At 44.5% G+C, this 114,384-nt stretch carries 119 protein-coding genes, 7 pseudogenes and 1 riboswitch (1 of these 127 only partly in view); of the genes and pseudogenes, 89 read left to right on the plus strand and 37 right to left on the minus strand.

From position 1 onward, the window contains the following. Together H8S54_RS19545 and H8S54_RS07360 are read left to right on the plus strand one after the other, a co-directional pair. Positions 1–108 (plus strand): annotated as a pseudogene (locus H8S54_RS19545) (DNA replication protein); the annotation flags it as partial. Positions 109–411: 303 nt separating this feature from the next. Further along, a pseudogene (locus H8S54_RS07360) lies at positions 412–1,203 on the plus strand (recombinase family protein); the annotation flags it as partial. Positions 1,204–1,273: 70 nt separating this feature from the next. Here H8S54_RS07360 and H8S54_RS07365 read toward each other — a convergent pair. The 9 genes and pseudogenes from H8S54_RS07365 to H8S54_RS07405 form a co-directional block, all read right to left on the minus strand. After that, positions 1,274–1,699: a sigma-70 family RNA polymerase sigma factor gene (locus H8S54_RS07365; RefSeq protein WP_117850953.1), complete on the minus strand. Its 426-nt coding sequence runs from the start codon at positions 1,697–1,699 to the stop codon at positions 1,274–1,276. Between the two features lie 560 nt (positions 1,700–2,259). Then, complete coding sequence (locus tag H8S54_RS07370; RefSeq protein WP_186901194.1) at positions 2,260–3,624, minus strand: sensor histidine kinase; 1,365 nt, start codon at positions 3,622–3,624, stop codon at positions 2,260–2,262. Next, entirely contained in the window at positions 3,615–4,277 is a 663-nt protein-coding gene (locus H8S54_RS07375) for a response regulator transcription factor (protein ID WP_172678098.1), read from the minus strand. The genes H8S54_RS07370 and H8S54_RS07375 overlap by 10 nt, the downstream gene beginning before the upstream one ends. Before the next feature lie 38 nt (positions 4,278–4,315). Next, positions 4,316–4,693 carry a NisI/SpaI family lantibiotic immunity lipoprotein gene (locus H8S54_RS07380; RefSeq protein WP_025580194.1) on the minus strand — a complete coding sequence of 126 codons (378 nt, stop codon included), beginning with the start codon at positions 4,691–4,693 and terminating at the stop codon, positions 4,316–4,318. Further along, positions 4,686–5,429 carry a lantibiotic immunity ABC transporter MutG family permease subunit gene (locus tag H8S54_RS07385; RefSeq protein WP_025580193.1) on the minus strand — a complete coding sequence of 248 codons (744 nt, stop codon included), beginning with the start codon at positions 5,427–5,429 and terminating at the stop codon, positions 4,686–4,688. The genes H8S54_RS07380 and H8S54_RS07385 overlap by 8 nt, the downstream gene beginning before the upstream one ends. Positions 5,430–5,431: 2 nt before the next feature. Beyond that, positions 5,432–6,178 carry a lantibiotic immunity ABC transporter MutE/EpiE family permease subunit gene (locus tag H8S54_RS07390; RefSeq protein ID WP_025580191.1) on the minus strand — a complete coding sequence of 249 codons (747 nt, stop codon included), beginning with the start codon at positions 6,176–6,178 and terminating at the stop codon, positions 5,432–5,434. After that, positions 6,179–6,883, minus strand: coding sequence for a lantibiotic protection ABC transporter ATP-binding protein (locus tag H8S54_RS07395; RefSeq protein WP_025580190.1), 705 nt, complete (start codon positions 6,881–6,883; stop codon positions 6,179–6,181). Between the two features lie 538 nt (positions 6,884–7,421). Next, positions 7,422–7,580, minus strand: a complete 159-nt coding sequence (locus tag H8S54_RS19550; RefSeq protein ID WP_186901195.1) for a transposon-transfer assisting family protein — start codon at positions 7,578–7,580, stop codon at positions 7,422–7,424. Between the two features lie 3 nt (positions 7,581–7,583). Continuing rightward, a pseudogene (locus H8S54_RS07405) lies at positions 7,584–7,961 on the minus strand (hypothetical protein); the annotation flags it as partial. A 60-nt stretch (positions 7,962–8,021) separates the two neighbouring features. On the opposite strand from H8S54_RS07405, the pseudogene H8S54_RS07410 reads away from it, so the two are divergent. From H8S54_RS07410 to H8S54_RS07430, 5 genes and pseudogenes are all read left to right on the plus strand, one after another. After that, a pseudogene (locus tag H8S54_RS07410) lies at positions 8,022–8,483 on the plus strand (ATP-binding cassette domain-containing protein); the annotation flags it as partial. Positions 8,484–8,494: 11 nt separating this feature from the next. After that, positions 8,495–8,728, plus strand: a pseudogene (locus tag H8S54_RS07415) (metal-dependent transcriptional regulator); the annotation flags it as partial. A 141-nt stretch (positions 8,729–8,869) separates the two neighbouring features. After that, on the plus strand, positions 8,870–9,121 hold the full coding sequence (locus H8S54_RS07420) for a HEPN domain-containing protein (RefSeq protein WP_186901196.1): 252 nt from the start codon (positions 8,870–8,872) through the stop codon (positions 9,119–9,121). A gap of 86 nt (positions 9,122–9,207) precedes the next feature. Further along, on the plus strand, positions 9,208–9,465 hold the full coding sequence (locus H8S54_RS07425; protein WP_055054195.1) for a type II toxin-antitoxin system HicA family toxin: 258 nt from the start codon (positions 9,208–9,210) through the stop codon (positions 9,463–9,465). Beyond that, complete coding sequence (locus H8S54_RS07430) at positions 9,449–9,811, plus strand: type II toxin-antitoxin system HicB family antitoxin (protein WP_117567313.1); 363 nt, start codon at positions 9,449–9,451, stop codon at positions 9,809–9,811. The genes H8S54_RS07425 and H8S54_RS07430 overlap by 17 nt, the downstream gene beginning before the upstream one ends. A gap of 331 nt (positions 9,812–10,142) precedes the next feature. Here H8S54_RS07430 and H8S54_RS18910 read toward each other — a convergent pair whose 3' ends face one another. Together H8S54_RS18910 and H8S54_RS07440 are read right to left on the minus strand one after the other, a co-directional pair. After that, positions 10,143–10,514, minus strand: coding sequence for a tyrosine-type recombinase/integrase (locus H8S54_RS18910; protein ID WP_334298046.1), 372 nt, complete (start codon positions 10,512–10,514; stop codon positions 10,143–10,145). A gap of 143 nt (positions 10,515–10,657) precedes the next feature. Next, positions 10,658–11,578, minus strand: a complete 921-nt coding sequence (locus tag H8S54_RS07440; RefSeq protein ID WP_181968746.1) for an aldo/keto reductase — start codon at positions 11,576–11,578, stop codon at positions 10,658–10,660. 394 nt (positions 11,579–11,972) lie between these two features. Between H8S54_RS07440 and H8S54_RS07445 the strand changes: the two genes are divergently transcribed. The 8 genes from H8S54_RS07445 (at position 11,973) to H8S54_RS07480 (ending at position 17,463) form a co-directional block, all read left to right on the plus strand. Next, entirely contained in the window at positions 11,973–12,215 is a 243-nt protein-coding gene (locus H8S54_RS07445; protein ID WP_186901197.1) for a helix-turn-helix domain-containing protein, read from the plus strand. Between the two features lie 187 nt (positions 12,216–12,402). Next, entirely contained in the window at positions 12,403–12,591 is a 189-nt protein-coding gene (locus H8S54_RS07450) for a hypothetical protein (RefSeq protein WP_186901198.1), read from the plus strand. Positions 12,592–12,740: 149 nt separating this feature from the next. After that, positions 12,741–13,751, plus strand: coding sequence for a helix-turn-helix domain-containing protein (locus H8S54_RS07455; protein ID WP_055057415.1), 1,011 nt, complete (start codon positions 12,741–12,743; stop codon positions 13,749–13,751). 36 nt (positions 13,752–13,787) lie between these two features. After that, a complete protein-coding gene (locus tag H8S54_RS07460; RefSeq protein ID WP_243176698.1) occupies positions 13,788–14,438 on the plus strand; it encodes a hypothetical protein in 651 nt (216 codons plus the stop codon). 127 nt (positions 14,439–14,565) lie between these two features. Beyond that, positions 14,566–14,814: a type II toxin-antitoxin system prevent-host-death family antitoxin gene (locus tag H8S54_RS07465; protein ID WP_186901199.1), complete on the plus strand. Its 249-nt coding sequence runs from the start codon at positions 14,566–14,568 to the stop codon at positions 14,812–14,814. 1 nt (position 14,815) lies between these two features. Continuing rightward, complete coding sequence (locus tag H8S54_RS07470; RefSeq protein WP_186901200.1) at positions 14,816–15,115, plus strand: type II toxin-antitoxin system RelE/ParE family toxin; 300 nt, start codon at positions 14,816–14,818, stop codon at positions 15,113–15,115. A 311-nt stretch (positions 15,116–15,426) separates the two neighbouring features. Then, the gene (trxA, locus tag H8S54_RS07475) at positions 15,427–15,732 is read left to right on the plus strand and encodes a thioredoxin (RefSeq protein WP_186901201.1); all 306 of its coding nucleotides are present in this window, start codon (positions 15,427–15,429) and stop codon (positions 15,730–15,732) included. 39 nt (positions 15,733–15,771) lie between these two features. Next, positions 15,772–17,463: an FAD-dependent oxidoreductase gene (locus H8S54_RS07480; RefSeq protein WP_186901202.1), complete on the plus strand. Its 1,692-nt coding sequence runs from the start codon at positions 15,772–15,774 to the stop codon at positions 17,461–17,463. A gap of 22 nt (positions 17,464–17,485) precedes the next feature. On the opposite strand, the gene H8S54_RS07485 is transcribed toward H8S54_RS07480, so the two are convergent. After that, complete coding sequence (locus tag H8S54_RS07485; RefSeq protein ID WP_186901203.1) at positions 17,486–18,145, minus strand: Crp/Fnr family transcriptional regulator; 660 nt, start codon at positions 18,143–18,145, stop codon at positions 17,486–17,488. A 114-nt stretch (positions 18,146–18,259) separates the two neighbouring features. Here H8S54_RS07485 and H8S54_RS07490 point away from each other — a divergent pair, with 114 nt between their 5' ends. Then, positions 18,260–19,033 carry a NifB/NifX family molybdenum-iron cluster-binding protein gene (locus H8S54_RS07490; RefSeq protein ID WP_186901204.1) on the plus strand — a complete coding sequence of 258 codons (774 nt, stop codon included), beginning with the start codon at positions 18,260–18,262 and terminating at the stop codon, positions 19,031–19,033. Positions 19,034–19,134: 101 nt separating this feature from the next. On the opposite strand, the pseudogene H8S54_RS07495 reads toward H8S54_RS07490, so the two are convergent. After that, positions 19,135–19,898, minus strand: a pseudogene (locus H8S54_RS07495) (IS5 family transposase). A 145-nt stretch (positions 19,899–20,043) separates the two neighbouring features. Between H8S54_RS07495 and H8S54_RS07500 the strand changes: the two are divergent. From H8S54_RS07500 to pelF, 8 genes are all read left to right on the plus strand, one after another. Continuing rightward, a complete protein-coding gene (locus tag H8S54_RS07500; RefSeq protein WP_330600139.1) occupies positions 20,044–20,937 on the plus strand; it encodes a galactose ABC transporter substrate-binding protein in 894 nt (297 codons plus the stop codon). A 257-nt stretch (positions 20,938–21,194) separates the two neighbouring features. Continuing rightward, positions 21,195–23,579 carry a hypothetical protein gene (locus H8S54_RS07505; RefSeq protein ID WP_186901206.1) on the plus strand — a complete coding sequence of 795 codons (2,385 nt, stop codon included), beginning with the start codon at positions 21,195–21,197 and terminating at the stop codon, positions 23,577–23,579. 164 nt (positions 23,580–23,743) lie between these two features. Further along, the gene (locus tag H8S54_RS07510) at positions 23,744–24,964 is read left to right on the plus strand and encodes a DUF4832 domain-containing protein (RefSeq protein WP_243176702.1); all 1,221 of its coding nucleotides are present in this window, start codon (positions 23,744–23,746) and stop codon (positions 24,962–24,964) included. A gap of 3 nt (positions 24,965–24,967) precedes the next feature. Next, positions 24,968–25,996, plus strand: coding sequence for a stealth family protein (locus tag H8S54_RS07515; protein WP_186901207.1), 1,029 nt, complete (start codon positions 24,968–24,970; stop codon positions 25,994–25,996). Positions 25,997–26,021: 25 nt separating this feature from the next. Continuing rightward, entirely contained in the window at positions 26,022–28,211 is a 2,190-nt protein-coding gene (locus tag H8S54_RS07520; RefSeq protein ID WP_186901208.1) for an NAD-dependent epimerase/dehydratase family protein, read from the plus strand. After that, positions 28,196–29,104, plus strand: coding sequence for a hypothetical protein (locus tag H8S54_RS07525; protein ID WP_243176704.1), 909 nt, complete (start codon positions 28,196–28,198; stop codon positions 29,102–29,104). Before H8S54_RS07520 ends, H8S54_RS07525 begins: the two co-directional genes overlap by 16 nt. Positions 29,105–29,127: 23 nt before the next feature. Further along, on the plus strand, positions 29,128–30,942 hold the full coding sequence (locus H8S54_RS07530) for a DUF2194 domain-containing protein (RefSeq protein ID WP_186901209.1): 1,815 nt from the start codon (positions 29,128–29,130) through the stop codon (positions 30,940–30,942). Beyond that, positions 30,939–31,718, plus strand: a complete 780-nt coding sequence (gene pelF, locus H8S54_RS07535) for a GT4 family glycosyltransferase PelF (protein ID WP_117854633.1) — start codon at positions 30,939–30,941, stop codon at positions 31,716–31,718. The genes H8S54_RS07530 and pelF overlap by 4 nt, the downstream gene beginning before the upstream one ends. Here the strand turns inward: pelF and H8S54_RS07540 are convergent. The 3 genes from H8S54_RS07540 to H8S54_RS07550 all read right to left on the minus strand — a co-directional run bounded on the left by H8S54_RS07540 (position 31,687) and on the right by H8S54_RS07550 (position 34,011). Further along, positions 31,687–32,364, minus strand: coding sequence for an ABC transporter transmembrane domain-containing protein (locus H8S54_RS07540; protein WP_330600135.1), 678 nt, complete (start codon positions 32,362–32,364; stop codon positions 31,687–31,689). The genes pelF and H8S54_RS07540 overlap by 32 nt on opposite strands. After that, the gene (locus H8S54_RS07545; RefSeq protein ID WP_186901210.1) at positions 32,354–33,526 is read right to left on the minus strand and encodes a PqqD family protein; all 1,173 of its coding nucleotides are present in this window, start codon (positions 33,524–33,526) and stop codon (positions 32,354–32,356) included. The genes H8S54_RS07540 and H8S54_RS07545 overlap by 11 nt, the downstream gene beginning before the upstream one ends. A 152-nt stretch (positions 33,527–33,678) precedes the next feature. After that, the gene (locus tag H8S54_RS07550; RefSeq protein ID WP_021926638.1) at positions 33,679–34,011 is read right to left on the minus strand and encodes a helix-turn-helix domain-containing protein; all 333 of its coding nucleotides are present in this window, start codon (positions 34,009–34,011) and stop codon (positions 33,679–33,681) included. Positions 34,012–34,410: 399 nt separating this feature from the next. On the opposite strand from H8S54_RS07550, the gene H8S54_RS07555 reads away from it, so the two are divergent. Further along, positions 34,411–35,352, plus strand: a complete 942-nt coding sequence (locus H8S54_RS07555) for a DUF3878 family protein (protein WP_173766498.1) — start codon at positions 34,411–34,413, stop codon at positions 35,350–35,352. A gap of 38 nt (positions 35,353–35,390) precedes the next feature. On the opposite strand, the gene H8S54_RS07560 is transcribed toward H8S54_RS07555, so the two are convergent. Together H8S54_RS07560 and H8S54_RS07565 are read right to left on the minus strand one after the other, a co-directional pair. Then, positions 35,391–35,831 (minus strand): threonine/serine exporter family protein, encoded by a 441-nt coding sequence (locus H8S54_RS07560; protein WP_207725596.1) that lies wholly within the window; start codon positions 35,829–35,831, stop codon positions 35,391–35,393. Continuing rightward, the gene (locus H8S54_RS07565) at positions 35,828–36,592 is read right to left on the minus strand and encodes a threonine/serine exporter family protein (protein ID WP_021925901.1); all 765 of its coding nucleotides are present in this window, start codon (positions 36,590–36,592) and stop codon (positions 35,828–35,830) included. Before H8S54_RS07565 ends, H8S54_RS07560 begins: the two co-directional genes overlap by 4 nt. A 269-nt stretch (positions 36,593–36,861) precedes the next feature. Here H8S54_RS07565 and H8S54_RS07570 point away from each other — a divergent pair, with 269 nt between their 5' ends. The 8 genes from H8S54_RS07570 (at position 36,862) to H8S54_RS07600 (ending at position 43,379) form a co-directional block, all read left to right on the plus strand. Then, the gene (locus H8S54_RS07570) at positions 36,862–38,346 is read left to right on the plus strand and encodes a C69 family dipeptidase (protein WP_186901211.1); all 1,485 of its coding nucleotides are present in this window, start codon (positions 36,862–36,864) and stop codon (positions 38,344–38,346) included. Between the two features lie 182 nt (positions 38,347–38,528). After that, a complete protein-coding gene (locus H8S54_RS07575) occupies positions 38,529–38,885 on the plus strand; it encodes an Hpt domain-containing protein (RefSeq protein ID WP_021925903.1) in 357 nt (118 codons plus the stop codon). Between the two features lie 53 nt (positions 38,886–38,938). Beyond that, positions 38,939–39,637, plus strand: coding sequence for an AzlC family ABC transporter permease (locus H8S54_RS07580; protein WP_186901212.1), 699 nt, complete (start codon positions 38,939–38,941; stop codon positions 39,635–39,637). 2 nt (positions 39,638–39,639) lie between these two features. Then, positions 39,640–39,963 carry a branched-chain amino acid transporter permease gene (locus H8S54_RS07585; RefSeq protein ID WP_117854660.1) on the plus strand — a complete coding sequence of 108 codons (324 nt, stop codon included), beginning with the start codon at positions 39,640–39,642 and terminating at the stop codon, positions 39,961–39,963. Between the two features lie 27 nt (positions 39,964–39,990). Continuing rightward, positions 39,991–40,167 (plus strand): DUF6783 domain-containing protein, encoded by a 177-nt coding sequence (locus H8S54_RS18915; protein WP_317259457.1) that lies wholly within the window; start codon positions 39,991–39,993, stop codon positions 40,165–40,167. A 159-nt stretch (positions 40,168–40,326) separates the two neighbouring features. After that, positions 40,327–41,505, plus strand: a complete 1,179-nt coding sequence (locus H8S54_RS07590; RefSeq protein ID WP_186901213.1) for a trans-sulfuration enzyme family protein — start codon at positions 40,327–40,329, stop codon at positions 41,503–41,505. Further along, positions 41,486–42,673: a MalY/PatB family protein gene (locus tag H8S54_RS07595; RefSeq protein WP_186901214.1), complete on the plus strand. Its 1,188-nt coding sequence runs from the start codon at positions 41,486–41,488 to the stop codon at positions 42,671–42,673. The genes H8S54_RS07590 and H8S54_RS07595 overlap by 20 nt, the downstream gene beginning before the upstream one ends. A gap of 97 nt (positions 42,674–42,770) precedes the next feature. After that, positions 42,771–43,379, plus strand: a complete 609-nt coding sequence (locus H8S54_RS07600) for a DUF4317 family protein (RefSeq protein ID WP_186901231.1) — start codon at positions 42,771–42,773, stop codon at positions 43,377–43,379. A 57-nt stretch (positions 43,380–43,436) separates the two neighbouring features. Here H8S54_RS07600 and H8S54_RS07605 read toward each other — a convergent pair whose 3' ends face one another. Both H8S54_RS07605 and H8S54_RS07610 read right to left on the minus strand, forming a co-directional pair. Next, the gene (locus tag H8S54_RS07605) at positions 43,437–43,892 is read right to left on the minus strand and encodes an HD domain-containing protein (protein ID WP_117854617.1); all 456 of its coding nucleotides are present in this window, start codon (positions 43,890–43,892) and stop codon (positions 43,437–43,439) included. A 4-nt stretch (positions 43,893–43,896) separates the two neighbouring features. Further along, on the minus strand, positions 43,897–44,619 hold the full coding sequence (locus tag H8S54_RS07610; protein WP_021925909.1) for a hypothetical protein: 723 nt from the start codon (positions 44,617–44,619) through the stop codon (positions 43,897–43,899). A 239-nt stretch (positions 44,620–44,858) separates the two neighbouring features. On the opposite strand from H8S54_RS07610, the gene H8S54_RS07615 reads away from it, so the two are divergent. The 13 genes from H8S54_RS07615 (at position 44,859) to H8S54_RS07675 (ending at position 56,544) form a co-directional block, all read left to right on the plus strand. Then, positions 44,859–45,833 carry a beta-ketoacyl-ACP synthase III gene (locus H8S54_RS07615; protein ID WP_117854615.1) on the plus strand — a complete coding sequence of 325 codons (975 nt, stop codon included), beginning with the start codon at positions 44,859–44,861 and terminating at the stop codon, positions 45,831–45,833. Between the two features lie 75 nt (positions 45,834–45,908). Then, positions 45,909–46,133 (plus strand): acyl carrier protein, encoded by a 225-nt coding sequence (gene acpP / locus H8S54_RS07620; protein ID WP_021925911.1) that lies wholly within the window; start codon positions 45,909–45,911, stop codon positions 46,131–46,133. A gap of 64 nt (positions 46,134–46,197) precedes the next feature. Further along, positions 46,198–47,136: an enoyl-[acyl-carrier-protein] reductase FabK gene (fabK, locus tag H8S54_RS07625; protein ID WP_021925912.1), complete on the plus strand. Its 939-nt coding sequence runs from the start codon at positions 46,198–46,200 to the stop codon at positions 47,134–47,136. After that, positions 47,129–48,052: an ACP S-malonyltransferase gene (gene fabD / locus H8S54_RS07630; protein WP_117854610.1), complete on the plus strand. Its 924-nt coding sequence runs from the start codon at positions 47,129–47,131 to the stop codon at positions 48,050–48,052. The genes fabK and fabD overlap by 8 nt, the downstream gene beginning before the upstream one ends. Before the next feature lie 82 nt (positions 48,053–48,134). After that, positions 48,135–48,875 carry a 3-oxoacyl-[acyl-carrier-protein] reductase gene (fabG, locus tag H8S54_RS07635; RefSeq protein ID WP_186901215.1) on the plus strand — a complete coding sequence of 247 codons (741 nt, stop codon included), beginning with the start codon at positions 48,135–48,137 and terminating at the stop codon, positions 48,873–48,875. Continuing rightward, positions 48,872–50,110, plus strand: coding sequence for a beta-ketoacyl-ACP synthase II (gene fabF, locus H8S54_RS07640; protein ID WP_021925915.1), 1,239 nt, complete (start codon positions 48,872–48,874; stop codon positions 50,108–50,110). Before fabG ends, fabF begins: the two co-directional genes overlap by 4 nt. Positions 50,111–50,137: 27 nt before the next feature. Continuing rightward, complete coding sequence (accB, locus tag H8S54_RS07645) at positions 50,138–50,620, plus strand: acetyl-CoA carboxylase biotin carboxyl carrier protein (protein ID WP_173766508.1); 483 nt, start codon at positions 50,138–50,140, stop codon at positions 50,618–50,620. A 9-nt stretch (positions 50,621–50,629) separates the two neighbouring features. Continuing rightward, complete coding sequence (gene fabZ / locus H8S54_RS07650; RefSeq protein WP_173766510.1) at positions 50,630–51,058, plus strand: 3-hydroxyacyl-ACP dehydratase FabZ; 429 nt, start codon at positions 50,630–50,632, stop codon at positions 51,056–51,058. A gap of 24 nt (positions 51,059–51,082) precedes the next feature. Further along, positions 51,083–52,447: an acetyl-CoA carboxylase biotin carboxylase subunit gene (locus tag H8S54_RS07655; RefSeq protein ID WP_021925918.1), complete on the plus strand. Its 1,365-nt coding sequence runs from the start codon at positions 51,083–51,085 to the stop codon at positions 52,445–52,447. Continuing rightward, positions 52,437–54,131, plus strand: a complete 1,695-nt coding sequence (locus tag H8S54_RS07660) for an acetyl-CoA carboxylase carboxyl transferase subunit (protein WP_021925919.1) — start codon at positions 52,437–52,439, stop codon at positions 54,129–54,131. Before H8S54_RS07655 ends, H8S54_RS07660 begins: the two co-directional genes overlap by 11 nt. A gap of 120 nt (positions 54,132–54,251) precedes the next feature. Further along, positions 54,252–54,689, plus strand: a complete 438-nt coding sequence (locus H8S54_RS07665) for a MarR family winged helix-turn-helix transcriptional regulator (protein WP_021925920.1) — start codon at positions 54,252–54,254, stop codon at positions 54,687–54,689. A 75-nt stretch (positions 54,690–54,764) separates the two neighbouring features. Further along, the gene (locus tag H8S54_RS07670; protein ID WP_186901216.1) at positions 54,765–55,793 is read left to right on the plus strand and encodes an ABC transporter substrate-binding protein; all 1,029 of its coding nucleotides are present in this window, start codon (positions 54,765–54,767) and stop codon (positions 55,791–55,793) included. After that, on the plus strand, positions 55,768–56,544 hold the full coding sequence (locus H8S54_RS07675; protein WP_021925922.1) for an ABC transporter permease: 777 nt from the start codon (positions 55,768–55,770) through the stop codon (positions 56,542–56,544). The genes H8S54_RS07670 and H8S54_RS07675 overlap by 26 nt, the downstream gene beginning before the upstream one ends. Before the next feature lie 32 nt (positions 56,545–56,576). Here the strand turns inward: H8S54_RS07675 and H8S54_RS07680 are convergent, their stop codons facing one another. Beyond that, positions 56,577–57,215: an endonuclease III domain-containing protein gene (locus H8S54_RS07680; RefSeq protein WP_021925923.1), complete on the minus strand. Its 639-nt coding sequence runs from the start codon at positions 57,213–57,215 to the stop codon at positions 56,577–56,579. A 356-nt stretch (positions 57,216–57,571) separates the two neighbouring features. Between H8S54_RS07680 and H8S54_RS07685 the strand changes: the two genes are divergently transcribed. After that, positions 57,572–58,726 (plus strand): ComEC/Rec2 family competence protein, encoded by a 1,155-nt coding sequence (locus H8S54_RS07685; protein ID WP_186901217.1) that lies wholly within the window; start codon positions 57,572–57,574, stop codon positions 58,724–58,726. 115 nt (positions 58,727–58,841) lie between these two features. On the opposite strand, the gene H8S54_RS07690 is transcribed toward H8S54_RS07685, so the two are convergent. Both H8S54_RS07690 and H8S54_RS07695 read right to left on the minus strand, forming a co-directional pair. Beyond that, positions 58,842–61,100, minus strand: coding sequence for a glycogen/starch/alpha-glucan phosphorylase (locus H8S54_RS07690; protein WP_173766520.1), 2,259 nt, complete (start codon positions 61,098–61,100; stop codon positions 58,842–58,844). An 89-nt stretch (positions 61,101–61,189) separates the two neighbouring features. Further along, complete coding sequence (locus H8S54_RS07695; RefSeq protein ID WP_021925926.1) at positions 61,190–62,086, minus strand: AraC family transcriptional regulator; 897 nt, start codon at positions 62,084–62,086, stop codon at positions 61,190–61,192. A 194-nt stretch (positions 62,087–62,280) separates the two neighbouring features. Here H8S54_RS07695 and H8S54_RS07700 point away from each other — a divergent pair, with 194 nt between their 5' ends. The 10 genes and pseudogenes from H8S54_RS07700 (at position 62,281) to H8S54_RS07745 (ending at position 69,556) form a co-directional block, all read left to right on the plus strand. Next, positions 62,281–63,054, plus strand: a complete 774-nt coding sequence (locus H8S54_RS07700) for an HD domain-containing protein (RefSeq protein ID WP_117854653.1) — start codon at positions 62,281–62,283, stop codon at positions 63,052–63,054. Then, on the plus strand, positions 63,048–63,626 hold the full coding sequence (locus tag H8S54_RS07705; RefSeq protein WP_243176706.1) for a M48 family metallopeptidase: 579 nt from the start codon (positions 63,048–63,050) through the stop codon (positions 63,624–63,626). Before H8S54_RS07700 ends, H8S54_RS07705 begins: the two co-directional genes overlap by 7 nt. A 17-nt stretch (positions 63,627–63,643) precedes the next feature. Next, positions 63,644–64,885 (plus strand): annotated as a pseudogene (locus H8S54_RS07710) (endonuclease Q family protein); the annotation flags it as partial. Positions 64,886–64,919: 34 nt separating this feature from the next. Beyond that, on the plus strand, positions 64,920–65,390 hold the full coding sequence (locus H8S54_RS07715; protein WP_021925930.1) for a metallophosphoesterase family protein: 471 nt from the start codon (positions 64,920–64,922) through the stop codon (positions 65,388–65,390). A 115-nt stretch (positions 65,391–65,505) separates the two neighbouring features. Continuing rightward, positions 65,506–65,982, plus strand: coding sequence for a hypothetical protein (locus H8S54_RS07720; RefSeq protein ID WP_021925931.1), 477 nt, complete (start codon positions 65,506–65,508; stop codon positions 65,980–65,982). After that, positions 65,979–66,341 carry a CidA/LrgA family protein gene (locus H8S54_RS07725; protein WP_021925932.1) on the plus strand — a complete coding sequence of 121 codons (363 nt, stop codon included), beginning with the start codon at positions 65,979–65,981 and terminating at the stop codon, positions 66,339–66,341. The genes H8S54_RS07720 and H8S54_RS07725 overlap by 4 nt, the downstream gene beginning before the upstream one ends. Beyond that, positions 66,338–67,030, plus strand: a complete 693-nt coding sequence (locus H8S54_RS07730; protein WP_021925933.1) for an LrgB family protein — start codon at positions 66,338–66,340, stop codon at positions 67,028–67,030. The genes H8S54_RS07725 and H8S54_RS07730 overlap by 4 nt, the downstream gene beginning before the upstream one ends. A 279-nt stretch (positions 67,031–67,309) precedes the next feature. Further along, positions 67,310–67,570: a hypothetical protein gene (locus tag H8S54_RS07735; protein ID WP_021925934.1), complete on the plus strand. Its 261-nt coding sequence runs from the start codon at positions 67,310–67,312 to the stop codon at positions 67,568–67,570. 11 nt (positions 67,571–67,581) lie between these two features. Next, entirely contained in the window at positions 67,582–68,571 is a 990-nt protein-coding gene (locus H8S54_RS07740; RefSeq protein ID WP_117854593.1) for a helix-turn-helix transcriptional regulator, read from the plus strand. Beyond that, the gene (locus tag H8S54_RS07745) at positions 68,561–69,556 is read left to right on the plus strand and encodes a biotin--[acetyl-CoA-carboxylase] ligase (RefSeq protein WP_243000382.1); all 996 of its coding nucleotides are present in this window, start codon (positions 68,561–68,563) and stop codon (positions 69,554–69,556) included. The genes H8S54_RS07740 and H8S54_RS07745 overlap by 11 nt, the downstream gene beginning before the upstream one ends. Positions 69,557–69,575: 19 nt before the next feature. Here the strand turns inward: H8S54_RS07745 and H8S54_RS07750 are convergent, their stop codons facing one another. From H8S54_RS07750 to H8S54_RS18920, 3 genes are read right to left on the minus strand one after another with little or no spacing between them, the layout of a single operon-like run. Continuing rightward, positions 69,576–70,187 (minus strand): hypothetical protein, encoded by a 612-nt coding sequence (locus H8S54_RS07750; protein ID WP_021925938.1) that lies wholly within the window; start codon positions 70,185–70,187, stop codon positions 69,576–69,578. Between the two features lies 1 nt (position 70,188). Continuing rightward, positions 70,189–70,686, minus strand: coding sequence for an anti-sigma factor (locus H8S54_RS07755; RefSeq protein ID WP_021925939.1), 498 nt, complete (start codon positions 70,684–70,686; stop codon positions 70,189–70,191). Continuing rightward, positions 70,687–71,277 carry an RNA polymerase sigma factor gene (locus H8S54_RS18920; RefSeq protein WP_317259459.1) on the minus strand — a complete coding sequence of 197 codons (591 nt, stop codon included), beginning with the start codon at positions 71,275–71,277 and terminating at the stop codon, positions 70,687–70,689. 94 nt (positions 71,278–71,371) lie between these two features. Here H8S54_RS18920 and H8S54_RS07765 point away from each other — a divergent pair, with 94 nt between their 5' ends. Together H8S54_RS07765 and H8S54_RS07770 are read left to right on the plus strand one after the other, a co-directional pair. Further along, complete coding sequence (locus H8S54_RS07765) at positions 71,372–72,523, plus strand: alanyl-tRNA editing protein (RefSeq protein WP_186901218.1); 1,152 nt, start codon at positions 71,372–71,374, stop codon at positions 72,521–72,523. A gap of 24 nt (positions 72,524–72,547) precedes the next feature. Beyond that, positions 72,548–73,423 (plus strand): amidohydrolase family protein, encoded by an 876-nt coding sequence (locus H8S54_RS07770; RefSeq protein WP_021925941.1) that lies wholly within the window; start codon positions 72,548–72,550, stop codon positions 73,421–73,423. Here the strand turns inward: H8S54_RS07770 and H8S54_RS07775 are convergent. After that, the gene (locus H8S54_RS07775) at positions 73,404–74,549 is read right to left on the minus strand and encodes a hypothetical protein (protein ID WP_186901219.1); all 1,146 of its coding nucleotides are present in this window, start codon (positions 74,547–74,549) and stop codon (positions 73,404–73,406) included. The two genes, H8S54_RS07770 and H8S54_RS07775, sit on opposite strands and share 20 nt — an antisense overlap. Continuing rightward, positions 74,549–74,770: a hypothetical protein gene (locus H8S54_RS07780; protein WP_021925943.1), complete on the minus strand. Its 222-nt coding sequence runs from the start codon at positions 74,768–74,770 to the stop codon at positions 74,549–74,551. The genes H8S54_RS07775 and H8S54_RS07780 overlap by 1 nt, the downstream gene beginning before the upstream one ends. Positions 74,771–74,958: 188 nt before the next feature. Next, positions 74,959–75,059, plus strand: a riboswitch (THF riboswitch). An 86-nt stretch (positions 75,060–75,145) separates the two neighbouring features. On the opposite strand from H8S54_RS07780, the gene H8S54_RS07785 reads away from it, so the two are divergent. After that, entirely contained in the window at positions 75,146–75,706 is a 561-nt protein-coding gene (locus H8S54_RS07785) for a folate family ECF transporter S component (RefSeq protein ID WP_021925944.1), read from the plus strand. Positions 75,707–75,899: 193 nt separating this feature from the next. Here H8S54_RS07785 and H8S54_RS07790 read toward each other — a convergent pair whose 3' ends face one another. Then, positions 75,900–76,661 (minus strand): GNAT family N-acetyltransferase, encoded by a 762-nt coding sequence (locus tag H8S54_RS07790; protein WP_117854588.1) that lies wholly within the window; start codon positions 76,659–76,661, stop codon positions 75,900–75,902. Between the two features lie 35 nt (positions 76,662–76,696). Next, a complete protein-coding gene (locus tag H8S54_RS07795; protein WP_117854585.1) occupies positions 76,697–77,317 on the minus strand; it encodes an SGNH/GDSL hydrolase family protein in 621 nt (206 codons plus the stop codon). 269 nt (positions 77,318–77,586) lie between these two features. Here H8S54_RS07795 and H8S54_RS07800 point away from each other — a divergent pair, with 269 nt between their 5' ends. The 12 genes from H8S54_RS07800 to H8S54_RS07855 all read left to right on the plus strand — a co-directional run bounded on the left by H8S54_RS07800 (position 77,587) and on the right by H8S54_RS07855 (position 87,855). Further along, a complete protein-coding gene (locus H8S54_RS07800) occupies positions 77,587–78,096 on the plus strand; it encodes a prepilin peptidase (RefSeq protein ID WP_021925947.1) in 510 nt (169 codons plus the stop codon). Further along, a complete protein-coding gene (locus tag H8S54_RS07805) occupies positions 78,093–79,106 on the plus strand; it encodes a P-loop NTPase family protein (protein ID WP_021925948.1) in 1,014 nt (337 codons plus the stop codon). The genes H8S54_RS07800 and H8S54_RS07805 overlap by 4 nt, the downstream gene beginning before the upstream one ends. Next, the gene (locus H8S54_RS07810) at positions 79,103–80,296 is read left to right on the plus strand and encodes a CpaF family protein (RefSeq protein WP_021925949.1); all 1,194 of its coding nucleotides are present in this window, start codon (positions 79,103–79,105) and stop codon (positions 80,294–80,296) included. Before H8S54_RS07805 ends, H8S54_RS07810 begins: the two co-directional genes overlap by 4 nt. Then, entirely contained in the window at positions 80,293–81,045 is a 753-nt protein-coding gene (locus H8S54_RS07815; protein WP_021925950.1) for a type II secretion system F family protein, read from the plus strand. The genes H8S54_RS07810 and H8S54_RS07815 overlap by 4 nt, the downstream gene beginning before the upstream one ends. Before the next feature lie 75 nt (positions 81,046–81,120). Then, positions 81,121–82,065, plus strand: a complete 945-nt coding sequence (locus H8S54_RS07820; RefSeq protein WP_330600138.1) for a type II secretion system F family protein — start codon at positions 81,121–81,123, stop codon at positions 82,063–82,065. Between the two features lie 80 nt (positions 82,066–82,145). Further along, positions 82,146–82,325 (plus strand): Flp1 family type IVb pilin, encoded by a 180-nt coding sequence (locus H8S54_RS07825; protein WP_021925952.1) that lies wholly within the window; start codon positions 82,146–82,148, stop codon positions 82,323–82,325. A gap of 135 nt (positions 82,326–82,460) precedes the next feature. After that, positions 82,461–83,873 carry a DUF5702 domain-containing protein gene (locus H8S54_RS07830; RefSeq protein ID WP_243176707.1) on the plus strand — a complete coding sequence of 471 codons (1,413 nt, stop codon included), beginning with the start codon at positions 82,461–82,463 and terminating at the stop codon, positions 83,871–83,873. A gap of 43 nt (positions 83,874–83,916) precedes the next feature. Next, positions 83,917–84,717: a hypothetical protein gene (locus H8S54_RS07835; RefSeq protein ID WP_117854582.1), complete on the plus strand. Its 801-nt coding sequence runs from the start codon at positions 83,917–83,919 to the stop codon at positions 84,715–84,717. A gap of 52 nt (positions 84,718–84,769) precedes the next feature. Then, positions 84,770–85,180 carry a prepilin peptidase gene (locus tag H8S54_RS07840; protein ID WP_186901222.1) on the plus strand — a complete coding sequence of 137 codons (411 nt, stop codon included), beginning with the start codon at positions 84,770–84,772 and terminating at the stop codon, positions 85,178–85,180. Continuing rightward, positions 85,177–85,605 carry a TadE/TadG family type IV pilus assembly protein gene (locus H8S54_RS07845; RefSeq protein ID WP_243176711.1) on the plus strand — a complete coding sequence of 143 codons (429 nt, stop codon included), beginning with the start codon at positions 85,177–85,179 and terminating at the stop codon, positions 85,603–85,605. Before H8S54_RS07840 ends, H8S54_RS07845 begins: the two co-directional genes overlap by 4 nt. A 6-nt stretch (positions 85,606–85,611) precedes the next feature. Continuing rightward, positions 85,612–87,093 carry a DUF6382 domain-containing protein gene (locus H8S54_RS07850; RefSeq protein ID WP_186901223.1) on the plus strand — a complete coding sequence of 494 codons (1,482 nt, stop codon included), beginning with the start codon at positions 85,612–85,614 and terminating at the stop codon, positions 87,091–87,093. Between the two features lie 159 nt (positions 87,094–87,252). Next, positions 87,253–87,855 (plus strand): rhomboid family intramembrane serine protease, encoded by a 603-nt coding sequence (locus H8S54_RS07855; protein WP_021925959.1) that lies wholly within the window; start codon positions 87,253–87,255, stop codon positions 87,853–87,855. On the opposite strand, the gene H8S54_RS07860 is transcribed toward H8S54_RS07855, so the two are convergent. Then, the gene (locus H8S54_RS07860) at positions 87,822–88,505 is read right to left on the minus strand and encodes a sensor histidine kinase (RefSeq protein ID WP_021925960.1); all 684 of its coding nucleotides are present in this window, start codon (positions 88,503–88,505) and stop codon (positions 87,822–87,824) included. The two genes, H8S54_RS07855 and H8S54_RS07860, sit on opposite strands and share 34 nt — an antisense overlap. Positions 88,506–88,678: 173 nt before the next feature. On the opposite strand from H8S54_RS07860, the gene H8S54_RS07865 reads away from it, so the two are divergent. Together H8S54_RS07865 and H8S54_RS07870 are read left to right on the plus strand one after the other, a co-directional pair. After that, positions 88,679–89,083, plus strand: coding sequence for an HIT family protein (locus H8S54_RS07865; RefSeq protein WP_021925961.1), 405 nt, complete (start codon positions 88,679–88,681; stop codon positions 89,081–89,083). A gap of 19 nt (positions 89,084–89,102) precedes the next feature. Continuing rightward, on the plus strand, positions 89,103–89,630 hold the full coding sequence (locus H8S54_RS07870; RefSeq protein WP_021925962.1) for an RNA polymerase sigma factor: 528 nt from the start codon (positions 89,103–89,105) through the stop codon (positions 89,628–89,630). 51 nt (positions 89,631–89,681) lie between these two features. Here the strand turns inward: H8S54_RS07870 and H8S54_RS07875 are convergent, their stop codons facing one another. Further along, positions 89,682–90,746 (minus strand): undecaprenyldiphospho-muramoylpentapeptide beta-N-acetylglucosaminyltransferase, encoded by a 1,065-nt coding sequence (locus H8S54_RS07875; RefSeq protein WP_021925963.1) that lies wholly within the window; start codon positions 90,744–90,746, stop codon positions 89,682–89,684. 89 nt (positions 90,747–90,835) lie between these two features. Between H8S54_RS07875 and H8S54_RS07880 the strand changes: the two genes are divergently transcribed. Next, entirely contained in the window at positions 90,836–91,366 is a 531-nt protein-coding gene (locus tag H8S54_RS07880; RefSeq protein ID WP_021925964.1) for a hypothetical protein, read from the plus strand. A gap of 48 nt (positions 91,367–91,414) precedes the next feature. Beyond that, on the plus strand, positions 91,415–93,031 hold the full coding sequence (locus H8S54_RS07885; protein WP_186901224.1) for an MBL fold metallo-hydrolase RNA specificity domain-containing protein: 1,617 nt from the start codon (positions 91,415–91,417) through the stop codon (positions 93,029–93,031). Between the two features lie 98 nt (positions 93,032–93,129). Here H8S54_RS07885 and H8S54_RS07890 read toward each other — a convergent pair whose 3' ends face one another. Beyond that, a complete protein-coding gene (locus H8S54_RS07890; protein ID WP_021925966.1) occupies positions 93,130–93,372 on the minus strand; it encodes a TIGR03905 family TSCPD domain-containing protein in 243 nt (80 codons plus the stop codon). A 223-nt stretch (positions 93,373–93,595) separates the two neighbouring features. Here H8S54_RS07890 and H8S54_RS07895 point away from each other — a divergent pair, with 223 nt between their 5' ends. The 9 genes from H8S54_RS07895 (at position 93,596) to H8S54_RS07935 (ending at position 105,936) form a co-directional block, all read left to right on the plus strand. Next, entirely contained in the window at positions 93,596–94,297 is a 702-nt protein-coding gene (locus H8S54_RS07895; protein WP_021925967.1) for a 5'-methylthioadenosine/adenosylhomocysteine nucleosidase, read from the plus strand. Positions 94,298–94,361: 64 nt separating this feature from the next. After that, complete coding sequence (locus H8S54_RS07900) at positions 94,362–94,730, plus strand: hypothetical protein (RefSeq protein ID WP_021925968.1); 369 nt, start codon at positions 94,362–94,364, stop codon at positions 94,728–94,730. An 81-nt stretch (positions 94,731–94,811) separates the two neighbouring features. After that, on the plus strand, positions 94,812–96,020 hold the full coding sequence (locus H8S54_RS07905; protein WP_021925969.1) for a class I SAM-dependent methyltransferase: 1,209 nt from the start codon (positions 94,812–94,814) through the stop codon (positions 96,018–96,020). Between the two features lie 11 nt (positions 96,021–96,031). After that, a complete protein-coding gene (locus H8S54_RS07910; RefSeq protein WP_186901225.1) occupies positions 96,032–98,482 on the plus strand; it encodes a hypothetical protein in 2,451 nt (816 codons plus the stop codon). Between the two features lie 82 nt (positions 98,483–98,564). Next, a complete protein-coding gene (gene galT / locus H8S54_RS07915; protein WP_186901226.1) occupies positions 98,565–100,055 on the plus strand; it encodes a UDP-glucose--hexose-1-phosphate uridylyltransferase in 1,491 nt (496 codons plus the stop codon). Between the two features lie 189 nt (positions 100,056–100,244). Next, positions 100,245–101,735 carry an InlB B-repeat-containing protein gene (locus tag H8S54_RS07920; RefSeq protein WP_186901227.1) on the plus strand — a complete coding sequence of 497 codons (1,491 nt, stop codon included), beginning with the start codon at positions 100,245–100,247 and terminating at the stop codon, positions 101,733–101,735. 193 nt (positions 101,736–101,928) lie between these two features. Next, on the plus strand, positions 101,929–103,320 hold the full coding sequence (asnS, locus tag H8S54_RS07925) for an asparagine--tRNA ligase (RefSeq protein ID WP_021925973.1): 1,392 nt from the start codon (positions 101,929–101,931) through the stop codon (positions 103,318–103,320). 14 nt (positions 103,321–103,334) lie between these two features. Further along, the gene (locus tag H8S54_RS07930) at positions 103,335–104,387 is read left to right on the plus strand and encodes a metallophosphoesterase family protein (protein ID WP_173766525.1); all 1,053 of its coding nucleotides are present in this window, start codon (positions 103,335–103,337) and stop codon (positions 104,385–104,387) included. Between the two features lie 16 nt (positions 104,388–104,403). Further along, entirely contained in the window at positions 104,404–105,936 is a 1,533-nt protein-coding gene (locus tag H8S54_RS07935) for an AAA family ATPase (RefSeq protein WP_186901228.1), read from the plus strand. A 149-nt stretch (positions 105,937–106,085) separates the two neighbouring features. Here H8S54_RS07935 and H8S54_RS07940 read toward each other — a convergent pair whose 3' ends face one another. The 4 genes from H8S54_RS07940 to murC all read right to left on the minus strand — a co-directional run bounded on the left by H8S54_RS07940 (position 106,086) and on the right by murC (position 111,172). After that, entirely contained in the window at positions 106,086–107,261 is a 1,176-nt protein-coding gene (locus H8S54_RS07940; protein ID WP_021925976.1) for a ribose-phosphate pyrophosphokinase, read from the minus strand. 3 nt (positions 107,262–107,264) lie between these two features. Beyond that, on the minus strand, positions 107,265–108,251 hold the full coding sequence (locus H8S54_RS07945; protein ID WP_021925977.1) for an ATP-binding protein: 987 nt from the start codon (positions 108,249–108,251) through the stop codon (positions 107,265–107,267). Between the two features lie 14 nt (positions 108,252–108,265). After that, positions 108,266–109,411 carry a DnaD domain protein gene (locus tag H8S54_RS07950; protein ID WP_021925978.1) on the minus strand — a complete coding sequence of 382 codons (1,146 nt, stop codon included), beginning with the start codon at positions 109,409–109,411 and terminating at the stop codon, positions 108,266–108,268. A gap of 381 nt (positions 109,412–109,792) precedes the next feature. Next, positions 109,793–111,172 carry a UDP-N-acetylmuramate--L-alanine ligase gene (gene murC / locus H8S54_RS07955; RefSeq protein ID WP_117854575.1) on the minus strand — a complete coding sequence of 460 codons (1,380 nt, stop codon included), beginning with the start codon at positions 111,170–111,172 and terminating at the stop codon, positions 109,793–109,795. A gap of 279 nt (positions 111,173–111,451) precedes the next feature. On the opposite strand from murC, the gene H8S54_RS07960 reads away from it, so the two are divergent. The 4 genes from H8S54_RS07960 to H8S54_RS07975 form a co-directional block, all read left to right on the plus strand. Beyond that, positions 111,452–112,729: a glucose-1-phosphate adenylyltransferase gene (locus H8S54_RS07960; protein ID WP_186901229.1), complete on the plus strand. Its 1,278-nt coding sequence runs from the start codon at positions 111,452–111,454 to the stop codon at positions 112,727–112,729. Further along, the gene (gene glgD / locus H8S54_RS07965; protein WP_021925981.1) at positions 112,726–113,844 is read left to right on the plus strand and encodes a glucose-1-phosphate adenylyltransferase subunit GlgD; all 1,119 of its coding nucleotides are present in this window, start codon (positions 112,726–112,728) and stop codon (positions 113,842–113,844) included. Before H8S54_RS07960 ends, glgD begins: the two co-directional genes overlap by 4 nt. Before the next feature lie 53 nt (positions 113,845–113,897). Continuing rightward, positions 113,898–114,170 carry a septation regulator SpoVG gene (gene spoVG, locus H8S54_RS07970; RefSeq protein ID WP_021925982.1) on the plus strand — a complete coding sequence of 91 codons (273 nt, stop codon included), beginning with the start codon at positions 113,898–113,900 and terminating at the stop codon, positions 114,168–114,170. A 199-nt stretch (positions 114,171–114,369) separates the two neighbouring features. Then, positions 114,370–114,384, plus strand: the 5' end (the start) of a protein-coding gene (locus H8S54_RS07975) for a PcsB-like coiled-coil domain-containing protein (protein WP_117854570.1). Its footprint extends 1,299 nt past the window's final position; the window shows 15 of its 1,314 coding nt (coding positions 1–15); its start codon is at positions 114,370–114,372; its stop codon lies off the right edge, out of view.

Below are 114,384 nucleotides of genomic sequence, written 5' to 3' on the forward strand. Positions count from 1 at the left end.
ATGTTTGCTGATAATACCTACGCTGATGCGTGCCTTACACGAATCACAGATAAACATCATACATATCGTCTGGAAATGAACGGTATAAATATGCGTGAAACAGAATGATATCATCTAGCAGTACTTCGTACCGTTAAAAATGGAATAGCCGTTCCGCAGTAGCGGAACTGGCATTCCGTTTGAACGTAATTTGCACTGTAATGCAATTTTCAGCAGTGGAGCAGATACAGAAGAGTTTTTCTATCGGTTGGGATTAAAAGACGGACTGAATCTGAAAAATACGGTAAAATCTGTATTAGAAATGATATCATGAAATCGGGTGATATATGCTCTAAGTGACTTCTTAATCATGATTTTGTCATGGTTAGTGAAGCAATCACTTAGAGCATTTTTGTTTCAGGAGGTACAGCCATGAGAAATGAAAAAATTACCCCACTGTACGAGCACCTGAGCCGGGACGATGAGTTACAGGGCGAGAGCAACTCCATATCCAACCAAAAACAGATGTTAGAGGATTTTGCCCGCCGGAATGGGCTGCCCAACCCTACGCACTTTACCGATGATGATATCTCAGGCACCCGTTTTGCCCGCCCCGGATTTTTGGCGATAATGGAGGAAGTGGAGGCAGGGCGTGTAGAGGCAATCGTCATCAAGGACATGAGCCGGTTAGGACGCGACTATCTGAAGGTCGGTCAAGTTATGGAGGTTTTGCGGCAGCGAGGCGTTCGTCTGATTGCCATCAACGACGGTGTGGACAGTCTGAAAGGCGATGACGATTTTACCCCGTTCCGCAACATTATGAATGAATTTTACGCCCGTGATACCAGCCGGAAAATCCGCTTTGTGCTTAAGTTAAAAGGCATGAGTGGCAAGCACCTGACCGGCACTGTGATTTACGGCTACTTATGGGACGAAAAACGGGAGCATTGGCTGGTAGATGAGGAAGCTGCCGAAGTGGTACGCCGTATATTCTCCCTCACGCTGGAGTGATATGGGCCTTACCAGATCGCCTGCAAATTATCCACAGACCGGATTGAAATTCCTGTCGTACACCTTGCCCGCTTCAACGAGGGTGTGAACCGTTCAAAGCCGGTCAAAGACCCCTATGGATGGGGATCATCTACCATCGTGAACATTTTAAAAAAACGAGAGTATTTAGGGCATACCATCAATTTCAAGACCCGCAAGCACTTTAAGGACAAGGCCCCGGCGTCACCGGCGCGGGCCGCCTCGATCACTGCAAGGGGCAAAGGCTCCTTATATCTGGCCTGCTTCATTCTGCAATACCTCCCGTCAGTCTTGTTCTCATGGTTTCCAGCGTCTTAGTCCTGTGCCGCTGGACGGCGCTGCGGGACATTCCCACCACCGCGCCGATCTCGCTGTCCGTCAGTTCCAGGACACAATGCAGTATCAAGATGCTTTGTCCCGGCTGGGGCAAGCTGGCAAAGGCAGCGGCCACCAGCCCGTCGCTGATCTGAAGCTCACAGCCATAGGCCGGAAATATAAAACTGTCGCTGGGGTACTGATCTATCGTGCATAGCGTGTCCAGTTCCGAAAGCGGCAGCGTTTCAAAGGATGTTTCCCAGCCACGCTGACGCTTCCTTTCCCGGAAGTAGTCAACGGCTTCATGGTACAGTACCAGCTTGCAAAAATGGTCAAACTGGCAGCGCCTCCCGTAATCATCAGGGGTAACTTTCATCTTCTCACCCCCTTTCCGTGGGGAGTGAGCAGGATGATCCTGTCCGTTGTCAGGGGCCTATGCTGGCTCTGGTCTGCTGACCGCCTCCTTTTCCATCTGATTTTTTGCCGGAAATGACAATCCGCGAAAATCGACAAAAATCGCCCGGCAGGTCGTAAACCTACCGGGCGACGATTTGAAGCGTTTTGTTGTTTTCTTACATGGTATAGTTCATACTCATAGCCGGAATATTCCTGTGGCGGGGCAAGGCTTTTTTTAAGCGGTAGAAGTGGATTAGATTATAATGATAGTAAAACAGCATGGCGGCGTCCTCCCGTGGGCCGCCATGCCTTTAACTGCTGGGAATGACAGAAAGAAAGCAGCGGCCTTGATTTCTCAAAACCGCCACCAGTGAATATAAATTAAGCGTGAAAATGGGTCTGCCCAGCAGCGGTTTTTTTCTTTTCTACCGCTGGGCAGATGTTTTTTCTTTAGATACATGATAAGAGGAATTTTTGAAGATTCCATAAAGATTTGAAAAATGGACGGACATAAAAGACGTCCATTACACTATCGGAAAATCAGCAAGGAAGTTTCATAGTAACCTTTGCGCCGCCGGTTTCTTTTGAATTTTCTAAAATAAGCTGACCATTATGTTGTTCCATAATCGAATTTGTAATATATAGACCCATACCAAAGTGTAACTTTGAATTGCGGCTTTGATCGCCCATATAGAACCGTTCCTGTGCGTGGCATAATGCCTCTTTAGAAAACCCCGTTCCCTCGTCTGTGACTGAAATTTCCACGAAACCGTTGTTACTCTGAACATCCACATAAAGCGTTCCGCCTTGCGGGGAGTAGTCCAGCCCATTACTGATAACATTCATAAGAGCACGTTCTATCAGCACCCTATCAAATTTCAGCATTTGAGGGAGTGAAACAGTATTCATTTGCAGCCGGATTTCTTTTGCCCGGCATAGTGATTCCATATAACCGAACAAGTGCTGCATGAACGCTGGCAAGTCTATACTTTCAATATGGAGCTGATAACCAACCGCCGCCCGTGATATATCAATCAGGGTTTGAATATATGACTGCATCTGGCCGGAGCTTTCCACGACGTAACCAGCGTATAATCGTTGCTCATCATCAAGATTTGTTTCTGTGAGTAAATCAGCATTTCCTTGAATAACCGTCAGAGGCGTTTTCAAATCATGGGCAAGCGCGGCGATTTGCTCTTTCTGTGTCTGTTCGGTTTTCCATTGCCGTTCTAACGAAATTTTCAGATTATCTTTCATATCTGAAAAAGATGCAAGGACATCTTCAAACTCTTTGATTTTGGCGTGTCCTACTTCAAAATCAAGGTTTTGCTTTGAAACCTCCGCAGTTGCTTCAAAAAGCGGGGTCAGTTGTGTACGCAGGTTTTTAGCAAATCTGGCGGTCAGTATGATAATGACCAGCAGCGAATTTACAGCCATCAGGATAAACGCAAGCGTGTCAGGAGATGGAAAATATTCCGGTAGCCATGACACTGTAAATTGAGAACCAATATAATACCTTAAAACGCAAAATTCGTTTTCCCGGACAACAAGTGCAAACTGCCTCCCCGTAGCATATTCAATATATTCTCCCTTTGCGTACAGCAGGGCAATTTCTTTTTCATCATCGTCCATATTGCTGTAAAGCTCATTAAAGTTCTTGTCCAGAATTAAGTAGCCGCATCCCTGTGGAATCACAACCTTTGTAATATCCGGGGCAATCGTCAGCGTTGGAATGATCTCTTTTATCTGCAATTCACTTAGATTTGCTCTTGTAGCTAATCCAGCATTTACAGCAAGTCCCTCCAAACCAGAAGGGACAATAATTGCCGCTACCAGCATGACAATGAGGGAGATAGCAAACTGGCGAAACAATATTTTCAATGTAGGTTTCTTTTTCACTCCCATTTATATCCTATCCCCCATACGGTGCTGATCGGACTTATTTTGAAATGCTCCAATTTCGCACGAATATTTTTTATATGCGTTGAGATCGTAGAGTTATCGCCTATTCCATCAAACCCGAAAACGGCTTCATAGATTTGTTCTTTTGTAAAAACCTGTCCCCGGTTTTTCGCAAGGTATTCACAGATTGAATACTCGCTTTTGGTAAGGGGAACCGGCTGTTCTGAAACATACAGTACCTTTGCGGAAAGGTCAAATCTTATATCAGGCTCAAATGAAAGTGTGCTGTGATGCTCCCTTTTTTCTCTGCGTAAATGTGCCGCGACACGGGCGCGAAGCTCCTGAATACGAAAAGGTTTCGTAATATAATCATCCGCACCGATGCCCAATCCAAACAATATATCTTCCTCTAATGTCTTTGCGGTCAGAAAGAGAATCGGGCAGTCTACCATATTCCTGATCTGTTTGCAAAACTCAAACCCGTCTGTGCCAGGCATCATCACATCCAAAAGAATGAGGTCATAGAAATGCAGCTTTTTGATGTCTACATCATCCGCATTTTGACAGATTGTTATCAAATATCCATCTTTCCCCAAACTGTTCTTAATCAATTCCAAGATAGAAACTTCATCGTCAACTACAAGTAAGTGGGTCAAAAAATCACCTCCCGCCCCATTATACCACATTGTCGAGGTTACTCATCATTATTTTTAATGTCAGCTTTCCGATATTCATTGTTGATATTTACAGCTACGGCATTGCTTATATCCACATCCACAATACTGTAAACGTAGCCGAAACTGAAATCTTCCCCCGCCACATTTTTGAAGCGTTTCGATACCTGCCCGATTTCTTCTTGCAGTTCTGACATTTCAAGACATTCATCCGTTATGGTATATGTCAGGCCGTTATATGAAATTTCATCATAGTTTGCGGCGTTCAGCTCATAATACGGCAGAGATTCATTTAACGCCTTATTTTTATCGGCGGTATCGCGGAGCGCACCGCAGGCCGATAAGCATATAAGACTTACAAGCACAATTACCACGGCAAACAGGCACTTTTTATTCACTGTTTTTACCTCCCTCCCAACCATGAAACCAAACCAAACTGGCAATCAGCAGACAAACAGTGCAGCATACAGAAATAATCATACCGCTGAAAAAATCGGTTTTTACCTGTGCATACAGTTGGGGGCTATCCCATGCAAGCACAGTGTAATCCATAGCACGAACGCCCCAGGCCCAGGGAATATATTTCCATGTAGCGTCACCAAGCCCTGTTATCATAAGGGCAGCTATTAAACTCCCTGCAATTCCCAATCCCATAGATGCACCTTTTCCGAAGCTCATTCCCACAAACAAATGAATCAGGTAAATGGGAAGCATGGTAATCAACAATAGAATCCCTGCTTTCAGGTAAAGGCTTGCCGGAGCATCCCTATATAGTGCAGCGAATGTTCCTAACGCTAAAAATGTTGCGCCAAAAGCACAGATCATCAGAAAACCAAGTTTACCAATATACGTTGCCATGCGAGATGGGATTGTTCCCAACAAAAGCTGATAATGCCCGGCCTGATTTTCAATCTGAACAACCAGACCCACAATAATGCCGATCAGAAACGGGAACGCAACGGCCAGCACTTCCAGATAGGCACTGATTTTGGTTGCCAGTTCCCATCTGGATATATGATAGTAACCCGCAAAAATCGCCGCACATATAATCGGAATCATGCTGTGCATATAGAGCAAAATGCTATGTTTACACTTCTGATATTCTGCTTTCCAGCAGCGAACCACAGATACCATAGTTACCCCACCTCCTTTTTCTCAAACCATCTTGCAGTTAAAAATGACAGCGCCGCAAACCAGGCCAGCGAAATGACCAATACAAGTATAATCATCCAAAATGCCATTGCCGTACTCTGATCTGCAACCGGCTCACCATTAGGCAAAATACCTAACACGGAAATCATAAGATGCGGCACCCAGCTATACGGGCAGATCATCCACAAAGAGGTTGTAGCCGTGAAAATCCCTAAAACGCTTCCAAGTCCGGCATTAAGAATAACCGTGACAAAGATACCAACTTTTTTTGATAACCATAAGCACAGCGGAACTTCCCATAGGCTTGCAATGACAATACAAGCTGTTCCGGCCGCAGCCTGCCAAATTCCGATTGTCAGGGGAATTTCGTTGATAACTAATATTGCAAAACCGCCCAATAGATTTAGCGCCAGGAAAATGAAATTCCCCACACAGGAGTAAATACCGGCCACTCCAATTTTTGCTTTCCAGACTTTGTTCTGCGAAACAGGCAATGAAGCAACGGCACGATATTTTAGTTTGCCATTATCCCGCTGTTCAATCAAGGCACAGGTGAGCGTAAGGAATCCAGGATAAAGCAGGTTATACCACCAATTATAAGAATTGAGCTGGAACCAAAGAGGGGCAAAAAAGTTCATAAGCGCAGTTACAAACGGGGCCAGAACGATCAGCGTTTTTGTGAAAGTTCTCTTATGCTTTAGGTTCTCTGCCTGAATATATGCCATCTCCATTTAATATCCCTCCTTACCATTTCTGCGAATAACATCCATAAAGAGTTGTTCCAAATCTTCACCGGCGCGAAGCTCTCCCTCATATCCAAGGACGCCGCCAGCAATGATACCCACATGATCTGCAATCTGCTGGACTTCTGACAGAATATGGCTGGACAAAATAACTGTAATCCCTTTGCAGGGAAAAGAGCGAATTAACTCTCGAAGTTCCTCAATCCCTAAAGGGTCAAGGCCGTTAGTCGGTTCATCCAGAATCAAAAGCTGGGGACTGTTCAGCAATGCAATAGCAATACCAAGCCGCTGCTTCATACCAAGAGAAAACTGCCCGGCCCGTTTCTTGCCGGTATTCGTGAGCTGGACAATTTGCAATACCTCGTTAATTCGTGCATCGTCCAGGCCGAGCAATGTAGTTCTGACTTTGAGATTTTCGTATGCAGTCAGATTTTCGTAAAGCGGGGGCATCTCAATCAAAGCACCGATATGCTCCAGATCATTCCGCTTCCACGGGTGGCCGTCAAACTCGATGCTTCCCGATGTGGGGCGCAAAATGCCGGTGAGCATTTTTAAGATCGTGGATTTGCCAGCCCCATTCGGCCCCAGCAGACCATAAACCGAGTTGCGCCGGATGTTCAGTGACACATTGTTTACCGCCATTTGCCCCTTGAAATTTTTGCAGAGGTCAGTCGTTTTCAAAATCATATCCATATAATCAAGTCCTTTCTTTGATTTTACGGATAGCATACCGGGCAATTTTGAAGATTTCATAAAGATTCCCGAAAACAGAATATGAACAATACACCGTAACCGTGGAGCATATCGCAACAAAGCACCAACCTACGCATTTAGGGCCTTAAAAAGCCCTATATTTCAAGGTTTTTCCCGCATAGTCGGCGGGGTATGTGAGTGTTTTATCCTATCCCCGCCATAGTGCCGCTCTAAATGCGTAGAATTTACCAGCAGAAAATCGCCGGTTTCTCTGGCTCCATACTCCCAGATATGGTATCATGGAAAAAATCAATCTGACGGGGGTATCAGGATGGACGGACAAGAAAAGCTGCTGGAAGCGTTGCCGAGCTTCCCGCTGGAACAAGAATAACGATCAAGAGGGCTGCACCCTCTTACGCCGCTTTGCGGCTATCACCTGCACACCCCCGAAACAGATACACCCGCTGCGCGTCTGTACCTGTTTCGGGGGCTAATAATGACTGTAACCTACGCCTTTCGGGGCTGATAACCGCCAGTTTCAAGGCTTCTCCCGCACGTTTGCAGAGGTGGGCGAATACTTTATCCTATCCCCGTCAATACCCGGCATGGTTGCGGTGATCTTGCCTATCGTCCTGCGTCGGTCTGCGTTGTGGTACATACAGATCAAATTTTCTTCTTCCACGGTAAAGTGCATCATTCCTCATACCTCCAATTCATTTTTCTTGGTTCTGGCCGCCGCCTTTTTCGGGCTGGTGGCCTGTTTGCTGTCGGCAAGCTGCTTGCGGATAGATGGCCGGGGCTTGCGAATACTCACATCACGGCGCTCATCTTTGTTAATCATGGCATATACCCCGTGTCGGTCTTTTATGCTGGTAAAGCACAGGGACTTATAGGGCAGCATGGCAAAGAGCCGGTCATTGTCCTTGGTGGAAGCCAGTGCGTCAAAGTGCGGTGAGATCTCCACCATAAAATGTGTCTTGTTGGGGCTGTTGGGCGCGGACAGATCTTTCAGCTTATCCACGATGCGCCGGGCCTCGGTTTCAATCCGGCTGTCATGCAAAGCCGTAACGTGGGCTTTGGCTGTCCGTTCTCGGATAGGTCAGCAGCTTCTTTTCATACAGCGTTTGGGCATAGTCAGGTCAGCTTTACCATTACCGAAAAAACGACTACGGCCATTGTCGGCCCTTCCGGGGCAGGAAAGACAACGATGTGCAACCTGATTGCCCGTTTTTGGGATGTGAATGCCGGAAAGATTACCATAGGCGGTACTTTGTCCGGTGGCGAGAAACAGCGGATTTCCATCGCCCGCGCCATGCTGAAGGACGCACCTATCATCATTTTGGACGAGGCAACAAGCAGCGTTGACCCGGAGAATGAGGATGAATTGCAGCGGGCTATCGAGGCATTGACCCATGACAAGACCATCATCATGATTGCCCACCGTCTGAAAACCGTCCGCAACGCCGATCAGATCCTTGTACTGGACAACGCTCATATCGTCCAGCGCGGCACTCATGCGGAGCTGATCCAGCAAAAGGGCCTGTATGCCGATTTTGTATCGGCCAGACAGGAGGCCATCGGCTGGAAGCTGGCTCAGTAAAGGAGGTTCAGATGAAACTTCATGCGTCCGGGGAGGACTACCTGGAAACTATCCTTGTTCTCCAAAAGAAACTCGGTATGGTGCGCTCCGTAGATGTAGCCCGGCACATGGAGGTGTCAAAACCCAGCGTGTGCAATGCAGTGGCTACCTTGCGGGACGGCGGCTTTCTCACTATGGACGAAGATCATTTTCTCCATCTGACCGATGTAGGCCGCGAGGTTGCCGAAGAGGCATATACAAATTATGCACAGCGAGAGTCTGATAGATATGGAGACAGACCACATGGGTTTGATAATGACAAAAGAGATAAAAGTGTATATTAGAAATTTTCTTTTGGAAGAATTGAAGATTCGGGAGATTGCAGACAGTTACCGGAAGTAAAACGGATGTTAGAACCATTGAAATTTTTTGGAGAGAAATTTCAGGATAAAGTATATAATGAAATAAATGGTAACGAAGAGAAAGAAAGACAACTAAAGGCATTTCAGGAAATTTTTGCAATTCGTAATCTTATTGCTCACCAGACCTTTGTTGAATTTACAAGTAATAGAATCAGAGGGAAATCTTTTTCTGATATAAAACAAATGCATGAGGATGCACTTGAATTTGTAAGGTATTTAAAGACAAAATTCTCATAGTGATTTTTATAAAAATAATGTATAATACATAAAAAGATTGACACCATATACGACACCACATATAATATACGTAGGAGGTATAACAAATGTCAAAGTGGGATAAACTGATAACACGTATATGCAATTTATCGAAAGACCTCCGATTTGATGAGTTACGGAAGGTATTGGAAAGCTACGGATACGAAATGAATGCACCAAGAAGTGGAAGCAGTCATTACACTTTCAGAAAACAAGGGTGTATGCCAATTACAATACCAAAGCACGAACCAATCAAGAAAGTATATGTGGAAATGGTAAGGCAGATTGTAGAAAGCGAGGCGAAGAATGATGAAGACGCTGAATGATTATATGGCAATGTCCTATCGTATGGAAATTGTGGAAGACAAAGATGAAGGCGGATTTGTAGTTTCTTATCCGGATTTGCCTGGTTGCATTACTTGTGGTGAGACAGTGGAGAGTGCGGTAGCAAATGCACTGGATGCAAAAAAAGCATGGATTGAAGCTGCATTAGAAGAAGGCGTAGAGATTCATGAACCAGATAGTTTGGAAGATTATTCTGGGCAGTTTAAATTGAGAATTCCACGAAGTCTGCACAGATCACTGGCAGAACATTCTCAGCGGGAAGGAATCAGCATGAATCAATATTGTGTGTATCTACTTTCCAGAAATGATGCAGTGTTCTCAAAATAAAGGTTGTACAACATTTTCGCATCAGTTATAATGAAGCTGGCAACAAATTGGCAACAGAAAATCAGCAAGCCAAAATAATATATGCAACAGAAATAAAATAACGGCAAAAAAGATATAAAACTTAAACAAATATATTTAAGAACATCTTTGGACTTGCCGAGTTTGAATAGAAGCCACAAGTCTTGGAACCCGCTAAACAAGCGGATTCCGAGACTTTTTCTTTTTACTCTGCTACTAATTTGCTACTAATAGCAACTACTCTTTTTTTATCGTTTTCATATGTTGGCTTTAACTTTAATAGCAAGAAACCCTGATGACTGCGGGATTTCTACTATATGATCTTTCGTTGTGGCATCTGGATGATTTTCCCTGATGCGGTATTTGGTGGTACTAACGAAGGTCCGAACTGAGGTCGGGCGGTTACATCTGAGCCGTTGCTCTGAGTCTGCGGCACTTCACATGTGATACCTGCGGCTTCAAGCAGAGGGTTATCAGATGGTGGTTCAGGTGTTGGCGAATCTGTTGCCTGCAATGATTCCAGACTATGCACAAGCTCCTGCTGTTTATGTGGAAACAGATGGGAGTATGTGTTAAGTGTTGTGGATACCTTTTCATGTCCGAGCCTGTCTGCTAACATCAAGGCATCACAGCCCTGATTAATAAGTAAGCTGGCGTGACTGTGTCTGAGGTCGTGTACTCTGATCTGCTCAACACAAGCTCTGCATCTGCCAGAACCTTTATCTCGTTTATGAGACCAGACTTCGTAAAAGAGAAGATTCTTTTGTACAACTTGCTAATTCTAAGGATTACCAGCATTTTGAAAATAATGCTGGTAATCGATAATCCCTACGGAAGCAGATGACCTGCCGCCAGGTACAGCTCATACCATTCCTCACGAGTCAGAGTAATATCGCACGCCGCGATAATTTCTTTCAGGCGGCTTTCACTTGCAGTGCCGGTAACAATCTGCATATTTGCCGGATGACGTAAAATCCACGCAGCCGCAATAGTAGTATCGCTGACATTATATTTTTCGGCAATCACATGAAGTTTTTTATTCAGTTCAGGGTATTCGTCGCTTCCGAGAAAGCAGCCTTTCCATGCCGGCATCTGAAACGGAGACCATGCCTGGAGAGTGATATTGTGGAGGCGGCAGTAGTCGAGCAGACTTCCATCGTGATCGATTGAACCTGGGGTTTCCATATTGACTTCCATGCCATTTGCAACAAGATTGGAAACAGGGATGCTGAACTGAACCTGATTGACAACGAGTGGTTGGCGGACATATTTCTGCAGCAGTTCAATCTGCATCGGCTTATGGTTTGAAACTCCAAAATGGCGAACCTTTCCGCTTTCATAAAGAACATCAAATGCAGCAGCAACATCTTCCGGTTCTACGAGTGTATCCGGACGGTGAAGAAGCAAAAGATCAAGATAATCTGTATGGAGCCTTTGTAAAATGCCATCGACAGATTTCAGAATGTGCTCCTTTGAGAGATCATAGAAGCCTTGGCGGATGCCACATTTTGACTGAAGATAAATATCTTCACGCTTTATGGATGAATCATCTGCGAACGCTTCTCCGAATATGCTCTCGCTCATACCATCACCGTAGATATCCGCGTGATCAAAGAGATATGCACCTTGTTCCAGAGCTGCATGAATAAAACGATTCATCTCATCCTTCGATTTTTCAGAAAGGCGCATGCATCCAACAGCAACTGAAGGAACCTTTCGTATGTGATTTCCTAAAATTATTTCTTTCATAGTAAAAATCTCCTTTGCAGTTATTTTCTTATTCCAATAATGAGTGAGGCATATTCCCAATCCCACATGAGTTGTTCTTTATTTATACAGAATTGTGAATAATGAAGAATGGTACCCAGCAGATTGGCTTGGTAATTGTGATAAAGGGAACCGTCTCAAAGCAGAGATTTGCACTGGCAGGTTCCAATGAGAGATGCTAAAAGCTGCTCTATTATAATCGGAACCAAAAGTTTTCGAAACATTACCTTTATTGAAATATATTCTACGAGTTTAGGTTAGTATGATAAATTCATAATGTCAATAAGAAACATTTAAAGTGTTGTGATATAATAAATTTGTAACACCTTGTTCGAATAATATATTATAATATTACTCAAACAAGGAGGACGTTACTATGTCAGTACATTACACCGAAGACTTCAAAAAAGAAGTAGTTAAAGCCTATATGGCAGGCGACAAATCAATACCGCAAATTGCTGTTGAATTTAATGCTGCCAAAAGCTCCGTTAGCAAATGGGTTAACGAATACAAGGAAGAATGCCTCTATACCACCAGCACAACCGCAGAATCTAATGAAGCAAAGGAAATCAGAAGATTAAATCAGCTTCTTAATGAAAAAGATAAAGAGGTCATATGAGTTTTACGATGTTATTGCTTCTCGCATACATAGTAATGGGTGTGGGATGTTTTATCGCTTTTAAGCGAAAGCACAAAGCAATTGGTATAGCATTGCTGCTTGTAATAGTGCTTAGTGTCTTGATTTTGGGATACATGTGGATTCATTCGCCAATGTAACAATCGGAATTTGGAGGAGATTCTTATTTATGAAAAAAGGGATAAACAAATCAATCTTATTTTACATTGCATCAGTTCTGTTTTTCATAGCGTCAGCTATTGGCTTTACGAGTGGAAATGAAAGTTCTATGGTTATAGTATGGTTATGTCTTGGTTCTTCATTTCTTTGCTTGGGTTCGACTCATAAGAAAAAGGAAAACAATACAGATGATAAATAATTTCCTGCTTGTATTGTTGGAAAATCGGAATTCATAGAGTTCTTTTGTGATTTGCAACTGCTGGTTGACAGATTTACAGCCTGAAATGGTGGAATGCAAACAGCAAAACTGTTATATTGAGCTCATAAAATCTGCAAAAGGAGAAAAAAATGATTTTAGCTGATAAGATTACAGAGGAAAGAAAAAAGAATGGATGGTCACAGGAAGAACTAGCCAATCAGTTGGGCGTATCCAGACAGGCAGTATCTAAGTGGGAAAGTGCAGGAGCTGTTCCAGATTTGCAAAGAATTTTACAGATGTCGGAGCTATTTTGTGTTAGTACAGATTACCTATTAAAAGATGAAATGAAAGCAGAAAATATCACCTATCACGAAAGTACTGAAAGCTATGCAGAACCGTTGAAAAAAGTAACTATGGAGAATGCAAATGAATTTCTTGACATGAAAAGAAATGGATCCAAAGTAGTGGCAAACGCAACAAGTATGTGTATCTCAAGTCCAATATTATTGATTGTTCTTGTGACAATGGCAGAAGATGGCGTATTTCATGTTTCGGAATCTCTGGCAACAGTATTTGGATGTGTTTTTTTGCTTGGAATGGTTGCGGCAGCCGTCTTTTTGTTTATTACATATGGAATGCGAGAATCACATATGGAACATTTTGAAAAAGAATGCTTTGAAACAGAGTATGGTGTATCTGGAATAGTACGAGAAAAAAAAGATTCCTATGAACCGATTTTTATCAGAGGAACAGCTGTTGGGGTAGTGCTTTGTATACTGGCAGTGATTCCGACAATTATTGCCGGAGCCATGGAAACGTCTGACTATTGTTGCGGCCTTTCCGTTGGATTGCTGCTATTCATACTTGCAATAGGAGTGAATCTGTTGGTTCGTGTTGGGATGGTAAAAAGCAGTTACGATACCCTTCTTCAGGAAGGCGAATATACAAAAGAAGAAAAACTGTTTAAGAAAAAGACTGACACGTTTTCTGGTGTATATTGGTGCTTGACTACAGCGATTTACCTTGCATGGAGCTTCTGGACAATGAGCTGGGATATTACATGGATTGTATGGCCGGTTGCTGGTGTTTTGTTTGCAGCATTGCTTGGTGTGGTGAAAATGGTGTTAAAGAATGGCAGTGAAACTCAGCACTATATTTAAGATGTCGATGATGAGAAAAAGTTGGAATGCACTAATGTGATTGTTGAATGGCTGGAACGAACTGCTGAAAGTCCGAATGAAAAGGTAAGGATTTCCAGTATTTTTATGCTTGCGGCGAAATATATACAAATGGAAAAATATAAAGAAGCAAATATCTTTTTGGATAAAATTCCAGATACTGTGATAGATGCCACAATTATGAAAACGAATGTATTAGCACACCAGGAAGGGACAGATATTGCAGCGCTCTTTTTAGAGGGAAAACTGATGCAGACAGTTACGAATATACAAAACTATCTGTATAAGTTGATAGAAATGGAAGAAGAAACCGGAAATCATTGTAAAGCAGAGGAGATTGCCGAAATCACAGAACATATGGTGTCGTTATTTGGTCTGTGGGATTACGGTAAAGTAGTACCATATCTATTGATTGCCGTGTATCGAAAGGATGTAGAAAAATGTATTCAGTTGATAAAAGAAGTGCTGATGGAGTCACAGAAGCCATGGAAGATGGTGGAATCACCTTTATATTACAGATATGCGGATACAATACAGGGAAAGTCTTTTTCAGGCGTTGGAAATAATTTTGTTCGTGCATTAGCTACAGAAATTGAAAATAAAGAAGAGTATGAATTTTTGAAAGGAAATAAAGAACTGGAGGCGATTTTTTCTCAATATTTGAAATAGATTGCGATAAAAATATATAGAAATGATAAAATAAAAGCTGTAAAAATCTACGTTGAATTTTACAGCTTTTTGTATATAATAGAAGTAGCAGAAACAATTTAAAATCAAAGGAAGGAGCTGAAAGAATATGGCAAATATTTTACCAGTATCTGATTTGAGAAATTATAATGAAGTCCTGAAAAAATGTCATAAAGGAGAACCAGTATATCTGACTAAGAATGGCAGAGGACGTTTCGTTGTCATGGATATTGAAGATTATGAGCGTGACCGTGCAGAGAAAAAGCTTCTCTTGAAGCTGCAGGAAGCTGAAGAAGCAGTGAAAGATGGCGAAGGTTGGCTGAATCTGGACGAACTGAAAGCACTTGTGGGGGAATAAGATGTTAAAACTGCGGATCAATCCGATTGTTGCAAAGGATTTGAAAAACATCCGAGATTATATTGCTGAAGATAACGAAGAATATGTAGCAAAGACCATAAAGGAAATTTACGGTAAATTTGAAAACCTTCAGTTGTTTCCTGGAATGGGGTCGGATCTCTCCAAACGGGTCAGCTTTCGGACAGATTATAAATATGCGATATGGGAAGATTATGTGATTATCTACAAGGTCGGTAACGAATATGTGGAGATTTATCGTGTAGTTAACCGATATCAGGATATCACGAGAATCTTTGATTGATAACAAATTGATAACACCGTTCAGTACAGCCTGTGGACTTTGGACAGTGGAACACATATAAAACCGGATAGAACCATAATTCCTATACAAAAGTGTATAGTGACAAGATTTTATTTGCGAGTTTGAATAATAAAATACGTACATTTAGAGACTGGAAAGCCTTAAAAACAGGGCATTTCCGGTCTCTTTGTTTTTGTATTTCCAGCTTACGATGAAACGAGCTGGAATGGTATGGTGATGTTATCACAGAAAACAAATGAACTTCAGATTATAATAAAGCCATAAAAGAAAAAGATAAGGAGGACTGTAAAATGTCTGCAATTAATATCAATAAAAATAATTTTCAGAACGAAGTAATGAATTCCGATAAGCCTGTACTGCTTGATTTTTGGGCTCCTTGGTGCGCTCCCTGTCGTATGGTAGCTCCTACCGTCGAGGAGATTGCAAGTGAACGTGTTGACATCAAAGTTGGCAAAATTAATGTAGATGAACAACCTGAACTGGCAAATAAGTTCGGTATTATGAGTATCCCGACTTTAGTAGTCATGAAGAACGGAAAAATTGTCCAAAGGGTTTCAGGCGTGAGACCAAAGAATACAATTTTAGAAATGCTCTAATGGGTATTTCTGTTTACTCAGGAAAGGTGAAAAAACAAGATGAAAATTGTAATTATAGGAGGCGTAGCCGGTGGAGCTACAGCCGCAGCAAGAATACGAAGACTGGACGAATATGCTGAAATTACTGTATTTGAAAGATCCGGATACGTATCTTATGCAAATTGTGGACTTCCATACTACATTGGAGATGTAATCACAGACCCGGAAAAACTTACACTGCAGACACCAGAGAATTTCTTTAAAAGATTTCGTATCAATATGAAGATTCATCATGAAGTTATCTCTATACATCCGGATCGTAAGACTGTTACAGTAAAGAATTTGGAGAATGATGAAATATTTGAAGAAAATTATGATAAGCTTATTCTTTCTCCAGGTGCAAAGCCTACGCAGCCGAAGCTTCAAGGAGTAGGTATTGATAAACTTTTTACACTTCGTACAGTGGAAGATACTTTCCGAATCAAGGAATATATTAATAAGAATCATCCAAAATCTGCCGTACTGGCTGGCGGTGGTTTTATTGGCTTAGAACTGGCAGAAAACTTGAGGGAGCTTGGCATGGAGGTTACGATTGTTCAACGTCCTAAGCAGCTGATGAATCCTTTTGATTCGGATATGGCATCCATGATTCATAGTGAAATGAGAAAGCATGGAATAAAACTGGTTCTGGGCTATACAGTAGAAGGATTTAAAGAAAAGGACAATGGAGTAGAGATTCTGTTGAAAGATAATCCATCTCTTCATGCGGATATGGTAGTGCTGGCAATTGGAGTTACACCGGACACAGCATTAGCAAAAGAGGCTGGCCTGGAGCTTGGTATCAAGGGAAGTATTATAGTGAATGACAGGATGGAAACTTCTGTACCGGACATTTATGCTGCAGGTGATGCAGTTCAGGTAAAACATTATGTTACTGGTGATGATGCATTGATCTCTTTGGCAGGACCTGCCAATAAACAGGGAAGGATCATTGCTGATAATATTTGCGGAGGCGATAGTCGTTACTTAGGCAGTCAGGGAAGCTCTGTTATCAAAGTATTTGATATGACAGCAGCCACTACAGGTATTAATGAAACCAATGCCAAAAGGGCAGGATTACATGTAGATACAGTGATTCTTTCTCCTATGAGTCATGCCGGTTATTATCCAGGCGGCAAAGTGATGACTATGAAGGTGATTTTTGAAAAGGAAACCTATCGTTTGCTTGGTGCACAGATTATTGGATATGAAGGTGTCGATAAACGTATTGATGTGCTGGCAACAGCAATCCATGCAGGACTGAAGGCAACCCAGCTGAAAGATCTGGATCTTGCATATGCACCGCCTTACTCATCTGCTAAGGATCCTGTAAATATGGCTGGCTTTATGATAGACAACATAGCAGCAGGAACTCTGAAACAGTGGCATTTGGAAGATATAGACACCATTCCTGAAGATAAAAGTGTTGTGTTACTGGATGTAAGAACTGTAGCTGAATTCAGCAGAGGTCATATTGATGGATTCAAAAATATTCCTGTAGATGAACTAAGGGAACGTATCAATGAAATTGAGAAGGGAAAACCCGTTTATCTGATATGCCAGAGTGGGCTGCGCAGTTATATTGCCAGTCGTATTCTGGAAGGGAACGGCTATGAAACATACAACTTCTCTGGCGGATTTCGCTTCTATGATGCAGTGGTCAATGATCGTGCATTAATTGAAAGAGCTCATGCATGTGGAATGGATTATTAAAAAATTGAAAGTATTCATTATTTTATGATTTTTGAAGTGTCTCCAATCTTTTTATATCAAGAACTGTGACTTTACTACGGGATAGTTTGACAAGCCCTTCCTCCTGAAAATATCGGAGCATTCGAGTGATAACCTCCCTGTGGGAACCAAGGTGGTTGGCAATGGTTTCATGGGTGATTTTTAGTTCATTGGTTCCCTCGATAGATGTTTCTTCTAATAGAAAAGAAGCAACGCGTTTATCCAGGCTTTTCCACATGATCTGTTCCATCAGCCACATGACATCAGAAAAACGGGTAGCCATTAACTCATTGGTATAGTTTGCGACTGGAGCAGATTCTTGCATGATACTTTTATAGATTTCAGCAGGGATTATCCAAAGCTCAGTATCTTTTTCCGCCTCAATAGTCACTTCAAATTGAATGGAACGCATGATACATGAGGCAGATAAGAGACACATATCCATATCGAACAAGCGGTAAAGTGTAATCTCCCGTCCTTCATCTGAAAGTATATAAGTTCGAAGCTGTCCGGATTTAACCAGTAATAATCCAGTGCAATCCAGGCTGCCATTATGGATAATTGTTCCTCTTTTTACCTGCCTCGCGCTTAAACTGTCCGAAATTAGTTCCTTTTGTGCTGCATTTAATTCATTCCATACCGGAAAATAATTTTCAAAGCTCATAATAGTTATCTCCTTTTGTATAGTATACTTGTTTTGGGGAGAAACGTCAATTATATAATTGACATATGCCCATAATAGAGTTAATATGTAAGAAAAGCGAGAAGGGAGCAGTTTATGCCAAGACCAGTAAAATGCAGAAAAGTCTGCCATTTTCCAAATGTTTTAGAATTCCTTCCGGCAGACGATACTGAGAAAAAAGCACCTATTGTTCTGACTGTAGATGAATATGAGACAATCCGCCTTCTGGACAAGAAAGGCTATAGCCAGGAACAGTGCGCAGTATCTATGCAGATTGCAAGAACAACGGTTCAACGAATTTACGAGATTGCCAGGAAGAAAATAGCAGATGCACTCATTGACGGACATCCACTTAGAATCGAAGGCGGGGATTTCAGAATCTGCGATGGTCAAAGTAACAGCTGCAGCTTTGGAGAATGTTACAAGCAGGAGATTTATCAAAAATATGCAGTAGAAAAAGGAGAAGGTATAATGAGAATAGCAGTAACCTATGAGAACGGACAGATTTTTCAGCACTTTGGACACACAGAGACATTTAAGATTTATGATGTAGAAGAAGGAAAAGTAGTACATTCAGAGGTAGTAGATACGAATGGAAGCGGACACGGTGCATTGGCAGGATTTCTTAATGCATTGCATGCAGATGTTTTGATCTGTGGCGGAATCGGAGGCGGCGCACAGACAGCATTAGCGGCAGCTGGCATTAAGCTTTTCGGAGGAGCTTCCGGAGATGCGGACGAAGCGGTAGAAGCTTTTCTCAATGAAACACTTGAGTATAATCCGGATGTGAAGTGTTCTCACCACGAACATAGCCACGGGGAAGGACATACATGCGGAGAGCATGGATGTGGAAGTCACAGCTGTCATTAAGAAGAATAGTAAAAAATAAACCGTGTAATTGAACGCTTATGTTCTACACGGTTTATTTTTTTACGAGAGCTAGAGCGTGTTTGAAAAACATTCTAAGTTGTTCATTTTAACCAAATTAATATTGAGGCAGTGCATATAATTCCTAAGAAGGTTGAAGCCAGTTTATCGTAACGCGTAGCTATTCGACGGAACGCTTTCAATTTGAGAAAATAGTTTTCTACTAAATGTCTCTCTTTGTAAAGCCACCAATCGCAATAACGATCAAACTTAGCTCCTTTTCTAGAAGGAATTGTTGGCTCTCCACCGTGGGTATAAATATAGTCAATCAGCTTGTTGCTATCGTATCCACGGTCAGCTAATACATTGCTTCCGTTTGTGTCGACATGATCTAACAAAGGGATTGCGTAATTAATATCGTTACGCTGCCCTTCGCTGATCATAAAATAAACCGGATAACCGTATGCATCTACAACTGCATGGATTTTTGTGCTGGCTCCTCCACGGCTGTGTCCAATTTCGTTTGATGGCCCCCTTTTTTTGCTCCAGCACTATGCTGATGAGCCTGGACGATAGAGGCATCAATTGATAGTTCCGTTAATTCAGCTTCTAAGCTCAAGACACGAAAAATATTATCAAGGATGCCATCTTCAATCCATTTACGAAAACGGGAATAAACCGTTTGCCAGGCCCCATAACGTTCTGGGAGGTCCCGCCAGGGAGCCCCACTGCGAGCAATCCAAACAATTCCATTTAGAATTGTCCGATTATATTTTGAAGGACGACCTTGCTTTCCAGAATTTTCAGGTGGCAGTAAGGGAGCAACACGATTCCATTCATCATCGGTTAATTCGTATTGGCGCAACATAATCAACACCCCTTTTTCTTTATTTTAACATGAAAAAGGGTAAACGAATATATGTTTTGTGCAACTTTTAGTTTTCAAACACACTCTAGGGGAAATCAGCTATGCTGATTTCACAGCTCGCACATATGATTAGTATGACACATTTATTTCGGAAATGATGACGAAGTTTACAGAGTACGCGGCGGACAAAGAGGAAGCAACCGGCGTTGCAATCAATGTGGAGGTGATGGATGCTTCTCAGAGCCAGCTGACACAAAATGAGCAGGTCAAAAGTCTGATCGAGAAGGGCTGTGATGTGATATGTGTAAATCTGGTTGACCGCACAGAGCCCACAACAATTACTGATCTGGCAGAGAACAAGCAGGTGCCGATTATCTTTTTTAACCGTGAGCTGGTTGCAGAGGATCTGGAACGCTGGAGTGAATTGTATTATGTTGGTGCAGATGCGCTGCAGTCTGGAGTGCTGGAAGGAGAACTTGCTGCAAATGCCTTTAAGACCAATGCCAAAATGGACAAAAACGGTGATGGCATTTGCCAGTATGTGGTGCTGGAAGGCGAAGCAGGACATCAGGATTCCATCGTAAGAACAGAGTACTCTGTAAACACTTTGATAGAAAATGGTGTGGAAGCGGAAAAGCTGGGCTATGCAATGGCTAACTGGAACAGAGCACAGGCACAGACAAAAACAGCAGCGCTGCTTACACAGTTTAGCGGAAAGATTGAGCTGATCATTGCGAATAACGATGACATGGCTCTTAGGGCAATTGATGCGCTGCGTGATTCCCAGATTCCCAGAGAAGACTGGCCGGGGGTTGTGGGAATTGATGGCACAGATGCGGGACTTTTGGCAGTTGAAAATGGCGAAATGCTGGGAACTGTTTATAATGATAAAGAAGGGCAGGCCCGGGAAATGCTGAATCTTGCATTTGCCATTGCAACCAATGGAGATAAGGATAGTATTCCATTAATTGATGGAAAATATGTCCGGACACCATATCATAAGGTCACACAGGAAAATGTAGAGGACTATAAGAAATAAATAAGAATGTGTGAAAAAATATACAAAAAGATCTCTTGTGGGTGGAAATTTCCTCAGGAGATCTTTTAGTATAAATGAATGAGCATTTCCTTTGACAGGATGGTGTTTTTGTGATTTTTATGTAATTTTACGCTGATTTAAAAGCGGAATTTTTACTCCACTTGCCAATATAAACATTTAATGTGAAAATAATATGTGGTATACTAAATCAAAAAAATGAGGATTTTACTAAAAACAAAGGAGAGTACCGCAAAAGAATGGCTTATTGGATCCTTGAATTTATCAAAGTGTTTATCGGATATGCTTTTTTGATGTATGTATGGCCATCTGTGGTTTTTCGGAAAAAGCTATCCGGGAAAAGCCTGACCTTTCGTTTTGCCTTCTGCTCTACAGTTTCTGTTCTGTTGCTTAACACGCTTGTCCTGGGATTGGGCTTGCTTCATATATTAAAAGGGTGGATTGTATTTGCCGCTTTTTATGGGATTTTTGCAGCATCAATTTTGCGCGAGGGAAAATTACGGAAGTATGTATCCAGGCAGCTTCAGACTCTTCTTGCAGGAACCCTGGGGTGGAAATCCCTTTTGGCAGATCTGCTAAGAGAGTGTAAAGCACTTATTGCAGATTTGCTTAGAAAATTAGATGAAAAGACAAAAGGAAAAAAAATTGAATACAGCATTTTAAGTGTTCTTATGGTTTTTGCTATTATTTATTTTTCTTATGGAGCCTTTCAGAATCATTCCTATGGCTCGGGCGATATGTATGTTCATCATGCCTGGATTTATGGATTGAAGGAAGGGCAGATTTTTTCAGCAGGAGTCTATCCGGAGGCAATGCACTGTTTTATTTATTGTATGGATGCGCTGTTTGGAGTATCCATATACAGCTGTCTGCTGTTCCTGGGAGAGATTCATGTAACGGCCTTGCTGGCAGCGGTTTATTGTCTGTTCAGAGAGACATTGAGATCCAAATATACGGTTTATCTGATACTGGCTGCATTTCTTACAATAGATGTGGTCTATACGGCTGAGATTTATGGAATATCCCGTCTGCAGTATACCATTCCTCAGGAATTTGGTTTATATAGCCTGTTTTTGTGTGTAATGTATCTTGTCCGCTTTATGAGGAGGAATACCGAAGACGGAAATAAAAAAAGAGGCTTTGATGAGAATCTGTTTTTGTTTATGACCTCATTGGCAGTGTCTCTCGCAATCCATTTTTATGTTACAATCATGGCATTTTTTCTGTGCGCTTCTTTTGCTGTTTTTGGTATTAACAGAATTTTCAGGAAAAGAAATTTCTGGTCTTTGGCTACGGCGATACTTGTAGGAGTGATTATTTCTACAACACCTATGGTTCTGGCTTTTGCTTCTGGAATTCCCCTTCAGGGCTCTTTGAACTGGGGAATGAACATTATAAATGGTACAGATACCAAAGAGGGCAGAACGAAAGCTGCACAGGTTGTTATGGAACAAGGCCAAAAAACTGAGGAAAATAAGGCCGCAGAAGCTGATAGTAATGAAAATCCTTTATCAGGACAGTCAAAGCTTCATAATCAGATAAAAGCAACAGACAAAAATAAAACAGATAAGAATGAAACCAACGTAGAGGTGACAAAAACTTCTCTAGCAGAAAAAATAATACAGATTGTTTTGAACAATTTAAAGGCGGTCTATCGGTATGGTTATGCGCAGCTTTACAGAGGTAACCGAGCGAACTGGCTGATTGGTTTTACGCTGGCAGCTGTGCTTCTTAGTATTATAAATATGGGAATTACCATCGTACGTTTCAAAAAAATTCCTTTTGAAATGTATGCGGGGATCACATTTGCATCTGTTTTGTTTATGATTCTTTATGCAGCACCGTTTCTTGGACTGCCGGAAATCATTGCAGGAGCAAGATTGTGTTTACCGGAACAGATTCTGCTTTTGGCAATGATGGCAATTCCTGCAGACGAACTGTTTTTTCTGCTGGAAAAAACAAGGATCGGATGCTTTATGCCCCAGATCAGCTTCGCAGGAGTGCTGGCTATTTATGCAGGGACAAATTATTTCGGAGTGTTTCACGGTTACTTATATTATGAACTGACACGATACAATTCAGCAGTGGAACTGACAAATAAAATTATGGATGATTATCCTCAGTACAGCTATACAATTATATCTACAACAGAGGAATTGTACCAGTCAATAGAAGAAGCCAGACATGAGGAAATTCTTGAATTTTATAACAGATCCAAGCAGGAGGATTATTATATTCCTACAGAATATCTTTTCTTCTATATAGAGAAAAATCCTATTTATTATGCGCAGCATCATTTCTTTTCAGGACCAAGATGGCTTGCGCAAGATAAATATACAAAGTATTATGAATATACTACTGCGGTTTTAAGCATAGGAGATAATATTGAACACGGAGAGATTTCAGAGGAATTGGTGGGCGAATCACTTACAATTATGGGTAAAGCTTCTGATGCCTATTCTATTATTGGAAACCGAAGGATTCTGGAATCGGAAATGTATTACTGGTGTCAGGAATTTAAAACGCGCTTTCCTTATGAACTTAAGGTTTATTACGAAGATGAAGATTTTATATGCTATGTAGTGAAACAAAATCCAGAACATTTATATAATTTGGGAGAATAAAATTTTCCTGAAACAGGAGCGAAGAACTATTGAAAATAAAACGATGGAAGTGGTTGCTGTTTGGCTCAGTATTGCTTATGATAACAGTTATTGCGCTTTGTGTATTGTCTCAGCGGAATATCCAAAAATATGAATTATCAGAAGAGGTTTTTGGAAACCCACTTATGGGTTATGCCCCCTGCGCATGGAATGCAGAGGTTCGTGAGGATGTTTCTCTGCTATATATGGATGTTACCTGGGCAGAACTGGAGCCGGAAGAGGGAAAGTACAACTGGGAAGAAATTGAGAAAGAGAATCAGCTTGACCGCTGGCGAGAAGAAGGAAAACACATTGTATTAAGATTTGTCTGCGATGTGCCGGGAGCAGAGAAGCATATGGATATTCCTGAATGGCTGTATAAAAAAACAAATCAGGCAGGAACTTGGTATGATGTGGAATTTGGAAAGGGATTTTCCCCGGATTATAACAAGGAACAATTTATTGCATATCACAGAAAAGCTGTGAAAGCGATGGGAGAACATTGGGGACAGGATGGATTGATCAGCTATATTGAGCTTGGAAGTCTTGGACACTGGGGAGAATGGCATGTGAATTATAGCGCAGGAATTCAGAGACTTCCACTGGAAGATGTGAGGGAACAGTATGTGTCGCCCTGGGTGGATGCCTTTCCTGAGGCAATGCTGCTGATGCGAAGACCCTTTTCTCATGCTGCAAAATACAAAACAGGTCTTTATAATGATATGACAGGGGAACCAAGTGAGACGGCGGCATGGCTTAATGAAATTGAAGCTGGTGGTGATCTTAGCCAGACAAATGAAGAAAAAGCTCTGGTTTCTATGACAGATTTCTGGAAAAAGGCTCCTGTAGGCGGAGAGTTTACCAGTTCGCTTTCAATGGAAGAAATGCTGGAAGCCAGCCTTTCTCAAACCGTAGAACTGATTCGGGAATCGCATACTATCTTCTTGGGACCAAATGCAGCAAATCCTGGATTTTTGCAGGGATATGAAACTGTTTTGAAAAATATGGGCTATCGTTTATGGATTTCAGAAGCAATTCTGTCCTGGAGTCCTGGTGGTGCCAAATTGGAGCTTACCTGGGAAAACAATGGAACTGCACCGTTTTATAAAAATTGGAAGGTTTGGCTTTACGTAACTGATGAAACTGGGAACACAATAGAAAAGAAGCAGGTTGAAATTCTTCTGCCATCGGTTCTTCCCGGCGAATCAATTCATACCGCTACTTTATTGGAATCAGAAGAGCTTCTGAAGCTTGCAGGAGAAAAATATAACATAAGTGTTGGCGTGGAAGATCCAATGACAGGAAAAATGAATGTTCGATTTGCAATGCAGTGTGAATATAAATCCGGAAGGAATTTTTTATGGTGACTTATGAAAAAACAAGAAGAGAAATCAAAAATTGATTTTGTGATTACCTGGGTTGACGGAAATGATCCGGCATGGAAAAGACAGCGGAATCTGGCAGCACGGGCATCTGAACAGATACAGAAAACAGACGACAGAAAAGAACGATACCGGGATTGGAATAATCTGCAGTACTGGTTCCGTGGAGTGGAGCAGTTTGCTCCTTGGGTGAGAAAGATACACTTTGTGACCTGGGGACATATTCCGGATTGGTTGAATATAGCACATCCCAAGCTGAATATTGTCAGACATGATGAATTTGTTCCGAAAGATTTTTTACCTACTTTTAATTCCCATACTATTGAATGGAACTTTCACAGAATAAAAGGTCTTTCAGAAAAGTTTGTTTATTTCAATGACGATATGTTTTTGATAGACAAGGTTAAAGAAACAGACTTTTTTCAGAATGGGAAACCTGTTGACATGCTGGCATTTCAGCCTGATGTGGCGAATATTGACAATCCGGTTATGCCGTACATTTATCTGAACAATACGATGCTTTTGGCAAAATATTTTCAAAAGCGGCCTAATATGAAGAAACAGCCTGGAGCTTACTTTCATATAGGATATCCACCGGCATATTTTTTATATAATATTATGGAACTGGCATTTCCACGCTTTACCGGATTCTATACGGTACATGGTCCTTCACCTTTAAAGAAAAGTACCTATGAAACATTATGGAATCTGGAGCCGGAGTTGCTTACAAGTGTGTGTAGTCATGCCTTCCGCCATAAAGAGGATGTAAGCCAGTATGTACTTAGGGAATACCAGAAATTGCAAGGCGATTTTGTTCCGCAAAATGTGCAGAAGCTATGTGGTTACTTTAACGTGGAGAATCAAAATCTCAAACTGACAAAAACAATTAAAAAACACAGAATTCCTATAGTATGTGTAAATGACAGCAATTATGCAATTGATTTTGAAAAAGTGCAGAAGGAAATCAACGGGGCCTTGGAACAACGACTGAGCCGGAAATCTTTATTTGAAATGTAACTTTATGAGATGAGAAAGGAAAAAGATGAATATTCTTTTGGCAGGAGGCTCCTGTAGTCTCGTGGATAGTCTGATTTTGAAGCTTCGCAAGGAAGGGCATAGAGTCTATATACTGACCGGAGATCAATACAGACACAACAAATACAAGAAAGTATTCGAAAAATATGAATTTCCATATGACAGTGAAAATCTGGGGGAAATTGTGCAAAGTGTGAATCCGGATGTGACCATTCTTATGGGAGCATTTGATACAAATTATTCCTGGAATGAAGCAGAACTGGAAACTGTTCGATTTACCTCCCATTTGATGAATATTCTGGTTGCACTTTCAGTAGCTAAGAAGGGAAAAGTGATTTTTCTATCATCCGACGAAGTATATAGCGGAGATTACAGGGATGAAATCATAGAAGAAACCCCAACATCCAGTGCTGGATTGCGTGCAGATACCATTGCCCAGGCTGAAGAAATCTGTGATAATTTCAGACGGAAAAGAAATCTGGATATTGTAGTGCTGAGACTGGATCATCTTTACAGTATTCCCAGAGACAAAAAAGATATCAATAATATTTGTGCGCGTATGTGCCTGGACTGTATGCGCAATGGATATATAGAGGTCAATGAGAAGCATTCCTTTTCTCTTTTATATGAGGATGATGCAGTAGAATTTATTTATCAGGTGGTAAAAAATAAACTTCATGAGAAATTTTTGTATCAGCTGTCCTCTGCTCATGTGGTAAGTGAACTGGAACTGGCTTCAATGGTTCAGAAAGCTATGAATAGCACAGCAAATGTTATTGCAACTTCAGGTGATATAAGCAGATGTGTACTGTCCGGGAAATGCTTTGAAAAAGAATACGGCGTGCATGCATTTGCAAAGCCGGATGAGATCATTGAAAAAATGGCAGCATATATGCTGAAGCATAAGGCTGTGTTTGTGGAGGAGGATCAGCTTCAGCCGTCCTGGTGGCAGAAGCTGTGGAATAAATGGAAATGGCTGTTAAGTGTGCTGGTTCCCTTTGCAGAAAATCTGATATGCTTTATTCCCTTTTTTATGTTGAATAACCGAACAGTTGGAAGCAGGTATTTTGCCAATCTGGATCCCTTTCTTTTATATGTTCTTCTGTTTGCTATTATATATGGACAGCAGCAGGCTACCTTTTCTGCCATACTTGCAGTAGCCGGATATATGTTCCGCCAGATGTATACAAGAAGTGGATTAGAGGTCCTTCTGGATTATAATACTTATGTGTGGGTGGCACAGCTGTTTATTTTGGGACTGGTAGTAGGCTATATGCGAGATCAGATCCGAACAATGCGCATGGAGAGTCAGGAGCTGGAGGAACACTTATCCAGACAGATTGCAGATATCAAGGACATTAATGAAAGCAATGTTCGTGTAAAGGGAGTTATGGAGCAGCAGCTGATTGATCATAAGGATAGTATTGGTAAAATTTACTCTATTACATCTAAACTGGATCAGTATATGCCAGATGAAGTAATTTTCTATGCTGTAGAAATGTTAACGAAACTGATGCAAACGAAAGATGCGGCTATTTATAATGTGGTGAATAAAGATTATGCCCGTATTTTTTCAGCAAGCTCGAAGAAAGCAAGGAGTCTTGGGAATTCCATCAGATATAAAGACATGACAGAGGTTTATGAGGCTCTGAGTGAAAAAAGAGTATATATCAATAAGCGAATGAATGATCAGTATCCGCAGATGGCATGTGCGATTTTTGAAGATGATGAAATTCAGATGATTGTGATGTTGTGGGGGCTGAGTTGGGAAAAAATGACTCTGGGGCAGGCGAACTTCCTTACTGTAGTCAGTTACATGATTCAGAATGCAGTTCTTAGAGCCCAGCGTTATATTCAGGCCCTTGAAGCACAAAGATATAAAAAAGGCTCCAGAATTCTCAGTCCGGAGGCTTTTGAACCGCTGGTCCAGGCATATATGGATGCAGAAATCAGAAACCTGGCAGAATGTGTATTACTAAAGATATGTATTTCACCAGATCGCCAGATGGAAATTGATGAAATAATGACAAGCCATCTTAGAGACAGTGATTATCTTGGTATGATGACAGACGGCAATCTGTATGTGCTTCTTGCAAACACAACCAGAGCAAATGCTGTCTTTGTTCAGGAACGATTTGACAGGAACGGATATAATACGGAAGTTGTGGAGAATATAGCAGTATGTCACAAAGAATGAGATATTTTATCCTTTTAATGCTGATAAATCTAGTGGTCATTGTGATTTATCTGATCTTTGAGCACCTAAGAAGAAAAGAAAAATATGCCAGCATATGGATGAAGGCAGGAATGATGCTTCTTTGTCCGGTGGTAGGACCGCTGTTTCTATTAGGCTCCTTTTTATTATATAAGCTTTTTGCTTCGCAGGGAATGGATCTTTCAGATGTGGTATTTAGCAAGGAACGGACAGATACCCTTCAACGACCTGATGAGGATGTAGAAAAAAATATGGTGGCACTGGAAGAGGCTCTGGAGGTTTCAGACAAAAAAAGCCTGCGAACACTTATGATGAATGTAATCAGAGGAGACTATAAACATTCTCTTTCCGCTATTGCCCTGGCGCTAAACAGTGAAGATTCAGAAACTGCCCATTATGCGGCATCGGTTCTTCAGGAGGTATTAAATGATTTTCGTACAGGCGTTCATGAAAGATACCGTCTGTGCCTGGTTGAGGACGAGAAGCAGGCAGAGAACTGTATTCATCTGATTGAGTATATGAATCCTATTATAGAGCAAAAGGTACTTACAGATCTGGAACAGCATTCTATGGCAGAACGTATGGATGAGGTTCTGGAAAAGGCATGGATTTTGGATTCTCAGAAAATCAGCAGTACGATGTATGAAAAGATATGTCAGAGCCTTCTGGACGTAAAGGAATATGAGACCTGTGGTAAATGGTGCCAGCGTTCCATGAAACAATATCCAAGAGCCTTGTCCAGCTTTACTTGTCAGCTGAAGCTGTTTTATTCCTGCAATGACCGGGATAATTTTTTTCGTGTAATGGATGAACTAAAGGAATCAGAAATTGCCATTGATAATGAAACTCTGGAAATGATCCGAACATTTATGTGAAATAAAAAGGACGGAAAGAAACAATGGTTTCGAAAAGAAAATATTTCAGTATTGTAATTATGATGCTTGTACTGCTGTTTTTATTTCAGTTTTCAGTTGTTATGCGAGATCAGCAGAATGCCTATGATACGAACTCCTATTTTTCACCAAAGGCAGCAGATGGAAAAAATGAATGGAAGGCTTCAGCACAAGAGGGTACAGAAGCTTTTGAGAAGCGGAAAAAAATCGTTTTTATAGGGGATGAATCCTGTGATATGGCAGTAGCAGTAAGCAGATGGTGTACCTATGCCAAAAGAGAAATTTGCTTTGAGAAATCTGCATCAGATCTGAAGGAAAGAGCAGAAGAGCTACCGGAAATGATTATTCTGGAATCTGAAAAGCGTGCGATTGGAAATGATCTGAAGGCTTTGAAAAAAATGGAAAGCCAGGGAGTCATAGTAGTATTTGGCTGTCTGGAAAATCCGGAACTAATACAAGCCATTCCTAAATTAATGGATTTCCTGGGAATTAAAAAAGTTGCTGCTAATGAATCGACTCTAACCGGGGTAAAACTGTTTGATGGACTTTTGCTTGGCGGAAGTGTGGTTTATGAAGCTGGTAAGGAAGAGGATGAAAAGGAAAGGCAGGATTTGCAGCTGAAGGTTCCATGGTACCAGCTTGGAAGCGGAACCACAACTTATATGATGGGACTGCTTAATGAAAGCTCTGGTGAAAATGTGAGAAATGAAGAGCTTCCAAGTCTGATCTGGAGAAACGGACTGAATAATAGCAGTGTATTCGCAGTAGTAGGAGATTATATGAAAGACAGCACAGCTCTTGGGCTTCTTGATGGTATGCTTGCGGAAGGCTCAGAGTATACTCTATATCCCGTAGTAAATGCACAGAATCTTTCAATGGTGAATTTCCCTGTTTTTGCAGATGAAAATAATGAAGAAATGCAGAAACTTTATAGCCAGTCTATGACTGGAATTGCCAGAGATATTATGTGGTCTTCCCTGATTTCTATTGTGGAAAAAAGCGGCAGGAAAATGACTTGCTTTATTCAGCCTCAGGCAGATTACGAGGACAGTATAGAGCCAGATGCCCAAAACTTGAAATTCTATCTTCAGCAGATGAAGGAACAAAATGCGGAAGCAGGACTTTCTTTGCAGTATCAGAATACAGCTTCTTTTGAAGAAAAACTGAAAAAGGATGATGAATTTTTCCAAAATGAAAACAGCAGTTATATATATGGAACTGCTTTTACGGAAGCAAAAAATATTAATTCTGTTCTGCAGCTGGAGAATACAGAGCTGCTGAAAAATGTAAGTACTTTGATTTGTGAATACACAGAAGAGAAGCCTGTCCTCTCTTATTGCTCAGATTTCGTAACGCTGCAGTCTGTTACAAGCGATGGAATGAATTATACATACAGTGATGATATTCGTATGAGAAGTATTCAGAGTGCACTTGGATATACAAATGTTATGCTGAATATGTATGATATCTTCTGGCCGCAGAAGGATACCGACCGCTGGGAAATAATGCAGAAGCGTTTTTCCAGCAACCTTCTCACATACTGGAAAGAGTTTTCCTGTTTTGCAAGTACTACGCTTTCAGAGAGTAATACAAGAACCAGAACATTCCTGAACCTGGATTACAGTGAGCAAAGAGAAGAAAATAAAATAATCCTGCAAACCTCTTTGGCAGGAAGCTGGTTTATTCTCAGAACACATGGAGAGGAAATCGCAGATATACAAGGTGGAAGCCAGATAAAAATTCAGGAGGATGCCTATCTGATCTGCGCAGAAGATACAACGGTGGAAATAAAATTGCAGGAACGGTGGAGAAAAAAATGAAGGTTTGCATTGTGGCAGAGGGCTGTTATCCATATGTGGTCGGCGGTGTTTCCGGTTGGATCAACAGCCTGATTCAGTCATTTCCAAATATTGAATTTATTTTATTAACAATTATAGCGAACAGATCTTCAAGAGGTAAATTTGTATATGAACTTCCGAAAAATGTAACACAGGTGTATGAAGTTTATCTGGAGGATTGTGAGTGGAATAACGGGAAAAAAAGACAGAAAAACAGGAAGCATATCCGTTTGTCGAAAAAAGAATATGCAGAGATGCTGAATATGGTTCTGAACAGAAAAACAGACTGGAATATTCTGTTTGATTTGTTTCAACGCAAAAATCTGTCCATAGATGATTTACTGATGGGGCCGGATTTCTTTCAAATTGCCAGGGAATGCTACAACAGAAAATATTCTGGTATTATATTTTCTGATTTTTTATGGACCTTACGCTCTATTTATCTTCCTATGTTCTGGGTATTAAAGATGAATATACCAAAGGCGGATCTTTATCACTGTGTGGCAACCGGATATGCAGGAGTCCTTGGAAGCATGGCTGTTCATTTCCATGACAGTTCACTGTTGATCTCAGAGCATGGAATTTATACCAGAGAGAGAGAAGAAGAACTGATCAAGGCTGAGTGGGTAAAAGGAGCTTACAAAAATATCTGGATTGAACAATTTAAAAAGATGTCTTTGCTTGCCTATGAAAAGGCAGATATTGTTACCTGCCTGTATGCTCGTGCTAGACTGCTTCAGATGGAGCTTCCTGGTTGAAGCCGTACATTTTGGCATTCATAGCAGCGCTTTTTTCATTGTTGTTCCGCATTCTCCTAAGAAGGGGACGGGACATCAGAGCGCTGAAAGGAATTCCAAGAAGGGCGAATAAAGCAAAGGTAGGGTCATAGTACAGGACTACAGCCAGAGCACTGATGAAACGGAAGGTATAAATGATCAGGTTAGGAATCCAGTTCAGGATTCCGCTGGAGATATTGGAAGCATCTGAGCTCCAGCGGGTGACCAGATCACCGGTGTGGTAATCTGTCAGGGATTCCCAGTCGGTAATCAGCATTTTGGCAAAAATGTCGTTTTTAATCTCAGAATCCACTTTAAGGCTGATGAAGGTGGATGCATAGCCGGATGCCTGGGAAACCAGAATGTTGGCTATGGAAAAACCGATCATTGCAGCAAAGGTAGAGATCAGCTTTCCGGTTTGATGCCCGGTGATAATGTCTACCAGATCCTTGGAAATCAGACTGGAAACCAGAGAAACGCAGGAGCCTGTAATTCCAAGGAGTGTATACAGGATCATGGATTTCCAGTAACGTCTTCCGTATTGATAGATCCAGAGCGTTTGCCGCCACATTTTCTGCAGTGTTCCCTGTCTGAGATATTTCCAGATCAGCTGGAGCTTATTTTTCATGGAGCACCTCCAGTCGGTCAATCTCTTCCCGGATGACTTTTACAGCAGACTGGTTTTTCGTACAAAACAAATGGAGTACGGGAACCCGATTTGCGATTTCTTCGGCAAAGAAAAGATTTTTAGTCAGCTGACCTTCTTTCCAGGTCGGGGAGATCATTCTTTGCATTACCCGGAGGATTTGGTCCGAGGGGGAAAGCTCTTCCAGATAATCTCTGGCAGGATCCCTGCCGAGAAGGACGATTCCTCCAAGCTCATAGGTCTTTATGGTATAAATTCCGGAAGTACCACACCAGGGAATGCCGTAAGCCATGATTCGGTTTTCATGGATTCCCAGAAGATTCAGATCACCATTGAGAAAGGGTGTGCCAAGAAGCTGATGCCAGAGCCCGGTGTGGGTGGATTTGCCCATGCCGGAGTGCCCGGAAAAAAGCCATGCCTTTTCTCTGTAAAGTATGGATGCTGAATGAATGGCAAACAATCCCTTTCGCTGTGCAAGAAACAAGAAAAACAGACGAAGAGCATGAAAAAGATTCTCTGTCGTCTGATCTGTGACTGCATTGGAACAGTAGAACCGAACATAGCTGCCGTCCAGGGTCATATGTACCTCATGAATATTTGACATCTGAGGAAACAAAACCACATAGCGGTCGCTGTTTTCAAAAATAGTCATATCCGAATTGCGAAGAAGCACCTGCCCATAATTGTGGCTGGCAGGGGACCTTGTGATAAATTCAATTTCCTGATCTGGTTCATCTGCCGGATGGTTAACATAAAAATCCGCAAAGCGGTCGCCAAGAAGCTGGACAGGACCGTAGAAATTGATAGAAAGCCCGGCAATTTTCATGCTGGCAGTGCATGCATGGGAAATGGGCTTAAGGCTTTCGGTTATCATTCCAAGAGCGGTCATCTGCGACAAAAAGTCATTGACATCATTTAAGACCTCCGGGAAAGCTTCTTTCCCAAGACCATACAGCCGCGCCAGCATTTCCGCCAGCGTTTCCGGGTCCGAACCTTCTGTATGCTGGATCACGTTCCACAGAAAAGTCCCGGTCTCGTTGAGAATCATTCCCTTTTTCTGATCCGCCATCTGCTGTCCGTAAGGAAGGAGATGACTGACTCCTTTTATTTTTCGAAGCGTATATCCGCGTTGACACTGAAACATAGTGAAAACAATTCCTTTCCTGTTAATGAAAGCAGGTAACTGTACAGTTACGAAATCAGATAAATTATAACATTGCGGCTCTTTTCGCACAAGAAAATAAGTGCCTGCTTATGGGGCAGACACTTAAGGGATAATAGATTGCAGCAGAAAATTTAATCCTCGTCCATCCATACCTTCATGGTCTTGAGAAGCTTCTGTTTCTGTGGGATTTCAAGCTTATGTACCTGCTCGGAAATCTCACGGTCCAGAGCGGTCTCGCGGTATTCGGAATCAATTCTTCCGATGAGGGAATCCAGGGAAATATTCAGCAGTCTTGCGTAGTAGATCAGGATACGCAGAGACATAGCGGTACGGTTGTTCTCCACGTTGCTGATGTAGCCTGGGGTTACGTTCAGAGCTCTGGCAACTTCTGCCTGAGTCAGCTTCATTTTGATTCGAAGCTCTTTCATTCGGGTTCCTAAATTTTCATAGTCGATCTGATTCATATTCATTCTCCAATCCGTTTTCAACCAGGGCAAAATATGGCATTCCCCGGGTATTTACGCTATTTATTCATAGTATAAAGTATATAGAAATTATATGAAAAATGTAAGCTGTAAATTGTATGCTATCTATTTTATAACTATATAGAAATTCCATGGTTACTGTTCATAGGTAATATTCCGCGAGGTGTTTTTTGTGAACAAAGTTCACAGAAAACCCGAGGATTGCGGCGCGAAATCATGCAAAGCATGATTTCTGTGCATCGCGAAGCGTGTTACTGGGCACGGAGTGAACTGTAACATTCCATGCACCTGCCCAAAGTCCTTCATGCAGGAATTTTTGACAATTATGGGAGAGGTCTTTATAATGAAAACCAACCTGGGAAAAGAGGTAACAGATTTATGTATGATACATTTGAAATGCTGGAGGAGCTTCTGGAGCAACAGCAGTTTGAACTTCTGATAGAGGAAAATAAAATTCGCCTTGTATATTTGATGAATGATGCAGTAGAAAGCTTTCTTATTTTTGATAAAGTACGGCTTACAGGAAATTACCTGGAGGGTTATGAAGGCCCACTGAAATCTTCCCTCAGCGAAGAAGATGACCAATATGTGCTTTCCGTATGGCAGGGAGAAAATGTGGTGACTCTGTTTTTCGAAAACCTGGATCTGGAAGTGCATCTGTACAACTACGGGGAGATTGGCCACTTCTGGGTTCCCGGCTATGAATATTTAAGGCAGCTGGAATATCGGATTGCCATTGCAAGAGATAAGCTGGAATATCTTGGAGAGGAATTCTGCACGGAAGAAGAGGAAAAGCTGGTCCAGCTGGCTGATTTTCCTCCGCTGAATTATTGCTGTTATCCGGCAGTCCCGGCGAAATACATTGTGCCAAAAGAGGAGCCCTGGGTTCCCTCTGAGGCAGCTTTTGAGACTATGGAAGAGCTGGCAGAAGAGGTGAAAGACCGTTCTTTGCTGCGGCTTCTGGCTTTTTACAAACGTTTTCCAAAGCCAGTGATTGCCCGTTTGGTGGCAGGAGCTCTGCACCAGAACCGCCATACAGCTGTCATTGATCTTCTCACAGAAAAATTAAAAAAGGAAGCGGCCGTTTATCCGAACCGTTCCTTTGGTGAAAAAGCAGATCAACAGCTAAACAGCCTGCTGGAAAAAGCCAGAATGCTGCAGCAAAACCTGGCAGAGCAGGGGGTGAAAGCGGAAGTGCTGCGGGAAGAGCCTTTTACCACAGCCAGAGACAGCCTGGATTTTCAGGTATTTCTCATGATATGGAAAAAAGGCTGGCGAAACCGTAAGGTTGAAATTAAAAAGCTGACAGAAAAAATGTAGAAGCAAATGAGCCTCTCGCGGATAAAAATCCCAGTGGCTCATTTGCTTTTTACAGTTCTGAAAAAATAACAGATTGCCCATCCAATACTCATTCCTGCCGCAATTCCAAATGCAAACAAAAAAGTATCCCGACCATATGCCAGGGCCTGCATGGTGTTTCCCTCCATGATGCTGTTCATACAGTAGTAGAGCGTGCTTCCGGGAATCAGCGGGATTACAGAAGTAACGAAAAAGGAAGTGGAAGTTTCCTTACAGATCCGGGCAAGGATTTCCGCATACAGATCCGCAATAAATCCAGCCAGAAGAGTAGGCAAAAAAACACTTCCCCATATGGTTTTCCCAATAAGAAAAACCAGCCAGCTAAGAAATCCGCCTGCGCCGGCAAGGGGCAGATATTTGCTTTTCATATGGAAGAGCATTCCAAAGGCAACGGAGCCCACAGCTCCTGTGATCAGCTGAATGATGGCCTGTGTATTCAAAGTCCAAACCTCCCAAATAAAAGAATTGCGCCCATAAATCCCAGCGCCAGTGCTGCGGCAAGAAGCAGAGCCGCAATCAGCCGGATGATGCCGGACAGGGTGTCGCCGATGAGAACATCCCGAATGGCATTGGTGGACATCAGTCCGGGAATCAGAAGCATAATGTCCCCGATCATAATTTTGTCCATATGAAGCCCTGGAAAAAGAAGGACAGCCCCGCAGATCACACAGCCGGAAAGAAAGGATGCGGCGAACTGGAAGGTAACTTCGTTCATGCACACCGGACGGAGATACCGCTGGAAACTCCAGATAAGTATGGCAACCAGACTGGCAGTTACGGCATCCGGGATGCTTCCCTGGTAAAAAAGGGCGAAGCTGAAGGCTGCCAGAATACTTCCCGCCAGATTCAGAAGCGGCAGCGGTTTGTCGGCTTTGATCTGGTCCAGCTTCCGCTCCAGTTCCCTGGCGGAAAAAGGCTGTCTGCAGAAATGGCGGCTTAAGTCATTGAGCTGTTCTAACCGGGTGAAATCATTTCCCCCATTTTCACGAATCCGGCGTGTCTGGGTTCTGGCTCCGTCACCTGGAAATTCCATGGTGACGACAATGCTTGAAGTAATAACAAAAACGTTCATCTGGGTTGCACCGCAGGCATAGCCCATGCGGTTCAGGGTATCTTCTACACGAAAAATTTCCGCACCGCTTCCAAGCAGTGCGTCTCCCATATCCAGAAAAACAGGAAGGTATTCTTTTGCGGTTGGCATAGGGAAACTCCTTTTTTATAGGTGAAAAATATAAAAGATCAGCCAAGTCAATGTGGCAGCTAGCTTTAGTATAAAGCCTGAGAGGGAAGGTTACAACAGATAAATTAGTGGAAAAAACAGGGAAACGAGAATCTTTTTCACTGAAAGGTTTGGAGTATTCCCTAATAACACAGATTGTGATAACATAGACTGCAGAAGATTCTGAGAAAATGCTTGCAGAGCAGTAAGTGAAAATAAGGTCAGAATCGGAACTTCAGGAGGAAAAACAAATGGCTTGTACAACAATTTTAGTTGGAAAAAATGCGTCTTATGATGGCTCCACCATGATTGCAAGAAATGACGATTCCGGAGCCGGACATTATACACCGAAAAAATTCGTGGTAGTTCACCCAGAGGAACAGCCGAGAAAATATAAATCCGTAATTTCCCATGTGGAGATCGACCTTCCGGACAATCCAATGCGCTACACCTCTGTGCCAAATGCGGTAGCAGGAGAAGGCGTGTGGGCGGCAAGCGGCGTCAATGAGGCCAATGTAGGCATGACTGCCACGGAGACCATCACCTCCAATCCCCGTGTGCTTGGAGCAGACCCGCTGGTGGTTTATCAGCCGGCAGAAGATGGAAAAGAAGAGGTAGCCGGAGGAATCGGAGAGGAAGATATCGTTTCCCTGGTTCTGCCATACATCCACAGCGCGAGAGAGGGAGTGCAGAGACTTGGCAGCATTCTGGAGCAGTACGGAACCTACGAGATGAATGGAATTGCCTTCCAGGATCAGGACGAGATCTGGTGGCTGGAGACCATCGGCGGCCATCACTGGATTGCAAGAAAAGTGCCGGATGACGTTTACGTAGTGATGCCAAACCAGCTTGGACTGGACGAATTCGACCTGGAGGACGCTCTTTCCCAGCAGGAAGAATATATGTGCTCTGCTGGCATGCGGGAATTTATAGAGAAAAACCACCTGGATCTTTCCATGGACGGCGTGCTTAATCCAAGAGATGCTTTCGGAAGCCATGACGATGCAGACCACGTTTACAACACTCCCAGAGCGTGGTTTATGGAGCGCTATCTGAATCCAAGAACAAAGGTGTGGGACGGACCAAACGCTGATTTTACCCCATATTCAGATGATCTGCCATGGTGCATGGTTCCGGAGAAAAAGATTACTGTGGAAGATGTGAAATATGTGCTGTCCTCTCATTATCAGGGAACTCCTTACGATCCGTACGCATCCTATGGCGACAAGGCACAAAGAGGCGCATTTCGTTCCATCGGCGTGAACCGCACTGATTTCCTGTCTGTGATCCAGATGCGTCCTGGAATGGAAAAAGATAGCAATATTCTGGAATGGGTGGCGTTTGCGTCCAATGCCTTTAATGTACTGGTGCCGTTTTATGCCACTATCGATACCACTCCGGACTATCTTTCCAGTACAACGAAAGAGGTAACAACAGACAATTTCTACTGGGTAAGCCGCATAATCGGAGCTATGGCAGATGCTTCCTACAGAAGCTCTGTATTTCACATTGAGCGCTACCAGGAGAGCGTTATGGCAAAAGGCCATCAGCTGATCAACCAGTATGATGCCCTTCTGGAAAAAGAATCTGACGCTGCCAAGCGAATGGCACTTCGCCAGGAAGCCAACCAGGCCATTGCAGATATGCTGAAAAAAGAGGCGTCTGCAACCCTGGATAAAGTGCTTTATGAGCTCAGCAACCAGATGAAAAATTCCTATTCCAGATCCGACGCTTAATAAAGTGGCAGGTGGCTTGTTATTAGGCTTTCCTAACAAAATCCGACGAGTTTTGCATACAAACAGTAGACAAATTTCGGTTTCTTCACTATAATAAAGTGAAGAAACGAATTTTGTCCCCGCAGGAATTGATCGGGAGTTGCCCATAAGAAAAGCCGGAACAAAAGAATAAGGAGGCTGGAATGACAGTAAAAGAATGTTATGAGAAGGTCGGTTCAGACTATGATGGAGTCCTGAAAAGACTTGGAAGTGAAGCACTTGTGAAACGTTTTGCAGTGAAATTCCTCAATGATCCAAGCTTTCAGGATCTGACAGATGGTCTTGCTGCCAAGGACGGAGAGAAGGCTTTCCGTGCAGCACATACACTGAAAGGTGTTTGCCTGAATCTTGGATTTACAAGCCTGTACAAGGTAAGCGCAGAGCTGACTGAGGTACTTAGAGGAAGAGAGACAGAAGGCAGCGACGAGCTTTATGAGCAGGTGAAAGAACAATACACCATCCTGACAGAAGCAATTCAGGAACTGGCTGCGCAGAGCTGAAGGGAAACCTTCAGCTCTTTGCTGTAACGCCTAGCTAGAGGAAAGAAATACACATGAAGAAAAAGGCATTTAAGGCAGCACTGCCTCATACTCTTCCGATCTGCGTTGGTTTTCTGTTTCTGGGAATGTCCTACGGCTTTATGATGCGCAGCAAGGGCTTTTCCTTTGTATATCCCTTATTTATGAGTATGTTTATTTTTGCAGGTTCCATGGAATTTGTTACGGCGAACCTGCTTTTGTCTGCATTTAATCCGCTGTACGCCTTTCTGCTGGCGTTGATGGTTAACGCAAGACATCTGTTTTATGGAATTTCCATGCTGGAAAAATACAAGAATACCGGCATTAAGAAACTATATCTGATCTACGGAATGTGCGACGAGACCTTTTCCGTCAACTGTACGGTGGATCCGCCGGAAGGTGTGGACCGCGGCTGGTTTATGTTTTTTGTAACGCTGCTGAATCAGCTTTACTGGGTGGGCGGCGCTGCAGCTGGTGCCCTTCTGGGATATGTGATCCACTTTAATACCAAGGGCATTGAATTTGTAATGACGGCGCTGTTTGTGGTAATGTTTGTGAACCAGTGGGAGGAAGCGAAGGACCACAGGCCAGCCCTTGTAGGACTTGGCTGCCCGGTGATCTGCCTGATCCTGTTTGGCAGCAGTTACTTCATCATTCCGGCAATGGTTTCCATTATAGCGTGCTTTGAGATCCAGCGCAGACTGGAAAAGAAAAAGGAGGCGAAGAAAGCATGACAATGACAGTTACACAGGGAATTATCACCATTGTATGCGTGGTTCTTGGAACGATGGTCACCCGTTTTCTTCCCTTTCTTATTTTTCCGGAAGGAAAGGAACCGCCGGAATTTATCCGCCATCTTGGCAATGTGCTTCCCTATGCGGTAATCGGGCTTCTGGTGGTATACTGCCTGAAGGATGTGCCGGGAAGCGGAACTTACGGACTGCCGGAAGCCATTGCGATTTTGTTTATTGTCTTTTTGCATAAATGGAAAAAGAATACGCTGCTTAGTATCGGCGGAGGAACCGTTTTGTATATGCTGCTGGTGCAGATGGTATTTTGATGCAGGAAGCTGCATTCTAGAGCCTGTTTGAAAAATCATTCCCGCAATCTGCACGCCCCACTTTGCGGTATATTTCACCCGAATTCGGTTGTCGTAGCCCGCTACGACGCCCTCATCCGGGCAAAATCTCCCACAAATTGTGACGTACATCTTGCAGAAAGCCTTTTTCAAACACGCTCTAGCAATAAAATCCATCTAATATAGTATAAATTGGTATAGCTATATTCTATAACGAACTCAAGGGAAAATGAATTATGCAAAATACGCCTGTTTTGTTATGATAGGTACAGATAGAAACGAAAATAAATTCTCAGCATTCGCTGGGAATTTTTACATCACATCAGACGGAGCTGGAGGAGAATCATGGCAAGAGGAATCAATACAAAGTGTTTACATTTAGAAGAAGAGGAAGGCTGCTGCAACAATTACGGCTCCATCAGTTTTCCCATTTATCAGACTGCAACCTACGCACACCCGGCAGTAGGACAGAGCACAGGCTTTGACTATAGCAGACTGCAGAATCCAACCAGAGAGCACCTGGAAAAAATCGTGGCAACTCTGGAAAACGGAATCGACGCGCTGGCCTTTTCCACAGGAATGGCAGCCATTACGCTGGTAATGGAGCTGTTTAAGCCTGGAGATCACCTGATCGTGGACGCAGACCTGTACGGAGGAAGCATTCGTCTTTTTGACAATGTTTCCGCGAAAAACGGGCTTCAGTTTTCCAGGATCGACTGCTGGAAAGAAGACGTGGAAAGCTATGTGAATGAGAACACAAAGGCAATTTATATTGAAACTCCTACCAATCCTATGATGAATGTAACGGACATTGCGGCACTGGCAGACATTGCGAAGAGACATGATCTGCTTCTTATTGTGGACAATACATTTTTGTCCCCTTATTTCCAGAATCCGCTGAATCTGGGAGCTGACATTGTGGTGCACAGCGGAACCAAATTCCTGGGCGGACATAACGATACCCTGGCTGGATTTCTGGTGACAAACCGGGAGGATATCAGCGAGAAGCTTCGTTTTCTGATCAAAACAACAGGTTCCGGGCTGGCGCCTTTTGACAGCTGGCTGATCCTTCGAGGAATCAAAACCCTGGGAATCCGCATGGAGCAGGCTCAGAAAAATGCGTTTAAAATTGCAGAATGGCTGAAAACCCAGAAGGCAGTAACCAGGGTGATCTATCCGGGACTTCCGGAGCACCCAGGCCATGAGATTATGAAAAAACAGGCAAGAGGCTTCGGCTCCATGCTGACCTTCCAGCTGGAAAGCCCGGAATTTGCCCTTTCTATTTTGTCAAAGGTTCGGATGATCAAATTTGCGGAAAGCCTTGGCGGAGTGGAGACTCTTGTCACCTATCCTACCACACAGACCCACGCAGACGTTCCGGAGGAGATTCGCGAGCGCAACGGAATCACCAGAAGTACCCTTCGTCTTTCCGTAGGAATCGAGGATGCACAGGATCTTTTGGAAGAACTGGAGAAAGTATTTGCAGAAACAGAGGAAGAATTAAATGGCGGAAAGAAATCTTGATTTTGACAGAATCATAAACAGAAAAAATACCAGATGCCTGAAATATGACTTTGCGGTAAAGAGAGGAAAGCCGGCGGATGTGCTGCCTTTGTGGGTGGCAGATATGGATTTTGAGACCTCTTCTTACGTGGAAGATGCGCTGGTGGAGCGAGCGAAAGAGGGCATTTTCGGATACAGCGAGGTGCAGACTCCTTATTTTGAAATCGTGGCAAACTGGATGAAAACCTATCACAACTGGGAGCCAGAGGAAGAGTGGCTGATCAAGACGCCGGGCGTTGTGTTTGCCCTTGCTATGGCGGTGAAGGCGTACACACAGCCTGGGGACAGCGTTCTGATCCAGCTTCCGGTGTACTATCCTTTCTCTGAGGTAATCACGGACAACGGCAGAAAAGTGGTAAGCAGCAATCTTTACCAGGGAGAGGACAACCGCTATCACATTGATTTTGCGGATTTGGAGAAGAAGATTACAGAGGAACATGTGAAGCTGTTTTTCCTGTGCAATCCTCACAATCCGGTTGGAAGAGTGTGGACCAGGGAAGAATTGGAAAAGCTTGGAGATATCTGCGTGAAACATGGAGTGATCGTGGTGAGTGACGAGATTCACCAGGACTTTGTGTTTAAGGGAAAGCATCAGGTTTTCGCCGGAGTGAAAAAAGAGTTTCAGGACATTTCCATTACCTGTACTTCTCCAAGCAAAACTTTTAACCTTGCAAGTATGATGATCTCCAATATTTTTATCCCAAATCCGGAGCTGCGCAGGAAATTCCAGAAACAGCTGGATGCAGCTGGAATCAGCCAGCTTGGAGTGCTTGGACTGGTGGCTGTGGAGGCCGCTTATTCCAAAGGGGAAGAGTGGTATGAGGCGATGCATGCCTATGTGGAAAGTAATATTGTCTATACTAAGGATTATGTAGAGAAGAACCTGCCGGGTGTGAAAATGACAGACCTGGAGGGAACTTATCTGGTGTGGCTGGATTTCAGGGAGACCGGGCTTAGCGTGGACGCGCTGGAAGATCTGATTATTTATAAGGCAGGCCTGTGGCTGGACAGCGGAAAGATTTTTGGCAAAGCTGGCGAGGGCTTCCAGAGAATCAATGTGGCGTGCCCAAGGGCTACGCTGACGGAAGCGTTAGAGAGGATTAAGAAGGCGCTGGAAACCACCAAATAATCCTGTTGTGCAAAGGACACCGTAATGATAAAATGGAGAAAACGGATTATCCAACGCACAGGAGAAAATTATGGCAAATAAAATTGAACGTGAGGACATGCTGGCGCTGACCAGAAGAATGAATGTTTCCCGTTGTTCATTTACCCGGATAGCAGGCTGCTATGTAGATGGGGACGGCGATTTTGACGGCAGCTTTAATGTGAATTTCCTGAAGCTGTCCGCGGAAGAAAAGAAGCGGAATATAGAGCTGGCAAAAGCAGTTCCTTTTGCGGCAACCAATGTGAATCTGAAGCGTTATGAATTTTCCCAGGAGGATATGCGCCCGGGCACAGTGTGGCAGCTTCTTATGGCGCTGCGGGAATGCGGACTGAAAAATGACGCCCTGATGGACAGCTTCTATGATCTGGTGATGGAGCACTACCAGAGCCGCAGGCCCTATGCAGTTTATATGTTTCACGACAGGTACGATATTCCCGCGAAGGCCGCGGACAAGGAAAGGCTGTGGGAATCGGAGGCAGTTTTTGAATATCTGATCTGTGTGATCTGTCCACTGGCAGATGAGTATGAGCCAGGTGCGCCGGAATGCGGATTTTTGTTCCCGGCATATACAGACGGCGGTGCGGATCTGAACCATGCGGCAGTGTTCCAGGCGGATAAGGACCGGCCGCACAGGGAACTGGTAGAGAAAATATTAGGTGTGAAATAAAAAGGTACCATATGTTTATCGGATGAAAATCTAATAAGCATATGGTACCTTTTTATTTCACACACCATGTTCCGCTTCATATTCCCGGATAATTTTAAGTGCGGCGGCATACTTGGTCCGCCAGTGCTTCAGCTGCTCCGGCGCGGGCGTGGTGCCGGAAAGCCGTGTCTCATCTGTATTATGTGCAATATCAGCAAGCTTTACCTTCCGTGCAAGAGGACTCTGGCAAAGTCTGCGGACATAGTCCAGGTAATCATCGGAAGGAGCATGGGTAAGCAGAAGGACTGTCTGCACAATTTCTTCCGAAAAATCTTTTTCCAGATCCTGGACTGTAAGGGGTGTATCTTCCAGGACATCATGAAGCAGGGCAATGCATGTGGTGGTTTCATCCTCCATCTGTTCTGCAAGATGGATGGGGTGAAAAATATAAGGGACACCGCTTTGGTCAAACTGGCCTTCATGAGCCTTGTATGCCAGCTTCATGGCCTTGATGGTTAGGGGAGTATATACCATTTTTTTATTCTGCGGGAGCAGCCTCCGTATCAGCATTTAGTGGAGTAAAAGCTGCCAGGACTTCATCTGCTTCTGTCTGAGTATCTGCGGTGTAGGATAAGATGATGGAGACAAACTTTCCTCCCTGTTTACGTGTGCAGTATTTCTGAAGAACTTCGTAATCATTGATGGTGACGCTGGTTTCCATAACGCGGAAATCCTGTCCGCCAATCTGTGCGTCTGTAACTTCTGAATAAGTATATCCCATCTGTGTAGCGTCCAGCATTTGCTGAGCAGCCAGGAAATACTGGTCTACGGTCATATTTTCCAGAGAAGCATCCTCTACTACCAGGGAAACATTGGGAAAACCGGAGACAGAGGAAGCCATCATTTCATAAACGGTGCCGGACAAAGCATCCTCACCAAGCTCCATGCCGGAAGATTCTTCCAGCGTGCTCTGGCCCTGTCGCATAACAGATTCTAATTCTTCTTCTGTATTCATGACAACGGTTTCCGGTGGGGTAAACTTCAGATTCAGCCATTCGCTCTGATAGTCTGTTTCGGTGATGGTACCTTTTTCGTAGGGGGTGTCAGCTGTGTCTTCTGCGGCATCAGAAGCCTCATCAGAAGCGGTATCAGCTTCTGCTTCCGTCTGCGCCGCATCCTCCGCCAGTACAGGAACTGCGTTCACGGTACACAGGGAAAATGCCAGCACAGCCGGTATTATCAAACTGTTTTTTCTTCGCATGAAATCATCCTCCTGAGATTTTTACTACATGGCATATGACCGTCTGGCCACACGTCCATGCAGCAGGAACAATAACGTTTATACGACCATTATAACGGCGGATGCCAAAAGGTACAACCCCTTTTCCACCCGAAATTATGCTGAAAATAAATATTGACAAATGAAAAAACTGTGATATACTTTGATAATCAAACTATTTTAAAGCAAAATAATTAAAGCATCACATACCAGGAGGTATTATGACTGGAAAAATAAAAGGGACCGGTTCCTACATACCGGTTCAGGTGTGGGACAATGACAAGCTGTCCCACATGATGGATACAAGCGATGAATGGATCCGCGGCCGCACAGGAATCGGGCAGCGGCACATTGCATCCGGTGAAGAAACCGTTTCCTATATGGCGGCAAAGGCCGGCGAGGCTGCACTTGCAGATGCGAAAATGAAGCCGGAAGAAATTGATCTGATTCTGGTATCGACCATGTCCGCGGAAATAATCATGCCCTGTGCGGCCTGCGAGGTGCAGAAACTGCTGGGCGCGGTTCACGCAACCTGCTTTGATCTAAATGGTGCCTGTACAGGATTTTTGCTGGCACTGAATACGGCGCAGGCCTATCTGGGCGGACGGATTTACCGCACAGCGCTGGTGATCGGAGCGGAGGCGCTTTCCCATCTCACCAACTGGCAGGACAGAAGCACCTGCGTGCTGTTTGGCGATGGAGCCGGGGCTGTGGTGCTGGAAGCAGATCCGTCGGCGGTGTACGTTCAGGCCACTCATTCCATTGGAAATGGCGGAGGCGCGCTTACCTGTGCCAGCAGAAATCAGCCGGGATTTGCAGAAGAAAATGCAGACCTTACGCCCACTTACATGCAGATGGATGGAAAGGAAGTATTCAAATTTGCAGTTTCAAAGGTGCCAGAGGTGATCCAGGAGGTCCTTGAGCAGGCAGGAAAAACAAAGGAAGAAATCCGTTATTATATGCTTCATCAGGCTAACTCAAGAATTGTTTCATCTGTGGCAAAGCATATGAAAGAACCTTTGGAAAAATTCCCCATGAACATAGAAAATCTGGGAAATACTTCTTCTGCAAGCATTCCCATTCTTCTGGATGAATGGAAGAAAAAGGAAAGACTTAAAGCCGGAGACTGGATCATTCTTTCCGGTTTCGGCGGGGGGCTTACCTATGGGGCAAGCCTGCTGAAATGGCTGATATAGAGAAAAAAGCAAGAGAGAAAATACTCATTTTGCAGCATAAAATAATAGAAGAAAACAGAACAGGAGAATAATAAAATGTTAGAAAAAATCAAAGAAATCACAGCAGATTCATTAGGAGCAGACGTAAACACACTGACAGCAGAGACTTCATTTAAGGAAGACCTTGGAGCAGATTCCCTGGATCTTTTTGAGATGGTAATGGCACTGGAAGAAGAGTTTGAGGTGGAGATTCCAACAGAGGATCTGGAGAATATTAAGACGATAGGGGATGTGGAAGCATACCTTCAGAGCCGCCAGTAATCATCCTGCGTCAATATGACGGTTACTTAATATTCGATGTACTGGTTACAGAATGGAGATTTTTATGAAAACAGAAGTGACGAAATTACTTGGAATTGAATATCCCATCATTCAGGGAGGCATGGCATGGGTGGCAGAATACCACCTGGCAGCAGCTGTTTCTGAGGCTGGCGGACTTGGCCTGATCGGTGCTGCAAGTGCCCCGGCTGAGTGGGTACGCCAGCAGGTACAGGAGGTAAAGAAGCTTACTGACAAGCCATTTGGCGTTAATATTATGCTGATGAGTCCATACGCAGATGAGATTGCAAAAGTTATTGTAGAGGAAAAGGTTCCGGTGGTTACCACTGGTGCCGGCAACCCGGAAAAGTACATGAAAATGTGGAAGGAAGCAGGCGTGAAGATCATCCCGGTAATCGCTTCCGTTGCCCACGCAAAGAGAATGGAACGCTGCGGTGCAGATGCGGTTGTGGCGGAAGGCTGTGAATCCGGCGGACATATCGGGGAGACCACCACAATGGTTCTGGTGCCGCAGGTTGCGGATGCAGTGAGCATTCCGGTGATTGCAGCAGGGGGAATCGCAGATGGAAGAGGCATTGCGGCAGCCTTTATGCTGGGTGCAAAGGGCGTGCAGATGGGTACTCATTTTGTAGCCACAGAAGAGTGCTGGGCCCATCAGAATTATAAGGATATGATTCTGAAAGCTAAGGACATTGACACGAAAGTAACCGGACGTTCCACCGGTCATCCGGTTCGTGCCCTTCGCAATCAGATGACCCAGGAGTACCTGAAAAAAGAGGCTGAGGGAGTACCCTTTGAGGAACTGGAGCAGATGACACTGGGAAGTCTTCGCCGTGCTGTTGTGGACGGAGATGTGAAAATGGGAAGCGTTATGGCAGGCCAGAGCGCTGGTCTTGTGAAAGAGCAGTTAAGCTGTCATGACCTGATCCAGAAGCTGGTAAAAGAGACAGATGAACTGCTGAAAGGAACTGGAATTTATGAGTAAGATCGCATTTCTTTTCCCGGGACAGGGAGCGCAGAAGGCTGGAATGGGACAGGATTTTTATGAGAAATTTCCTTCTGCAAAGGAGATTTTTGACCAGGCCAGCCAGTGGCTTTCCCTGGATATGAAGGAGCTTTGCTTCAAAAAAAATGAAAGGCTTGACCTTACCGAATATACCCAGGCGGCTCTTGTCACCACCTGCCTTGCCATGGAAAAAGTAGTGGAAGAATACGGGCTTCACCCGGATGTAACCGCTGGCTTAAGCCTTGGGGAGTACTGTGCAATTGCTGTTTCCGGCGGAATGAGCGTGAAAGACGCCATCACAACCGTAAGAAAAAGGGGCATTCTGATGGAGCAGGCAGTGCCGGCAGGAGAAGGCTCCATGGCTGCGGTTCTGGGGCTTGGCGCATGGGAAATCGAGAGCGCAATCAAGGATACCAAAGCGGAAATTGCCAACTATAACTGTCCAGGACAGATCGTAATTACAGGACCAAAGGCGGCTGTAGAGGAGGCTTCCCTGAAGCTCAAAGAAGCAGGCGCAAGACGGGTTTTGCCCCTTGCAGTAAGCGGCCCATTCCACTCATCCCTGCTTCAAAATGCAGGAAAAGAGCTTGCAAAGGAGCTTGAAAATGTGGAATTTTTCGCTCTTCAGATCCCGTATGTGACCAATGTAACAGCGGAATATGTAACAGATATCAGCCAGACAAAAGAGCTTCTTGCAAAGCAGATTTCTTCTTCCGTGCGCTGGCAGCAGAGTGTGGATAAGATGCTGGCAGAAGGTGTGGACACCTTTGTAGAGATCGGCCCGGGCAAAACCCTGGCTGGTTTTATGAGAAAAATCGCACCGGATGTGAAAACTTATAACATTCAGAAAGTGGAAGATTTAGATCAGATCGCAGAGATTTTAGGCAGCAGATAAAACAGGAAAACAGCAGGGCGAAGTGGTCTTTTTGCCCGAACATTTTTATATGAGAACTGACATACAGGAGTAAAAAGAAAACATGAATGCAGAGAAAAAAATCGCAGTTGTGACAGGCGCTTCCCGTGGAATTGGAAGGGCAATTGCCCTTGAGCTTGCCAGACAGGGAGCATTTGTAATCATTAATTATAACGGTTCCAAAGAAAAAGCAGAGGCGGTAAAAGCTGAAATCCAGGCGGACGGCGGACAGGCAGAAATCAGCCAGTGCAATGTGGCAGACTTTGATGCCTGCGGTACTTTTATCAAAGAAATCGTGAAAACATATGGACGGATCGATATCCTGGTAAACAATGCAGGAATCACCAAAGACGGGCTTCTGATGGCAATGAGCGAGGAAGATTTCTGCAAGGTTGTGGACACAAATCTTAAGGGAACCTTTAACTGCATTCGCCATACAGCAAGACAAATGATAAAGCAGCGAAGCGGCCGTATTGTTAATATGGCATCTGTTGTAGGCATTGGCGGAAACCCGGGACAGGCCAATTATGCAGCCTCAAAAGCTGGAATCATCGGTCTTACCAAGACCGCGGCAAAGGAGCTTGCATCAAGAGGAATCACGGTAAATGCCATTGCTCCTGGCTTTATCAGAACGGACATGACAGATGTGCTTCCTGATAAGGTAAAAGAAGAAACCCTGAAAAATATCCCTATGGGAACATTTGGCGAGCCGGAGGATGTGGCGAAAGCAGCTGCCTTTTTCGCATCCCCGGAAGCAAAGTACATTACAGGACAGGTTTTGTGTGTAGACGGAGGAATGTTATGAATAAAAGACGTGTAGTGGTAACCGGACTTGGTGCGGTCACTCCTGTTGGAAATAATGTGGAAGCCTTCTGGGAAAGCGTGAAAGCAGGAAAGGTTGGAATCGGTGAAATCACAAAGTTTGATACCGCAGATTTCAAGGTAAAGCTTGCCGCAGAAGTGAAGGATTTTAATGCAAAAGATTACATGGATTTCAAGTCTGCGAAAAGAATGGAGCTGTTTTCCCAGTATGCAGTAGCGGCCGCAAAAGAAGCGATGACAGATGCCAGAATTGACATGGAAAAAGAAGATCCCTTCCGTGTTGGCGTCATCGTAGGCTCTGGAATCGGAAGCCTTCAGGCAATGGAAAATGCAGCGTTAAGGCTGGCTGAAAGGGGACCCTCTAAGGTTGATCCACTTCTTGTTCCAAAGATGATCAGCAACATGGCAGCGGGAAATGTATCCATTGCAACAGGTGCCAGAGGCAAATGCACCAACGTGGTAACGGCCTGTGCATCCGGAACCCACTGCATCGGTGACGCATACCGTGCCATTCAGTACGGAGATGCAGAAGTGATGCTGGCAGGCGGTACCGAAGGGGCAATCAGTCCGGTTGGAGTAGCCGGATTTACCAATCTGACAGCCCTTAGCACCAGCCAGGATCCTTACCGCGCATCCATTCCTTTTGACAAGGACCGAGGCGGTTTCGTCATCGGAGAAGGTGCCGGCGTGGTGGTCCTGGAAGAGCTGGAGCATGCCAAAGCAAGAAATGCAAAGATTTATGCAGAGGTAGTTGGATACGGGGCAACTGCAGACGCTTATCACATTACTTCTCCTATTGAAGACGGAAGCGGAGCTGCCCGGGCCATGACAGATGCAATGAAGGAAGCGGGGGCTTTACCAGAGGAAATTGATTATATCAATGCTCATGGAACCGGAACCCATCACAACGATCTTTTTGAGACAAGAGCCATCAAAGCAGCCCTTGGTGAGGCCGCCAAAAAGGTAAAAATTAACTCCACAAAGTCTATGATCGGTCATCTTCTTGGAGCTGCCGGCGGAGTGGAATTTGTAGTTTGTGCCAAGTCTGTTGAGGAAGGATTTATTCACCAGACAGTGGGTACAAAGGAAACAGAAGAAGAGCTGGATCTGGACTATTGCATCGATGGACCGTCACAGCAGGAAGTGAAGTATGCCATGAGCAATTCCCTTGGATTTGGCGGACATAATGCAGTTCTTCTGCTGAAAAAGTACCAATAAAAGCTGTCTCAAAAGGAGAAAAATACAATGGAATTTGAACAGATTTTAAAGTTAATTGACCATGTATCGGCATCTCATCTGGAGTCTTTTTGCTATGAAGGCGATGGAATAAAGCTGTCTTTAAATAATAAAATTGCCCCGGTGATCGTTGCAGGAATGCAGGGACAGACTGTGGCAGCTCCGGTGAATAAGACTGCGTCTGGCGGGGGATTTTCCAGCGTGGAAAAATCCACAGATTCTAATGATCATGAGGAAGCTTTCCAGGCAGAATCCAACGGAAATATTGTGAAATCTCCCCTGGTTGGAACCTTCTATGCAGCTCCTTCCGAGGATGCAGATCCTTTCGTGAAAATCGGAGATAAAGTGAAAAAAGGACAGGTTCTTGCCATTGTGGAAGCAATGAAGCTGATGAATGATATAGAAAGTGATTTTGATGGAGAAATTGCAGAAATTTATGTGGAAAACGGGCAGCCTGTGGAGTATGGACAGCCGTTATTTTGCATCAGATAAGGAGCAGATATGAACCATTTAAATATAAAACAGATCGAGGAAATTCTTCCTCACCGCCACCCTTTTCTTCTGGTGGATTATATTGAGGATTATGAGCCAGGAGAGTTCGCAGTAGGATACAAATGTGTAACCTTCCGTGAGGATTTCTTTCAGGGACATTTTCCCCAGGAGCCTGTAATGCCAGGTGTTTTGATCGTGGAAGCGCTGGCGCAGACTGGCGCGGTTGCCATTCTTTCCAAGCCGGAAAACAAGGGCAAGATTGCCTATTTTGGCGGCATTGACAAGTGCCGTTTCAAGGGCAAGGTGCAGCCGGGAGATAAGATGAAGCTGGAAATGAGAGTAATCAAGCAGAAAGGGCCTATGGGCGTTGGCGAGGCCATTGCCACAGTTGATGGAAAGCTTGTTGTGAAGGCTGAGCTTACCTTTATGGTAGGGTAAAAAGGTGCTCAGAAGGGTGAGAATATGATCAGAAAATTGTTAATTGCCAACCGCGGGGAGATTGCGGTAAGGATCATCCGGGCATGCCGGGAAATGGGAATTGAGGCTGTTGCAGTTTACTCAGAAGCGGACAAAGACAGCCTGCACACACAGCTTGCAGATGAGGCAGTCTGCATCGGTCCAGGTGCCTCTGCCAAAAGCTATCTGAATATGGAAAGCATTATCAGCGCGGCGATCATATCCGGTGCAGATGCCATACATCCGGGCTTTGGATTCCTGTCTGAGAATGCCAGATTTGCCCAGATCTGTGAGCAATGCAATCTTATTTTTGTAGGTCCGCCCTCACAGGTGATCCAGAATCTTGGAAACAAACAGATTGCCAGAAATACTATGGAAGCAGCTGGAGTTCCGGTAATTCCGGGAACCACAGAGGCTATTCTGGATGTGCAGACAGGAGCAAGAGAAGCAGACCGAATTGGTTATCCTGTCATCATAAAAGCAGCCCTTGGAGGCGGCGGGAAAGGCATGCGTACAGCCTTTTCCCCAGAGGAATTTGAACTGGCATTTCTCACCGCACAGAAGGAATCCCAGATTGCATTTGGGGATGGAACCATGTACATTGAGCACTTTGTGGAGCACCCAAGACACATTGAATTTCAGATCCTTGCAGACAGTCAGGGAAATGTGGTTCATCTTGGAGAACGGGATTGTTCTATCCAGCGAAACCATCAGAAAATGATCGAGGAATCCCCTTCCATGGCAGTGTCCGAAGAACTGAGAAACCAGATGGGAATGGCTGCTGTGAAAGCCGCAAAAGCAGCTCATTATGTGAATGCCGGAACCATTGAATTTCTTCTGGAAAAGACGGGAAAATTCTATTTTATGGAGATGAATACCCGCATTCAGGTGGAGCATCCGGTGACAGAATGGGTTACCGGTCTGGACCTTGTGAAGGAGCAGTTAAAGATCGCCTCCGGTCAGCCGCTGTCCTTTTCCCAGAAGGATATTCAGATACAGGGACATGCCATTGAGTGCCGCATTAATGCGGAAAATCCATGGAAAAACTTCCGTCCGTCCCCTGGAACCATTACGGATCTGCACCTGCCAGGCGGTCAGGGAATCCGCGTGGACACAGGAATTTACAGCGGTTATCAGATCCCTCCTTATTACGATTCCATGCTTGCAAAGCTGATCGTACACGGAAATAACCGCGAGGAAGCAATTGCAAAAATGAAGAGTGCGCTTGGGGAAGTGATCATCCAGGGCGTTGACACAAATGTAGATTATCAGTTTGAAATCATGAACGATCCGGACTATCAGAAAGGCATTTTTGATATTGGTTTTCTGGAAAGTCACCAGATCGGAGGAGTGAAGGTAAATGAAGCTTAAGTATGCCTTTAAACGTACAATCACAAATTCATCTGCTAGCGCAAGGCAGGAAACGAAGCCGGAAGTGCCGGATGGAATGCTGAAAAAATGCAATGCCTGCAAGGGCGCTGTTTTTGTAGATGAGGTAAAAAAGAACAACTACATCTGTCCTCACTGCGGCAATTATTTCCGCATTCATGCAAGGCGAAGAATCGAAATGATCGCAGATGAGGGAACCTTTGAAGAGTGGGATTCGGTCATGCCGATAAGCAATCCTCTGTCCTATAAAGGGTACCCGGATAAGGTGAAAAAGCTTCAGGAAAAGACGGGCCTTGACGAGGCTATTGTCACAGGAAGGGCGAAAATTGGCGGTGTATCTGCAGTTCTTGGTGTATGCGACAGCCGTTTTCTCATGGCAAGCATGGGAGAAAATGTAGGCGAAAAAATTGTCAGGGCAGTGGAAAAAGCTACGGAAGAAAGGCTTCCTGTGGTGCTGTTTGCCTGCTCCGGAGGGGCGAGAATGCAGGAGGGAATCGTATCCTTAATGCAGATGGCCAAGACCTCTGCGGCCTTAAAAAGACACAGTGATGCAGGGCTTCTTTACATCAGTGTTCTGACCAATCCAACCACCGGAGGGGTGACGGCAAGCTTTGCCATGCTGGGGGATATTATTCTTGCAGAACCAGGTGCACTCATTGGTTTTGCAGGGCCGAGAGTCATCGAGCAGACCATCCGTCAGAAGCTTCCAAAGGGCTTTCAGAAGTCAGAATTTCTTCTGGAACACGGATTTATCGACCAGATTGTAGAGCGAAAGGATATGAAAGAAACACTGGCACAGCTTCTGAAAATGCATTGCGAGAATGCTGCAGATAACAGGGATGAGAAGGCAGAGCAAGCAAATAAAGAGTCCTATTCTCCTGCAAAAAAGTCCGCCTGGGAGCATGTTCTCCTTGCCCGCAGTAAAGAACGGCCAACTGGAAAAGACTACATTCCATGGCTGTTTGACCACTTCTTGGAGCTTCACGGAGACCGTCTTTTCGGGGATGATTCTGCTTTGATCGGAGGCATTGCATACTTCGATGGAAAGCCTGTAACCGTGATCATACAGGAGAAAGGAAACGGAACCAAAGAGAATATTGCGTATAATTTCGGCATGGTTTCCCCGGAAGGATACCGCAAGTCCCTGCGCCTTATGAAGCAGGCTGAAAAATTCGGAAGACCAGTAATCTGCCTGGTGGATACCCCAGGTGCGTTCTGCGGGCTTGAGGCAGAAGAGCGTGGGCAGGGAGAGGCAATTGCCCGCAATCTTTTTGAGTTATCCGGTCTTAAAGTGCCGATTCTGTCCATTGTGATCGGAGAAGGAGGAAGCGGCGGAGCCCTTGCACTTGCCGTAGGAGATGAGGTCTGGATGATGGAAAATTCCATCTATTCCATTCTTTCCCCGGAAGGCTTTGCCACCATTTTATGGAAAGACAGCACAAAGGCAAAAGAGGCAGCTGAAGTGATGAAGCTGACTGCTTCTGACCTAAAAGATCTTGGAATGATTGAACAGATCATTCCGGAAAAAGAGCCCCTTACCAGAGAGAATATGATGGAGACAATGGAAGTTCTGGAGAAACGAGTCCGTGGTTTTCTGGATACATATTGTGCATATGATTTGGAAAAATTACTGAATAAGCGTTATAATCGTTTTAGAAATTTGTAAAATTGTAGAAAAATATACCAGATTGTGATATACTTACCGTAAATATTTGCTTGGAAGTTTTACAGAAAATACAGGAGGCTGCCGGCGGAAGCGGACAGCGCATATGCAGGAGAGAAGAGAGTGGAAAACAGGGAAGTTATTAATGATGTACTGGTGCATCTGTTTAACGAGATCATGGAGCTGGAAGAGCAGGCAATCATTACGGAGGAATACAAGGATATCACAAATAATGATATGCATATCATTGAGGCAGTTGGTCTTGGCGGAAACAAAATGTCTGACATTGCTGCCAAGCTGAACATCACCGTAGGCTCCTTGACGACCTCTATGAACAGTCTGGTAAAGAAGGGATACGCCACAAGAGAGAGAAGTGAACAGGACAGGCGCGTGGTATTTATCCATCTTACCTTGAAGGGAAGAAAAGCCTACCATCATCATGCGGAATTTCACCGTAAGATGACAGATGCCGTGCTGGATGTTCTGGATGAAAACGAAGCACTTGTACTGGCGAAAGCTCTGGACCGCCTGACTCTTTTCTTCAGACAATATAAGTCATAAAACCTTTCAGGCACATGTCAAATGTATCAAAAATATGGAAGCTGGATCCCCACAGGACCCGGAAAGGACAGTCTTATGAAGAAAAGAACAGTATCATGGATTATGACAGCAGCACTTGGTGTGGGAGCACTGACCGGAAGTATGTGCAGTGCAAATCTGGTTTTTGCAGAAGAGCAGACAGAAGAACAGAATGCAGAGAGTGCAGAGGAGACAGAACAGACGGATACAGACGATTCTGTTATGAAAATTGGCGCTCTTAAGGGGCCTACCGCAATGGGAATGGCACAGCTTCTGGATGATGAGAATTATGAATTTTCCATTGTGGCATCACCGGATGAAATCGTCCCGATGATCGTTCAGGGACAGGTTGATATTGCGGCAGTTCCTTCCAATCTTGCCTCTGTTTTATATCAGAAAACAGACAAAAACATCAGCGTACTGGCAGTGAACACGCTTGGAGTTCTTTACCTTGTGGAGAACGGGGATTCCATTCAGTCTGTAGAGGATCTGAAGGGCAAAACCATTTACGCCAGCGGCAAAGGTGCTACACCCGAGTATGCGTTAACCTCTGTTCTGGAAGCCAACGGACTGGATCCTGAGAAGGACGTAACCATTGAGTACAAGTCCGAACATGCAGAGGTAGTAGCAGCCCTTGCAGAGGATCAGACCGCAGTGGGACTTCTTCCTCAGCCATTTGTAACCACAGCGCTTATGAAGAATGAGAACCTTCGCGTTGCTCTGGATCTGAACGATCTGTGGGAGTCTTCTGTGACAGATGGAAGCAAGCTGGTAACTGGTGTTTTAGTTGCAAGAAATGACTATCTCAAAGAGCATGAGGCAGACGTAGATGCCTTTATGGATGCATATAAGAACTCTGTGGAATTTGTAAATTCTGATACGGAGGCAGCCGCTGAGATTATTGGAAACCACGACATTATTTCTGCTGAAGTAGCAGTAAAAGCCATTCCACAGTGCAGCATTGTATTTATGGAGGGTGATGAAATGCAGACCATTCTTTCCGGTTATCTGAACACCTTAAACGAGCAGAATCCGGAGATCATCGGAGGCCAGTTGCCGGATGAGGACTTCTACTACAAACGCTAATGAGATAAAAAAACATCGGTTATGTTATAAAATACTGGCAGCTGCCGTCTGGATTCTGGTCTGGCAGCTTGCCAGCATGTGGCTGAAACAGGAGATCCTTCTGGCATCTCCTGTTTCTGTTATAAGAAGGCTTGGGCAGCTGATTGTGACCGCAGATTTCTGGAGATCTATCGGATTCAGCTTTGGCAGGATCGTTCTTGGATTTACCCTGGCGCTGGTTCTTGGAACTTTGCTGGCGGCACTTTCCTATGGGTTTTCTGCAGTGGAAATTCTCATGGATCCGCTGATTACAGTGATCAAAGCCACTCCGGTTGCCTCCTTTATTATCCTGTGCCTGATCTGGATTCCATCCAGAAATTTATCCGTTTTTATTTCCTTTCTTATGGTTTTTCCAGTGGTCTACACCAACCTTCTGGAGGGCCTGCGGCAGACGGATAAGCAGCTTCTGGAAATGGCAGATTCCTTTGGCGCAGGGCTTGGGAAAAAGGTAGAATTCGTTTATCTTTCCCAGGTTATGCCTTATGCAGCTACGGCCTGCAAGCTTGGACTTGGGCTTTGCTGGAAGGCTGGAATTGCCGCCGAAGTCATCGGAATTCCCACCGGTTCCATCGGTGAAAAATTATACAAATCTAAGGTCTATCTGGAAACACCGGACTTGTTTGCCTGGACCATTGTGATTATATTTGTGAGCATGACCTTTGAGAAAATATTTTTATTTTTCCTGAAAAAAATCACCGGGGAGCAGCCATAAAGACGTGGCTTTCCGGTGATTTTTGATTCTTTTTAGCTGACTCCGTTTTTTGCGCAGATGTCTGCCAGGCAGCATCTGTCACAGTAAGGTTTGGTTCTTGCGGTACAGACTTCACGTCCGTGATTGACCAGGCGATGGCAGAAATCATTGCCTTCTTCCGGCGGAATGATTTTCCAAAGTGCCATCTCCACTTTCTTTGGTTCTTTGATGTTGTCTACAAGGCCGATTCGGTTGGTCAGGCGGATGCAGTGGGTATCTGTGACAATGGCAGGCTTGCCAAACACATCTCCCATGATCAGGTTGGCGCTTTTTCGCCCAACTCCGGGGAGGGCAAGAAGGGCATCGAAGTCGCATGGAACATTATCCTGGTATTTCTCGTGAAGGATCTTCATGCAGGCACTGATGTCACGGGCTTTGCTTTTTCCCAGTCCGCAGGGCTTTACGATTGCCTCGATTTCTTCCGGTGTAGCAGATGCAAGTGCGGCTACATCCGGGTATTTGGCGTACAGGTCCTGAACCACTACATTTACCCTTGCGTCCGTACACTGCGCTGCCAGCCGCACACTTACCAGAAGCTTCCACGCCTCATCATAATCCAGGGTACAGTCCGCCAGAGGATATTCTTTTTTTAACCGATCTATCACTTCAAGAGCAAGTTCTTCTTTTGTCATAAAATTCCTTTCTGAGAATCTGGATGCTTACAGATTCCGTTATTATTTTAAGGCAAGTTCTGTGTATATTGTAATGGGAAAATTGCAATTTTGCAAGTTTACGCTGTCCTGTTTTTATGCTAAAATTATGGAAAGTCACTGTTCACTCCGTGCCCAGTAACACGCTTCGCGATGCACAGAAATCATGCTTTGCATGATTTCGCGCCGCAATCCTCGGGTTTTCTGTGAACTTTGTTCACAAAAAACACCTCGCGGAACATTACCCGTGAACAGTAACATAGAAAATATTCACGAACGATTCCGCTGCAAAGCGGCCTTTGCAATTCGTGTGCGAAATACGGGGGAGGAAATGCAAAATGAAAGTACGTATGTATAATGTAGGCTGCGGCGACTGCTTCTGTCTGCGGGACCGCAAGGGAAGTCTTCTGGTAGATTTCGGAACCAGCAATAACCGGATTGACGGACACCCAAGAAGTGATATCTTTGATGTGATCATCTCAGATTTTACCACCATTTCCCACAAAAGCCTTCTACTGACCAATTTTCAGCTGGACCATATATCCGGCCTTCTTTACATGCTGAAAAAGTACAGGGGAAGCAATGACTTTAACAAAATTTACCTTCCAGACGTATTTTCTGCTTCCTCCATGAGCCGAACCCTCACCCTTCTTCTGCTTTCCGACCTTATGAAAAATACGTATCTCCCCAGCAAACAGATCAGCCTTTATGCCTTCGTGGAAGCCCTGGTGAAACAGCCCCAGAATATTGAATTTCTGAAAAGAGGAGATATCTTCGAGAGCAAATACCAGGTTCTCTGGCCAGACTGCAGCGTGATTGAGAAGGAAACCGCCGAGAATTATGCCTACATTCAGTCTTTAGAGAAAAGAGAGAACGCTGTATCAAACAGAGAAAACGAGTTTACAGAAGCCTTGCTTCGCCTTGAAACTTTCGCGGACAAACTGCGCCAGATTATCTGCGGAACCCTCAAAACCAACGCTTACGCTCTGGAATGCGAGTTCCGTGACTTAAGAGAAGACCCGTCAGTCATCCAGATGCTCCAGACCTTTGAAGCTGCAAACCTCAACCTCCGCCAGTTCAAAAACAAGATCAGTCTGGTCTTTCACAGCACCACAGACGGAGAAATGAACGTTCTTTTCACCGGAGACATTCCAGGGAAATATATGGAAATGATCGCCGCCAACTATGATGACGCTCTGCCCCTCCACGAACACTACTGGTGCGTCAAAGTCCCCAACCACGGCATCCAGGCGGACTACTTCGACTTTACCGACTATACCCCGGAGAACATGCTCATCTCCAACGGCATCTACTACGCCGACAACAAGAAACAAACCAAAGCCTACCGCACCTCCGCCCAGTACGCCGGCCTTTTCTACATCAACGACACCCACATGTACTGCTCCAGCTCCGCCTGCTGCGACGGCTACCGCAATGGCTGCACCTGCAAAGAATGCGATGTAATTTCCCCGCAGTATTATAAAGACATTTAACCCTCTACACTCCATTTTCCTACAAGTGAAAATCAAGAATAGAAAGAAGCGTCAAGATTGTACAAAATATAACAATCCTGCCGCTTCTGGATGTCGTCCGCCTTGAATACTTTATTTAGTTCAAATGCCAAATATCTTTATTATACTGCTCAATCGTTCTATCAGAAGAGAAGAATCCAGCCTCCCCAATATTCACAAGCATCTTCTTCGCCCACGCATTACGATCCTCATAATCCGCAAACACCTGATCCTTAACCTTAATATAATCCTTCAGATCCAGTAAAGTCATAAACCAGTCCTTATTCAGAAGCTCGTTGTAGAAGTTTCTCAAATGCTCCTCTTTACCAATCTTCAGCATCGGCTCGCTGACAATGAAATCCACATACTTCTTAATATCAGCATCCCCCTCATAAATCGCACGGGAATTATAATCAGCCTTCTCATAATGCTTAATAATCTCATCACTGGACTCACCAAAGATATAAATATTATCCTCGCCAACCAGCTCACTGATCTCCACATTTGCACCATCCATGGTACCAAGAGTAACCGCACCATTCAGCATAAACTTCATGTTTCCGGTACCGCTGGCTTCCTTAGAAGCAAGAGAAATCTGCTCAGAAATATCACAAGCCGGAATCAGCTTCTCAGCTGCGCTCACATTGTAGTTCTCAACCATAACAAGCTTCATATAAGGAGCCACATCCGGGTCATTCTGGATCAAAGTCTCCAGAGTCAGAAGCAGATGAATGATATCCTTAGCGATATAATAAGCAGGAGCAGCCTTTGCACCAAAAATGAAAGTAATCGGTCTCTCCGGCTTCTTGCCGCCCTTGATCTCCAGATATTTATAGATAATATACAGCGCATTCAGCTGCTGACGCTTGTACTCATGAAGTCTTTTGATCTGGATATCAAAAACACTGTTCTCATCAATCTCGACACCAGTATTTTCCAGAACAAAATCCTTGCAGATTTTCTTCGCATCCGCCTTAATTGCAAGCAGCTGATCCAGAACCTTTTGGTCATCCTTGAAAGCAAGCAGCTTTTTCAGCTCATCTGCATTTTTCTTGTATCCATCTCCGATCAGAGAAGAGATATATTTTGCAAGAGGCTGGTTACAGTACATCAGCCATCTGCGGAATGTAATGCCATTGGTCTTATTATTGAATTTTTCCGGATAAATCTCATAGAACTGATGCAGCTCAGAGTTCTTCAGAATTTCGGTATGAAGAGCAGCAACACCGTTGATAGAGAATCCGTAATGAATATCCATATGAGCCATGTGAACCAGATTATTGCTGTCAATAATAGCAAGATTCTCAGCCGGATATTTTGCTTTAACCTTCTCATCTAACTTGCGGATGATCGGAACAAGCTGCGGAACAATATCCTCCAGATAGTGGATCGGCCATTTCTCAAGAGCCTCAGCCAGGATAGTATGGTTGGTATATGCGCATACATGGGAAACGATATCAGCAGCCTCATCAAAGCCGATTCCCTTCTCTCCAAGGAGACGGATAAACTCCGGAATGATCATGCTCGGGTGAGTATCGTTGATCTGAACAACTGCATAATCAGCAAGGTCGTGAAGATTGCTTCCCTTGGAAACTGCCTCATCCAGAATCAGCTGTGCAGCGTTGCTTACCATGAAATACTGCTGGTAAACACGAAGCTTGCGTCCGTCCTCATCGCTGTCATCCGGGTACAGGAACAGTGTCAGGTTGTGCAGAATGTCTTTCTTGTTGAAAGCAATTCCGTCATGAACCATGGACTCATCTGCCAGGTCAATATCGAAAAGACGAAGATGGATTGCTTTGTTTTCATAGCCTGCAACATCGATATTATACATAGTAGATTTCAGGGAAAAGCCTCTGAACGGAACCATGTAAGTCACATCTGTAGCAGTCAGCCAGGACTCAGGAGTGATCCATGGGTTCGGAACCTCATGCTGAAGGTTGTCCTCAAAAACCTGTTTGAAAAGTCCCAGATGATAGTTCAGTCCGATACCTTCTCCAGGAAGTCCAAGTGTTGCGATGGAATCCAAAAAGCAGGCAGCCAGACGTCCAAGTCCGCCGTTTCCAAGAGATGGTTCCGGCTCAACGGACTCAATCTCAGCAAGGGATTTGCCGTTCTCTTTTAAGAATTCTGCAACCTCATCATAGATGCCAAGGTTGATCAGATTGTTGGAAAGAAGCTTTCCAATAAGGAACTCTGCAGAGATATAATAGATTTTTTTCTTTCCCTCATGATAGCCCTTTGCAGCAAGTTGTTTTTTGGTGTATGTGAGAAGGGCTTCGTATACTTCCTGGTTGGTACATGTGCTGCAGTCTTTGCCAAACATGTCCTGAATCATAGTTTTTAAAGCTTCCATAATTTTCTCCTTTCAAGAGCGATTACCTGTGTTTGATGGTGTTATATTAGCATATGCAGATGAAAGAAAAATACAACAAAACTGTTCTGTTATGACATTTTTTTGCGAAATTTGTGAGGGGAAAGCTGGTTGGCCTCCTGAAATTTTTTTATAAAATAGCTGGTATTGTTAAAGCCCACGTCAAGAGCAATGTCCGTGACCGAAGCATCTGTATGCAGAAGAAGGGATTTTGCCTTCTCAAGCCTGTAATCATTCAGATAAGCGGCTGCCGTTTTTCCAGTATACTGCTTAAAAAGCTTCATAAAATAAAATTCACTGTAATTGGAAAGCCCTGATAATTCTTTAACAGACAAAGGCTCCCGGTAGTGGGCACTGATGTAGTCCAACACCTTTTTTATGGATAAAAGATTTCTGTTCTGCTCTGCATCCGTGGTAATAATATAATTTCCTGCAAGCATTTCATAAAAAAGTCCGTAAAAAAGCCCCTTTAATTTCATATAATAGAAAGGCGGCTTGTCCTTATGGCACTGATGGATTTCACAGAAGAGATGGAAAATGTTGCCGTAGTTTTCATGGGAACGGGTGATCAGGTGAGTGAATTCCGCCCGGTTTTCCATAAGAAGGGAAATCACCTTTTCCTGGCAGAGATCTCCTGCAGGTCCGGCCAGAAAACTAAGGTCAAACACAACGCTTCTGTAATATAAAATATGCCGGGAATCGGATTTAATTCCATGAAGAACCCCGCTGTTTACAATAAGAAGATCTCCCTCCTTCAGGCGCAGGGTCTCCCGGTTCAGCCTTGCAAGGCCGCTTCCCTGGTCGATGCAGATGATCTCCATTTCCTTATGCCAGTGGTTGTAAAGGGAGCGGAAAATCACGCAGTTATCTGTATAGGTTTCCACAGGCAGCTCAAAAGAACCATGAGTCTCCAGTTCCTTCATGGTCTCGTCAACATTTGGGGAGATTTCTGTTTTCTTCTCTGCCATCATGACCTCCTTATAGTATGTGCCGTTGCTCCCATTATACGTTACAGGTGAAGAAGGTGCAAGCCTGATACACCCTGTAAAGTGTCCGGGAAAATAATTTTGAAAAACTGCGGATAGTATTGGAAAAGCAACTGTGGTAGTTTATAATGACACTGTAATAAGCCTAAAAGATAGAGAGGAACATGACCGTGAAACTGGATTTTAAACAGGCAAGAGACGCATTTGAAGCGTATTTAGATGAGTATGACAGAGAAGATGAGAAAATAAAATTAAAGATTGTTCACACTTATGGCGTGGTAAAAAGTGCCCGTGAAATTGGCAAAAGAATGCATTTAAATGAAGAAGACCAGCAGCTGGCAGAGCTGATCGCGCTGCTTCATGACATTGGAAGATTCGAGCAGCTGCGCCTGTATAACAGCTTTTCCCCGGACACGATGGATCATGCAGCGTTTGGCGCACAGCTTCTTTTTGAAGGGGAAAACCCTATGATCCGCAGATTCCTTCCAGACCCGGAATTCGATGAGATTATCCATACAGCAATCGCCAGACACAGCGATTTTAAGTTGGAAGGAATTACAGATGAAAGAATCCTTTTCCATGCAAAAATGATCCGCGATGCAGATAAGCTGGACAACTGCCGGGTTAAGCTGCAGGAGTCCGTTGAGGCAATGATCGGGGTTCCCCAGGAGAAAGCCGGAGAGGGGCTGATCTCTCCAAAGGTATGGGAATCCTGTCTGAAAAAAGAAGCTGTTTTGTCTCCGGACCGTGTGACATCTGTGGACTACTGGGTGTCCTATGTGGCGCAGTATTATGACCTGAATTTCAAAGAAACCTGGCAGATCATGAAGGAAGAGGATTACATTTCCAGGATCATATGGCGGCTGGATTATAAAGAAAAAGATACTCTGGAAAAGATGAAAATCCTGGATCAGCAGATGAATGATTATATGGAGAATATCTTATGCTAAATGAGAAGATTTCCTATCAGATTATCCGAAGCCAGCGAAAAACCATGAGTCTGGAAATCAAACCGGATGGTCAGATCATCGTCCGTGCACCTCTTCGATTATCCCAGGTGAGAATCCGCAGATTTGTTGAGCAGAAGCAGGAATGGATTTTGAAAAATCTGGAGAAAATCCAGAAAAGGGAAGTGCAAAGAGAAACAGTTCCGGGACTTTCAAAGGAAGAACGAACCCGTCTGCAGCAGGAAGTCTGCCGGAAAATTCCAGAGCGCACAGCCTATTTTGCAGAAAAAATAGGGGTAAGCTACGGAAGAATTACCCTGCGCCAGCAGAAAACAAGATGGGGCAGCTGCAGTGCAAATGGAAATCTGAACTTTAACTGGCTGCTGATTCTGGCACCGCCAGAGGTGCTCGATTATGTGGTTGTCCATGAGCTCTGCCACCGCAGACAGATGAACCATTCCCAGGCATTCTGGAACGAAGTCAGCGCAGTTTTGCCCGGTTATAAGGAGCAGAAAAAATGGCTGAAGGACAACGGCTGGAAGCTGATGGAGCTTGGCATGCAGGAGTCTAAGTAACCAATTTTAGATAAGAAATGGAGCAAAATACAGTGAAAGTAATTGCAGATCTTCACATTCATTCCAGATATTCCATGGCTACCAGCAAGCTTGGAACCCCGGAATATCTGGATCTCTGGGCAAGGAAAAAGGGGATTACCCTTATTGGAACAGGGGATTTTACCCACCCTGCATGGAGGGAAGAACTAAAAGAAAAACTGATCCCTGCAGAGGAAGGCTTATATCGCCTGAAGGACGAATATGTGCTGGAAGAGGCACGAAACCTTCCCGGACAGGCACCCCGCTTTGTAGTAACAGGTGAGATCAGTTCTATTTATAAAAAGAATGGAAAGTGCCGGAAGGTTCACAATGTACTGCTTTTGCCAGGCCTTGAAGCGGCAGATCAAATGGCAGAAAGCCTGGAAAAAATCGGAAATATCCATTCAGACGGCAGGCCCATTCTCGGCCTGGACTGCCATGATCTTCTTGAGATGCTTCTGGAAAACTGTCCCCGGGGAATGCTGGTTCCGGCTCATATCTGGACTCCGCATTTCGCATTATTCGGAGCTTTTTCCGGCTTTGATACCATGGAAGAGTGCTTTGAGGATCTGACTCCTTATGTGCATGCTGTGGAAACCGGACTGTCTTCCGACCCGCCGATGAACTGGCGCTTATCTGCTCTTGACGGACTTCAGCTTATCTCAAATTCAGATGCCCACTCCCCTTCCAAGCTGGGAAGAGAGGCCAATCTTTTGGACATTGATCTTTCCTATGAGGGGCTTCACGGTGCCATTCAGTATGGAAAAGGCCTGGAAGGAACCCTGGAATTTTTCCCGGAAGAGGGGAAATATCATTACGACGGACATCGGAAATGCCACATCTGTTTAAGTCCCGAGGAGGCAGAAAAATACCACGGAAAATGTCCGGTATGCGGGAAGAAACTAACCATAGGGGTAGACCATAGAATCATGGAACTGGCAGACCGGGATGCCGGATTTGTGAAAGAAAATGCCAGACCTTTTGAGAGTATTGTACCCCTTCCGGAGGTGATTTCCGCCTGTGTGGGAAAGTCTCCTGCAGCCAAAACCGTAACCGGAGAATACGAGAAAATGCTTCAGAAATTTGGCTCGGAATTTGCAATTTTGCGAAAAGTTCCTATAGCAGATATAGAGCGGGAAAACGGCACCAGAATCGCGTCCGGAATTCAAAGATTAAGAGATGGAAAGGTAATCTGCACACCTGGATTTGACGGAGAATATGGAAAAATCCGTCTGTTCGAGGAATGATAATAAACCATAACGGGAGGAACCGGATATGTCAGAAAAAATAAAAATGGGGATTATTTCAGATACCCATGGGCTTCTTCGGGAAGAAGTGAAAGAGCGATTGAAGGACTGCACTTATATTTTCCATGCAGGAGATGTGGACAGGCCGGAAATACTGGATGAGCTGCGTACTATGGGATTCTTGTATGTGGTGCGCGGCAACAATGACGGATACTGGGCGCAGAATTTAAGGAGAAGCCTGAACTTTTCCGTTGGAAATGTAAAGTTTTTCATGGTCCATGACAGAAAGGATGCGGCATGGGAGCTTGGGGATACTCAGGTGGTAATTTTTGGGCACAGCCATAAATATTTCTGTCAGGAAATTGACGGACGGCTTTGGCTGAATCCGGGAAGCTGTGGGAGAAACCGATTTGGCGGCGAGGTGACAATGGCAGTGATGACTGTGGAAAATGGTTCCTGGGAAGTAGAAAAAATCGTGCTTCAAAAGGAACGGCTGTAGAAAAAAAGCCCAAAAGCAGCCTGATAATTGTCGAAAGATGACATTGAAATTTTAACTGTAGAAAAGGTATAATGGGGCAGACAAAAAAATGCCATGAAAGAAATGAGGATTTGCAGTGGAGAAAAAAGAAAACGATGTGAAATTCATTGTGGGAATAATCATTCTTCTGGTAATCTTTGGCGTAGTAGGAGGATCCTTCTGGAATCTTGTTGCGAAGCAGGCTGAGAAGGATAAGCAGGAGGAAGCCCGCCTTGAGCAGGAAGCCATCCGCGCGATCTACGTAGAAGCCGGAGATGTACTGAAAGAAATGGTATTCGTGGATATGGACAAAAAGACGGTTTTCAAGGCAGATATTCCCAAGGAAGGAATTTATAACAGAAATGACAAGCTGATTGCCGGAGACACTCTGGAAAACGGAGATATGGTTAAGGTCTACGGCGATGGGAATATGACCAAATCCATACCGGCAAGCTACCCGGGCGTGACGAAGATGAAGCGGAATGGACGGGCTACACTGGAGGAACTGCAGCCGTATCTGGAAATTGCAAATGGACTTCTTTGTGGAGACAGCGAGGAGGAAGACAAAAAGTGAAATATCTCAGGCAATTTTGTATTATTCTGCTGATTTCAGCGTTAGGGGAGGGATTACATATCCTTCTGCCCCTTCCGGTACCAGCCAGCGTTTATGGGCTTGTACTGATGCTGGGTGCACTGACAAGCGGAATTTTGAAGCTGGAACAGGTGGAAGACGCAGCAGATTTTCTGGTTGAAATTATGCCGGTTATGTTTGTACCGGCAGGGGTAGGCCTTCTGGAAGCATGGGGAGACCTGCAGCCCATCTGGCTTCCTGTTGTGATCATTACAATTCTGACAACTGTGATCGTAATGGTAGTTACGGGACGCAGTACCCAGTTTGTAATCAAAAAAGACAGGAGGAAAGAGAAGAAATGATATCTTTTATTGAGAATTCCCTGTTTTTCGGGGCAGCAGTAAGTCTGGTAGGATATGAGATTGGACTTTTGCTGAAGAAAAAGTTCAAGATGGCATTGTTTAATCCTCTTCTGATTGCGATTTTGTGCGTTATGGGCGTGCTGCAGCTGATGCAGGTGGACTATAAGACCTACAATGCAGGCGGGCAGTATATCAGTTATCTGCTCACTCCTGCTACTGTGTGCCTTGCAGTGCCCCTGTACAGACAGCTTACTCTTCTTCGCAAGAATCTGAAGGCGGTTATTATCGGGATCGTTTCCGGTGTGCTGGCAAGCATGGTAAGCGTTCTGGTTTTTGCAAAGCTGTTCGGACTTTCCCATTCACAGTATGTAACTTTGCTTCCCAAGTCCATTACAACAGCCATTGGAATGGGCGTATCTGAGGAACTGGGCGGTCTTGTGACCATTACCGTTGCAGTTATTATTATCACCGGAGTACTTGGAAATGTGATCGCAGAGGCAGTCTGCAAGATCGCAAAAATCGAGGAGCCTATCGCGAAAGGGCTTGCGCTTGGTACATCCGCTCACGCTATCGGTACTGCCAAGGCTATGGAAATGGGACCGGTAGAAGGTGCCATGAGCAGTCTTGCAATTGCGGTTGCCGGTCTTCTGACGGTTATCACAGCGTCTGTTTTTGCCGGATTTATGTAAAAACAGGATTCTAACATTTAGGATTCGGATATTTTAATATGCGGGATATCACCGTTTGCTGTTTTAAGGTATAGAGCAGTATGCGGTGATATTTTTTTGCAGAATTTCCTCCATGTTTACAAAAAAAACGAACAGATATTCGAATAAAATGATTTCGTGCCGTTTTATAGGACTAATATTGTGGTAGACTAAGTACATAAAAGAAAACATGTTCGGAAAATATGTTCGATACATGTTGCTTGCGGACAGACACTGCATGAATCAGAGGAGGAAGAGATTATGTGGAATTTAGGGAGAAGAACCAGTCACAGGAAGGCGGCACTTGCAGAAGGCTATATGGATGTTGTGCAGGAGAAGGACAGTACGAAGAAGTTCTCAGGAAGCACAGCGATGGTGCTCGGCATCTTTATTACTCTGGAGATCATGATAGGAGGTGCCATGATATTTAATTATGATTTTCATGGGGCAGATATTATTGCTCTGCTCTTTGCTTTTATGGTATTATATTCTGGAGTCGTAGCAGTATTGACGGATAAATAGGAGTAAGGATCATGCCGAAATCTTTCCAGCAGAAACTGAAAATTTTATATCTCATGCGGGTGTTTGCGGAGAAGACAGACGAAGCCCATCCCATGAGTGTGAAGGACCTGATTGCTTATCTGGAGAATTTCGGAATTCATGCAGAACGCAAGACCATATACGATGATATTGAGACTCTGCGCGTGTTCGGTATGGATATTATGAATCGCAGGGAAAGACCGTCGGGGTTTTATCTTGCCAGCCGTGAGTTTGAGGTTGCAGAGCTGAAACTGCTTGTTGATGCAGTCCAGTCCTCCAGATTTCTTACCACAGGCAAATCCCGTCAGCTTATCCAGAAGCTTGAGAGTCTTACCAGTATTTACCAGGCCAAGGATCTGCAGCGGCAGGTGATCGTACAGAACCGTGTGAAGAATACAAATGAGAATATCTACTACAACATAGATGAGATCCACAGAGCCATCTCTCAGAACAGGCAGATCAGCTTCCAGTATACAGAATGGACCGTATCCAAGGAGCGTCAGCTGAAGAAGGGCGGAGCGCGCTATCAGATCAGTCCGTGGCAGATGATCTGGCAGGACGAGAATTACTACCTCATTGGAATTGATGAGAAGAGCGGAATCGTCAAGCATTATCGTGTTGACAAAATGCTGAAGATCGTCATGGAGAAGGACAGCAGGAATGGGGAGGAGCTTTTCGAGAGGTTTGACAGCGCCAGATTTGCTGCCGGTACTTTCGGGATGTTTGGCGGCCGGGAAGAGAATATCAGCCTGGAATTTGAGAATCATCTTGTTGGAGTCATGATCGACAGATTTGGCCAGGACATTATGGTTATGGCCAAGGACAACGAGTACTCCGTTACCAGAGTGCAGGTAAATGTGAGCACCCAGTTTTATGGATGGCTTGCAGCACTTGGCAGCAGCGTCAGATTACTTTCACCGGAGAATGTGCGTAAAGAATACCGGGACTTTCTGAAGAAAGCCCTGGAGAATTATGAAGGATAAAAGCATGACGGTGAAATCCAGACTTTTGGAATTATTAGAGCAGCACAAAGGTGAGACATTGTCCGGAGAGGATATTGGACGAGAGCTTTCCTGTACGAGAGCAGCTGTGTGGAAGGCTGTGAAGAGCCTGCGTCAGGAGGGATACCCCATAGAGGCAGGACCGAATAAAGGCTATGTTCTTGCCAAGGAGAGCAATCTGATCTCAGCGGAGGGTATTCGTCTTTTTCTTGATCAGCCTAAGGTAGAGATTAAAATATTTGATGAGATCAGTTCTACGAATCTGGAAGCCAGACAGGCTGCAGTAAGCGGATTGGCAGGACATGGTTCCTTTGTGGTAGCTATGGAGCAGACTGCTGGAAGAGGACGCAGAGGCAGAGGTTTTTACTCACCGAAGGGAAGCGGGATTTATCTCAGTGTGATTCTGGAACCAGATGAGACCCTGGAGGGAAGCCTTCTGATCACCACTGCGGCAGCGACAGCCGTATACAAGGCTGTGAAGGAAGTGTGCGGCATTGAACTTGGAATTAAGTGGGTGAATGACCTTTATAAGGATGATCGCAAGGTTTGCGGAATCCTCACAGAGGCCGTGACAGATTTTGAGAGCGGCAGCATTGAGTTTGCTATTGTGGGAATTGGACTGAATCTTTATGTAAACCAGGAAACCCTTTCCGAAGAGCTCCGGGGAGTGGCAGGAGGTATTTATCCGGATCAGCAGGCCGCCCGAAGTGCAGACCGCAACCGCCTGGTGGCGCAGATTGTGAACCACCTTCTCAGTGAAACTAAGGATCTGAAGCTGTCTCAGGAATACGCAGCACATAATATTGTTCCGGGACACGATATTACAATTATAGATAACAAGAACAGGAGAAGTGCCAGAGCGCTGTCTATCTGTGAGGATGGCAGGCTTCTTGTAGAAGAAGCAGACGGCACCAGAAATAAGCTTTCTTTTGGAGAAATTTCCATAAAATTACCGCCGATGAACTAGAAATCATCGGCGGTAAACTTTACTCTTTGTCTGCATCTTCTGTATTTTCTATATGTGGAAGAACTGGCTTTTCGGAAATATTCTCAGTAGGGACATTGGCGGTATCCTCTGGCTGCTTCTGGAAAGATCTTACTTTTCCGGTAAGAATCTGATAGCCGGCGAGTATGATCAGAAGTCCGATGACAATAGATGGAATCTGATACATAATACTTTGTACAAGGCCTCCAAGGAAGTCTGGAAGAATCCAGTAAAGCAGATCGCTGACACCGTTCCAGACGATCGCGGCTCCGAAGACAATCAGAAGAACAGAGGCTGCTTTCAGCTGTCTTGAAGAAGTATTATGGAAGCCGGAGAAGATCTGATCCAGATGGAAGATATAGCTGTCTTCGATGGCGTAGAATTCTTCTTCCGGAAGTTCTTTCAGATTATGTACATGGAAGTAGCTGTAAAACCAGATTACAGGAAGAAAGATAACCAGAAATTCTGCACTGAATCCTCCTGCAATTGCAACGATTGCCCAGAAAAGCGTCATAATGCTGATTCCCTGTTTGAAGAAGCCCAGGTACATTTCTCCGGCACCTGGAATCAGGGAGCAGATAAAAAGTAAGAATCCGCGTTTTTGTTTTGGCATGTTAGTTACCTCCGTTTGTGATTGTATTAGAAAGATTATTAATATACTCAGCAAGCTTTTGCGAACCGCTGCATAGTCCGTCTGTGAGACTGTTGGAGAAGCTGCGCAGAGAACTTCGGGCTTCCTGTCTGGCGGCAGTGGCTTCGGTTGCCGATTTGGGTACCTGGGGCGTGAAGAAATTTGCCTGTCCCAGGCTAAGAAGCATAACCAGTGCCAGTGCTACCCCTACTACAGTTCGAAGTCCTTCATAGAAAATCCGCATTTTATGGGTGGTGTCTACAGCGGCCTTCCTGGCACGGGTATCAGGGGCTGTGGCACGTTTCATGATCGTTTCTTTCATATAAGCGGGAGCGACTGTCTGAGTGTCCTGTTCAGAATGTTCGATCAACTGCTCAAGGCAGTAATCGCATTGATCCAGATGCTCCAGAAATGAGATCATTTCGTCTGTATTCATAACATCGTTTTGAAATTTTTCAAGGTCATTATTATTGATATGCATCTAATCGCTCCTTTCTGCTAACAATTTTTTTAACATACTTTTGGCACGGTAAAGCTGTGTCTGAACTGTCTTCGGATTCTTTCCTTCCTTTTGCGAAATTTCTGCTACGGACATTTGTTTGCAGAAATGCGAGATCGCAATTTCACGGTAAGGGCTTTTCAGACTATCACACATTCTGAATACCTGTTGTTCCGAATCAGACAGCAGACATTCTTCTTCCGGTGATGCCTGGGGTGCTGAATCCGGAAGCTGTGAGAAGTAAATGTCTTCCGTTGGAACCTGCCGCCGTCCGGCAGCTTTCAGGAAATCCAGACATTTATGTACTGCAATTTTGCTGAGCCATGCTTTTTCATACTGACCATCGAAATGAATCAGATTTTTGTAGGCGGACAGGAATACCTCCTGACTGAGGTCTTCTGCATCAAAGGGGTTGCCTACTGATTTCAGACAAATGGAATAAATTAAATTCTGATATTGCTCAATCAGATATTCCAGATATTGTTCCTGTAAAATGCTATCAGCCCCCTTCCTGTCCGTTCTCTTATTATAACGCGCCAGAAAAGAAAAGTACTTCAGCTTTTCAGAAAAAATTTATAAAAATTTCAGAATTGCGAGGAATGGTGAAATAGACTATAATCGTCACAGACAATAAGTCTGTTTAGAAATACAGAAAGAAGGACCCGCCATGTACGAGACAAAGAAAATATATTATGAAGATGTATACAAAAAAGAATTTACAGCTAAAGTACTGGAATGCCGCCAGGGCAAGAAAGGATATGAGGTAATTCTGGATCAGACAGCCTTTTATCCGGAAGGCGGCGGACAGCCAGGCGATACAGGTTCCTTAGGAGAGGCAGCAGTCACAGACGTTCACGAGAAGAACGGAGAGCTGATCCACTACACAGACCGTGCTCTGGAACCAGGAACGGAAGTTCAGGGCCAGATTAACTGGGCCAGAAGATTTGACCTTATGCAGCAGCATTCCGGTGAGCACATTGTAAGCGGCCTGGTACACGAAGCTTTTGGATATGATAATGTGGGCTTCCATATGGGAAACGATGTGATTACCATTGATTTCAGCGGAATGCTGGACGAAGCACAGATGGCAGAGATTGAAGCCAAAGCCAACCAGATCATCTGGGAGAACCAGGAAGTAGAAATTTTCTACCCATCAGAGGAAGAGCTTAAGGAACTGGAATACAGAAGCAAGAAAGAGCTTTCCGGCTGGGTGCGTATTGTCAGATTTCCGGGAGCAGATACCTGCGCCTGCTGTGGAACCCATGTAACTCGTACCGGTGAGATTGGAATGGTGAAGCTCCTTTCTGTGGTCAAGTTCCGCGAGGGTGTGCGTATGGAAATGATATCCGGCAGAAGGGTGCTTGACTATCTGAACATGGTAAACGAACAGAACCGTCAGATTTCCGTGAAGCTTTCTGCCAAGATGGATAAGACTGCGCAGGCAGTTGCAAGACTTCAGGATGAGAATTTTGCCCTGAAGGGAAGAGTGCACAGTCTGGAAGAGAATTTTATTGTGAATGAAGCTGCTAAATGGAATGACTGCGAGAATCCGCTGCTGTTTGAGAACGGAATGGAAGCTGGAAGCGTCCAGAAGCTTGCGGATGCTGTTCTGCAGGTTTGCAAGGGCCGCTGTGCAGTATTTTCCAGAAATGCAGATGGCAGCTACAAGTATGCCATGGGTGAGAAAGATGGAGACCTTCGCCAGTTTACCAAAGATATGAACGCTGCACTGAATGGCCGCGGAGGCGGCAAGCCATTTTTCGTTCAGGGTTCTGTCCAGGCATCGGAGAAAGAAATCCGTGCTTTTTTCGAAGAATGATAAGTGACAAAAAAGGGGAATACAATGTTTGGAGAATGTCATGCTCATATTATTATGGATGGAATAAACTACAAGGAAGCAATCTCACTCCACAAAGAAGCGGTAAACGAGGAAGCAATCCGAAGAAATTTTAAGGCTTATCAGGAACAGGGAATCACCTTTGTGCGGGACGGCGGAGACGCCGTTGGTGTTTCCAGAAGAGCCAAAATGCTGGCGGAAGAATACGGAATCGATTACCGCACCCCTGTTTTTGCCATCCACAAAAACGGGCACTATGGTTCCATTGTAGGAAAAGGCTTTGATAATATGAAAGAATATGCAGCTCTGGTCCGGGAAGCGAAAGAACAGGGGGCTGATTTTATTAAAATCATGACCACCGGACTTCTGGATTTTCACAACCATGGAAAGGTGACTGGAACGCCTCTTTCCAGGGAAGAAGTGCATGAGATGGTACACATTGCGCATGGGGAAGGCATGGCAGTAATGAGTCATACCAATGGAGTTTATGGAGTACAGGCTGCTGTAGAGGCAGGTGTGGATTCTGTGGAGCATGGCAATTATATTGACGAAGAAACTATACGAATGCTTGCAGACAGTAATACAGTATGGGTACCAACCCTTGTAACTATACGCAATCTTCGAAACTGCGGACGATATGAAGATCAGGTCCTGCAGCCCATTGTGAGTCTTGCGGAAGAGAATCTGCAGCTGGCATATCAATATAAAGTAAAAACAGCACTTGGAAGTGATGCCGGCGCTTATATGGTGCCTCATGGAACCGGACTTCTTGAAGAATACCGTGCGTTTTGCGAAATTCTGGGAGAGACGGAACAAATGAAAGACTGGCTGCGAGACGGAGAAAAAAGAATTCAGGACACCTTTAAGCGTCCTGAATCTTGATGGATGTGTAGATATTGGATTGTTTTGATTTCGTTGGATCAAAGGTAATGAGGATGTTGGCGCCGGCAGCAAGACCGCTGGTAGATGTGTCCGATGCTCCTTCTGTAAAGCAGGTGATCGTTGCACCGTCCCCGGTCTGAATGGTTACGGTATTGGAGGTATGCCCTATAATGGTACCGTTGACTGTATAGGTAAGACCTCGGCTTCTGAAAGAATCCGGATCATCTCCTGTGACAGCAGTGACGGTGACGCCATTCAGGGTATTTTCCTGATATTGTCCCTGGTACGTGATGGACACGTAGGAGCCAGGTGCAGTACCTCCTTTGAAGTAAGAGGGGATCTGCGACAAATCTATATTTAGGGAACTGTCAGAACCAGGAGGAGATACAGTCAGGATATTGGAAGAAATATTCTGGACAGTTGCATGAAGCTGCTGCTCCTGGGGAACATCTGTGGAAGCCTCCTGAGTTGGCTCCAGGGTTGGTGTAGGATCCGGCAAAGTCAGAGGGTCAATGTCGGAGACACTTAATACCTTCAGATGGCTGGCATTCAGGGACGCATCCCCATCAGACCCGGATGAAAATTCTCCTTTAAAATTGATATAGACCCACGCACCTTGCCGAATACCGCCCTGATAATACTGTTCAGTTCCGGTTATTGGATAGGTGGCTGTCTTTCCTTGTTCATCTTTTATGGTGATGGTATTCGGTGTCAGTCCCTGTACTTCTCCATAAGCCTTGCGTACTTCCAGCTGATTTTTCTTGTGGAAGTCATCGACGACCTTTAGGGCTTTCACTGTGCTGGTATCTTCGCTGGAAAGCTGTCCCTCATAGATCACGCTGATCTCATCTCCGGTGATCATGCCGTCTTCACACTCAAGCGTGGCCTCAGATAAATCAAAGATATAGGTCTGTTCCTGGCTGCTCATAGTCAGGGCAGCACCGGTAAAGTCCTGAAGGATGCCTTTGACTTCATCCATATAGACACGCTGTCCTGGGGCTTCTGAAGTTTCCTGGACCGTATTTTGTGAAGTGTCTACATAGTCGGTAATGGCATCGCGGACTACGCATCCGGATAGTGAGAGCAGTGCACAGGAACAAACAAGTAGCTGGGTAAATTTTTTCATTAGTGTTTCATATCCTCCGAATCCAGAAATGGCACAGGAAGAAAATCAAAAACCTGTCGGCAGGCATCCCATTCTTCGCGGGTGTGCGGCATACGGTAGCCCAGTCCTGTGCATTCTGTAGTGGCATTGGTATTCAGGTAATTATCATAAAAAACATTGTACGGATTATGGCAGGAAGGCTGCTGGCTTTCTTGTAATTGGACAGAATATTTTGTGCTCATATAAAGACTCCTTTTTCTGGAAATTTACTCTTAACAGAGATTACTTTTAGAATATGCCAAAAGCGAAGGAGTATACACAAAATACACTGTCAATTGCGAAACTATAATCCGTCATTCAGTGTGAATATTATAACAAAAACGTATTGAAATTTCCATATTTTGTGCTATAATCGGCTTAAATAAATAATAGCGAAGTAGGAATTTATGCGTCAAGTGTTCACTGGCTGGGGAGTCGCCGTGAAACGAAAAGCAGTAGGCTGCTTACGATATATTTTCCGCACCCGTTGCTACATATGAGAACATCTCATAATGTGGAGGGATTATTATTTATGGTAACTACTCTGTTATTTTAATCATTATGGAGGTGTTTTTATTATGCGTAAAAACAAACAGACATGGAGCGTTAAGACGCTTGTATTTCTGGCACTGCTGGTTGCAATCCAGCTGGTTTTATCCCGTGTGCTGGTAATTGACCTTGGTGTATACCGTATTACACTTGGAACTATCGCAACTGTACTTGCCGGTCTTTGGATGGGGCCTGTTGCAGGCGGTGTAGAAGGCGGCGTGGCAGACATCATCGGATGTTTCATGAAAGGCTATGGCGTGAATCCTCTGATCACTTTATCTGCAATCACCTGGGGCGTAGTTGCCGGAGCAGCAGGCAAGCTGATGGCTGAGAAGAGCCGCAAGGTGAAAACTGTGATCATGTGCGCTGGAATCGTAATTTCCGGTGTGGTAGGAACCCTTGGATTTACCACTGCAGGTCTTGTCATGATCGGTTCTAATTTTTATGCGATCATGCCGGGACGTCTTGTGCAGTTTGCAATTATGACTCCAATTTACTGCGTGCTGACCAGTCTTCTTTATTTCAGCCCGCTGACCAGCATGGTTGTAGGAAATGTAAGATCAGCCAATCTGCAGAAAAAGACAGTATAAGACTGAGTAATTCATTTATAAATACATAACTTAACAGCATTACCCAATAAAAATCAAATATAGTATTTTATAAAAATACGATTCCCCCAAAAAAGACTGTGAAGATGTGCCCTGTTGACGGCACGGTTCACAGTCTTTTACGATTTAAGTATTTGAAAAAAATTGAAACAAAATCACATAATTACTTGATTGTTTAGACACGGTCAGTCTGGGTCTGAACGCGGAACCAGTATGTATAGACAAAATTCAGCCCAAGGGATTCATAAAGGCTGCGCGCAGGAGTGTTTCCCTCTACGACCTGAAGATAGGCACGTGTGGCACCTTTTTTCTTTCCTTCTTTGAGCAGTGCAGTGCAGATCTGGCGTGCATATCCCTTGTGGCGGAAATCCTCCCGTACATGAATGGCGTATAAGCCAATGTAATCACGGTCCAGAATGCCAAGCCCTGTGGCAATGATTTTTCCATTATTCCAGATAGAAGCACAGATAGTATCCTTCACAATTGCATGATACATAGAAGGAACCACTGCCCGGTGAACCGGATTTATGGTTCCCTTTAAATCGAAAAGACTCTCAATCCAGATATCCGGAATGTCATCCGTAAGCGTTACCAGATCATAGGAAGCGGACAAATCCGCATGCTCCAGATCAGCTGCCATAACATTGGTGGTATGCTGAATCTCATAGCCGCGGTTTTCCAGAACATAATCAAAATCCGGGGAAACCAGCGGACTGATCTTGAAAATAGCAGGGCTTCCAAGACGGGCATATTCCTGCTCACAGAAAGATACCTTTTCTCTCCAGGAAAGCGTGGAGGTGCCGAACTGTTCCACACTGTTGGTACGATGCGTATAAAAATAAGAAAAACGAAGAATCCATCCGTCATAAAGTTCCATTTTATGAGAGGGCCATGCATTCAGCGACATATCTTCGATTTCTTTAATTATTTTATCCATTTAAAAAACCTTCTTTGTTTTATTTATGATGGTAATTATACATAATTGTGCTCTGCAATGCAACTGTAAAGACGGTCAGCAAGGAACTGCTGGCCCTGGCGGGTAAGATGAACTCCGTCTGTGGTGATGGCGGAATATCCATATCTGCGCACTTCTTCGTCCAGCTCCTTTTGCAGAGAAAGAAACGGAAGGCGGAACTGTATGGAAAGCGTTCGGATGATCTGGCTCATTTTCTGAAGAAGAGGCTTCCAGTTCTCATAAAAAGCAGGACAGGAAAAAACAAAAGGTTCCATAAGAATGACGCTGCAACTGGATTTTGTCAATATTGTTAAAAGTTCAAGATAATGTTCCTGAAAAGAACCCATCATTTCTTCCTGCTGGGCAGGCGTGCGGTCTGTGTTCATCATCATTCCAATATCATTTATTCCAATCAAAACGGCTGCAAGATTGCCAATAATTGTACTGTCTGTTTTTACCCGCTGAAGCAGTCTCTGCACAGTAAATCCATCTGTTCCGCAGTTGCGCATCTGGATCTCATAGCCCTCCCGGTGAAAACGTCCTGCCAGCATCTTTACATATCCATCTCCAAGAAAATCGGGGGAAAAGCAATGACCGCAGTCTGTAATACTATCCCCAAAACATGTCATTATTGTCATAATAATACCTCCCGAAACCAGTATACTCCTTTTAAAAATGAATTTATAGTTTTTTTATAAAATTTTGGAAAAAAGGACTGGACAAATACAAAACCAGCCCCTATAATAAGACTCACCAGAAGTCATCTGGTATCGAAAGTCGTCTGATCAGACCGACTATTCCCTATTCTACTGAAGATGAAAGATTACAATTACGAACCGGAAATACCAAAGAGGACCCTTCTGTAGTTGAGAAGAAAACTGACAGGAAAGAAGGGAGAAATCCATCTATGCTTTTTTATATGATTTTTCCTGCCATTGCCGCAGGAGGTGCGGTGGTGATGGATATCCAGCGGGCGAAAGTAGATAATGCGTGGCTTTTGTTCTGTCTGGTTATCAGCCTGACCGTGCAGCTTATGGAGAGAGGAACGGGCGGGTTCATAGCCTGGAGCTTCGGAGCATGCACCCCCTTTCTGGTACTTGGCTGGCTGTTTCTATTCAGAATGCTGGGCGCTGGCGACATCAAGCTTTTCTGTGTTATGGGAAGCGTACTGGGACCGGGGACAATTCTTAGATGCATTGCGTATTCCTTTCTGATCGGCGCTGTAATTTCAGCGGCTCTTATGATCTCTGGCGGCATCCTTTGCCAGAGAATCCAATATTTATTCTGCTATGTCAGCGATTTTTTCAAAACAGGAAAAAGAAAACCCTATGGTAAAAGCGGCATGCCGCTGGAGAATTTTCACTTTACAGTTCCCATATTTCTAAGTGCATTGCTTTATGCAGGAGGTGTCTATTGAAAAAGAACATTTTTGCAGTCTGTGACCTTGAAGTAGACTATGCCCTGAACTTTATGGATTATCTCAATCAGAAGAAAAACATACCATTTGAGATTCAGGCATTTACCACAGTGGAGAGTCTGATCGCCTACGGGAAAAACATTCATATTGAGTTGCTGCTGATTTCCCAGAAGGCAATGTGCCGTCAGGTGCAGGAGTTGGAAATTGGTAAGATTGTTATACTTTCGGAGGGAGTGCACCCGCCAGAACTGGACCGATATCCAAGTGTATACAAGTATCAGGCATCATCAGATGTGGTAAGGGAAGTAATGGCATGCTACGGAGCAGAGAAAGCAGTGACGCCAGTTGCTTTTCCGGTATTGAAGAAGACTACGGTGATATATGGGATCTATTCCCCGGTGGGGCGCTGTCTCAAGACTTCATTTGCGCTGACACTGGGACAGATCCTGGCGAAGGAGAAGGCGGTTTTGTACCTGAACCTTGAAGAATACGCAGGCTTTGAGGAGCTGATGGGAAAAGGCTTTTCCCAGAACCTGAGCGATCTTCTTTATTTCGTGCGGCAGGAGAACGGCAATCTGATCTATAAAATGAACGGAATGATACAGACAGTGAATAATCTGGATTACATACCGCCTGTGCGCACGCCGGAGGACATACGGGGAACGGAGTGGGAAGACTGGGAAAATCTGATAAAGGAAATTGTCAGCCACAGCAGCTATGAGGTGGTGATTCTGGATATAGGCGGAGCCATTGACGGTATTTTTCAAATGCTGGATATGTGTAAAAGAATTTATATGCCGGTTCTGACTGATCCGGTATCCGTATCCAAGATTTCCCAGTTTGAGAACCTGGTGAGAATCTGGGATTATCCTCAGATTCTCGCCAGAACTACAAAGATGCATCTGCCCTTTCACGGGGGTAATGCAGCTCCGGAGAATTATATTGAGGGACTTCTGTGGAGTGAACTTGGAGATTATGTCAGGGAGATTCTGAGAAAGGAAAGAGAATGAGTCAGGAAACATTTCGAAAACTGAGACAGATGCTGATGGAAAAACTGGATGTTTGCCAGGAACTTACCGATCAGGAAATCCTGGAGACCATTGACGAACTGATTCTGGACAGTCTGCGGGAATCGGGCGTAAGCCTGAAGGAGAAGGTTCAGCTTCGCCAGGAACTTTTCTATTCTGTGCGGAAGCTAGATGTACTGCAGGAACTGATCGAGGATGAGACTGTGACGGAAATCATGGTTAATGGTCCGGATTCCATTTTTGTGGAGCGAAAAGGCAGGCTTACCAAATGGCCGAAGTCTTTTACGGACCAGGAAAAACTGGAGGATGTGATCCAGCAGATCGTAGGCAAATGCAACCGTATTGTCAATGAATCCAGTCCCATTGTGGATGCAAGGCTGGAGACCGGAGCGCGTGTCAATGTGGTTATTTATCCGGTAGCATTAAACGGTCCTATACTCACCATACGTCGTTTTCCAGACAAGCCCATCACCATGGAGAAGCTGATCGAGTTGGGAAGCGTGACACCTGAATGCGCCGAATTTCTGGAGAAGCTGGTAAAGGCCCGTTACTCGATTGTGATTGGCGGCGGTACCGGAAGCGGCAAGACCACCTTCCTCGGTGCACTGTCTGAATATATTCCCAGGGATGAACGGATTATCACCATTGAGGACAATGCAGAACTGAAAATCCAGGGAATTGCAAATCTGGTCCGCCTTGAGGCAAGAGCAGCCACCGTCAACGGTGCACCGGCTGTCAGCATCCGGGATCTGATCCGCTCTGCACTGCGAATGCGTCCGGACCGGATCATTGTTGGAGAGGTCAGAGGCGGAGAAGCTATGGACATGCTGCAGGCGCTAAACACCGGACATGAGGGAAGCCTTGGAACGGCTCATGCAAACAGCAGCAGGGATATGCTGGCAAGACTGGAAATCATGACTTTGATGGCGGAACTGGATCTTCCCTTACAGGCAGTGCGCAGGCAGATTGCATCAGGGGTGGACATTTTGATTCATTTGGGACGTATGCGGGACCGCTCCCGAAAGCTTCTGGAAATCTCGGAGGTGTGCGGCTATGAAGATGGCGAGATCAAGATCCAGCCCTTATATCAGTGGCAGGAAGAAAAAGGTCTTGTAAAGATGGAGCCTTTGATGCACCGGGAAAAACTGGAACGTGCGGGGGTGAAACTATGAACGGTAAAAACACGGATTATGAAAAGTATCAGTATTCGGTAAAGGAAATCATCAGATATGTGTCTGAGTGTGTTATTCTTTGCCTAGTGGTGGATTATCTGTTTTATAAAAATATATGGATGCTGCTTCTGGCAGTTCCTCTTCCAGTCCTTTATCTGAAATGGAAAAAGAAACAGCTGATCCGGGAGAGAAAGCGCCGGTTGAATTACCAGTTCCGGGATGCCTTAAATTCTATGAGCGTGGCAGTGCAGGCAGGCTATTCGGTAGAAAATGCGGTTTCTGCATGTGTTCGGGATCTGGAGCAGTTATATGAGAAAAATGCGGACATTGTGCGCGAATTCCGATACATAGAAAATCAGCAGAAGGTAAGCGTTCCGGTGGAAGACCTGTTCCTGGACCTTGGAAAAAGATGCAGGGTAGAGGACATTGAGAATTTTGCTTCTATTTTGTACACAGCCAAAAGAAGCGGCGGTGATCTTGGAAATGTCATTCAAAAGGTAGCCCGTATGCTGGGAGATAAGATTGATGTGAAAAAAGAAATCGAATCCACTCTGGCAGCAAAAAAATCCGAGCAGATGATCATGAGCCTTATGCCGGCAGGAATTATTCTTTATCTTCAGCTGGCATCTCCGGGATTTCTGGATATGCTTTACGGCAATCCCTTTGGCATTGGCGCCATGTCTGTTTGCCTGGCTGTATATGGAACTGCGTATTGGATGGGCAAGAGAATTGTGGAAATCGAGGTGTAGCGGATGTGGCTCCATATTGTCATTTTTGTTATATTATTTCTCCTTGCGACAGGAAGCAGGCTTGGATGGCTGCATGTGGAACAAATCGGAACACAAAAGGGAAGAAAGCTGTTTTTGGCAGTTGCATTGACTGGAAATATAATGGGACTTGCCATGACCTGTACCAAAGGCGGCGGAGAAATTTATCAGGATGGTTATGAACTGAAAAAGGAGGAAAATTCTTATGAAAAGAAATTCATGGTATCCATGGAAGGAGAAGAAACAGGCAGTATCTACGTTCAAATCCCAGAAAAAGAAATGGAAGAGGAAGATTCCCAGCAGCAGGAAGTGCTGACAGAGGAAGGAAAACTGGAAAAAAAGCTTCTGGATTTTATTGCGAAATACAACAGCCAGAAGTCAGATCCAGATTACTATTACCTGCCGTCCAGCTGGAATGGCAAAAATCTGGAATGGAAAACTCCTTACGATAATACCGGAAATCTTCTTGCAGCTATGACTATGGCGGCAGCTTTTGCTATCATTGTCATGACTGCCAGGGAAGAGCAGAGTGCAAGGGCAAAAAGATATGAGGAACTGATGATGGATTATCCAGGACTGATCATGAAATTTACCCTGCTGGTACAGGCAGGTATGACAGTCAGAAATGCATTCCGCAAAATGACGGTAGATTATAAACGCAAAAATGAAAAAAGAGCAGCGTACGAGGAGCTTGTGACCGCATGCAATGAAATGGAAAGCGGGATTTCCGAAATGGAAGCCTACAGACGCTTTGGAGAACGCTGCGGACACGTAAAGTATAAAACCTTTGCAACGCTTTTGATCCAGAATCTCCAGAAAGGCAGCCGCCAGATGGGAGAAATGCTGGAAAAGGAATCTGTGGAAGCCTGGGATGACAGGAAAAGAAAGGCGAAAGTTCTTGGAGAAGCAGCGACAACAAAGCTTCTGCTCCCCATGGTTCTGATGCTTGGTGTGGTAATGGCAATTATCATGCTTCCGGCCTGTCTGTCCTTTTATGGATAAATCCGATCTGAGGGACTTAAGCACCGGACTTTATCCGAAGCAGTCCCAAAGAAATTTTACAGGCAGAGGGAGGTGAAGGGATGAGAAAGCTTCGGGAATTTGCGAAAGATTTTTTGCAGGAGGAAGATGCTGTAGGTGTGGTTGAGATTATTCTGATTCTTGTAGTTCTTATTGGTCTGGTCATGATCTTTAAAGACCAGCTTACCAGTCTTGTAGAAAATATTCTGTCAAAGATCACCAAACAAAGCAACTCGATTTAAAGCAACCCGCAGTAACAAAATGAAGTAAAAAAGGAGAGGTGCTCCATGGTAAAGAGAGGAAGTATTACAGTTTTTCTGGCACTAACGCTTGGCCTTATTTTGTCTTTACTGAGCTCAGGACTCGAGTCAGTAAGAATGGCAGCGGCAAGAACACAAATATTAAACGGTATGGATGTTGGACTATATTCTTTGTTTGGACAATACAACAAGTACCTTTTAAAGGACTATGACCTGTTTGCTGTTGATGGGGCTTACGGGGGAAAGGAAATGAATCTGGCAGCTGTGTATGATAATCTGGAATCTTATATGGAGCCTGTGATGGATCAGAATAGTCAGAAATTGTCAGTGCAGCAGGGCGGTATATCCGGTTATCTTCTGATGACAGATGCAGATGGTGAGGTCTTTTACCAGCAAGCGGTTCAGTATATGAAAGAAACTCTCGGAAGCCACGGGGCAGCTCTTCTTTTAAACAAGATCCGGAATACGGAAAGAAAAACAACCGAAGCGGAGAAGAAAGGAAATGAACTGGAAGACAAAGGGACAATTGAAAGCTATGAATCTGAAATGAATTCGGCCCAGGAGAAAAGCCAGGCGAAGCTTGACGAAATGACGAATAATGAACAGGGTACAGTGGATTCAAGCGGCTTTTCGGATGGAACTTCGTCCTCTGGTACTGGTGAAAGATATGAGCCTGAGCCGGTTGATAATCCAATTCCTGCAATCCGCCGCATTCGGAAAATGGGGATCCTTGATCTGGTAATATCTCCATGGAAGGCAATTTCAGATAAGAAGGCAGACAAGGAGAAGCTGGTTTCCGGGCGAAACCTGGAAGCTGGATTTGCTATGGAAGACTCAGTCAAAGCAGACTGCTCGATTACGTCCCAGGCGCTGTACCAGCAATACCTGATGGAAAAGCTGGGGAATTTTATAAATCCGGGAAATGGTGACCTGGATTATCAGATCGAATATATAATTGCCGGAAAGGACAATGATGAAGCCAATTTAAAAACAGTTGCGAACAAGCTTTTGCGTGTGAGAGAAGGAATCAATGTGGCAGGCCTTATGGCGGACCCTGTGAAAGTGGCACAGGTGACATCTGTCGCAGCGGCTATAGCAGCCAGTTTTCTTATCCCTCCGGCAGCTGGCGTGATCAAAAGTGCACTGATCTTATGCTGGGCTTTTGCGGAAAGTATATTGGATGTCCGGGAGCTTTTTGACGGAGGAAAAGTCCCTCTTGTAAAAAATGCTGTAAACTGGCAGCTGTCCCTGCAGAATCTTCCTGCATTGTTCGACAGCCTGGACACCATAAGAAGGACGGATGAGACAGGAGTATCGTACGAAGATTACCTGCAGGTTTTTCTGTTTTCCTGTTCCAAGGCAAAGAAAATAGATGGCGGCATGGATATGGTGGAAACTTCTGTTCAGGAAGCGAAGAACTGGAACTGGTTTCAGCTGGATCACTGCATTACAGCAATGGAAGTGTCTGCTGATGTAAAAGCAAATAAGCGGAAAACGTTTACGGTTACGAGAGCATACCACTATATTTAAAAATAAAGAAAAAGGCGCAGAGAGATGCTTTTCCGAAAAGGAGATGGGAATATTGGATGAGATTATGCAAAAAGATATACAGACTCTGAAAGAGCGAAGAACAAGAAGGAATAGTTCTCTGGGAAACCATTTCGCAAAAGCATCCCCGGCTTTGGTGCGGAACCCTTTCGGCAAAGCGTCTTTGTGCGCCTTTTTGAAAAACTTAAGTACAAAGCTAAAGAAAGCCAGTCTTACTGTAGAGGCGGCAATGGTACTGCCTCTGTTTTTCCTGACAATGGTAACTATGATTTCTTTTATGGATTTATACAAGCTTCAGACAGAGCATCTGAGCAAGCTGTGCCAGAATGCCAAGGATGCAGGAATGTACGCCTATGCAGTAAGCGGAGGAACAGAAGAGATTACGCTTCCGGATGTCTATTCCTATAAGCCTGTGGCAGGAATCATACCGCTCCCAGCCAAATGGAATTACAATTCCGTAAAAGTCCATGCGTGGACAGGAGCCAGCTGGGAGGAGACCAGTGATCCAAACGAAAGCCCGGAGAAAATGGTCTATGTGACAGCTTCCGGAACGGTATACCACAAGAGCCTGGACTGCAGTCATTTGAAGCTGTCGGTTTCCCGGATTTCAGGGTCAGAGGTTTCCTCTAAGAGAAATGATTCCGGAGAGAAATATTATGCCTGCGAAAGCTGCAGCAAAGGCCAGAAGCCGGGAAGCTATGTTTACATTACCAAATCCGGGAACCGTTTTCACAATGACAGAACCTGCAGCGGACTGAAAAGAACGGTGCGTCTGGTAAAAGAGTCAAAAGCAGCGAACCTGTCTGTCTGCAAAAGATGCGGATAAGGTACTGTGCTGCATGTTTGTGAAAGAAACGAAAAACATGGAGGGGATGAAAGTGGAACAGATTTTTGTGCTTGCGTTTCTGGGAATAAACAGCTGGAAGGATATCCGAAAAAGGGAGGTTTCTCTGCTTGCAACCGGAATATTTGCTGTGATTGGAATCATAAATGCGCTCTGGCACGGAACTATATTCTGGGAGTGGATTGGGGCCGTAGGATTTGGCACTGCACTGATCGCGCTGAGTGTAGTTTCAAAAGGAGCAGTGGGAATGGGAGACGGACTGGTTCTGGCAGCTCTTGGAACCGTGCTCACCTTTGGAGAACTGCTGGGTGTATTTATGATGGGGCTTTTGTGCTGCGGTGTGTGGGGAATCATTCTGCTCATATTGCCGCGCACTGGAAGAAAGACCGAGATTCCCTTTGTTCCGTTTCTTTTGCTTGGATATATAGGAGGACTGATTTATTGAAAAAGCAGTTGAGAAAGGGAAGCATGGCAATAGAAACGGCACTTTTAATGCCTGTGATCCTGCTGGTAATTATGACGGTGCTATATTTGTTTTTTTATGTACATAACAGGGCGTGGCTTACAGCTGCTGCATACGAGGCTGCTCTTTCAGGAAGTATGGAAGCAGCAGTTCCAGACGGAAACAGCCGGGAAGCGGCGCTGAAAAAAGGAAATGAGCTTGGGGATACAGGCTTTTTTGGGAGTGAAAATCTGAAGGTGCAGGCGGAGGAGGGCAAAAAGGTACAGGTCACGTATGATTTGGATACGTTTTCCGTTTATGGAGGATTTCGCAGTCATCTGAAGGTTCAGGAAGCTGTGAAAGTGATAGATCCTGTGTCCTGGATTCGCAAAGTGAAAAGTGCATCAGAAAGTATAAAGGGGGAATAAGCAAAAATGAAAGCGGAATATAAAAGAGACCTGAGTGGGAATTATCTGGTGCTGTACGAGGAAGAAGAGCCAGACACTTCCTCCTATCAGATGAGAATGCTGGTGGGAAATACCATTCCGTCCGTTTTAAAGTGCAGGGTGCAGGGCGTGGACGGACAGTTTATGGTCTGCTTCGACATTACTTCGAAACAGTCTGTACTTTCGTTATATGAGGAAAAGAAGATTGGATATGAGGACCTTCAGATGATCCTTGGCGGTTTTGTGCAGGTCATGGAGGAGATGGCGGAGTATTTGCTGAATCCGTCCAGGCTGTTGCTAAAGCCGGAATATATGTATGTGGATGTGGAGAAAAGACAGCTGTATTTCTGTTATTTGCCGGGTTACGACCAGGATGTGCGGCAGGAATTTCAGGAGCTGACAGAATATATTCTTCCGCTGCTTGATCATGAGGATTCCAGGGCTGTAATGCTGGGATACGGAATATACAGAAGAGCGCTGGAGGACAGCTTTCATCTGGAACACATTAAACAGGAATTATACCAGGAACGTTCTGAGACTGCCAAAACAGACTCGGCCATAAATGCAGCTTCCCGGCAAAAGACGGACAAAGAGGGAACAGACACGGGCTTTATGGATGTTGCTGCTGCGCACCCCGGTACTGACTTTTCAGCCAGACCAAACGGGAAGACGGAGCAAGAAGAAATAAATATAAATCCGGAAGAGGTTATGTGGCAGGAGGAACCTGCCAAAGAAAGCAGAAAGTCCGGAAAATCCCAGGAGAAAGGAATCTTTATCTGGTGTCTTTCGGTTGCGGCCGTGGCATTGCTGGTGATTATTGCGGAAACACTGGGATATCTGCCCAGAATTTCTGTGACAGCCGTGCTTGGATGTGTGATAGTGGCTATGGGCATTGGTATGCTGTATGTCTGGATTTTGTCGCTGTTGAAGAAAAAAGGTCAAAAAATATCCGAAAATCAGGAAACCCCAATGCCAAAGGAAAGCAGAAAGTGTGGAAAACAGTCCCTGAAGCATATGGAAATATCTGAAGATGAAACATATGGAACTGAAAGGACTGAGGAAAAAACTGGAAAGAAACAGGAAGAAATCTACACAGAAAACAGCAGCTGTACTTCCAAAAGCCAGAAAACCAATTTTGGAGAAACTGTAGTTTTGTCCGCGAACATTGTCACTGGCCCGGCAACTTTAGTCAGCCGGGAACCAGGGGAGCTTGCAACTATTTATCTGCAGGAAGAGCTGACTGTGATCGGAAAAATGGAAACGGCAGCAGATGCAGTCATAGACCTTCCCACAGTAAGCCGAATTCATGCAAAAATCCGAAAACGGGATGGAGAATATTATCTTACAGATCTGAATTCACGGAACGGAACCTCTGTAAACGGAAAAATGCTAAAGAGTTCCGAAGAATACTGCCTTCAGGATCAGGACGAGGTAGACTTTGCCCAGGCAAGATATGTATTTCTGAAATAAATGAAGAAACCTTACATTTCCTGCATTTTGTCCAGGATAATCTGCCATAAAAATATTGAGGTATCAGAGAAATTGTGCTATACTTACGTTATTATCAGAAAGTAATAATGCAAGTTCTTATGCTATGATAAACTGAAAAATTTTCATCGGGGTGATTGCTTGGAGGAAATAAAAAAAGAACCTGTGACGGTTCTTTTTATACTTCTGAATATACTGATATTTGTGATTGTAGATTTTACAGGAGGCAGTGAGAATACTGTACATATGATCGCATGCGGAGCGGCATATCCGCCGCTGATTCTGGAAGAGGGCGAGACATACAGATTATTTACCTGCATGTTTCTTCACTTTGGAATCTATCACATTGCCAATAATATGCTGGTTCTGTTTGTACTTGGCCAGCGCCTGGAGCCGGTGTTGGGAAAAGTGAAATTTATCCTGGTTTACCTGCTGGGCGGTCTTGGCGGCAATATTTTCTCTCTCCTGATGGAGACCAAAAAGGCTGAATACGCAGTATCAGCCGGCGCATCCGGCGCAGTGTTTGCGGTGATGGGAGCAATGCTCTATGTAGTGATCCGAAGCCGCGGACGCATTCAGGACATTTCTGTACGTCAGATGATGATTATGGCAGGATTTTCCCTGTATTTTGGCTTTACAAGTACGGGCGTGGATAATGCAGCACATGTAGGCGGACTGGTCTGCGGATTTATACTGGCAGCTCTTTTATATCATCCGGGAAAAGTTTCCGGCAGAAGAATATGAAATTCACTTCCCTGGCCGGGAGTGCTTTCTACCTGAATGCTTCCGCCATGTGCCTGTATGATCTGCCTGGTGATTGCCAGACCAAGCCCGGTTCCATTTTCCTTAAAGGTTACAAACGGCTGGAAGATCTGGTCTAGCTGATTTCCTGCTATGCCGCATCCATTGTCCTTTATGGAAATGTGAATATAGCCTTCCTGCAAGACCACATGGAAGGATATTTTTCCACCAGGAAGTGAAACGGCTTCGGAAGCATTTCGCAGCAGATTCAGAAGGGCCTGCTTCAATTTTACCTGATCAATGAAAATGGCAGGCAGTGTATCCGGAATCTGAACATCCAGTGCAATTCCCAGATACTCACATGTGGGACGGATGCTGGAAATAAGCGAGGAAAGATACCTGTGGAAATCTGTTTTGCGGGGCATAAGCCTGTCAGCATTATTATACTCAGAAAGATTGTTTAAAAGTATTTTTGTGTATTCCAGATTATCCATAATATCATTCCAGTAACGGTAGGATGCAACCTCTGGATGTGTTTCCTCGATCATCTGAAGCTCACTGTTGATCAGGGAAATGGGATTGCGGATTTCATGAGAAAATCTGGAAAGAAGCAGACGGGATTCATCTGGTTCCTTTAATGTATTGTTCTGCATAAGATCACCTCATGGGAAGTGTAACATCAGTGTAAAAAAATGACAAACAAAATCGTACTGAAAAAATCGACAATACTCGACAACGAAAAACTATAAAATTTTTTTAATAAAAAATGTGATTTTAGCTATTCACAAACGTATTATTTATATATCTTTTTTGGGAGGAAAAGACTATGGAAAATTGTATTTTTTGTAAAATCGCAAACGGAGAAATTCCAGCAGCAACCTTATACGAGGATGAAGATTTCAGAGTAATTCTGGATCTGGGCCCGGCAAGCAAGGGACATGCACTGATCCTGCCCAAGGCACATGCTGCCAACATCTATGAAATTTCAGATGAAATGGCTGCCAAGGCAATGGTTCTGGCAAAGAAAATGGCTACGAAGATGACAGATGCACTGGGCTGCGACGGCTTTAACATTGTTCAGAACAATGGTGAGCAGGCAGGACAGACTGTCTTTCATTTTCACATGCATCTGATTCCAAGATATAAGGGCGACAAGGTTGGAATTGCCTGGGAGCCAGGAACATTAACTGACGAAATGAAGAATGAGATTCTGGAAAAAATGAACTGCTGATCAGGACAAGGTACGAGAGATGAATAGTGAAGAATTCAGAGCTTTTTATAGGCGTTACTATGATGTCTCAGTTAAACTTGCAAGCAGAATTGTACAGAGTCATTTTACAGCGGAGGATGTTACACAGGAAGTATTTTTATATTTTTACAGAATCAAAGACAGACTTGATATGTCCAGCGAAAGAAAGCTGTATTCGCTGGTAGTCACGGAAACAACCAATAAAGGCAGAGATTATCTCAGAAAATCTTATGTGAAGCGGGAAGTAATGTTTGATAATGAAGTGTCTGAACTGCAATATAAAAGTGTGGAAAGCGCAGAAGCAGCATTGCTCGGTATGGAGAAGGCACAGTATATCACCATGGCATTTGAGAATCTCCATCAGAAGAATCCAGTGAATTATGAAATTTTTATGAGGGTGGTCATGCTTGACATTTCCACTGATGAAGTTGCACGGGAGTTTGGATATACAAGAAACAATGTTAACAACAGAGTCCTCAGAGCCAAGAAATGGCTTTTGGAAGAGCTTGCAAGACTGGACAAAGAATAATTTGACTGAAAAAGCATACCTCTGCAGGATCGCAGAGGTATGCAGTAACAATCAGGAACGGGTACATTCTTCAATTAACTCAACAATATGCTGAATGGAATTCAGATTTTTACCTGCGGACATAGCCGAAATATATTTGTCACGATCCAGATAGAGCCTGTGGATTGCTTCCATCAGAGTGGATTCCGTAATTTCCTCTTCTTCAAGAACCATGCTGTAGCCCTGGCGTTCGAAGGAACGGGCATTGAGAATCTGGTCACCGCGGCTTGCCTTTGCAGATAACGGAATCAGGAGATTTGGTTTTGAAAGTGCGGCAAGTTCACAGATTGCGTTAGCTCCTGCACGGGAGATCACTACATCTGCCAGTGCAAACATGTCAGGAAGCTGTTCCTGTACATATTCGTACTGCACATAACCTGTCATTTGGATACTTTCATCCATTTTTCCCTTACCACAAATATGAATAACCTGGAATTCTTTCAGAAGTTCAGGAAGAATTTTCCGTACATTTTCATTTACAGAAGCAGCACCGAGACTGCCGCCGATTACAAGCAGAACCGGCTTCTCGGAAGTGAAGCCGCAGTATGCGCGGGCGCGTTCCTTGTCTCCGTGAAGAAGCTCCTGGCGGATAGGCGTTCCGGTAAGGACTGCCTTATCTTTGGGAAGACTGTTTACTGTTTCCGGGAAGTTGCAGCAGATTTTTGAAGCTGAAGAAAGACACAGCTTGTTTGCAAGACCCGGGGTCATGTCGGATTCATGAATAATCGCTGGAATGTGACGCTTTCCGGCTGCGATTACTACTGGGACGGTAACGAATCCGCCCTTTGAGAAAACCACATCAGGTTTCAGTTTTTTCATAAGTTTTTTTGCCTGAAAATAACCTTTCAGAACACGGAATGGGTCTGAAAAGTTTTTCCAGTCAAAGTAGCGTCTTAATTTACCGGAAGCAATTCCGTAATAAGGAATTCCAAGCTCCTCGATCAGTTTCTTTTCGATACCATCGTAGGAGCCGATGTAAGAGATTTCATAACCTTTTTCCTTTAAAGCAGGAATCAGGGCAATATTCGGGGTGACATGTCCGGCAGTACCACCGCCGGTAAGGATAATATGTTTCATAGGATCCTCCTGAATAGCATTTTTTATTTAATAAATATGAACCCTTGCAGTGGAATTGTCAAGAAAAGAAAAAAATCTGGGAGAAAATAATGAGTAAAGAAATAAAGGATGAGGAAGTAGACAAGCTGTTGGAAGATGAGCTGTTCCGAGAGGCTAAGATGATAGAGAAAAGCCTTCTGGGAGACCATGCAGATGAGCCTTCAGTCTCTGATGAAGAAATTGATAAGGCTTATGAAAGGTTTATGCAGCGCGTAAAAAAAGAAGGCCTGCAAAAAGAAAACAGCCAGGATACACAGACAGCAGAAATTGTGAAATTTCCCGGATCCCGGGGAATGGATAAATGGGAAAGAGAATTAGAAGAGATTGGCAGAACTGTGGATGATTCCTGGGATGATCAGGATCCTGTTCAGGAAGAGAACAATTTTGTCAATGAGCTTTCGAATATGATACATCCCATTGAAATTGAGAAACCGAAGTCATGGTACAAGCTTGCAAAAGCGTCTGGCTTTATCCTTCTTGCAGCAATCGGTCTTCTTGCAGGAAGTATGGCGAGCCAGGCGGATAATGCGAAATTTGTCAGTACCATTGAGCATATTATAGATCATAACACTATGCCGTGAAGGCTGGCTGAAAAATAAATAAAGTTCTGGGTAAAAGGGGGAATCTGCATGAAGATCACTTTTATTGGAGCAACACATGAGGTTACCGGAAGCTGCTATTATCTGGAAGCAGCCGGAAAAAAGTTTCTGGTAGACTGCGGAATGGAACAGGGGCCTAATTACTACGAGAATAAGGATATTCCTGTGCCGCCGGGAGATTTGGATTTTGTTCTTCTGACGCATGCGCATATGGACCATTCCGGCAATCTTCCTGCAATTTACGCAAAAGGATTTAAGGGACCAATCTATGCCACTGAAGCAACCTGCAATCTTTGCGACATTATGCTCCGTGACAGTGCCCATATCCAGATGTTTGAGGCTGAATGGCGCAACCGTAAGGCGAAGCGCCAGGGGAAACCGGAGTTTGTTCCGGCTTATACCATGGAAGACGCCATGGGCGTGATCCGAAACTTTGTAGGCTGTCCTTATGACAAGGGAATCATTCTTGGAGAGGGACTGCGGGTAAAATTTATTGACGCAGGTCATCTTCTTGGTTCCAGCAGCATCGAAGTGAATATTCAGGAAGATGGAGTGGAAAAGACCATTGTATTTTCCGGAGACATTGGAAATAAAGATCAGCCTTTGATAAAAGATCCGGTTTATTTCAAAAAAGCGGATTATGTGGTGATGGAGTCCACATATGGGGACAGAAGCCACGGAGAGCGGCCTGATTATGTAAGGCTTCTTGCCGACATTATCCAGGAGACTTTTGACAGAGGCGGAAATGTTGTGATTCCGTCCTTCGCAGTGGGAAGAACCCAGGAAATGCTGTATTTCATCCGACAGATCAAAGCAGAGAACATGGTTCACGGTCATGGAAACTTTAAGGTATTTGTTGACAGTCCCCTTGCGAATGAGGCAACCAATATTTTTGGAATGCATAAGTATGACTGCTTCGATGAAGAAGCCATGGAACTGATCAATAAAGGAATCAATCCCATCAGCTTTCCGGGACTGAAAATTTCTGTTACCAGTGAAGATTCCAGGGCAATCAACTTTGATGAGGACTGCAAGGTAATTATATCCGCCAGCGGAATGTGTGATGCGGGCAGAATTAAGCATCATTTGAAACACAATCTGTGGAGGGAAGACAGCACCATTCTGTTTGTAGGATATCAGGCAGAGGGAACAGCAGGACGTGCACTGATCGAAGGGGCAACGGAGATCAAGCTGTTCGGTGAGCCGGTTCATGTGGCGGCGAAGATCTGCCGGATGCCTGGAATCAGCGGTCATGCTGATGTAAATGGTTTAATTGACTGGATCAAGGCATTCGAAGAAAAACCACAGAAAGTCTTTGTTACCCATGGAGAAGACAGTGTAACAGAAGTATTTTCCGCAAGACTGCGGGATGAAATGGGATACGATGCCTACGCACCGTTTAGCGGAACGGAATTTGACCTGGCCACAGGGGAATTTCTGTACGAGGCGCAGGGAATTCGCATCCAGAAGCCTTCCGCAGTTCAGAAGGCTTCTAAAGCTGCAAGGGCATACAATAAGCTTCTTGCCCTTGGACACCGTCTGTTGTCTGTTATCCGTAAGAACGAAGGATGCCCTAATAAAGACCTGGAGAAATTTTCCAGAGAAGTTCAATCCCTGTGCGACAAGTGGGACAGAACGGATATCTGATTTTTATTTGCCAATTGAGTCTGCCGATGCAGACAGCGAATCTATGAAATGTAAAAATGCCCCGGGGAAATCCCGGGGCAAAAAATACAAAACTTAAATTAAGAAAGTGCCTCTTTTAAAGCTGTTGCAAGCTGGTCTGGACATGAAGTTGGTCTGCGGCCGCACTGGATTCCCTCCAGACGTGCGATAACTTCCTTAGCCGGCATGCCTTCTACAAGCTTTGCTACACCCTGAGTGTTTCCAGAGCAGCCACCGATAAATTTCACATTGTGAACCTTCTGTTCATCATCAAGATCATACTGGATTGCCATAGAGCAAACACCTTTTGTCTTATATTCCATTGATTTTTCCTCCAATTGTTTTTTATAAAATAACAGGATCGGATCAGTTTCTGATCCAGCTATTATTATAGCAGAACATAATATAAGTTTCCATTCTAAATTTAAGTTGGATATAAGGGGAAGTTTTGTTATAATAAAGAAGAATCAAGAGGTAAAAGGCTGCTGGTTACTTTGTGACAGCGGCAATAAATGTTAAATTATATTTACAACAGGAGAATACAAAATGAAAAGCATAGGTATTATCGGGGCAATGGAAGAAGAAGTTGCCATTTTAAAAGAAAAAATGGAAGATGTGAGAATTATCAAGAAAGCTTCCATGGATTTTTATGAGGGAACTCTGGCTGGAAGAAAAGCCGTTGTAGTGCGTTCCGGAATTGGCAAGGTAAATGCTGGAATCTGCGCGCAGATTCTTGCTGACGTATTTTCAGTAGAAGCAATCATCAACACAGGAATCGCAGGAAGCCTGAATAAGGACATCAATATTGGGGACATTGTTCTCTCTACAGATGTTGTGCAGCACGACATGGATGCTACCGGATTCGGATATCGCAAAGGCCAGATTCCACAGATGCCGGTATTTTATTTTGCAGCAGATGAGAAGCTTCGCCAGTTAGCAGCAGAGGTATGCCGCGAGGTGAACCCCGATATCCAGGTATTTGAGGGCAGAATTGCATCCGGTGATCAGTTTGTCTGCGACCAGGGCGTGAAGGACGGTATTGTATCTGAGTTTGCCGCATACGCAACCGAGATGGAAGGCGCTGCCATTGGACAGGCTGCTTATCTCAATGAGATTCCATTCCTTGTGATCCGCGCTATTTCTGACAAGGCAGACGGAAGTGCGCAGATGGATTACAGTGAATTTGAGAAAAAAGCAATCGAGCACAGTGTGAAGCTGACTTTGAATATGCTTGCAAGACTTGCATAATTAACGCCTGCCGGGAATGCTGCATATACTGGAAGTGAAATGGAAAAGGAATCAGAATGCTGATATGATATATAAAGATTTTTATCCATTTTACGCGAGCTATGCCAATCCCATGCTTTACAGAGGGGAGAAAGAACAGGAAGAAGAGTTTTCCCTGATGAAATCTTATTATCCGGAGACTGCCAGAAGGATTCAGGAGAAAGTGGAAGAAGAATGTGATCTTCTGGATTACGAGGGCAGCAGGCTGTACGATGAACATCCGGACCGCTACATGCTGTATCATCTTGGCAGGAAGATCATGGATGATGTCAGCCCGCAGGCAGGTATGGAAGCTATGTCAGACGGTCTTCTGGAGGATCTTGTTCAGGTGCTTTTATTTCACGAAATATCACGCAGACGGTGCCGGAGACGCAGATGCCGGGGCTGGTATTAAAAGAAGGAAGCCCTGACCGAAGCAAAATATGATAACAGAATTTTACAATAGATATAGTGGAAGCTTTATAATATTAAAAAGATGAAAACAATAGACGAATATTTAGACGAACAGATCAATGAGCAGTTATGCCAGGCCGTATTAAGCGGAAGCAAAGGAGAAGGGCCTTCCAAAGCGAAGATACGTCCTGTAGAAATCAAAGGACAGGTGATTTACCAGGTTTCTGAGACTGTTGGAACGAAAGTACTTCACAGGAATTATCACCGTGAGGAACTGATACAGTATCTGAAAGAGGGACTGCAGCATCACTTTTCACAGCTTCAGTCCAGTGGGATGACGCTGGACGGTACTGTTCTGGTGAGCAAGAAGGGAAAAGTAACCATTAAGACCAGACGTCATCCCGGTAATGCACAGAACCAGAGTACTTCTGGGAAAGACAAGCCTGCCCAGACTGGTGAAAAGAAACAGATACTGGCACACAACCGTGTGAAGCAGTATATTCTCAAAGAAAATACTCCAGTTCCATTCCTTGTGGACCTTGGAGTTATGAATAAAGAGGGACGGATCATCACGCAGAAATATGATAAATTCCGGCAGATCAACCGCTTTCTGGAATTTATCCAGGACATTCTTCCAAAGCTGGATCAGCAGAAGGAAGTTACGATATTGGATTTTGGCTGCGGAAAGTCCTACCTTACTTTTGCCATGTATTATTATTTAAGAGAACTTAAAGGCTATGATGTAAATATTATCGGCTTGGATCTGAAAACAGATGTCATTGAGAAATGTAATGGGCTGGCTGTTAAATACGGCTATGAGAAGCTGCATTTTTATCAGGGAGATATTGCAGATTATGAGGGTGTATCTTCTGTAGATATGGTAGTGACTCTTCATGCCTGCGATACTGCCACGGATTACGCACTTGCCAAAGCTGTAGAGTGGGGCGCCAAAGTAATCCTTTCTGTTCCATGCTGTCAGCATGAGGTGAACCGCCAGATTAAGAATGACACGCTGGAACCGATTCTGAAGTATGGGATTCTCAAGGAAAGAATGTCTGCTTTACTCACAGATGGAATTCGTGCCAATCTGCTGGAAAGTATGGGGTATGAGACTCAGATCCTGGAGTTTATCGACATGGAGCATACGCCTAAGAATCTTCTGATCCGTGCAGTAAAAACTGGTAATAAAAGAAAAATGGATGATGCAGCAGAGCTTATGAATGCTTTGCATATCAGGCCGACACTGGAAAAACTTCTGTACCCGGAGGGGGAGGTACATTCAGAAAATTAAGGGGAGAAAAAATGATAAAATTTTTACGCAGAGCAGTGATTCTCCTGTTTATTTTTGTTCTTGGCGTGGCAGGAAGCTCACTTCTGCTGAACAGCGAGACCACGGATGACCGCTCTGATATGAATGATCCGGTTTTCCCGGAAGTAATGGTTAATTTTGACGGAAACTATGGAAACAGGATGTACGGTTATGCGCAGCCCATGCAGTCGGATTTTACCAGAGACAGTGTAACCCCGCTGGATACTTCGAAGGAATTGTCCCTGGTGGTGAATCCCTATGATACGAAGGTTACAAGTCTTTCCTATGAGATCCGTACTTCCGACGGCAGCAAGGTACTGGAAAACCGCAAGGTCAAAAGTCTGGACAAGCTGGACAGCTATCTGGCCACGACTATAAAGATCAGCAGTGACCTTCTGATGAACCAGGAGTATTCCCTGCAGATCTCGCTGGAAACAAATAAAGGAACGGCTTACTACTATACCCGCGTTGTTTCCAGATCCAATGTGAATGCATCCCAGTATATTAAGTTTGTCACAAGCTTTTATGAGAAATGCATGGATAAAGCGGCGGCAGAGGATCTGACCAGTTATCTGGAACCGGACAATTCCAGAACTACAGTCAATTATACAGATGTGGACATCAATTCCACATTTGCCCAGATCAGCTGGGGAAATTTAAGCCCGCAGATATACAGAAGCGGAATCCCGGTTGTGAAGGATATCAATGAGACAACTGCCAGTGTTTCCCTGGAATATCAGATTGCCGCTCTGGATGATAATGGAAATCAGGAAATTTATGATGTAACAGAGTTTTACAGAATGCGCTACACAGAAACCAGAATTATGCTTCTGGATTTCAAGCGAAGTGCATCCCAGGTATTCAACGAGAATTCCATTTATATTTCGGACAAGGGACTTCTCCTTGGGGTAAGAGATAAGAATGTGGAATATATGATGAATGAAACTGCCGGAGTTCTGGCATTTGTTCAGGAGGGTGATTTGTGGTCCTATTCTCCGACAGATGGTAAGTTTTCCAGAATTTTCAGCTTCCGTAAGGAGAATGATGGAGATTTCAGAGATGCAAGATACAAGCACGATATTAAGATCATTCGTGTGGAAGACAACGGAGATGTGGATTTTGTGCTGTATGGATATATGAACCGGGGTGTCCGGGAAGGATACTGCGGTGTCTGTGTATACCACTACAGCAATGACCAGAATGTGGTGGAAGAGAAAGTCTTCATTCCATCAACAGAATCTTATGAGTTCCTTAAGGAAGACCTTGGAACATTGTCTTACGTAAGCACAGATAATTCTCTGTTTCTTTTGTTTGCACAGAAGCTGTACAGAGTCAATATTTCAGAGGGAACCAGCGAGGTGCTGGATGAGGGAATTCATACAGATGAGTTCGCGGTTTCAGAGACAAATGCTCATGCAGCCTGGGTGATCCAGAAGGGAGAGAGTGCCGGAAACATAAAGGAAATTGATTTTGAAACCCTGGAAACCAGAACCCTTGCGCCGTCAGACGGACAGTCACTTGTGCTTTCCGGATTCATGAATGAGGATATGGTTTATGGAATTGTGGTGGATGGCGATATTGTGACAGACAGCAATGGCCATGAAACCACAGGAATTCATACAATCCGCATAGAAGCATTTGACGGAACCCTAAAAAAGGAATATCATCAGGAAGGACTTTATATAACCAATGTGACAATGGGAAGCACCATAATGGAGTTTCAGCTTTCCCAGAAGACAGGCAGCGGCTATCAGGCAGTAGATAAAGATAATATCCTGAACAATACAAAGGCATCTGCCAACACAGTATCTGTAGAACTGGTAAGCAGCACCAGAGCAGGAACACAGATCAGACTGTCCCTGGATGAAGCACCGGAAATCCAGGAACCATTAGTAATCTATTCAAAGATGAAGAGTGTGAAGGATGAATATATTGCCCTGGACACTCAGGTGCCGGATGACAACGTATATTATGTATATGCGAAAGGCGGTCTGGACAGCACATACACAGATCCTGCCCAGGCAGTTTTAAGGGCAGATGAACAGACTGGAGTAGTACTGAACCGCGCCCAGCAGTATGTATGGGAGCGCGGAAACAAGAAGACAAAGCTGACGCTGAATCTTGATGACATACCGGAAGCAATGAAGAGCGCATCCCTGGATGTGGCTGTTTTACAGGAAAGCCTTGGAGATGGGGGAACTGTAATTGATCTTTCCGGATGTACCCTGGACAGCGTACTCTATGAGATCAGTGCCCAAAGACCTGTCATTGCCAAAACCGGTGATAATACCAGTGTGGTGATCGTCGGATATGATGAATACAACACCTATCTTTACGATCCTGTGAAGGGAGAGACATATCCTTATGGTATGAATGACAGCACTGCATTATTTGAGGCAGCAGGCAATATTTTTATCAGTTATATAGAAAATCCGGATTTCTGATGAGCTGGAGCAATGAAGCAGCTGGGGCAAATTCATTTTGCCCCCTGACATAAAAAATAAAGCAACAGGAAAGGACAGAAAAATGTTAAGCGAAAACATCAAAAAACTGGTACAGTACGGAATTGAGACAGGACTGACTCCTGCCTGCGAGAAAAATTACACAACAAATCTTCTGCTTGATGTTTTTAAGGAAGACGAGTACACAGAACCGGAAGAGGAATACTCCAATATTAATCTGGAAGAGGTTCTGAAGGAACTTCTTGACGAAGCTGTAGAACGCGGCCTGATTCAGGACAGCGTAGTTTACAGAGACTTGTTTGATACTAGGCTGATGAACTGTCTTATGCCTCGTCCTGCTCAGGTTCAGAACACTTTCTGGGAAAAATATAAGGAATCCCCGGAAGAAGCGACTGATTATTTCTATAAATTAAGCCAGGACAGTGACTACATCCGCCGCTATCGTGTAAAGAAGGATCAGAAGTGGACCGTAGATTCTCCTTATGGAACCATGGATATCACCATCAACCTTTCTAAGCCGGAGAAGGATCCAAAAGCCATTGCAGCAGCCAAGCTGATTAAATCCAGCAGCTATCCGAAATGCCTTCTTTGCCCGGAGAATGAGGGATATGCAGGACGCGCCAACCATCCGGCAAGAGAGAATCACAGAATCATTCCGCTCACCATCAATGACAGCTCGTGGGGAATGCAGTATTCTCCATATGTATATTACAATGAGCACTGTATTGTATTTAACTGCAGGCATACTCCGATGAAGATTGAGAGAAACACATTTATCAAGCTATTTGATTTCGTGAAGCTGTTTCCTCATTACTTCCTTGGCTCCAATGCGGATCTTCCGATTGTTGGAGGCTCCATTTTAAGCCACGATCATTTCCAGGGCGGACATTATACCTTTGCTATGGCAAAAGCAGAAATCGAGAAGTCGGTAACGATTCCGGGCTATGAGGATGTGGAAGCTGGAATTGTAAAATGGCCGCTTTCCGTTCTTCGTATCCGCCACAAGGATGAGAAGAGACTGGTGGATCTTGCCACTCATGTGCTGGAGGTATGGAGAGGCTACACCGATGAGGCTGCATTTATTTATGCAGAAACAGACGGAGAACCGCACAACACCATCACTCCGATCGCACGTAAAAGAGGTGACATGTTCGAGCTGGATCTTACATTAAGAAACAACATCACTACAGAGGAGAATCCGCTGGGCGTATATCATCCTCATGCAGAGTATCATCATATTAAGAAGGAGAACATCGGTCTGATCGAGGTTATGGGACTTGCGGTTCTTCCTGCAAGACTGAAAGAGGAACTGGAGCTGCTTGCAGAGTACATTCTGGAAGGTAAGGATATTTCCTCCAATGAGAAGATTGAGAAGCATGCGGACTGGGTAAAAGGCTTCCTTCCAAAATACGATCATCTGGACAAAGATAACATTGAAGAAGTTCTGCACAAAGAAGTGGGAAATGTATTTGTACATGTCTTGGAAGATGCAGGTGTATACAAATGCACGGAAGAGGGCAGAGAAGCCTTCATGAGATTTGTTCAGGCACTGTAAATCTTGATGGGAAACAGCTCGTTTGCAACATATAAGTAACAAAAATGTAACAAAACTACAAAACATGTTGGATTTTGGTTGAAAGAAAAAGGAATTTCCGTTATACTAAAGCCAACAGGAAATAGAAAAGCAACGATTCACTTTGTGTACATTGTGACGGAAACAGATTTATGGAGCAGAGGAGTGTCTATGAGAGATAAGCATAAAAGAAAGCAAAGGATTTTCTGGGTTCTGCTGCTGGCAGCGCTGGTATGGTACGGAAGCCTGACAGGAAGCGGCAGATCCGGTGGAGGTACCTATAATGTACAGGCTGCAACCACCAATGTAGTAGCCAGATTCTGGAATACAAACGGCAGGCCTGTTTACAATCAGCTTCGGATCAAGACCACAGCGGGAAAGAGAATTAAGTTGCCGTCCGTTCCATCTGTCAAGGGGTATCGGAATCTTGGATGGTCTACCAGAAAGAATGCGACGAAGATCACCTACAAAGCTGGTCAGACGATCACTTTGAAGAAGAATTTAAGTCTGTATGCAGTCCGCAAAAAAGTAGGAACTTATACAGTTGCATTTTATAACAGCAATGGTTCCTCCAGTACAGCTTTTGCCAAGCTGAAGACGACGGTTACCAAGAATGATTACCTGACACTGCCGTCCGTTCCGGCTAAGAGCGGATATGAGGTTCTGGGATGGAGCACCAGCAAGAATGCTTCCCGTGCAAATTATGCAGTCGGCAAGAAGATACGGATCAAGAAATCGCAGAGGCTTTATGCTGTTTATAAAAAGAATGCTACAGTAACGCTTTGCAAGAACAATGGAGCCGTTTATAAGACCATAAGCGTCAGATCCGGAACTTCTTATAAGCTTCCTTCCGTAAGCAACGCTTCCGGATATACATTTATGGGCTGGGATTATCAGCCTGGCAAGTGTGTTGCCCCGCGTTATGAAGCGGGAGAATCCATTACTGTAAATGGAAACGTGAAATTATACGCAGTAGTATTTAACCGGTCAGCAGAAGAAGAGCTAAGTTCTTCTGATCTGCTTGCAAGCAGCGGATGGAGAATGGGAAACGGAAGCACCAGCAGAGGATATAATCATATCATATTCGTGGGTGATTCCAGAACCGTGCGCATGCAGCTGACCCTGCAGAGACAGTTCGGCACAGATTCCAATGTTCTGCGGGATATCGATTTCGTGTGCCAGGAAGGGCAGGGACTTAGCTGGCTGAAAGAGACTGGAATGAACAGTATTCTTTCTAAGGCACAGGCCTACTATTCCGTACAGAGACCGACAGCAGTCATCTTCAATCTGGGTGTAAACGATCCGGGGCAGATGTATAATTATGTAACGTATCTTAAGCAGATTGCCGGAGAACTGCAGAAAAAGAACTGCAAGCTGTTCTTCATGTCAGTGAATCCGGTTAACAGCAAGGTAATCCAGGTACGTGGCTTTAACAAGCTGAGAACAGAGGAGGTTGTGCGTAAGTTCAACACAGTTGTGAGTGCGGGACTGAATGGAACCTATACCTACATTGATACCTATTCCTACCTGCTTAATACAGGATTTGGCACCAATCGCGGTGCTGGCGGCGCGGATGTTACCGTAGATGATGGTCTCCACTACACCACCAAGACCTATAAGCGGATATTCAAGTATTGTCTTGACTATCTAAGCGAGCACTAACAAGAGAATACGAATTCAAGAGAACACGAAGCAATGAACCAAAGAAGACCAGGATGATCCTGCCGGGAAACAGCAGTTCCGGCAGAAATCTGCGGTCTTCTTTTTGTGAAAATAACCTTGCGCGAAGAAGAGGAATAGTCTATACTATAGAGAAACGAGTGTTTGGAAAAATGAGGAGAAAGAGGAGCAGATTATGAAACTTACAACAGTAAAAGAGATTTACAGAGAACGGGAGAAATACCTGGACCAGGAGATTACTGTAGGCGGCTGGGTACGAAGCGTTCGTGATTCCAAGACTTTTGGATTTGTTGTTCTCCATGATGGAACATATTTTGAGACCCTTCAGGTCGTTTACCACGATACAATGGATAATTTTGCTGAGATTTCCAAACTGAATGTAGGCGCAGCAATTATTGTAAAAGGAACTCTGGTAGCTACACCTCAGGCGAAGCAGCCATTCGAGATCCAGGCCACAGAAATTTCAGTAGAGGGCGCTTCCGCACCGGATTATCCTCTTCAGAAGAAACGTCACAGCCTTGAATACTTAAGAACGATCACACACCTTCGTTCCAGAACAAATACCTTCCAGGCTGTGTTCCGTGTACGTTCCCTTTGTGCATATGCAATCCATAAGTTCTTCCAGGAGAGAGGATTTGTCTATGTACACACACCGCTTATCACAGGAAGCGACTGTGAGGGTGCTGGAGAGATGTTCCAGGTTACGACTATGGATCTGAATAACATCCCTACCGATGAGAAGGGAAACATCGATTATTCCAAGGACTTCTTCGGCAAGGAGACCAACCTGACAGTAAGCGGTCAGCTGAACTGCGAGACCTTTGCACAGGCATTCCGCAATGTATACACATTCGGACCTACATTCCGTGCAGAGAACTCCAACACCACACGTCATGCAGCTGAGTTCTGGATGATCGAGCCAGAGTGTGCATTCGCTGACCTCGAGGATAACATGAACCTTGCAGAGTCCATGCTGAAATATGTGATCCGCTATGTACTTGAGAATGCTCCGGAAGAGATGAACTTCTTCAATTCCTTCGTAGACAAGGGACTTCTGGACCGTCTGAACCATGTTGCCAACTCTGAGTTCGGACGTGTTACCTACACAGAGGCAATCAAGCTTCTTGAGAAAAACAACGATAAGTTTGACTACAAGGTATCCTGGGGATGTGACCTGCAGACAGAGCATGAGCGCTATCTGACCGAGCAGATCTTTAAGAAACCGATTTTCGTTACAGACTATCCGAAGGAAATCAAAGCATTCTACATGAAGATGAACGAGGATGGAAAGACAGTAGCTGCCATGGACTGCCTTGTTCCTGGAATCGGTGAGATCATCGGAGGAAGCCAGAGAGAGGACGACTACGGCAAACTGAAAGCACGTATGGATGAGCTTGGACTGAAAGAAGAGGATTATGATTTCTATCTTGATCTTCGTAAATATGGTTCCACACGCCATTCCGGATACGGCCTTGGCTTTGAGCGTTGCGTTATGTATCTGACAGGAATGGGCAACATCCGCGACGTAATCCCGTTCCCGAGAACAGTTAACAACTGCGATTTATAAAATGAGGTAGAAGAATGAGATTTATTCATCTTGCAGACGTAAATCTTGGGGCAGTCCCTGACAGAGGCTGCCCGTGGAGCGAGAAGCGGGAGAATGAAATCTGGGAAACATTCCGCCGGGTTATTACGGGTATCCGTGAGAATCCGGTGGATTTGTTATTTATAGCCGGAGATCTGTTTCACCGCCAGCCCCTTTTAAGCGAACTGAAGGAAGTCAATGAACTGTTTGCATCCATCCCGAAAACCAGGGTTTATCTTATGGCTGGGGATCAGGATTACATGAAAATAGACTCTTTTTACAGAACCTTTTCCTGGGCTTCCAATGTTGTGTTTTTTGCAGAAGAGAAGGTTGCCTGTGTGAAGGATGAGAAGCTGGATGTGTATGTATATGGCATGAGCTACGAGCATCCCGTAATCACAGAGGATCTGTATGCTGGCATCCGTCCGGAAAATAAGGAAGGAATCCATATCCTTCTGGCCCACGGCGGAGACCGTCAGCACTGTCCCCTTGATGCAGCGAAGCTTGCTGCCGCAGGCTTTGACTATGCTGCCCTGGGACACACGCATGCGCCTAGGGTTCTCATACGGGATAGAGCCCTTTACAGCGGTGCCCCGGAACCTCTTAAGCCAAATGATTTCGGAGAGCATGGATATATAGAAGGCCGGGCTGAGAATGGCAGAATAAAGACCAGCTTTGTTCCATTTTCCATGCGGACCTACCAGCAGCTTCTTTTGAATGTGAATACCGAAAGCACACAGCTTTCCCTTGAGGATAACCTGAAAGAAGAGCTCTTTAAAAGAGGCGGTCTGAATATCTACCGCGTGATCCTTCAGGGAAAAAGAAAGCCCGAGCTTCTTCTGATCCCCGAGCGTCTGAAAGCTTTTGGAAATATCACGGAGGTTCTGGATGAGACGGTTCCTGCCTATGATCTGGAAGCTTTGCAGCGGCAGTATGCAGGTACCCTGATCGGTGACTACATCAGCTATTTCCAGGGGAAAAACAGGAACACAGTGGAAGAGAAGGCCATGTATTACGGCCTTCAGGCTTTGCTGGAAACAAGCGTATGAACAGAGGAACACATAAATGATCTTAAATCGCATAACAATCAATAATTTTGGTGCCATTTATAACCGTACAATGGAATTTGCTCCTGGATTGAACCTGATCTGTGCTGAAGAAGAACGAGAAATCCTTTTTGATTTTATCAAAATCATGTTTTTCGGATTTTCAGACCCGTATGGAAAAGGCTGTGAAAACGATCTTTATACCCGGTATCAGCCAGAACAAGGCCAGGAATACGGTGGAATTCTCTGGTTTGAGGACCATGGGAAAAATTACCGCCTGACTCGTGATTTTGGAAAAGAGACCTACGTCTGCCAGCTTTTCTGCCAGGAGAACGAGAATGTTCTGGAACTAGGCTCAGACACTCCTGCCCACTTGATTTTTGGAAAGCTCAGTGAGAAATTATATGAGAATGCAGCAGATGTAAAAGCCCTGAAGGGCACTTCCGCCGCGGATTTTGCAAGAGAGCTTCACAATTATCTGGGCGCTCTGGAGAAATCCTGGGACAGCAGCATGCAGCTTGGCAGAGCGGACCAGATGCTGAAGATGTGGAGAAAGGGCTATTTAAGCCAGAAGGAGCGCTGGCAGAAGGACGTACAGCGCCAGCAGGATAAAATGTCCGCCAGACTGGAAGAACTGGAATCCCAGTTAGATGAGCTCCGGGACAGGAAAGGTCAGGTTGCACAGCAGCAGACAGAAATCTATTCTTCTGCCAGCAGGGAAGAGGAGACTCTTCTGGGCGAGCAGATCCGTACAACGGAAAAGAAAAATCTGGAGATGATTGCAGTTGCTGTAATCGCAGCTGTGGTTGGAATTGTAGGTCTTGTGGGACACTTCCAGATGGGAGATGAAATGTCCAGAGTTGGAATGGATGTTTGCGTGGCTGCTGCTGTGATTGCCATCATCTACTCTTTTTCCGTGAGGAGAAGGCTGCGCAGCGAACTTGCAAAGCAAAAGAAGAAAAAAGCCCGCATGCAGGTTCATCAGGACAAGCTGAAATTCAGTCAGGAGGATCTTGATGAAAATTATAATGAGATGCTGACTGCTTTTACCAATATTCAGAAGGATTACCAGGAATACGAAACGGAGACGGCACTGCCAAGGTCTGAGGATCTTGAGATCCAGGCGCTGAATCTTGCAATGGAGACCATCGGGACGCTGTCCGGGGATATTTACAGGGAGAGCGGCAGGAAGATCCGCATACGTGCTTCCAGAATCTTAAGAGAGCTGACGGATGGTAAATTCATAGAAGTTTTCCGCGACAACCAGCAGCACATTATGCTCGATACGGAACAGGGTCAGGCAGAACTGGAGAAATTCAGCCTGGCTGATATGAAGCTGGTTTACTTCGCCATCCGTATGGCAGCAGGAGAGCTGCTTGCTGCGAAGACCACACTGCCTGTAATGCTGGATGATCTCTGGAGCGGCTGCCCGGAAGAACAAATACTGTCCGCTCTTAAATGGCTGAAAAAACAGCCAGGACAGATATTTATAAGAACCGACAATGCTAAAATCACAGAACTTCTAGAGCACATTGAATATACGAAAATGTGACAGGAAACAAAGCCTTTCCCGTTTCCGTCACGAAAAATAAGGCTGAGGCTTTATCACTATCTGATAAAACTTCAGCCTTAAACGATTTCAAATCTAATTATCTCTTACGATATCAGAAACCAAATCCCCGTTGCTCCTGACATAACAGCTTATTTCTCATACTGAGCCATATAATTTTTTACGCAGCGCTTAATTCGGTCAACCGGGTTCAGCAGATGGCTGACAGACATATCATGATTCAGGGTATCAATGATCAGCGCAATATATTTGCTCATATCGCAGGAGATATAATACGGCTTCGCAAGCAGCTCCTCCGGCTGGTAAACCAGGTTAGTGGTAAGAAGTTTGTCAAATACCCCTGCCTCATGTGCCTCGTCAAATTTCTTAAGGCTGTCGGTAAACAGTCCAAATGTGGAGCACAGATAAATTTTGCCTGCACCTCTTTCTTTCAGAAGAGAAGCAATCTTCAGAATAGTCTCGCCAGAAGAAATCATATCGTCGATGAGAATCAGATCCTTGCCTGCTACATTTGGTCCAAGGAATTCATAAGCGGCGATAGGATGTCTGCCGTCTACATTCTTGGAATAGTCAAGGCGCTTGTAGTACATACCCATATCGACTCCAAGGATATTGGCAAGATAAATAGCACGGTTCATGCTTCCCTCATCCGGGCTGATGATCATAAAGTGCTCATTGTCAATGTGAAGTCCCTGCTCGTTCTTCAGAAGAGCTTTGATAAACTGGTAAGACGGATGCACAGTCTCAAATCCGTGAAGCGGTGTAGCGTTCTGGATCTGCGGGTCATGTGCATCGAAGGTGATGATGTTCTCAACACCCATATTGATAAGTTCATGGAGGGAAGTAGCACAGTCAAGTGACTCTCTTCCGATACGCTTGCTCTGGCGTCCCTCATAGAGATAAGGCATGATTACGTTTACACGGCGGGCCTTGCCTCCGATTGCTGCAATTACACGCTTCAGATCCTGATAATGATCGTCAGGAGACATCAGGTTGGTGTATTTGCCGATGGGGTAAGAGATATTGTAATTGCATACATCTACAAGAACATAAATATCGTCGCCTCGCACAGACTCGGTAACAACGCATTTGCCCTCGCCGGAGCCAAATCTTGGGTTCTGAACCTTTACCACATAGGAATCTCTTTTGTATCCTTCAAAGGCGAAAGAATCTGTTTCTGAATGCTCACGTTCCTTACGCCACTGTACAAGCCATTCGTCCACCTTCTGTCCTAAACTCTTGCAGCTTTCCAAAGGAACTAATCCCAGCCTTCCGACGGGAAGTGTAGTCAATTCTTCTTGTGCCATTCTTTACTTTCCTCCTAAAAAAATTTTCTGAATGCGGATGTCCTTTCCCACAAGTTTGGTCATGCGGTAATTGCTGGCAATGCGGGAAAAGGTTCTCTCAGAATACGTAGCTGAGAAATCTTCCAGTTTCAGGTTTGTGGAAATAATCGTGGATTTTTTGCGCATGATCCGCTCATTGATGCACAGGAAAAGCTGTGAGGATACAAAGCTGTTGGTCAGCTCCGTTCCAAGGTCATCAATGATCAGCAGGTCACAGTCAAAAATCAGTTCATCATCGGGAGTATCATTCTTCCTGGAAAATGCAGAGCCCGCAAGAAAATCAAAAAGATCAAATGCGGAAAAATACAGCACGCAGTGTGCACTCTCCAGAAGCTCATGCGCAATACAGTGGGAAAGAAAGGTCTTGCCCACACCGGTATCGCCGTAGAAAAACAGATTCTCAAAGGTATTGTCAAAGCCAGCAACAAAGTCCTTCGCAAGATTGTAAGCACGGCGGGCGGTCTCGCGTTCTGTGAGCCCCGTTGAATCATTTGTTATTGTATCAGAATAAAAGGCAAATGAAAAGTGGTCAAAGTTCTCTTTTTCAAGAATTTCTTTCAAATTTGACTGGGTATACAGAAGTTCGATCTCTGCTTTTTTGAAACAGGAGCATTTCTGGCTGCCTACATATCCCGTATCCTGGCAGATGGGACAGGTGCAGGGCATCTCCAGATAATCCGCCGGATAGCCAGAAGAAAGCAAAAGAGCAGTCCTCTCCTGGGAAAGAAGGGCGATATCATTGCGCAGATCATCGATGCCGCTCTCCTGGCGGTTGATCAGGGCACGGACCTTCCTTGCGCTTAAGGTGGCAACCTCCTCGTCAATCTCCCGAAGGCGGGGAATCTTCTCGTAGGCCTCTGCCTGGTGTTCCTCCTGAATGCGGCGGTTCTGGGCCTGTCTTCGATTATATTCACGCATAATGGTATCGTACTGGTAATTCTGTAAAGGCATGTAAATTTCTCCTTCTAGTTGGTGCTGTTATTCAGGAGCTTCTTCTCGTATTCTGCGAAATCGTAATCCCGCTGGTGGAAATTATTGAAGCGGTTGGTGGCCTTTGGCAGCGGAGCTGGTGTCTTGGCTGCCTTTTCCAGCTTGCGCTTCTGGTGCTGGGCATCCTGAAGGCGTACATCCTCCAGGGTACGGATCTTCTTCTTACTCCAGCTTTGCAGGATCTTGTCTGCATATGGGAAGCTGGGCTGTCCGGTCTGAAGAACCGTGCGGGAACAGGCCTCCTGGATCAGGTCCATGGTAAAGCCGTACTCTTTGGTCCAGGTGTTGATCAGGGCAATCTCTGTGTCGGCAGGATTGCGGTTGGTAATTCCCATGGCTTTGAGAACGGTGAAATATTCTTTGCTGTAGCGGGAGGTGGAATCCTTGGCCATTTCTACGGTTGTGATTCCCTCCTCCTTCCATGCCATGGCTACGGTCTCAATATAACGGATGCTGCGGTGATCCCGTCCCACACAGTACTCGATCAGATAATCAATAAGATCCACAGACATATGCAGCTCATCATAGAAAAACAGGATCTTGCGGGTCTCCGTAGGGGTAAGGGTCTTGCCCAGATACTGCTCCGCAATGTAAAGCAGCTGGACAATATCTTCGTTCTGCTTCAGCTCCTTCACCCGGTCCGGGGTAAGATGCCTGCTCTCGGAAAGGGGCTTGGAAGGAGCGGGTGAAGAGGAAGAAGATCCAGTTCTGTCAGGGACCGGGAATGCAGTGTCCTGTGATGAGACAGCAGCCGCATTCTCTAAATTTGACAGAGGATTTTCCTGGACAGGGAAATCCTGCTCTGCATTTACAGAAATTTCATCTGCCTTGTTCCGCGGTGTCAGAAGTGTAATCCCCGTCAGCGCATTTCCTTCATATATAAGAGAAACCAGTTTCTCATTCTCCCAGTATTTCAGTGCACGGAGAATATCACCCTCTGTACAAAGCAGAGAATCTGCCATCTGGGAAAGCCCGAAGGCTTCCTGGGGGCTGCCAAGCATGCGCAGCAGATAAATATATACTTTTACAAATTCGCCGCCTGCTCTTGGCATAAAACGGTCGATAAAAACATTGGATAAAACAGTGACATCATTTGCCTCTGTACTATGTAACGTGATCATGTGATATTCTCCTTGCGGTTGTTGTCTGCATTATAGCACAACCTTTTTTAAAAGAGAATAGAATATTTTTCCGCCGGAATGTGTGTGGATTACAGTGTGGATAATGTGGATAATGTGGAAATCAAGTTGCGCATAATGTTTATGGGAAACCTGTAACCTCTTGAAAAATAAAGAAAAATAGCAATTCGTGTCGAACTCTGTCGTAATATTATGTTAAGTGGATTATGCACAAAAGAATCCACATGCAGCACAATGTGAAAATGTGCATAAGCATGTGGATAATGTGGATAACTAAAAAGAAGCTTGCAAATACAAGCTTCTTTTGATGTGGATAACATTTTTATATTTTATTGCTGGAACCGGCGAAATACCGTACAAATCTTATTTGCCAAGCAGCTGCTCCCCGATTTTCACAACATCTCCGGCACCCATTGTGATCAGCAGATCTCCAGGAGCGCAGTTGTTCAGAAGATAAGTCTCGATCTCGTCAAAGGTAGGGAAGTATTCGCATGGAGTACCCAGCTCTTTAATCTTCGCCTGAAGATCCTCGGAAGAAATTCCAAGAGTATCGGTTTCTCTTGCCGCATAAATGTCAGCCAGAACTACATGGTCAGCCAGGGTAAGTGCCTTGGCAAACTCTGGAAGAAGTGCCTTGGTACGAGTATAAGTGTGCGGCTGAAAAACGCACCACAGCTTCTTGTGGGGATAATTGTGTGCTGCGTTTAAGGTTGCCTGGATCTCTGTGGGATGATGTGCATAATCATCCACAATGGTAACGCCTGCCACTTCACCCTTGTACTGGAAACGGCGGTCTGTACCTGTGAAGCTTCCAAGTCCCTTCACGGTAACCTCGTCCGGGATCTGAAGAAGCTGTGCCAGTGCAATCGCAGCCAGTGCATTGGAAACATTGTGGCTGCCCGGAACCTTCAGATAGAAGCTTCCGGCTTTCTTACCATCCTTCATAACGGTGAAGGAAGCGTGACCGTATTTGTCATAGGTGATATCAGCAGCCTGATACTGTGCGTCGTGCTCCAGGCCGTATGTAATGACCTTGCAGGGAAGTCCTTCGATAATTTCCTCATAGCGAGGTGTGTCCGCATTGATGATCAGGGCTCCGTCAGATGGCAGCAGCTGGGCAAATTTGCGGAAGGAATGACGGATGTCGTCAATATCCTTGAAAAAGTCCAGATGGTCTGCGTCAATGTTCAGGATAATGCTGATCTTCGGGAAAAAGCTTAAAAAGCTGTTGGTATACTCGCAAGCCTCTGTGACAAAGGTCTCAGACTGTCCTACTCGGATATTTCCCCCGATGGACGGAAGAATTCCGCCAACGCTGATGGTAGGATCTGCGTCTGCCTCCAGAAGAATCTGGGAAATCATAGAGGTAGTGGTAGTTTTGCCATGAGTTCCGGAAACAGCGATCGGTGTGTCGTAGTTACGCATGATCTGTCCAAGAAGCTGGGCTCGGGTAAGCATAGGAATGCCTTTTTCCACTGCGCAGGCGTATTCCGGGTTGTCAGGATGGATGGCTGCAGTGTAAACCACAAGCTCTACATCGTCTGTAATATTGGAAGCGCGCTGTCCGTAAAAAATACGTGCACCCTTCTTCGTAAGAGAATCCGTAAGGGGGCTCTCCTTGGCATCAGAACCGGATACCTTGAACTCCTCACCCAGAAGGATCTCAGCAAGTCCGCTCATGCTGATTCCGCCAATACCGATAAAGTGAATATGAAGCGGTTTATGAAAGTCTATCTGATACATATTAATCTCCTCATAAAATGAATGTGACAGCTTCCCATAATGAGAAAACTGCGTTTTTATTTTCATTTATTATACCCCGAACCATGAAAAATGAAAAGTATTTCTTTCTTCCTGTACAAAATATCCAAAAGCAATAAGCCAAATTCGAATGCTGTCGAAAAAACATGTACAATAACGATAAAAAAAGTAAAATGAGACCAAAAAAATTGTAATAAATGTTCACTAAACAGGAGAAGTATGGTATAATGATAAATCATAACTACAACAAGAGGTGATAGCATGATTAAAAAAGAAATGATTGCCATGCTCTTAGCCGGCGGCCAAGGCAGCAGACTTGGGGTACTGACAGAAAAAGTGGCCAAACCAGCAGTAGCTTTTGGAGGAAAATACCGTATCATTGATTTTCCATTAAGTAACTGTATTAATTCAGGAATTGATACAGTAGGAGTTCTGACACAGTATCAGCCTCTGAGACTGAATACCCATATCGGTATCGGTGTTCCGTGGGACCTGGACAGAAATGAAGGCGGCGTAACCGTACTTCCACCTTACGAGAAGAGCACAAACAGCGAGTGGTACACAGGAACAGCCAATGCCATTTTCCAGAATATGGCGTATATGGAGCAGTACAATCCTGATTATGTGCTTATCCTTTCCGGAGATCATATATATAAGATGGATTACGAGGTTATGCTCGACTTCCATAAGGCGAACAAGGCAGATGTGACCATCGCCTGTATGCCGGTACCTATTGAGGAAGCCAGCCGTTTTGGTATCATGGTAACAGATGAGACCTTCCGCGTAACGGAATTTGAAGAGAAACCGGAGCATCCAAGCAGCAATCTTGCTTCCATGGGTATTTATATTTTCAGCTGGTCGGTTCTTAAAGAAGCTCTTTATGCATTGAAGGATCAGCAAAGCTGTGATTTTGGTAAACACATTCTTCCATACTGTAAGGAAAAGGGACAGCGTCTTTTTGCTTATGAGTACAACGGCTACTGGAAAGACGTAGGAACTCTTGGCTCCTACTGGGAAGCAAATATGGAGCTTATCGATATTATTCCGGAGTTCAATCTTTATGAGGAATTCTGGAAAATCTACACCAAAGGCGATATTATCCAGCCGCAGTATATTTCCGAGGAGGCTGTTCTGGACAGATGTCTGATCGGCGAGGGCTCTGAAATTTATGGCGAGATACATAATTCTGTAATCGGGCCGAACGTTGTAATCGGTAAAGGAAGCGTAATTAAGAATTCCATTATTATGCGAAATACAACCATCGGCGAGAATGTAGACATGGACAAGGCTATTGTAGCAGAGGATGTAACCATCGGCAATAACGTGGTTCTTGGCTGCGGCGAGGAAGCACCAAATGTGCTGAAGCCTGCTGTATATGCATTTGGCATTGCGACCATAGGAGAAGGCTCCGTGATTCCGGACAATGTTAAGATTGGAAAGAACACGGCGGTTTCCGGCGTGACCAAAGCGGAGGATTATCCGGAGGGCATTCTGGAAAGCGGACAGGTAATTGCAGCAAAGGACGGTGACAAAGCATGAGAGCGATTGGTATTATTTTAGCTGGCGGTAATAACAACCGCATGAGAGAATTATCAGATAAGAGGGCAATTGCAGCAATGCCGATTGCCGGAAGCTACAGAAGTATAGATTTTGCCCTTAGCAATATGGCAAACTCCCGCATCCAGAAGGTTGCAGTACTGACCCAGTACAATGCCCGTTCCCTGAATGAGCATTTAAGCTCCTCCAAGTGGTGGGATTTCGGAAGAAAGCAAGGCGGTCTTTTCGTATTTACACCTACTATCACCAAAGAAAACGGTTTCTGGTATCAGGGAACCGCAGATGCTATTTATCAGAACTTAAGCTTTTTGAAAAACAGCCATGAACCTTACGTTGTAATCGCTTCCGGTGACTGCGTTTACAAGATGGACTACAACAAGGTTCTGGAATATCACATTGCGAAACGCGCTGACATTACCGTTGTGTGCACCACATGCCCGGATCCGTCCGAGGTAGAGCGTTTCGGTGTTCTTCGCATGAATGAGGACTGCAGGATTGAGGAGTTCGAGGAGAAGCCTATGGTTTCCCCGTACAACACCATTTCCACAGGTATCTATGTGATCCGAAGAAGACAGCTGATCGAGCTTATCGAGAAAGCTGCCCAGGAAGGTCGCAATGATTTTGTAAAAGATATTCTCATTCGCTACAAGAATCTGAAGCGAATCTATGGCTACAAGATCGACAGCTACTGGAGCAATATTTCCACTGTGGAATCCTATTATAAGACCAACATGGATTTCCTGAAGCCGGAGATCCGCAACTATTTCTTCAAGCAGGAGCCTGGAATCAAGACCAAGATCGATGACCTTCCGCCAGCCAAATACAACCCTGGCGCAGTGGTGAAGAACAGTCTGATCTCCAGCGGCTGTATTGTAAACGGAGTGGTTGAGAATTCCGTTCTGTTTAAGGATGTATTTGTTGGAAACAACTGTGTAATTAAGAATTCCGTAATCCTGAACGATGTGTATCTGGGGGATAATACACATATCGAGAATTGTATCGTAGAGAGCAGGGATACCATCCGTGCCAACTCTTATTACAGCGGCGAAGGAGAAGTGAAGATCGTCGTAGAGAAAAACGAAAGATATACCTTATAATAAAAAAGACTTCAACCGCAGCAGAAGCGGTTGAGAGGAAAGGGGCAGCAAAAATGAACATTACAGATGTACGGGTGAGAAAGGTTGCGAAGGAGGGAAAGATGAAAGCCGTAGTTTCCATCACCATTGATGAAGAATTTGTAGTACATGACATCAAGGTGATTGAGGGCGAGAAGGGACTTTTCATCGCAATGCCAAGCCGCAAAGCAACCGATGGAGAATACCGGGATATTGCACATCCCATCAATTCTTCCACTCGTGACAAGATTCAGACGATCATTCTCGAGAAGTATCAGGAAGCTGCTGCTGAGGAAGCAGCGGTATAATACAAGAGGTTTTTACACCCCGCATTTCTGGGAGAAATCCAGGAGATGCGGGGATTTTTTTATGCTGTAAATGCACTTATGACATTTTGGAAAATTCTTAAATATTACACAATTGTTACGAAATTTAAATAAAGTGTTGCAATAATTACAAAGTGTGTTATACTAAACCTAGAAAAAAGATAATGAGGTGTTTACATATATGAGATTTAAGAAA

Origin of the sequence: Blautia segnis (assembly GCF_014287535.1) — a bacterium.
Classification (GTDB): domain Bacteria; phylum Bacillota; class Clostridia; order Lachnospirales; family Lachnospiraceae; genus Blautia_A; species Blautia_A acetigignens.

Coding starts and splice junctions, on each gene's coding strand:
- H8S54_RS07570 (WP_186901211.1), top strand. CDS start 36,862: ATGGCTTGTACAACAATTTTAGTTGGAAAAAATGCGTCTTATGATGGC.
- H8S54_RS07740 (WP_117854593.1), top strand. CDS start 67,582: ATGCCGAAATCTTTCCAGCAGAAACTGAAAATTTTATATCTCATGCGG.
- fabZ (WP_173766510.1), top strand. CDS start 50,630: ATGAACCATTTAAATATAAAACAGATCGAGGAAATTCTTCCTCACCGC.
- spoVG (WP_021925982.1), top strand. CDS start 113,898: ATGAACATTACAGATGTACGGGTGAGAAAGGTTGCGAAGGAGGGAAAG.
- H8S54_RS07815 (WP_021925950.1), top strand. CDS start 80,293: ATGAACGGTAAAAACACGGATTATGAAAAGTATCAGTATTCGGTAAAG.
- asnS (WP_021925973.1), top strand. CDS start 101,929: ATGAAACTTACAACAGTAAAAGAGATTTACAGAGAACGGGAGAAATAC.
- H8S54_RS07445 (WP_186901197.1), top strand. CDS start 11,973: ATGTCAGTACATTACACCGAAGACTTCAAAAAAGAAGTAGTTAAAGCC.
- H8S54_RS07765 (WP_186901218.1), top strand. CDS start 71,372: ATGTACGAGACAAAGAAAATATATTATGAAGATGTATACAAAAAAGAA.
- H8S54_RS07365 (WP_117850953.1), bottom strand. CDS start 1,699: ATGAAAGTTACCCCTGATGATTACGGGAGGCGCTGCCAGTTTGACCAT.
- accB (WP_173766508.1), top strand. CDS start 50,138: ATGGAATTTGAACAGATTTTAAAGTTAATTGACCATGTATCGGCATCT.
- H8S54_RS07790 (WP_117854588.1), bottom strand. CDS start 76,661: ATGGATAAAATAATTAAAGAAATCGAAGATATGTCGCTGAATGCATGG.
- pelF (WP_117854633.1), top strand. CDS start 30,939: ATGAAGGTTTGCATTGTGGCAGAGGGCTGTTATCCATATGTGGTCGGC.
- H8S54_RS07835 (WP_117854582.1), top strand. CDS start 83,917: ATGGGAATATTGGATGAGATTATGCAAAAAGATATACAGACTCTGAAA.
- H8S54_RS07870 (WP_021925962.1), top strand. CDS start 89,103: ATGAATAGTGAAGAATTCAGAGCTTTTTATAGGCGTTACTATGATGTC.
- H8S54_RS07385 (WP_025580193.1), bottom strand. CDS start 5,429: ATGGTATCTGTGGTTCGCTGCTGGAAAGCAGAATATCAGAAGTGTAAA.
- H8S54_RS07895 (WP_021925967.1), top strand. CDS start 93,596: ATGAAAAGCATAGGTATTATCGGGGCAATGGAAGAAGAAGTTGCCATT.
- glgD (WP_021925981.1), top strand. CDS start 112,726: ATGAGAGCGATTGGTATTATTTTAGCTGGCGGTAATAACAACCGCATG.
- H8S54_RS07575 (WP_021925903.1), top strand. CDS start 38,529: ATGACAGTAAAAGAATGTTATGAGAAGGTCGGTTCAGACTATGATGGA.
- H8S54_RS07785 (WP_021925944.1), top strand. CDS start 75,146: ATGCGTAAAAACAAACAGACATGGAGCGTTAAGACGCTTGTATTTCTG.
- H8S54_RS07680 (WP_021925923.1), bottom strand. CDS start 57,215: ATGACAAAAGAAGAACTTGCTCTTGAAGTGATAGATCGGTTAAAAAAA.
- H8S54_RS07910 (WP_186901225.1), top strand. CDS start 96,032: ATGATAAAATTTTTACGCAGAGCAGTGATTCTCCTGTTTATTTTTGTT.
- H8S54_RS07520 (WP_186901208.1), top strand. CDS start 26,022: ATGAATATTCTTTTGGCAGGAGGCTCCTGTAGTCTCGTGGATAGTCTG.
- H8S54_RS07565 (WP_021925901.1), bottom strand. CDS start 36,592: ATGCCAACCGCAAAAGAATACCTTCCTGTTTTTCTGGATATGGGAGAC.
- H8S54_RS07615 (WP_117854615.1), top strand. CDS start 44,859: ATGACTGGAAAAATAAAAGGGACCGGTTCCTACATACCGGTTCAGGTG.
- H8S54_RS07505 (WP_186901206.1), top strand. CDS start 21,195: ATGGCTTATTGGATCCTTGAATTTATCAAAGTGTTTATCGGATATGCT.
- H8S54_RS07730 (WP_021925933.1), top strand. CDS start 66,338: ATGATATCTTTTATTGAGAATTCCCTGTTTTTCGGGGCAGCAGTAAGT.
- H8S54_RS07945 (WP_021925977.1), bottom strand. CDS start 108,251: ATGCCTTTACAGAATTACCAGTACGATACCATTATGCGTGAATATAAT.
- H8S54_RS07610 (WP_021925909.1), bottom strand. CDS start 44,619: ATGCGAAGAAAAAACAGTTTGATAATACCGGCTGTGCTGGCATTTTCC.
- H8S54_RS07440 (WP_181968746.1), bottom strand. CDS start 11,578: ATGAAAGAAATAATTTTAGGAAATCACATACGAAAGGTTCCTTCAGTT.
- H8S54_RS07370 (WP_186901194.1), bottom strand. CDS start 3,624: ATGGGAGTGAAAAAGAAACCTACATTGAAAATATTGTTTCGCCAGTTT.
- H8S54_RS07685 (WP_186901217.1), top strand. CDS start 57,572: ATGAAAGTACGTATGTATAATGTAGGCTGCGGCGACTGCTTCTGTCTG.
- H8S54_RS07395 (WP_025580190.1), bottom strand. CDS start 6,883: ATGGATATGATTTTGAAAACGACTGACCTCTGCAAAAATTTCAAGGGG.
- H8S54_RS07425 (WP_055054195.1), top strand. CDS start 9,208: ATGTCAAAGTGGGATAAACTGATAACACGTATATGCAATTTATCGAAA.
- H8S54_RS07540 (WP_330600135.1), bottom strand. CDS start 32,364: ATGAAAAATAAGCTCCAGCTGATCTGGAAATATCTCAGACAGGGAACA.
- H8S54_RS07715 (WP_021925930.1), top strand. CDS start 64,920: ATGTCAGAAAAAATAAAAATGGGGATTATTTCAGATACCCATGGGCTT.
- H8S54_RS07515 (WP_186901207.1), top strand. CDS start 24,968: ATGAAAAAACAAGAAGAGAAATCAAAAATTGATTTTGTGATTACCTGG.
- H8S54_RS07960 (WP_186901229.1), top strand. CDS start 111,452: ATGATTAAAAAAGAAATGATTGCCATGCTCTTAGCCGGCGGCCAAGGC.
- H8S54_RS07675 (WP_021925922.1), top strand. CDS start 55,768: ATGAGGACTTCTACTACAAACGCTAATGAGATAAAAAAACATCGGTTA.
- H8S54_RS07775 (WP_186901219.1), bottom strand. CDS start 74,549: ATGAAAAAATTTACCCAGCTACTTGTTTGTTCCTGTGCACTGCTCTCA.
- H8S54_RS07875 (WP_021925963.1), bottom strand. CDS start 90,746: ATGAAACATATTATCCTTACCGGCGGTGGTACTGCCGGACATGTCACC.
- H8S54_RS07450 (WP_186901198.1), top strand. CDS start 12,403: ATGAAAAAAGGGATAAACAAATCAATCTTATTTTACATTGCATCAGTT.
- H8S54_RS07490 (WP_186901204.1), top strand. CDS start 18,260: ATGCCAAGACCAGTAAAATGCAGAAAAGTCTGCCATTTTCCAAATGTT.
- H8S54_RS07545 (WP_186901210.1), bottom strand. CDS start 33,526: ATGTTTCAGTGTCAACGCGGATATACGCTTCGAAAAATAAAAGGAGTC.
- trxA (WP_186901201.1), top strand. CDS start 15,427: ATGTCTGCAATTAATATCAATAAAAATAATTTTCAGAACGAAGTAATG.
- H8S54_RS07920 (WP_186901227.1), top strand. CDS start 100,245: ATGAGAGATAAGCATAAAAGAAAGCAAAGGATTTTCTGGGTTCTGCTG.
- H8S54_RS07600 (WP_186901231.1), top strand. CDS start 42,771: ATGCTGGCGCTGACCAGAAGAATGAATGTTTCCCGTTGTTCATTTACC.
- H8S54_RS07670 (WP_186901216.1), top strand. CDS start 54,765: ATGAAGAAAAGAACAGTATCATGGATTATGACAGCAGCACTTGGTGTG.
- H8S54_RS07590 (WP_186901213.1), top strand. CDS start 40,327: ATGGCAAGAGGAATCAATACAAAGTGTTTACATTTAGAAGAAGAGGAA.
- H8S54_RS19550 (WP_186901195.1), bottom strand. CDS start 7,580: ATGATGCACTTTACCGTGGAAGAAGAAAATTTGATCTGTATGTACCAC.
- H8S54_RS07745 (WP_243000382.1), top strand. CDS start 68,561: ATGAAGGATAAAAGCATGACGGTGAAATCCAGACTTTTGGAATTATTA.
- H8S54_RS07935 (WP_186901228.1), top strand. CDS start 104,404: ATGATCTTAAATCGCATAACAATCAATAATTTTGGTGCCATTTATAAC.
- H8S54_RS07550 (WP_021926638.1), bottom strand. CDS start 34,011: ATGAATCAGATCGACTATGAAAATTTAGGAACCCGAATGAAAGAGCTT.
- H8S54_RS07705 (WP_243176706.1), top strand. CDS start 63,048: ATGCTAAATGAGAAGATTTCCTATCAGATTATCCGAAGCCAGCGAAAA.
- H8S54_RS07525 (WP_243176704.1), top strand. CDS start 28,196: ATGTCACAAAGAATGAGATATTTTATCCTTTTAATGCTGATAAATCTA.
- fabK (WP_021925912.1), top strand. CDS start 46,198: ATGAAAACAGAAGTGACGAAATTACTTGGAATTGAATATCCCATCATT.
- H8S54_RS07890 (WP_021925966.1), bottom strand. CDS start 93,372: ATGGAATATAAGACAAAAGGTGTTTGCTCTATGGCAATCCAGTATGAT.
- H8S54_RS07585 (WP_117854660.1), top strand. CDS start 39,640: ATGACAGTTACACAGGGAATTATCACCATTGTATGCGTGGTTCTTGGA.
- H8S54_RS07795 (WP_117854585.1), bottom strand. CDS start 77,317: ATGACAATAATGACATGTTTTGGGGATAGTATTACAGACTGCGGTCAT.
- H8S54_RS07880 (WP_021925964.1), top strand. CDS start 90,836: ATGAGTAAAGAAATAAAGGATGAGGAAGTAGACAAGCTGTTGGAAGAT.
- fabG (WP_186901215.1), top strand. CDS start 48,135: ATGAATGCAGAGAAAAAAATCGCAGTTGTGACAGGCGCTTCCCGTGGA.
- murC (WP_117854575.1), bottom strand. CDS start 111,172: ATGTATCAGATAGACTTTCATAAACCGCTTCATATTCACTTTATCGGT.
- H8S54_RS07655 (WP_021925918.1), top strand. CDS start 51,083: ATGATCAGAAAATTGTTAATTGCCAACCGCGGGGAGATTGCGGTAAGG.
- H8S54_RS07420 (WP_186901196.1), top strand. CDS start 8,870: ATGTTAGAACCATTGAAATTTTTTGGAGAGAAATTTCAGGATAAAGTA.
- H8S54_RS07485 (WP_186901203.1), bottom strand. CDS start 18,145: ATGAGCTTTGAAAATTATTTTCCGGTATGGAATGAATTAAATGCAGCA.
- H8S54_RS07455 (WP_055057415.1), top strand. CDS start 12,741: ATGATTTTAGCTGATAAGATTACAGAGGAAAGAAAAAAGAATGGATGG.
- H8S54_RS07750 (WP_021925938.1), bottom strand. CDS start 70,187: ATGCCAAAACAAAAACGCGGATTCTTACTTTTTATCTGCTCCCTGATT.
- H8S54_RS07470 (WP_186901200.1), top strand. CDS start 14,816: ATGTTAAAACTGCGGATCAATCCGATTGTTGCAAAGGATTTGAAAAAC.
- H8S54_RS07605 (WP_117854617.1), bottom strand. CDS start 43,892: ATGGTATATACTCCCCTAACCATCAAGGCCATGAAGCTGGCATACAAG.
- H8S54_RS07465 (WP_186901199.1), top strand. CDS start 14,566: ATGGCAAATATTTTACCAGTATCTGATTTGAGAAATTATAATGAAGTC.
- H8S54_RS07905 (WP_021925969.1), top strand. CDS start 94,812: ATGAAAACAATAGACGAATATTTAGACGAACAGATCAATGAGCAGTTA.
- H8S54_RS07735 (WP_021925934.1), top strand. CDS start 67,310: ATGTGGAATTTAGGGAGAAGAACCAGTCACAGGAAGGCGGCACTTGCA.
- H8S54_RS07940 (WP_021925976.1), bottom strand. CDS start 107,261: ATGGCACAAGAAGAATTGACTACACTTCCCGTCGGAAGGCTGGGATTA.
- H8S54_RS07770 (WP_021925941.1), top strand. CDS start 72,548: ATGTTTGGAGAATGTCATGCTCATATTATTATGGATGGAATAAACTAC.
- H8S54_RS07885 (WP_186901224.1), top strand. CDS start 91,415: ATGAAGATCACTTTTATTGGAGCAACACATGAGGTTACCGGAAGCTGC.
- galT (WP_186901226.1), top strand. CDS start 98,565: ATGTTAAGCGAAAACATCAAAAAACTGGTACAGTACGGAATTGAGACA.
- H8S54_RS07510 (WP_243176702.1), top strand. CDS start 23,744: ATGGGTTATGCCCCCTGCGCATGGAATGCAGAGGTTCGTGAGGATGTT.
- H8S54_RS07580 (WP_186901212.1), top strand. CDS start 38,939: ATGAAGAAAAAGGCATTTAAGGCAGCACTGCCTCATACTCTTCCGATC.
- H8S54_RS07865 (WP_021925961.1), top strand. CDS start 88,679: ATGGAAAATTGTATTTTTTGTAAAATCGCAAACGGAGAAATTCCAGCA.
- H8S54_RS07595 (WP_186901214.1), top strand. CDS start 41,486: ATGGCGGAAAGAAATCTTGATTTTGACAGAATCATAAACAGAAAAAAT.
- acpP (WP_021925911.1), top strand. CDS start 45,909: ATGTTAGAAAAAATCAAAGAAATCACAGCAGATTCATTAGGAGCAGAC.
- fabF (WP_021925915.1), top strand. CDS start 48,872: ATGAATAAAAGACGTGTAGTGGTAACCGGACTTGGTGCGGTCACTCCT.
- H8S54_RS07755 (WP_021925939.1), bottom strand. CDS start 70,686: ATGCATATCAATAATAATGACCTTGAAAAATTTCAAAACGATGTTATG.
- H8S54_RS07810 (WP_021925949.1), top strand. CDS start 79,103: ATGAGTCAGGAAACATTTCGAAAACTGAGACAGATGCTGATGGAAAAA.
- H8S54_RS07390 (WP_025580191.1), bottom strand. CDS start 6,178: ATGGAGATGGCATATATTCAGGCAGAGAACCTAAAGCATAAGAGAACT.
- H8S54_RS07530 (WP_186901209.1), top strand. CDS start 29,128: ATGGTTTCGAAAAGAAAATATTTCAGTATTGTAATTATGATGCTTGTA.
- H8S54_RS07930 (WP_173766525.1), top strand. CDS start 103,335: ATGAGATTTATTCATCTTGCAGACGTAAATCTTGGGGCAGTCCCTGAC.
- H8S54_RS07690 (WP_173766520.1), bottom strand. CDS start 61,100: ATGGAAGCTTTAAAAACTATGATTCAGGACATGTTTGGCAAAGACTGC.
- H8S54_RS07825 (WP_021925952.1), top strand. CDS start 82,146: ATGAGAAAGCTTCGGGAATTTGCGAAAGATTTTTTGCAGGAGGAAGAT.
- H8S54_RS07850 (WP_186901223.1), top strand. CDS start 85,612: ATGAAAGCGGAATATAAAAGAGACCTGAGTGGGAATTATCTGGTGCTG.
- H8S54_RS07950 (WP_021925978.1), bottom strand. CDS start 109,411: ATGATCACGTTACATAGTACAGAGGCAAATGATGTCACTGTTTTATCC.
- H8S54_RS07555 (WP_173766498.1), top strand. CDS start 34,411: ATGTATGATACATTTGAAATGCTGGAGGAGCTTCTGGAGCAACAGCAG.
- H8S54_RS07780 (WP_021925943.1), bottom strand. CDS start 74,770: ATGAGCACAAAATATTCTGTCCAATTACAAGAAAGCCAGCAGCCTTCC.
- H8S54_RS07830 (WP_243176707.1), top strand. CDS start 82,461: ATGGCAGCGGCAAGAACACAAATATTAAACGGTATGGATGTTGGACTA.
- H8S54_RS07860 (WP_021925960.1), bottom strand. CDS start 88,505: ATGCAGAACAATACATTAAAGGAACCAGATGAATCCCGTCTGCTTCTT.
- fabD (WP_117854610.1), top strand. CDS start 47,129: ATGAGTAAGATCGCATTTCTTTTCCCGGGACAGGGAGCGCAGAAGGCT.
- H8S54_RS07800 (WP_021925947.1), top strand. CDS start 77,587: ATGCTTTTTTATATGATTTTTCCTGCCATTGCCGCAGGAGGTGCGGTG.
- H8S54_RS07480 (WP_186901202.1), top strand. CDS start 15,772: ATGAAAATTGTAATTATAGGAGGCGTAGCCGGTGGAGCTACAGCCGCA.
- H8S54_RS07660 (WP_021925919.1), top strand. CDS start 52,437: ATGAAGCTTAAGTATGCCTTTAAACGTACAATCACAAATTCATCTGCT.
- H8S54_RS07900 (WP_021925968.1), top strand. CDS start 94,362: ATGATATATAAAGATTTTTATCCATTTTACGCGAGCTATGCCAATCCC.
- H8S54_RS07430 (WP_117567313.1), top strand. CDS start 9,449: ATGAAGACGCTGAATGATTATATGGCAATGTCCTATCGTATGGAAATT.
- H8S54_RS07695 (WP_021925926.1), bottom strand. CDS start 62,086: ATGGCAGAGAAGAAAACAGAAATCTCCCCAAATGTTGACGAGACCATG.